The organism is Thioalkalivibrio sp. ALJ24 (assembly GCF_000377785.1).
Classification (GTDB): Bacteria; Pseudomonadota; Gammaproteobacteria; order Ectothiorhodospirales; family Ectothiorhodospiraceae; genus Thioalkalivibrio.
In genome coordinates this window covers 113,164-225,680 of record NZ_KB898727.1, presented here as the reverse complement: position 1 = coordinate 225,680, position 112,517 = coordinate 113,164, and the positions used below count along the sequence as shown (strand labels likewise).

General features: G+C 68.0%; 104 protein-coding genes and 1 tRNA gene (2 of these 105 only partly in view). 49 read left to right on the top strand and 56 right to left on the bottom strand.

What is annotated here, in order from left to right:
• On the bottom strand, positions 1 to 597 hold the 5' portion of the coding sequence (gene bioB, locus D571_RS0106950) for a biotin synthase BioB (RefSeq protein ID WP_018935954.1). It extends 399 nt beyond the left edge of the window; the window shows 597 of its 996 coding nt (coding positions 1–597); its start codon is at positions 595 to 597; its stop codon lies beyond the left edge, outside the window.
• A complete protein-coding gene (locus tag D571_RS0106945; protein WP_018935953.1) occupies positions 594 to 1,052 on the bottom strand; it encodes a hypothetical protein in 459 nt (152 codons plus the stop codon). The genes bioB and D571_RS0106945 overlap by 4 nt, the downstream gene beginning before the upstream one ends.
• 37 nt (positions 1,053 to 1,089) lie before the next feature.
• Here D571_RS0106945 and D571_RS0106940 point away from each other — a divergent pair, with 37 nt between their 5' ends.
• Positions 1,090 to 1,842: a ComF family protein gene (locus D571_RS0106940; protein ID WP_083916877.1), complete on the top strand. Its 753-nt coding sequence runs from the start codon at positions 1,090 to 1,092 to the stop codon at positions 1,840 to 1,842.
• Positions 1,843 to 1,870: 28 nt separating this feature from the next.
• Here the strand turns inward: D571_RS0106940 and ubiA are convergent, their stop codons facing one another.
• From ubiA to D571_RS0106895, 9 genes are read right to left on the bottom strand one after another with little or no spacing between them, the layout of a single operon-like run.
• Positions 1,871 to 2,746, bottom strand: coding sequence for a 4-hydroxybenzoate octaprenyltransferase (ubiA, locus tag D571_RS0106935; protein WP_018935951.1), 876 nt, complete (start codon positions 2,744 to 2,746; stop codon positions 1,871 to 1,873).
• A 12-nt stretch (positions 2,747 to 2,758) separates the two neighbouring features.
• On the bottom strand, positions 2,759 to 3,601 hold the full coding sequence (aroE, locus tag D571_RS0106930) for a shikimate dehydrogenase (protein WP_018935950.1): 843 nt from the start codon (positions 3,599 to 3,601) through the stop codon (positions 2,759 to 2,761).
• Positions 3,598 to 4,614 (bottom strand): porphobilinogen synthase, encoded by a 1,017-nt coding sequence (gene hemB, locus D571_RS0106925; protein ID WP_018935949.1) that lies wholly within the window; start codon positions 4,612 to 4,614, stop codon positions 3,598 to 3,600. The genes aroE and hemB overlap by 4 nt, the downstream gene beginning before the upstream one ends.
• A gap of 26 nt (positions 4,615 to 4,640) precedes the next feature.
• On the bottom strand, positions 4,641 to 5,570 hold the full coding sequence (gene hemF / locus D571_RS0106920; protein ID WP_018935948.1) for an oxygen-dependent coproporphyrinogen oxidase: 930 nt from the start codon (positions 5,568 to 5,570) through the stop codon (positions 4,641 to 4,643).
• An 11-nt stretch (positions 5,571 to 5,581) separates the two neighbouring features.
• Positions 5,582 to 6,151, bottom strand: a complete 570-nt coding sequence (locus tag D571_RS0106915) for an L-threonylcarbamoyladenylate synthase (RefSeq protein WP_018935947.1) — start codon at positions 6,149 to 6,151, stop codon at positions 5,582 to 5,584.
• Positions 6,152 to 6,182: 31 nt separating this feature from the next.
• The gene (locus D571_RS0106910) at positions 6,183 to 8,867 is read right to left on the bottom strand and encodes a DNA topoisomerase I (RefSeq protein WP_018935946.1); all 2,685 of its coding nucleotides are present in this window, start codon (positions 8,865 to 8,867) and stop codon (positions 6,183 to 6,185) included.
• A gap of 57 nt (positions 8,868 to 8,924) precedes the next feature.
• Entirely contained in the window at positions 8,925 to 9,410 is a 486-nt protein-coding gene (locus D571_RS0106905) for a DUF494 family protein (RefSeq protein ID WP_018935945.1), read from the bottom strand.
• Entirely contained in the window at positions 9,407 to 10,555 is a 1,149-nt protein-coding gene (gene dprA / locus D571_RS0106900) for a DNA-processing protein DprA (RefSeq protein WP_018935944.1), read from the bottom strand. The genes D571_RS0106905 and dprA overlap by 4 nt, the downstream gene beginning before the upstream one ends.
• 44 nt (positions 10,556 to 10,599) lie before the next feature.
• The gene (locus D571_RS0106895; RefSeq protein WP_026287664.1) at positions 10,600 to 11,766 is read right to left on the bottom strand and encodes a LysM peptidoglycan-binding domain-containing protein; all 1,167 of its coding nucleotides are present in this window, start codon (positions 11,764 to 11,766) and stop codon (positions 10,600 to 10,602) included.
• A gap of 138 nt (positions 11,767 to 11,904) precedes the next feature.
• Here D571_RS0106895 and def point away from each other — a divergent pair, with 138 nt between their 5' ends.
• Genes def through msrA form a run of 13 tightly spaced genes read left to right on the top strand, consistent with a single transcriptional unit; the run spans position 11,905 to position 25,754 of the window.
• On the top strand, positions 11,905 to 12,438 hold the full coding sequence (def, locus tag D571_RS0106890) for a peptide deformylase (RefSeq protein ID WP_018935942.1): 534 nt from the start codon (positions 11,905 to 11,907) through the stop codon (positions 12,436 to 12,438).
• Positions 12,438 to 13,418: a methionyl-tRNA formyltransferase gene (gene fmt / locus D571_RS0106885; RefSeq protein WP_018935941.1), complete on the top strand. Its 981-nt coding sequence runs from the start codon at positions 12,438 to 12,440 to the stop codon at positions 13,416 to 13,418. The genes def and fmt overlap by 1 nt, the downstream gene beginning before the upstream one ends.
• The gene (gene rsmB, locus D571_RS0106880) at positions 13,418 to 14,749 is read left to right on the top strand and encodes a 16S rRNA (cytosine(967)-C(5))-methyltransferase RsmB (RefSeq protein WP_026287663.1); all 1,332 of its coding nucleotides are present in this window, start codon (positions 13,418 to 13,420) and stop codon (positions 14,747 to 14,749) included. Before fmt ends, rsmB begins: the two co-directional genes overlap by 1 nt.
• A complete protein-coding gene (locus D571_RS0106875; protein WP_018935939.1) occupies positions 14,749 to 15,294 on the top strand; it encodes a DUF4390 domain-containing protein in 546 nt (181 codons plus the stop codon). The genes rsmB and D571_RS0106875 overlap by 1 nt, the downstream gene beginning before the upstream one ends.
• The gene (locus tag D571_RS0106870; protein ID WP_018935938.1) at positions 15,279 to 17,507 is read left to right on the top strand and encodes an ATP-binding protein; all 2,229 of its coding nucleotides are present in this window, start codon (positions 15,279 to 15,281) and stop codon (positions 17,505 to 17,507) included. The genes D571_RS0106875 and D571_RS0106870 overlap by 16 nt, the downstream gene beginning before the upstream one ends.
• Positions 17,504 to 18,886: a sigma-54 dependent transcriptional regulator gene (locus D571_RS0106865; protein WP_018935937.1), complete on the top strand. Its 1,383-nt coding sequence runs from the start codon at positions 17,504 to 17,506 to the stop codon at positions 18,884 to 18,886. The genes D571_RS0106870 and D571_RS0106865 overlap by 4 nt, the downstream gene beginning before the upstream one ends.
• Before the next feature lie 3 nt (positions 18,887 to 18,889).
• The gene (trkA, locus tag D571_RS0106860) at positions 18,890 to 20,269 is read left to right on the top strand and encodes a Trk system potassium transporter TrkA (RefSeq protein WP_018935936.1); all 1,380 of its coding nucleotides are present in this window, start codon (positions 18,890 to 18,892) and stop codon (positions 20,267 to 20,269) included.
• A 10-nt stretch (positions 20,270 to 20,279) separates the two neighbouring features.
• Positions 20,280 to 21,734 (top strand): TrkH family potassium uptake protein, encoded by a 1,455-nt coding sequence (locus D571_RS0106855; protein ID WP_018935935.1) that lies wholly within the window; start codon positions 20,280 to 20,282, stop codon positions 21,732 to 21,734.
• A gap of 33 nt (positions 21,735 to 21,767) precedes the next feature.
• A complete protein-coding gene (locus tag D571_RS0106850) occupies positions 21,768 to 22,112 on the top strand; it encodes a tetratricopeptide repeat protein (protein WP_018935934.1) in 345 nt (114 codons plus the stop codon).
• Positions 22,109 to 23,068 carry a lysophospholipid acyltransferase family protein gene (locus D571_RS0106845; RefSeq protein WP_018935933.1) on the top strand — a complete coding sequence of 320 codons (960 nt, stop codon included), beginning with the start codon at positions 22,109 to 22,111 and terminating at the stop codon, positions 23,066 to 23,068. Before D571_RS0106850 ends, D571_RS0106845 begins: the two co-directional genes overlap by 4 nt.
• A gap of 3 nt (positions 23,069 to 23,071) precedes the next feature.
• Positions 23,072 to 23,920 (top strand): Fpg/Nei family DNA glycosylase, encoded by an 849-nt coding sequence (locus D571_RS0106840; protein ID WP_018935932.1) that lies wholly within the window; start codon positions 23,072 to 23,074, stop codon positions 23,918 to 23,920.
• The gene (locus D571_RS0106835) at positions 23,917 to 25,113 is read left to right on the top strand and encodes a PQQ-dependent sugar dehydrogenase (protein WP_018935931.1); all 1,197 of its coding nucleotides are present in this window, start codon (positions 23,917 to 23,919) and stop codon (positions 25,111 to 25,113) included. The genes D571_RS0106840 and D571_RS0106835 overlap by 4 nt, the downstream gene beginning before the upstream one ends.
• The gene (gene msrA / locus D571_RS0106830; protein WP_018935930.1) at positions 25,113 to 25,754 is read left to right on the top strand and encodes a peptide-methionine (S)-S-oxide reductase MsrA; all 642 of its coding nucleotides are present in this window, start codon (positions 25,113 to 25,115) and stop codon (positions 25,752 to 25,754) included. Before D571_RS0106835 ends, msrA begins: the two co-directional genes overlap by 1 nt.
• Here the strand turns inward: msrA and D571_RS0106825 are convergent.
• Together D571_RS0106825 and D571_RS0106820 are read right to left on the bottom strand one after the other, a co-directional pair.
• Positions 25,736 to 26,524 carry a gamma-glutamyl-gamma-aminobutyrate hydrolase family protein gene (locus D571_RS0106825; protein WP_018935929.1) on the bottom strand — a complete coding sequence of 263 codons (789 nt, stop codon included), beginning with the start codon at positions 26,522 to 26,524 and terminating at the stop codon, positions 25,736 to 25,738. The two genes, msrA and D571_RS0106825, sit on opposite strands and share 19 nt — an antisense overlap.
• 16 nt (positions 26,525 to 26,540) lie before the next feature.
• A complete protein-coding gene (locus D571_RS0106820) occupies positions 26,541 to 27,536 on the bottom strand; it encodes an amidoligase family protein (protein ID WP_018935928.1) in 996 nt (331 codons plus the stop codon).
• 111 nt (positions 27,537 to 27,647) lie between these two features.
• Between D571_RS0106820 and folB the strand changes: the two genes are divergently transcribed.
• The 6 genes from folB to fetB all read left to right on the top strand — a co-directional run bounded on the left by folB (position 27,648) and on the right by fetB (position 32,422).
• Entirely contained in the window at positions 27,648 to 28,010 is a 363-nt protein-coding gene (gene folB, locus D571_RS0106815) for a dihydroneopterin aldolase (protein ID WP_018935927.1), read from the top strand.
• A gap of 312 nt (positions 28,011 to 28,322) precedes the next feature.
• Positions 28,323 to 29,102 (top strand): TorF family putative porin, encoded by a 780-nt coding sequence (locus D571_RS0106810; RefSeq protein ID WP_018935926.1) that lies wholly within the window; start codon positions 28,323 to 28,325, stop codon positions 29,100 to 29,102.
• 71 nt (positions 29,103 to 29,173) lie between these two features.
• Positions 29,174 to 29,512 (top strand): P-II family nitrogen regulator, encoded by a 339-nt coding sequence (gene glnK, locus D571_RS0106805; RefSeq protein ID WP_018935925.1) that lies wholly within the window; start codon positions 29,174 to 29,176, stop codon positions 29,510 to 29,512.
• A gap of 39 nt (positions 29,513 to 29,551) precedes the next feature.
• The gene (locus D571_RS0106800; RefSeq protein WP_018935924.1) at positions 29,552 to 30,802 is read left to right on the top strand and encodes an ammonium transporter; all 1,251 of its coding nucleotides are present in this window, start codon (positions 29,552 to 29,554) and stop codon (positions 30,800 to 30,802) included.
• 202 nt (positions 30,803 to 31,004) lie between these two features.
• Complete coding sequence (locus tag D571_RS0106795; protein WP_018935923.1) at positions 31,005 to 31,625, top strand: ATP-binding cassette domain-containing protein; 621 nt, start codon at positions 31,005 to 31,007, stop codon at positions 31,623 to 31,625.
• Positions 31,616 to 32,422, top strand: a complete 807-nt coding sequence (fetB, locus tag D571_RS0106790; protein ID WP_018935922.1) for an iron export ABC transporter permease subunit FetB — start codon at positions 31,616 to 31,618, stop codon at positions 32,420 to 32,422. The genes D571_RS0106795 and fetB overlap by 10 nt, the downstream gene beginning before the upstream one ends.
• Before the next feature lie 18 nt (positions 32,423 to 32,440).
• Here fetB and urtE read toward each other — a convergent pair whose 3' ends face one another.
• The 14 genes from urtE to speE form a co-directional block, all read right to left on the bottom strand.
• Positions 32,441 to 33,130 (bottom strand): urea ABC transporter ATP-binding subunit UrtE, encoded by a 690-nt coding sequence (gene urtE / locus D571_RS0106785; RefSeq protein WP_018935921.1) that lies wholly within the window; start codon positions 33,128 to 33,130, stop codon positions 32,441 to 32,443.
• A 71-nt stretch (positions 33,131 to 33,201) separates the two neighbouring features.
• Positions 33,202 to 34,053 carry an urea ABC transporter ATP-binding protein UrtD gene (gene urtD, locus D571_RS0106780; protein ID WP_018935920.1) on the bottom strand — a complete coding sequence of 284 codons (852 nt, stop codon included), beginning with the start codon at positions 34,051 to 34,053 and terminating at the stop codon, positions 33,202 to 33,204.
• Positions 34,050 to 35,141, bottom strand: coding sequence for an urea ABC transporter permease subunit UrtC (urtC, locus tag D571_RS0106775; protein WP_018935919.1), 1,092 nt, complete (start codon positions 35,139 to 35,141; stop codon positions 34,050 to 34,052). Before urtC ends, urtD begins: the two co-directional genes overlap by 4 nt.
• A gap of 12 nt (positions 35,142 to 35,153) precedes the next feature.
• Complete coding sequence (urtB, locus tag D571_RS0106770) at positions 35,154 to 36,887, bottom strand: urea ABC transporter permease subunit UrtB (protein WP_018935918.1); 1,734 nt, start codon at positions 36,885 to 36,887, stop codon at positions 35,154 to 35,156.
• An 88-nt stretch (positions 36,888 to 36,975) separates the two neighbouring features.
• Entirely contained in the window at positions 36,976 to 38,325 is a 1,350-nt protein-coding gene (gene urtA, locus D571_RS0106765) for an urea ABC transporter substrate-binding protein (RefSeq protein WP_018935917.1), read from the bottom strand.
• Positions 38,326 to 38,568: 243 nt separating this feature from the next.
• Positions 38,569 to 39,198 carry an urease accessory protein UreG gene (gene ureG / locus D571_RS0106760; RefSeq protein ID WP_018935916.1) on the bottom strand — a complete coding sequence of 210 codons (630 nt, stop codon included), beginning with the start codon at positions 39,196 to 39,198 and terminating at the stop codon, positions 38,569 to 38,571.
• A 21-nt stretch (positions 39,199 to 39,219) separates the two neighbouring features.
• Complete coding sequence (locus D571_RS0106755) at positions 39,220 to 39,936, bottom strand: urease accessory protein UreF (protein ID WP_018935915.1); 717 nt, start codon at positions 39,934 to 39,936, stop codon at positions 39,220 to 39,222.
• Positions 39,920 to 40,384: an urease accessory protein UreE gene (gene ureE / locus D571_RS0106750; protein ID WP_018935914.1), complete on the bottom strand. Its 465-nt coding sequence runs from the start codon at positions 40,382 to 40,384 to the stop codon at positions 39,920 to 39,922. The genes D571_RS0106755 and ureE overlap by 17 nt, the downstream gene beginning before the upstream one ends.
• A 7-nt stretch (positions 40,385 to 40,391) precedes the next feature.
• Positions 40,392 to 42,098: an urease subunit alpha gene (gene ureC, locus D571_RS0106745; protein WP_018935913.1), complete on the bottom strand. Its 1,707-nt coding sequence runs from the start codon at positions 42,096 to 42,098 to the stop codon at positions 40,392 to 40,394.
• A complete protein-coding gene (locus D571_RS0106740) occupies positions 42,095 to 42,415 on the bottom strand; it encodes an urease subunit beta (RefSeq protein ID WP_018935912.1) in 321 nt (106 codons plus the stop codon). Before D571_RS0106740 ends, ureC begins: the two co-directional genes overlap by 4 nt.
• 13 nt (positions 42,416 to 42,428) lie before the next feature.
• A complete protein-coding gene (gene ureA / locus D571_RS0106735; protein ID WP_018869210.1) occupies positions 42,429 to 42,731 on the bottom strand; it encodes an urease subunit gamma in 303 nt (100 codons plus the stop codon).
• Positions 42,732 to 42,745: 14 nt separating this feature from the next.
• The gene (locus D571_RS0106730) at positions 42,746 to 43,609 is read right to left on the bottom strand and encodes an urease accessory protein UreD (RefSeq protein WP_026287661.1); all 864 of its coding nucleotides are present in this window, start codon (positions 43,607 to 43,609) and stop codon (positions 42,746 to 42,748) included.
• 10 nt (positions 43,610 to 43,619) lie between these two features.
• Positions 43,620 to 44,219 (bottom strand): HupE/UreJ family protein, encoded by a 600-nt coding sequence (locus D571_RS0106725; protein WP_018935910.1) that lies wholly within the window; start codon positions 44,217 to 44,219, stop codon positions 43,620 to 43,622.
• Between the two features lie 342 nt (positions 44,220 to 44,561).
• A complete protein-coding gene (speE, locus tag D571_RS0106720) occupies positions 44,562 to 45,413 on the bottom strand; it encodes a polyamine aminopropyltransferase (RefSeq protein ID WP_018935909.1) in 852 nt (283 codons plus the stop codon).
• A gap of 103 nt (positions 45,414 to 45,516) precedes the next feature.
• Between speE and speA the strand changes: the two genes are divergently transcribed.
• Together speA and D571_RS0106710 are read left to right on the top strand one after the other, a co-directional pair.
• Positions 45,517 to 47,421, top strand: a complete 1,905-nt coding sequence (gene speA / locus D571_RS0106715) for a biosynthetic arginine decarboxylase (RefSeq protein ID WP_018935908.1) — start codon at positions 45,517 to 45,519, stop codon at positions 47,419 to 47,421.
• 1 nt (position 47,422) lies between these two features.
• On the top strand, positions 47,423 to 47,692 hold the full coding sequence (locus tag D571_RS0106710) for a YcgL domain-containing protein (protein ID WP_018935907.1): 270 nt from the start codon (positions 47,423 to 47,425) through the stop codon (positions 47,690 to 47,692).
• Positions 47,693 to 47,705: 13 nt separating this feature from the next.
• Here D571_RS0106710 and D571_RS0106705 read toward each other — a convergent pair whose 3' ends face one another.
• Positions 47,706 to 48,092, bottom strand: coding sequence for a type II toxin-antitoxin system VapC family toxin (locus tag D571_RS0106705; protein WP_018935906.1), 387 nt, complete (start codon positions 48,090 to 48,092; stop codon positions 47,706 to 47,708).
• The gene (locus D571_RS0106700; RefSeq protein ID WP_018869217.1) at positions 48,092 to 48,322 is read right to left on the bottom strand and encodes a type II toxin-antitoxin system Phd/YefM family antitoxin; all 231 of its coding nucleotides are present in this window, start codon (positions 48,320 to 48,322) and stop codon (positions 48,092 to 48,094) included. Before D571_RS0106700 ends, D571_RS0106705 begins: the two co-directional genes overlap by 1 nt.
• Positions 48,323 to 48,455: 133 nt before the next feature.
• On the opposite strand from D571_RS0106700, the gene typA reads away from it, so the two are divergent.
• On the top strand, positions 48,456 to 50,279 hold the full coding sequence (typA, locus tag D571_RS0106695) for a translational GTPase TypA (RefSeq protein WP_018935905.1): 1,824 nt from the start codon (positions 48,456 to 48,458) through the stop codon (positions 50,277 to 50,279).
• Between the two features lie 39 nt (positions 50,280 to 50,318).
• On the opposite strand, the gene D571_RS0106690 is transcribed toward typA, so the two are convergent.
• The gene (locus D571_RS0106690; RefSeq protein WP_018935904.1) at positions 50,319 to 50,714 is read right to left on the bottom strand and encodes a hypothetical protein; all 396 of its coding nucleotides are present in this window, start codon (positions 50,712 to 50,714) and stop codon (positions 50,319 to 50,321) included.
• A gap of 85 nt (positions 50,715 to 50,799) precedes the next feature.
• Between D571_RS0106690 and D571_RS0106685 the strand changes: the two genes are divergently transcribed.
• Entirely contained in the window at positions 50,800 to 51,006 is a 207-nt protein-coding gene (locus D571_RS0106685; RefSeq protein ID WP_018935903.1) for a hypothetical protein, read from the top strand.
• 53 nt (positions 51,007 to 51,059) lie between these two features.
• Here D571_RS0106685 and D571_RS0106680 read toward each other — a convergent pair whose 3' ends face one another.
• Positions 51,060 to 51,410 (bottom strand): nucleotidyltransferase family protein, encoded by a 351-nt coding sequence (locus tag D571_RS0106680; protein ID WP_018935902.1) that lies wholly within the window; start codon positions 51,408 to 51,410, stop codon positions 51,060 to 51,062.
• 13 nt (positions 51,411 to 51,423) lie between these two features.
• Positions 51,424 to 52,506, bottom strand: a complete 1,083-nt coding sequence (nadA, locus tag D571_RS0106675) for a quinolinate synthase NadA (RefSeq protein ID WP_018935901.1) — start codon at positions 52,504 to 52,506, stop codon at positions 51,424 to 51,426.
• 72 nt (positions 52,507 to 52,578) lie between these two features.
• Between nadA and D571_RS0106670 the strand changes: the two genes are divergently transcribed.
• Complete coding sequence (locus D571_RS0106670; RefSeq protein WP_026287660.1) at positions 52,579 to 53,010, top strand: hypothetical protein; 432 nt, start codon at positions 52,579 to 52,581, stop codon at positions 53,008 to 53,010.
• A complete protein-coding gene (locus D571_RS0106665; protein WP_018935899.1) occupies positions 53,007 to 53,549 on the top strand; it encodes a protein disulfide oxidoreductase in 543 nt (180 codons plus the stop codon). Before D571_RS0106670 ends, D571_RS0106665 begins: the two co-directional genes overlap by 4 nt.
• Before the next feature lie 39 nt (positions 53,550 to 53,588).
• On the opposite strand, the gene D571_RS0106660 is transcribed toward D571_RS0106665, so the two are convergent.
• A complete protein-coding gene (locus D571_RS0106660) occupies positions 53,589 to 54,455 on the bottom strand; it encodes a formylglycine-generating enzyme family protein (protein ID WP_026287659.1) in 867 nt (288 codons plus the stop codon).
• Between the two features lie 233 nt (positions 54,456 to 54,688).
• Here D571_RS0106660 and D571_RS0106655 point away from each other — a divergent pair, with 233 nt between their 5' ends.
• The 7 genes from D571_RS0106655 to D571_RS0106625 all read left to right on the top strand — a co-directional run bounded on the left by D571_RS0106655 (position 54,689) and on the right by D571_RS0106625 (position 62,203).
• Positions 54,689 to 55,174: a GspH/FimT family pseudopilin gene (locus tag D571_RS0106655; RefSeq protein ID WP_051076165.1), complete on the top strand. Its 486-nt coding sequence runs from the start codon at positions 54,689 to 54,691 to the stop codon at positions 55,172 to 55,174.
• Between the two features lie 153 nt (positions 55,175 to 55,327).
• Positions 55,328 to 55,831 (top strand): GspH/FimT family pseudopilin, encoded by a 504-nt coding sequence (locus D571_RS0106650; protein ID WP_026287658.1) that lies wholly within the window; start codon positions 55,328 to 55,330, stop codon positions 55,829 to 55,831.
• A gap of 45 nt (positions 55,832 to 55,876) precedes the next feature.
• Positions 55,877 to 56,338, top strand: coding sequence for a type IV pilus modification protein PilV (gene pilV, locus D571_RS0106645; RefSeq protein WP_051076164.1), 462 nt, complete (start codon positions 55,877 to 55,879; stop codon positions 56,336 to 56,338).
• Between the two features lie 77 nt (positions 56,339 to 56,415).
• Positions 56,416 to 57,393 carry a PilW family protein gene (locus D571_RS0106640; RefSeq protein ID WP_232196948.1) on the top strand — a complete coding sequence of 326 codons (978 nt, stop codon included), beginning with the start codon at positions 56,416 to 56,418 and terminating at the stop codon, positions 57,391 to 57,393.
• A 27-nt stretch (positions 57,394 to 57,420) separates the two neighbouring features.
• Positions 57,421 to 57,963, top strand: coding sequence for a PilX N-terminal domain-containing pilus assembly protein (locus D571_RS0106635; protein WP_018935893.1), 543 nt, complete (start codon positions 57,421 to 57,423; stop codon positions 57,961 to 57,963).
• Positions 57,964 to 58,079: 116 nt separating this feature from the next.
• Positions 58,080 to 61,739 carry a pilus assembly protein gene (locus tag D571_RS0106630; RefSeq protein WP_232196942.1) on the top strand — a complete coding sequence of 1,220 codons (3,660 nt, stop codon included), beginning with the start codon at positions 58,080 to 58,082 and terminating at the stop codon, positions 61,737 to 61,739.
• An 80-nt stretch (positions 61,740 to 61,819) separates the two neighbouring features.
• Positions 61,820 to 62,203, top strand: coding sequence for a type IV pilin protein (locus D571_RS0106625; RefSeq protein WP_018935891.1), 384 nt, complete (start codon positions 61,820 to 61,822; stop codon positions 62,201 to 62,203).
• A gap of 220 nt (positions 62,204 to 62,423) precedes the next feature.
• Here D571_RS0106625 and D571_RS0106620 read toward each other — a convergent pair whose 3' ends face one another.
• Positions 62,424 to 62,945 (bottom strand): hypothetical protein, encoded by a 522-nt coding sequence (locus D571_RS0106620; RefSeq protein ID WP_026287653.1) that lies wholly within the window; start codon positions 62,943 to 62,945, stop codon positions 62,424 to 62,426.
• A gap of 268 nt (positions 62,946 to 63,213) precedes the next feature.
• On the opposite strand from D571_RS0106620, the gene D571_RS0106615 reads away from it, so the two are divergent.
• Together D571_RS0106615 and D571_RS0106610 are read left to right on the top strand one after the other, a co-directional pair.
• Entirely contained in the window at positions 63,214 to 63,441 is a 228-nt protein-coding gene (locus D571_RS0106615) for a hypothetical protein (RefSeq protein WP_018935889.1), read from the top strand.
• Complete coding sequence (locus D571_RS0106610; RefSeq protein WP_018935888.1) at positions 63,438 to 63,836, top strand: type II toxin-antitoxin system VapC family toxin; 399 nt, start codon at positions 63,438 to 63,440, stop codon at positions 63,834 to 63,836. The genes D571_RS0106615 and D571_RS0106610 overlap by 4 nt, the downstream gene beginning before the upstream one ends.
• A gap of 230 nt (positions 63,837 to 64,066) precedes the next feature.
• On the opposite strand, the gene D571_RS0106605 is transcribed toward D571_RS0106610, so the two are convergent.
• Positions 64,067 to 64,648 carry a thioredoxin family protein gene (locus tag D571_RS0106605; protein ID WP_018935887.1) on the bottom strand — a complete coding sequence of 194 codons (582 nt, stop codon included), beginning with the start codon at positions 64,646 to 64,648 and terminating at the stop codon, positions 64,067 to 64,069.
• Positions 64,649 to 64,771: 123 nt separating this feature from the next.
• Here D571_RS0106605 and D571_RS0106600 point away from each other — a divergent pair, with 123 nt between their 5' ends.
• Positions 64,772 to 65,512, top strand: a complete 741-nt coding sequence (locus D571_RS0106600; RefSeq protein ID WP_018935886.1) for a ferredoxin--NADP reductase — start codon at positions 64,772 to 64,774, stop codon at positions 65,510 to 65,512.
• Positions 65,513 to 65,514: 2 nt separating this feature from the next.
• Here D571_RS0106600 and D571_RS0106595 read toward each other — a convergent pair whose 3' ends face one another.
• A complete protein-coding gene (locus tag D571_RS0106595) occupies positions 65,515 to 66,285 on the bottom strand; it encodes a carboxylesterase (protein ID WP_018935885.1) in 771 nt (256 codons plus the stop codon).
• 104 nt (positions 66,286 to 66,389) lie between these two features.
• Between D571_RS0106595 and D571_RS0106590 the strand changes: the two genes are divergently transcribed.
• A complete protein-coding gene (locus tag D571_RS0106590; RefSeq protein ID WP_018935884.1) occupies positions 66,390 to 66,590 on the top strand; it encodes a YdcH family protein in 201 nt (66 codons plus the stop codon).
• Between the two features lie 102 nt (positions 66,591 to 66,692).
• Here the strand turns inward: D571_RS0106590 and D571_RS0106585 are convergent, their stop codons facing one another.
• Entirely contained in the window at positions 66,693 to 67,988 is a 1,296-nt protein-coding gene (locus tag D571_RS0106585) for an NAD(P)/FAD-dependent oxidoreductase (protein ID WP_018935883.1), read from the bottom strand.
• Between the two features lie 31 nt (positions 67,989 to 68,019).
• Positions 68,020 to 68,331, bottom strand: a complete 312-nt coding sequence (locus D571_RS0106580; protein ID WP_018935882.1) for a c-type cytochrome — start codon at positions 68,329 to 68,331, stop codon at positions 68,020 to 68,022.
• A 232-nt stretch (positions 68,332 to 68,563) separates the two neighbouring features.
• Between D571_RS0106580 and D571_RS0106575 the strand changes: the two genes are divergently transcribed.
• Positions 68,564 to 68,875: a PilZ domain-containing protein gene (locus D571_RS0106575; RefSeq protein ID WP_083916876.1), complete on the top strand. Its 312-nt coding sequence runs from the start codon at positions 68,564 to 68,566 to the stop codon at positions 68,873 to 68,875.
• Between the two features lie 7 nt (positions 68,876 to 68,882).
• Here the strand turns inward: D571_RS0106575 and D571_RS0106570 are convergent, their stop codons facing one another.
• Positions 68,883 to 69,218, bottom strand: a complete 336-nt coding sequence (locus D571_RS0106570) for a DUF2288 domain-containing protein (RefSeq protein WP_026287652.1) — start codon at positions 69,216 to 69,218, stop codon at positions 68,883 to 68,885.
• 93 nt (positions 69,219 to 69,311) lie between these two features.
• Here D571_RS0106570 and D571_RS0106565 point away from each other — a divergent pair, with 93 nt between their 5' ends.
• Genes D571_RS0106565 through D571_RS0106555 form a run of 3 tightly spaced genes read left to right on the top strand, consistent with a single transcriptional unit; the run spans position 69,312 to position 71,650 of the window.
• Positions 69,312 to 69,590 (top strand): PepSY domain-containing protein, encoded by a 279-nt coding sequence (locus tag D571_RS0106565; RefSeq protein WP_018935879.1) that lies wholly within the window; start codon positions 69,312 to 69,314, stop codon positions 69,588 to 69,590.
• Entirely contained in the window at positions 69,587 to 70,288 is a 702-nt protein-coding gene (locus D571_RS0106560; protein ID WP_018935878.1) for a response regulator transcription factor, read from the top strand. Before D571_RS0106565 ends, D571_RS0106560 begins: the two co-directional genes overlap by 4 nt.
• A 21-nt stretch (positions 70,289 to 70,309) precedes the next feature.
• Positions 70,310 to 71,650, top strand: a complete 1,341-nt coding sequence (locus tag D571_RS0106555) for a HAMP domain-containing sensor histidine kinase (protein WP_018935877.1) — start codon at positions 70,310 to 70,312, stop codon at positions 71,648 to 71,650.
• Here the strand turns inward: D571_RS0106555 and D571_RS0106550 are convergent.
• The 8 genes from D571_RS0106550 to D571_RS0106515 all read right to left on the bottom strand — a co-directional run bounded on the left by D571_RS0106550 (position 71,647) and on the right by D571_RS0106515 (position 84,746).
• A complete protein-coding gene (locus tag D571_RS0106550) occupies positions 71,647 to 72,903 on the bottom strand; it encodes an FAD-dependent oxidoreductase (protein WP_018935876.1) in 1,257 nt (418 codons plus the stop codon). The genes D571_RS0106555 and D571_RS0106550 overlap by 4 nt on opposite strands.
• An 18-nt stretch (positions 72,904 to 72,921) precedes the next feature.
• Positions 72,922 to 76,866 carry an ATP-dependent RNA helicase HrpA gene (hrpA, locus tag D571_RS0106545; RefSeq protein ID WP_018935875.1) on the bottom strand — a complete coding sequence of 1,315 codons (3,945 nt, stop codon included), beginning with the start codon at positions 76,864 to 76,866 and terminating at the stop codon, positions 72,922 to 72,924.
• Positions 76,867 to 76,868: 2 nt separating this feature from the next.
• Positions 76,869 to 77,462: an SPOR domain-containing protein gene (locus D571_RS0106540; RefSeq protein WP_018935874.1), complete on the bottom strand. Its 594-nt coding sequence runs from the start codon at positions 77,460 to 77,462 to the stop codon at positions 76,869 to 76,871.
• A 3-nt stretch (positions 77,463 to 77,465) separates the two neighbouring features.
• The gene (gene argS, locus D571_RS0106535) at positions 77,466 to 79,229 is read right to left on the bottom strand and encodes an arginine--tRNA ligase (RefSeq protein ID WP_018935873.1); all 1,764 of its coding nucleotides are present in this window, start codon (positions 79,227 to 79,229) and stop codon (positions 77,466 to 77,468) included.
• An 83-nt stretch (positions 79,230 to 79,312) separates the two neighbouring features.
• The gene (locus tag D571_RS0106530; protein WP_018935872.1) at positions 79,313 to 81,538 is read right to left on the bottom strand and encodes a primosomal protein N'; all 2,226 of its coding nucleotides are present in this window, start codon (positions 81,536 to 81,538) and stop codon (positions 79,313 to 79,315) included.
• 387 nt (positions 81,539 to 81,925) lie between these two features.
• Positions 81,926 to 83,314, bottom strand: coding sequence for an NAD(P)(+) transhydrogenase (Re/Si-specific) subunit beta (locus D571_RS0106525; RefSeq protein WP_018935871.1), 1,389 nt, complete (start codon positions 83,312 to 83,314; stop codon positions 81,926 to 81,928).
• Complete coding sequence (locus D571_RS0106520; RefSeq protein WP_018935870.1) at positions 83,311 to 83,619, bottom strand: NAD(P) transhydrogenase subunit alpha; 309 nt, start codon at positions 83,617 to 83,619, stop codon at positions 83,311 to 83,313. The genes D571_RS0106525 and D571_RS0106520 overlap by 4 nt, the downstream gene beginning before the upstream one ends.
• Positions 83,616 to 84,746: a Re/Si-specific NAD(P)(+) transhydrogenase subunit alpha gene (locus D571_RS0106515; protein WP_018935869.1), complete on the bottom strand. Its 1,131-nt coding sequence runs from the start codon at positions 84,744 to 84,746 to the stop codon at positions 83,616 to 83,618. The genes D571_RS0106520 and D571_RS0106515 overlap by 4 nt, the downstream gene beginning before the upstream one ends.
• 352 nt (positions 84,747 to 85,098) lie before the next feature.
• Here D571_RS0106515 and D571_RS0106510 point away from each other — a divergent pair, with 352 nt between their 5' ends.
• From D571_RS0106510 to D571_RS0106475, 8 genes are all read left to right on the top strand, one after another.
• The gene (locus D571_RS0106510; protein WP_026287650.1) at positions 85,099 to 85,698 is read left to right on the top strand and encodes an HNH endonuclease; all 600 of its coding nucleotides are present in this window, start codon (positions 85,099 to 85,101) and stop codon (positions 85,696 to 85,698) included.
• 71 nt (positions 85,699 to 85,769) lie between these two features.
• Positions 85,770 to 86,864 carry a ferrochelatase gene (gene hemH, locus D571_RS0106505; RefSeq protein WP_018935867.1) on the top strand — a complete coding sequence of 365 codons (1,095 nt, stop codon included), beginning with the start codon at positions 85,770 to 85,772 and terminating at the stop codon, positions 86,862 to 86,864.
• 42 nt (positions 86,865 to 86,906) lie between these two features.
• On the top strand, positions 86,907 to 87,680 hold the full coding sequence (locus tag D571_RS0106500; RefSeq protein WP_018935866.1) for a molybdopterin-binding protein: 774 nt from the start codon (positions 86,907 to 86,909) through the stop codon (positions 87,678 to 87,680).
• A 209-nt stretch (positions 87,681 to 87,889) separates the two neighbouring features.
• Positions 87,890 to 88,513, top strand: coding sequence for a 2OG-Fe(II) oxygenase (locus D571_RS0106495; protein ID WP_018935865.1), 624 nt, complete (start codon positions 87,890 to 87,892; stop codon positions 88,511 to 88,513).
• Positions 88,514 to 88,572: 59 nt separating this feature from the next.
• A complete protein-coding gene (gene recC / locus D571_RS0106490; protein WP_018935864.1) occupies positions 88,573 to 92,133 on the top strand; it encodes an exodeoxyribonuclease V subunit gamma in 3,561 nt (1,186 codons plus the stop codon).
• Positions 92,130 to 95,918 (top strand): exodeoxyribonuclease V subunit beta, encoded by a 3,789-nt coding sequence (recB, locus tag D571_RS0106485; RefSeq protein ID WP_018935863.1) that lies wholly within the window; start codon positions 92,130 to 92,132, stop codon positions 95,916 to 95,918. Before recC ends, recB begins: the two co-directional genes overlap by 4 nt.
• Positions 95,915 to 97,990 carry an exodeoxyribonuclease V subunit alpha gene (gene recD / locus D571_RS0106480; protein ID WP_018935862.1) on the top strand — a complete coding sequence of 692 codons (2,076 nt, stop codon included), beginning with the start codon at positions 95,915 to 95,917 and terminating at the stop codon, positions 97,988 to 97,990. The genes recB and recD overlap by 4 nt, the downstream gene beginning before the upstream one ends.
• A 124-nt stretch (positions 97,991 to 98,114) precedes the next feature.
• Positions 98,115 to 98,534 (top strand): hypothetical protein, encoded by a 420-nt coding sequence (locus D571_RS0106475; protein ID WP_018935861.1) that lies wholly within the window; start codon positions 98,115 to 98,117, stop codon positions 98,532 to 98,534.
• Positions 98,535 to 98,586: 52 nt separating this feature from the next.
• Here the strand turns inward: D571_RS0106475 and D571_RS0106470 are convergent, their stop codons facing one another.
• The 9 genes from D571_RS0106470 to D571_RS0106430 all read right to left on the bottom strand — a co-directional run.
• On the bottom strand, positions 98,587 to 98,772 hold the full coding sequence (locus D571_RS0106470) for a hypothetical protein (RefSeq protein WP_018935860.1): 186 nt from the start codon (positions 98,770 to 98,772) through the stop codon (positions 98,587 to 98,589).
• A gap of 25 nt (positions 98,773 to 98,797) precedes the next feature.
• Positions 98,798 to 100,138 (bottom strand): hypothetical protein, encoded by a 1,341-nt coding sequence (locus D571_RS0106465; RefSeq protein ID WP_018935859.1) that lies wholly within the window; start codon positions 100,136 to 100,138, stop codon positions 98,798 to 98,800.
• Positions 100,139 to 100,304: 166 nt separating this feature from the next.
• Positions 100,305 to 100,381 (bottom strand) — tRNA-Ile (locus D571_RS0106460).
• A 121-nt stretch (positions 100,382 to 100,502) separates the two neighbouring features.
• Positions 100,503 to 102,380 carry an RNA polymerase sigma factor RpoD gene (rpoD, locus tag D571_RS0106455; protein WP_018935858.1) on the bottom strand — a complete coding sequence of 626 codons (1,878 nt, stop codon included), beginning with the start codon at positions 102,378 to 102,380 and terminating at the stop codon, positions 100,503 to 100,505.
• A gap of 178 nt (positions 102,381 to 102,558) precedes the next feature.
• Positions 102,559 to 104,376: a DNA primase gene (dnaG, locus tag D571_RS0106450; protein ID WP_026287647.1), complete on the bottom strand. Its 1,818-nt coding sequence runs from the start codon at positions 104,374 to 104,376 to the stop codon at positions 102,559 to 102,561.
• Between the two features lie 112 nt (positions 104,377 to 104,488).
• Positions 104,489 to 105,079, bottom strand: coding sequence for a Uma2 family endonuclease (locus tag D571_RS0106445; protein WP_018935856.1), 591 nt, complete (start codon positions 105,077 to 105,079; stop codon positions 104,489 to 104,491).
• A 172-nt stretch (positions 105,080 to 105,251) separates the two neighbouring features.
• Positions 105,252 to 109,712: a glutamate synthase large subunit gene (gene gltB / locus D571_RS0106440; protein WP_018935855.1), complete on the bottom strand. Its 4,461-nt coding sequence runs from the start codon at positions 109,710 to 109,712 to the stop codon at positions 105,252 to 105,254.
• A 141-nt stretch (positions 109,713 to 109,853) separates the two neighbouring features.
• Positions 109,854 to 111,644: an AAA family ATPase gene (locus D571_RS0106435; RefSeq protein WP_018935854.1), complete on the bottom strand. Its 1,791-nt coding sequence runs from the start codon at positions 111,642 to 111,644 to the stop codon at positions 109,854 to 109,856.
• Between the two features lie 5 nt (positions 111,645 to 111,649).
• A protein-coding gene (locus tag D571_RS0106430) for a deoxyguanosinetriphosphate triphosphohydrolase (protein WP_018935853.1) crosses the window boundary here: on the bottom strand, positions 111,650 to 112,517 show its 3' portion. Its footprint extends 320 nt past the window's final position; the window shows 868 of its 1,188 coding nt (coding positions 321–1,188); its start codon lies off the right edge, out of view; it ends in the stop codon at positions 111,650 to 111,652.

Here is a 112,517-nt window from a genome sequence, read left to right as displayed (position 1 = left end):
CGTCTCGCCCATGCCGAGGATGCCGCCGCAGCACACGTTCATGCCGGCCTCGCGCACGTGCTCCAGGGTCTCCAGTCGGTCCTGATAGGTGCGGGTGGAGATGATGTGGCCGTAGAACTCCGGCGAGGTGTCGAGGTTGTGGTTGTAGTAGTCCAGCCCCGCTTCGGACAGGCGCCGGGCCTGTTCGGCCTTCAGCATGCCGAGGGTCATGCAAGTTTCCAGCCCTTCGTCCTTGACCGCGCGCACCATCTCGATCACGCGTTCGAGGTTCTTGTCGGTGGGGTTGCGCCAGGCCGCCCCCATGCAGAAGCGGGTCGCGCCCTGGGCGCGGGCGTTGCGCGCCGCCTCGACGACCTCGTCCACCGGCAGCAGGCGTTCGCGTTCCAGCTCCACGTCGTGGTGGGCGCTCTGCGGGCAGTAGGCGCAGTCCTCGGGGCAGGCTCCGGTCTTGATCGACAGCAGCGTGCTGACCTGCACCGCATTCGGGTCGAAGTGTTCGCGGTGCACGCTCTGCGCGCGGAACATCAGGTCGTTCAGGGGAAGATCCAGCAGGGCTTCCACTTCCCCGGCGGTCCAGTCGTGGCGCAGTTCGCTCATAGGTGACGCTCCCGATCGGCCTCGGCCGGGACATCGATGTCCGACCAGGGCTCGCTGAAGATGGTGTAAAGGGCATACAGCGACCATGGCAGCAGGATCACTGCGGACACGCCCCAGTAGGCACGAAAGTAGTTGATGTCGGGCGGGAAGAACGTGGCCACCACGATCAGCGCGCCCATCAGTCCGTACAGCCGATAGGCCGCCCACTGAGTGTGGTGTCCCACGCGCGGGTCGGGGTGATGCTTGTTCAGCGCATAGAGCACCATGGACCCCCCGAACCAGAGGATCAGCGGGACGATCCCGACGATCGCTGCGATGATGAACCCCACGCCGACCCCGTCGCCGCCGACCAGGAACAGGGGGATGCCGGCGACGCTGATCACGATCACGTTGCCGATGTCGAACAGCGATGCCGCCCGCCGCGATCGGCTTCCCGAGATGGTCCTGGTTTCCATGAGCTATCCTGCCGGTAAAAGTCGGGAGTTTAGCATCATGACACGCAGCCCTTCATGGACGACGGGGTGGTGGCGGGAACGTCTGCTGGAGGGCCTGTTCCCGTCGACTTGCGGGGTGTGCGGCGCACCCGTCGGGGCAGGCGGGGCCGTCTGTGCGGGCTGTCTGGCGGATCTGCCGCGGGTGGCAGCGCCCTGTCCGCGCTGTGGCGAGCCGGAAACCGCGGCCGATCTCTGTGCCCGGTGTCAGCGCCACGCGCCGCGCCTGGACCGGCTGCACGCCCCGTGGCTTTATGCCTGGCCGCTGGATCGCCTGATCCTCGCGCGCAAGCACGCCGATGACGCGACCGCGGCGCGCGTGCTTCGGGAGCTGGCCCGGCGCGCGGCCGGAGAGGTGACCGACGCGATGGCCGATATACATCCTGACGTGCCGCAGGGCCCGGATTGTGTGGTCCCGGTGCCGCTGCATCCCGAGCGTTACCGCGAGCGCGGTTTCAATCAGGCGCTGGAGCTGGCGCAGGAGGTGGCGCGCCGGCTGGAGGTGCCGCTGGCGTCGCGACTGGTGGTCCGGGTACGCGCCACCGAGTCGCAGCAGGGGCTGGGGCGGCGCGAACGCCGTCGCAACGTCGCGCGTGCCTTTGCCCTGAGGTCCGGTGCGGAGCTGCCAGAGGCTGCATATGTGCTGCTGGTGGATGACGTGGCGACCACCGGGGCCACGCTGGATGCGCTGGCGGAGGTCCTGTATGCGGCGGGGGCGGCGCGAGTGGATGCGCTGACGCTCGCGCGGGCGTGAGGCCGGTTCGTTGGGCGTGGCCTGCAGCTCAGGCGGCCGCGCGCCACAGATGGTCGCCGACCATCGCCAGCATCACCACGGCGCCGAGATAGTGGTTGTTCTTGAACGCCCTCAGGCAGTCGGCCGGCTGGCGATCGGCGATCAGGAACTGCTGGTAGAACATCAGCGCGGCGACCACCGCCAGCCCGGCCATGTAGACCCCGCCGAACTCGAGGTTGCGTCCCAGCAGAAACAGCCCGATCCAGACCATTACCTGGAGTGCCCCGGTAATGGCGCGGTCCAGCTCGCCGAAGGCGATGGCGGTGGATTTTACCCCGATCTTCAGGTCGTCCTCGCGGTCGACCATGCCGTAGAAGGTGTCGTAGACCGTGGTCCAGGCCAGCGTGATCACGAACAGCAGCCAGGCCTCCGGCGGCGGCAGCTCGTTGTTGACCGCGGTAAAGGCCATGGGCACCGCCCAGGCGAACGCCGCGCCCAGGTGCACCTGCGGGAAATGGTGGAAACGCTTGGAGAACGGATAGGTGCCCGCCAGCAGCACCGCCACCACCGAGAACGCGATGGTCAGCGGGTTGGTGAACAGCACCAGCACGAAGGCCACCAGGCACAGCGCCGCGAAGACCATCAGGGCCTCGCGCGGGGTGATGCTGCCGATCGCCAGCGGGCGGTCGCGGGTGCGCGTGACATGGGCGTCGAAATGGCGGTCGGCGTAGTCGTTGATCGCGCAGCCGGCCGAGCGCATCAGGGTGACCCCGGCGACGAAGATGAACAGCAGATGCCAGGGCGGCAGGCCGTCGGCGGCGATCCACAACGCCCACAGGGTCGGCCACAGCAGCAGGTAGATGCCCACCGGCCGGTCCAGCCGGGTCAGGCGGGCGTACTCGTACAGGCGCTCGCGCGGGGTCATGGCCGGGGCGGGTCAGTCGGCGGCTTCGTGGCGCAGGGTTGCCAGCACCGGTCCGGTTTCGGGGTGTACCCCGCGCCAGATCGCGAAGGCCTCGGCGGCCTGTTCCACCAGCATGCCCAGACCGTCGCTGCTGAGTGCGCAGCCGTTCGCCTCGGCCCAGTCGAGAAAGCGCAGGGCGGCCGGGCCGTAGACCAGGTCGTAGGCCGTGGTCCGCGGACCGACCAGACCCGCGGGCAGCTCCAGGGCATCCTCGGACAGCCCGGCAGCGGTGGCGTTGAGGATCAGGTCGAACGGGGCGTCGGGTAAAGCGTCCAGCGCGCAGGCCTCCAGGCGGGTGTCGCCGGCGAGATCGGCGAAGTCGCGGGCGAGGCCCTCGGCCCGGGCCGGGGTGCGGTTGGCGATCATCAGCGTGGCGGGCCGGCGTTCCAGCAGCGGCTGCAGTATGCCGCGGGTGGCGCCGCCGGCGCCCAGGATCAGGATGCTTCGACCGTTCAGTTGGCAGCCGAGGCGGTCTTCCAGATCGCGCAGCAGGCCAACGCCGTCGGTGTTGTCGCCGTGGATGCGGCCGTCGTCGCCGGTCCACAGGGTGTTGGCGGCCCCGGCGCGGCGGGCGCGGTCGGAGAGCACGGCCGCGAGCTGGCAGGCGTCCTCCTTGAACGGCACGGTCACGTTCACGCCGCGCAGTTCACCGGCCAGCCAGCCGCCGACCTCTTCGGCGAACTGCCCCGGCGTGCCGCGGCGCGCCTCGTAGGTCATCGCCTGCCCGGTCTGTTCGGCGAACAGGGTGTGGATGCGCGGCGACAGGGAATGATGGATCGGGTTGCCCACCACCGCGTAGCGATCGGGGCGGCTCATGACGTGGCGTCCTCCGCCAGCCATTCGGCCGCCGCCCGGGCGTAGTAGGTGAGGATGCCGTCGGCGCCGGCGCGCTTCATGCCGGTCAGGGCCTCCAGCACGCAGGCGCGTTCGTCCAGCCAGCCGCGTTCGGCGGCGGCCTTGAGCATCGCGTATTCGCCGGATACGTGGTAGACAAAGGTCGGGCGCTGAAAGCGCTCGCGGATGCGGTGGACCACGTCGAGATACGGCATGCCCGGCTTGATCATCACCATGTCGGCACCCTCCGCCAGATCGGCGGCCACCTCGTGGATCGCCTCCTCGCCGTTGGCCGGATCCATCTGGTAGGTCTCCTTGCTGCCGCGGCCGAGATTGCCGGCCGAGCCCACCGCGTCGCGGAACGGGCCGTAGAACGCCGAGGCGTACTTCGCCGAGTAGGCGAGGATGCGCGTGTGGACCTGGCCGTCGTCTTCCAGCGCGCTACGGATGGCGCCGATGCGTCCGTCCATCATGTCCGAGGGCGCGACCACGTCGGCGCCGGCCGCGGCATGCGAACGCGCCTGGCGCACCAGGGCCTCCACGGTGATGTCGTTCACCACATAGCCGTCGTCATCGATGATGCCGTCCTGGCCGTGGGTGGTGAACGGATCCAGGGCCACGTCGGTGATCACGCCCAGATTCGGCAGCTCGGCCTTCAGCGCGCGCACCGCTCGCTGGGCGAGGCCCTCCGGGTTCCATGCCTCGGCGGCGTCCAGGCTCTTCTTCTGTGCCGGGACCACCGGGAACAGGGCCAGCGCCGGGATGCCCAGGCGGTGGCCGGCGGCCGCGTCGACCAGCAGCTGGTCAATGGAGACCCGCTCCACGCCGGGCATCGAGGGCACCGGCTCGCGCACCCCTTCGCCTTCGGTCACGAACACCGGCAGGATCAGGTCGTCGGCGCTCAGGCGATGTTCGCGCATCAGCCGCCGGGAGAAGGCATCCCGGCGCATGCGGCGCGGACGGCTGGCGGGATAGGGGGCGATGGGGGCGGTCATGCGTGCGCGTCCTCGATCGGGTTTTCTCAGTCAGCCTCGGCCAGCCAGTCGCGGGGCACCAGGTAGCGCTCGTAGAGTTCGGCCTCCGGGGTGCCGGCTTCCGGCCGGTAGTTGTATTCCCAGCGCACCAGCGGGGGCAGCGACATCAGGATCGATTCGGTGCGCCCGCCGGACTGCAGGCCGAACAGGGTACCCCGGTCGTAGACCAGATTGAACTCCACGTAGCGCCCGCGGCGGTAGAGCTGGAACTGGCGTTCGCGCTCGCCCCAGTCAATGTCGCGGCGGCGGCGCACGATGGGGGCATAGGCCTCGAGGTAGGCGTCGCCCACGCTCTTCATGTAGCCGAAGGCGTGCTCGAAGCCGCCCTCGTTGAAGTCGTCGAAGAACAGCCCGCCGATGCCGCGCGGTTCCCCGCGGTGCTTGAGGAAGAAGTAGTCGTCGCACCACTTCTTGTGCTCGGGGTAGAGGTGCTCGCCGAACGGCCGGCAGGCGGCCTCGGCGGTGCGGTGCCAGTGGATGCAGTCCTCGTCGAAGCCGTAGTAGGGCGTCAGGTCGAAGCCGCCGCCGAACCACCACACCGGGTCCTCGCCCGGTTTCTCCGCGACGAAGATCCGCACGTTGGCGTGCGAGGTGGGCACATAGGGATTGTGGGGGTGGATCACCAGCGAGACCCCGGCGGCCTGGAACGAACGCCCGGCGAGTTCCGGGCGGTGGGCGGTGGCCGAGGCCGGCAGGGTGTCGCCCATCACGTGCGAGAAGTTGACCCCGGCCTGTTCGAAGGTCGCGCCGCCGGACAGCACCCGGGTGCGCCCGCCACCGCCGGCCGGGCGGTCCCAGGAATCCTCGTTGAAGCCTGCCTCGCCGTCGAGTTCCTCGATGCCGGCACAGATGCGGTCCTGCAGATTCCTCAGGTATTCGGTTACGCGGTCGATGGAGACGTCGTCTTCACGGGCCATGTCGGCTCCTCTCAATGATCCGTTTCGGGTTCGGTGTCACCGCCGCCGCGCAGCCAAGCGCCGGTGCGGGCATCGCGGATCGCGGTGGGGCCGGCCAGGTCGCCACATTCGGCCTGCAGGATGGCATCCACCCCGGCGCCGAAGCGGCGTTCCACGCAGGCCGCATCGGTGCACGGCGGCTCGCCGGCGGGATTGGCGCTGGTGGAGACCAGGGCGCTCTCCACGGCCGCGCACAGCTCCCGGGCCGGGGGGTGCGCGGTCACGCGTACCGCCAGGGTGTCGTGCTCGCCGCGCAGCAGGGACGGGCACTCGGGCGCGGCCGGCCACAGCCAGGTGACCGGCCCCGGCCAGCTGGTCTCCACCCGGGTACGCGCGTCGGCTTCCAGAGGGGCCAGCCATCCGGCAAGACGCTCCAGGCGGTCGCTGATCAGGATCAGGCCCTTGGCGTCGGGACGGCCTTTCAGGGTCAGGATGCGTCGCACCGCGGCCGGGTCGTCCGGGCGACAGCCCAGACCGAAGACCCCTTCGGTGGGGTAGGCCACCACGCCACCGGCACGCAGGATGCGCGCTACGGCTTCCACGGAGTTCGTGCGGGTCCCGGGGGCCGGGGTGTCAGCCGGAGTCACGGCCGCTGGCGGTCACGGTCTCGCTGGTCGCCGGGGTCTCCCCGGATCCGGTGTCGCCCCCGGATTTGCCTCCCGATTTGCTATCGGACGCTTTGCCACCGGATTTTTTCGTGGCGGCCTTGCCGGAGGATTTGCTGCCTGTCGCGGTCGTTTTCGACTTGCTCGATTTCGTACTCGCGGACTTCGTGCCCGTGGTCTTTTTGCCCGAACCCCCGGCCGTCGATGCCTTCGAGCCCGCGGATTTGGAACTGGACGATTTCGAACTCGTGGATTTCGAGCCCGAGGCCTTTTCCTTCGACCCGGTCGACTTCGACGCGCTCGAGGCGGTCTTCTTCGTGCCGCCCGACTTGCCGGCCGCGGCCTTGCCGCCCTTGCGCCCGCGCCCCTTGCGTTCGGGGGCGTTGGCGATCAGTTCCTGGCACTGCTCCAGGGTCAGGGATTTGGGATCGGTCTCCTTGGGCACCTTGGCGTTCTTGTTGCCGTCGGTGACGTAGGGGCCGTAGCGACCGTTCAGCACCTGGATGCCTTCGTCGTCGAAGCTCTTGATGAAGCGTTCGGCGTCCTTTTTCTTCTTCTCCGCCACCAGCTCCAGGGCGCGCGGAAGCTCGATGGTCCAGACGTCGTCGTCCGGGCCCAGGGAGACGTACTTGGAGCCGTATTTCACATACGGACCGAAGCGCCCGATGTTCACCATCACCGGTTCGCCCTCGGGGGTCTCGCCCAGCTCGCGCGGCAGCTTGAACAGCTCCAGCGCCTCCTCGAGGGTGATCTTGTCCATCTTCTGCCCGGGCAGCAGTCCGGCGAAGCGCGGCTTCTCCTCGTCGTCCTTGGTACCGATCTGCACGATCGGCCCGAACCGGCCCAGGCGCACGCTGACCGGCCGCCCGCTCTTGGGGTCGGTGCCCAGTTCGCGCGACTGTACCGCCTCGGCGCGGGTGACCTTCTCTTCCTTTTCCTTGACCCGGTCGCGGAAGTCGTACCAGAAGTCCTCCAGCACCGGGACCCAGTCCTTTTCCCCGCGCGAGATCGCATCCAGCTCGTCTTCGAGGTTCGCGGTGAAGTCGTAGTCGACGTAGCGGTCGAAATGCCGGGTCAGGAAGCTGTTCACGATCCGCCCGGTGTCGGTCGGGATGAAGCGCTTGCCGTCCATCTCCACGTATTCGCGCGACTGCAGGGTCGAGATGATGCTGGCGTAGGTCGACGGGCGGCCGATGCCGTATTCCTCGAGGGTCTTCACCAGGCTGGCCTCGGTGTAGCGCGGCGGCGGCTCGGTGAAGTGCTGGTCGGCGGTGACCTCGTGCAGCGCGACGGTGTCGCCCTCGGCCATCTCCGGCAGGCGCTTGTCCTCGTCGTCGTCCGCGCTGTCGTCGCGGCCCTCCTGATAGACCGCGATGAACCCGGCGTGGCGCAGGGTGGAACCGGTGGCGCGGAAACGGTGTTCGCTGTCTCCCGGGACCAGGTCGGCGGCCACGGTATCGAAGGTCGCGTGGATCATCTGGCAGGCGACGGTGCGCTTCCAGATCAGGTCGTACAGCCGCGCCTGGTCACTGGTCAGGCGGTTGCGGATCTCGTCGGGGATGCGCCGCACCGAGGTCGGCCGGATCGCCTCGTGGGCCTCCTGGGCGTTCTTCGACTTGGTCTTGTACTGGCGCGGGCTGTCCGGGAGGTTTTCCGCCCCGTAACGCTGTTCGATCAGGCCGCGGGCCTCGCCGATCGCCTCGCCGGCCAGTGCGACCGAGTCGGTTCGCATGTAGGTGATCAGGCCTTCCGCGCCGGAGCCCAGGTCGATGCCCTCGTACAGCTGCTGGGCCGTGCGCATGGTGCGGCTGGCATTGAAGCCCAGCTTGCGCGAGGCCTCCTGCTGCAGGGTCGAGGTGGTGAACGGCGCGGCCGGGTTGCGGCGGCGCTGTTTCTTTTCGACCTTGGCCACGCGCAGTTCGCCGTCTGCGGCCTCGTTCAGGCGGCGTTGTGCATCGTGGGCGAGCTCGGCGCTGTTGAGGTCGAACTGGTTGAGCTTGTTGCCGTCCAGGTGGGTCAGGCGCGCGGTGAACGGCTGACCTTCGCGTTCGGCCTTCGCGTCCAGGGTCCAGTATTCCTGCGGGACGAAGGCCTCGATCTCGTCCTCGCGCTCGCAGATCATGCGCAGCGCCGGGCTCTGCACGCGGCCGGCGGACAGGCCGCGCTTGATCTTGCGCCACAGCAGCGGCGAGAGGTTGAAGCCGACCAGGTAGTCCAGCGCGCGGCGCGCCTGCTGCGCGTCGATCAGCGGCTGGGCGAGTTCGCGCGGCTGTTCGATCGCCTCCTGAATGGCTTTCTTCGTGATCTCGTGGAACACCACGCGATAGACGTTGCGGCCCTCCAGCAGGCCGCGTTCACGCAGAACCTCGTAGAGATGCCAGGAGATCGCCTCGCCTTCGCGGTCGGGGTCAGTCGCGAGGATCAGGTCGTCGGATTTCTTCAGGGCCTTCGCGATCGCGTCGATCTGCTTTTCGCTGCGCTCGATCACGTCGTAGCGCATGCGGAACCCGTCCTCCGGGTCCACCGCTCCTTCCTTGGGCACCAGATCGCGCACATGGCCGTAGGAGGCCATGACCTGATACTCGGGGCCGAGGTATTTCTCGATGGTCTTCCCCTTGGCCGGGGACTCAACGATGACGAGGTGTTTGCTCATGGGGCTCGGGACCGTCCTGCTGGCGGCGGGTTCCGTGGTCGGACGTTGACGCTGGCGTCAGTGCAGATAATCCAGTTCGCTCGGGCCCGGGTGATCACGCATCACCTCGTCGAGCCGCGAGTAGGCGACGGCGTCGTCCGGCTGGTTGAACAGCACCATCAGCACCACCCAGCGAAGCTGATCGAGATCGATCTCCTCGGGATCCAGTTCCATCACCCGGTCCATCACCAGTTCACGGGTGCCGGCCGTCAGCAGGCCGTTCTGCTCCAGGTTGAGCAGGAAACCGCGGCCTTCCATGTTCAGGCGCTGGCGTTCCTCGGGGGCGAACACCCGGGTGGCGGCGCTGTCACCGCCACGGCTGGCCAGCGGGGCCTCGCTCATCAGGCGGTCCAGCCAGCCCAGCGCGCGCTCGATCTCGCCGGACCCGAAACCGGCCTCCAGCAGCTGGCGCTGCAGCTCGCCGCGGTCGGGGTCGACCTCGGATTCTTCGTCGAGGGTGTGCTCGAACAGATACATGAGCACGTCCAGCACGCTTTCGTTCATGATTCGGGGGATCCTGCGTCGAGGCGCTGATAGCGCCCGTGATCGAGGGCGGCCACGCGGCCATTGAGTTCCAGTAAAACGAGAATGGATGAAAGCGTGTCGATGGTCAATTGAGTCCGGCTGCGCAGGGTTTCCATGTCCACCGGGTCAAAACCCATCGCCTGCAGAACCTTTTCGTGCTCCGGGTCCACCGGCTCGACGGGCGCCGGTGCCGGTGGTTGCGGGGCGGGCGGAACCCCCAGCCAGTCGGCCAGGTCGTCGAGGATCTCGCCGGCGGTTTCGACCAGCTGGGCGCCCTCGCGGATCAGGCGGTGGCAGCCCCGGCTGACCGGGCTGAACACCGATCCCGGGACCGCGTAGACCTGCCGCCCCTGCTCGCCCGCGAGCCTTGCGGTGATCAGCGAGCCGCTGTTGTCGGCCGCCTCCACCACCAGGGTGGCCAGTGCCAGGCCACTGATCACGCGGTTGCGCTGCGGGAAGTGACCGGCCTGCGCCTGGGTGCCGGTCGGCCACAGCGACACGATCAGGCCATGATCGGCGATGCGGTGGCCGAGCCGGCGGTGCGCGGCGGGGTAGATGCGGTCGGGACCGGTGGCCACTACCGCCACCGTGCGGCCCCGGGGCGCGTCCAGCGCGCCCTCGTGGGCCGCCCCGTCGATCCCGCGGGCCAGGCCCGAGGTGATGGTGACCCCGGCGCCGGCCAGCTCGCGGGCGAATTCCCGCGCGAGCTTGAGTCCCTGCGGGGTGGCCTCGCGACTGCCGATGATCGCCAGCTGCGGGGCGGTCAGCAGCGCCGGGTTACCGTTGAGGAACAGCACTGGCGGCGGATCGGGGAGTTCCGCCAGCAGCGGCGGGTAGTCGGGATCCTCGCGGCACAGGATGCGGTGGCGTTCGTCCGCACGCTCCCAGGCCAGATCGGCTTCCACGCCGGGGTGATGGCCTTCGACGTGCTGCGGCGGTTCCACGCCGACATCGGCGGCGCGCCACCGATGGGCGGGTGCGCCCAGCGCGGCCTGCGGGGAGCCGAAGGCTTCCAGCAGGCGCTGGATGCGCCGCGGGCCCAGACCGGGGGTATGCAAAAGACGCAGCCACGGCTCGGGGTCGGGCCGGGCCGTGGCTGCATCACTGCGGGGTTCGCGGTCCATCGCGGCAGGGGGTGGCCCGGGCGCACGCCGCCGGGCCCGCCGGACTACGGGTGACGAACCGTGTAGCCCTCGCGCAGGGTGCGCTCGGATTCGGTCATCAGCACGTAGGAGACCTTCTCGAAGGTCTTGAACACCATGACCTCTCCGGCCCGCTCCTCGGGCAGATCAACCTCCTCGTTGGTGCCGGCCACCGGGTCGCGGACGGTGCGTCCGTGAGTAAACGCAGCGAACACGTGACCGTTCTCGACCCCGTCGCGCTCGCCGCGGTTGATCACTGCGGCCTGGTGGCGGCCGATCTGCGTGATCGCGTCGAACAGCTTGATCACCTTGCCGTCGATGTCTTCCGGCGGGCGGCCGATATCGAACAGCATGTCCTGCTCGTCGGTGAACGGGACCAGCCGGTCGCCGCGTACGGCCTCACGTTCGCCCCGGCGAATGTTCACCCGGGCGACGTGCCCGGGTTCGACGATCTCGGCCTCGCCCACCGGGATGGTGGCCACGCCCAGTTCCTCGCCGGTGTCCGGGTCGATCAGCATCTCGTCGCGACGGACGATATGGTAGATCTCGTATTCCTCGGTGTCCTCGGCGTTGCGGGCATACACGCGGTCGCCGGGGCCGAAGATCACGCGGTCGTCATCGGCGGCCAGGATGTACGGGGCCTTGTCGAGGGTTTCCTCGTCCAGCACCCGCGGCTGGAACATGAACGACTGCAGGGTGGAGATCGGCGGGGTGTCGTCTTCCAGTTCCTCGATCCGGACCTCGGGCGACAGCCGCTTGGTCGGGCGCACGCGCGGGCCGGCATCGACCGTGATGCGCGGTTCGCCGTCCACGTAATAGATGCTCAGCACGTCGCCCGGATAGATCAGGTGCGGATTTTCGATGTCCGGGTTCACGGCCCAGATCTCCGGCCAGTACCAGGGTTCTTCCAGATACATCGCGGAGATGTCCCAGAGGGTGTCCCCTTTCTGGACGACGTAGCGTTCGGGGGCGGAGTCACGGATCTCCGGGGTGTGTTCCGTGGTCTCTTCCGAGGAGGTGTCGCGGTCGTCGGCCGAAGTGTCCGCGGCTTCGGTGGTCCGGGCTTCCTGTTCTTCCGGATCTTCGGCGGTGTCCTTGTCGCCGGTGGCTGCGCAGCCCCCCAGCAACAGCGTTACACTGAACAGCACACCCGGCAGAACGAATGAGGTCGTGGTCGCTCTGGTTTTCAACATCTAAGTTTCCCCTGTCAGGTCCGCACTCCCCGGGGCCATCCTGTGGCCCGGCCCATGATCGTCGACATGTCGGCGGCTGGTGCGGTCCAACGTTAGCAGAATTGGCAGGGCTGTACAGCACAAAGATTGAGGTTTTTCATGGCGAAGCGAGAAATTCTCCACTTTCCTGACCCGCGGCTGCGGCAAAAGGCCGAACCGGTGGCCGAGGTGGACGATTCCATCCGCACACTGGTCGACGACATGTTCGAGACCATGTACGCGGCTCCGGGCATCGGTCTTGCGGCGGTTCAGGTCAATGTTCACAAGCGGGTCCTGGTGGCCGACGTCTCCGAGGATCAGAGTCAGCCCTGGGCGCTGATCAATCCTGAGATCCTCGAGACCCGGGGCGAGGAAGAAATGGATGAGGGCTGCCTGTCGGTGCCGGGGTACTACGAGAAGGTGCGCCGTGCGGACTGGATCCGCTTCCGTGCACTGGGTCGTGACGGCCAGCCGTTCGAGGCCGAGGCCGACGGTCTGCTGGCGGTGTGTATCCAGCACGAGATCGATCATCTCGACGGCAAGCTGTTCGTGGACTACCTGTCGAGTCTCAAGCGCGGTCGCATCCGCAAGAAGCTGGAGAAGCAGGGGGCGCGCAACGGCGGGTCCGGCAAGGCCGCGGTGCCCGCGGTCTGATGGCGGCCGCCGACAGGGACGCCACGGCGCCGCGCATCGTCTACGCGGGAACCCCCGACTTCGCGGTTCCCGCACTCCGGGCCCTGATTGACGCCGGCTATCCCCCGGTGGCGGTCTACACCCAGCCGGACCGTCCCGCGGGCCGGGGCCGCAAACTGCGCCCGGGACCGGTGAAGCAGGCCTCGACGGACGCCGGGATCCCGGTCGAGCAGCCCGAGTCGCTGCGCGATCCGCAGACACGGGCGCGACTGGCCGAGTGGCAGCCGGACCTGCTGGTGGTCGCGGCCTACGGGCTGATCCTGCCGCGTGCCGTGCTGGAGATCCCGCATCAAGGCGGACTGAATATCCACGCGTCGCTGCTGCCGCGCTGGCGCGGGGCGGCGCCCATCCATCGTGCGATCCTCGCCGGCGACGACGAGACCGGCGTGTGCCTGATGCAGATGGCCCCGGGGCTGGATACCGGGCCGGTGCACGCCTGCCGGCGTCTGCCGCTGGGGCCGCGGGTGACCACCGGCGAGGTCCACGATGCGCTGGCCCGCATGGGTGCGGAGTTGCTGGTGGAACACCTCCCGGCGATCATGAGCGGCGAGTCGGTGCCGCAGCCGCAGGACGAGGCGCGGGCGACCTACGCCGCCAAACTGGAAAAGGACGAAGCACGACTGGACTGGCAGGCCCCAACGGTGGAACTGGATCGCCGGGTGCGGGCCTTTGATCCGTGGCCGGTCGCCTGGACCCGGCTGCCGGACGGCGAGGTCCTTCGCATTCATGCCGCTCGGCCGCTGGACAGTGCCGCGGCACCCGCGAGTGAAGCGGTTCCGGGCACCATCGTGGCCGCGGGGAGTGACGGCGTGGACGTGGCCACCGGCGATGGTCTGCTGCGCCTGGAACGCGTGCAGTTGCCCGGGCGGCGACCGGTGAGTGCCGCCGACTGGGCCAATACCGGCGATCTCGTCGGCCTGCGTCTGGGAGGGGAGACCTGATGGCGCGTCAGCCCGCTCCTCGTCAGTGCGCCGTGGAGGCCACCGAACAGGTGGTCCTGCACGGGGCTTCGCTCAACAGCGTGCTGGAACCCGCGGTGGCGGATCTCCCGGTGCGGGAGGCGGCCTGGACCCGGGCCCTGGTGTACACCACCCTGCGCTGGTATCCGCAGCTGGAGGTGCTGGTGCGCGAAAGCCTGGACCGGCCGCTGCGGCGCAAGGACGGCGTTATCGGCGTGCTGCTGGCCCAGGGGCTGGCGGAGATCCTGCATTTCTCCACCCGCGATCACGCGGCGGTGCGCGAGACCGCCGAGACCGCGCGTCGCATCCATCGGCCCGGGGCCGTGGGGCTGATCAACGCGATCCTGCGTCGGGCGCTGCGCGAGACCGACGCACTGGAGGTCCGCATCGCCGAGGACCCGGTGTTGCGGCATGCCTGCCCGGCGTGGCTGATCGAGGCGATCGAGGCCGCGTGGCCCGAGCGCGCGGAGGCCGTGCTGGGCGAGCTGCTGCGCGAGGCCCCGCTGACCCTGCGGGTCAATACCCGTCGCTGGAGCCCGGACGATGCGCTGGCGGCGCTGCGCGAGGCGGGCTTCGAGGCGAGCCTGCATGACGCCCCCGAGGGTGCGCTGACGCTCGCGGCGGCCACCGACGTGACCGCGCTGCCGGGCTTCGCCGACGGGCGGCTCTCGGTTCAGGATGTCTCCGCGCAATGGGCCGCGCATTTGCTGGCGCCGCGCCCGGGCGAGCGGGTGCTGGACGCCTGCTCCGCTCCGGGCGGCAAGACCGGGCATCTGCTGGAGGGCGCCGGCGGCGAGCTGGACCTGGTGGCCCTGGACAACGACGCCACGCGCCTGGAACAGGTGCGCGAGAACCTGGACCGGCTGCAGCTGGACGCCACGCTGACCGCGGCAGACCTGGGCGATACCGACGCCTGGTGGGACGGGCGGCCGTTCGATGCGATCCTGCTGGACGTGCCCTGTTCGGCCACCGGCGTGATCCGCCGGCACCCGGACATCAAGACCCTGCGCCGGGCCGATGACATCCCGCGACTGGCCGCCGAACAGGCCCGTCTGCTGCGCGCGGCCTGGGGGCTGCTGCGTCCGGGCGGGCGCCTGCTGTATGCCACCTGCTCCCTGCTGGATGCGGAAAATCACGAGGTCGTCACACCGTTCGTCGACGCGACCGGCGACGCGCGCGCCGTGGACGCGGGACCGGACGGGCCGGTCATGATCCCCGGGGCGGCGTCCCGCTCCACCGGGATAGCGATCCCGCCGGGTCTGGCCGGCGGAGACGGCTTCTATTACGCCCTGCTGGAGAAGGTGGACGGCTGATGCGGCGGATGGCCTGGTTGCTGGCGCTGTGGCTGGTGCCCGGGGTTGCCCCGGCGCTGGAGATCCGCGACGCCGGTCATCTGTGGATGGACGACACCACGTTGCTGGCGCGGCTGGATCTGGACATGGCCCTGCCCGAGGTGCTGGTGGATGCGCTGGAGAACGGTGTGACCCTCGGGTTTCGTCTGGAGGCGCAGGCGGAGCCGGATCGGTGGCTCCCGGGGCGCCCGCTGGCCCGTGCCGAGCAGCGCGTGCAGCTGAGCTATTTCCCGCTCAACCGACATTATCTGGTGACCTCGCGCGACGGTGAACGGCGGGAGCTGCGGCCTACCCTCGGCGATGCCCTGGAGCAGAGCGCGCGGCGGCTGGGCCGGGTCCACCTGGAGGGTCTGCCCGAGGAGCTGCGCGAGGCGCCGGAGGGGTTCCGGCTGAATGCGCGGCTTTCGCTGGATTACACCGCCCTGCCATTGCCGCTGCAGCTGGATGCCGGGCTGCGCGGCGAGCTCACCGCCCGACAGGAGTGGTACGGATGGTCGCTCGACTGAAGGGGCTGCCCTGGGGGTTGCTGGGGATGAGCCTGCTGTTCATCCTCCTGCTCGCCTCGCTGCTGGTGATGGGCGACGCGGCCCAGCACCAGGCGCGTTTCGAGCGGCTGTTCATCTGGCTGCTGGTGTTCCACGCGGTGGTACTCATCGTGCTGGCCGGCCTGATCATCTACCAGGTCGTTCGCATGTTCTGGCAGTACCGCCAGGGGGTGCCGGGCAGCCGCCTGACGCTGCGGCTGGTGAGTGGTTTCATGCTGGTCGCGGTGCTGCCGGTCTCGGTGGTGTACTACTTTTCCTACGAATTCCTGAGCGAGGGGGTGGACTCCTGGTTCGACGTGCGGGTGGACTCGGCGCTGGAGGATGCCCTGGAGCTCTCGCGCTCCTCGCTGGATCTGCGCGTGCGGCAGCTGGCCGAGGAGACCCAGGAGATCATGGAGAACCTGGAAGGGGTCTCCGAGGGGCTGATGGGGCTGACCCTGAACGACTACCGCCGGGACCTGGGCGCGCAGGAGCTGACCCTGGTCGGGGCCAACAACCGCATCATCGCCTCCAGTACCGACAGCCCCATCCGCCAGCTGCCGTCACCGCCGAGTTCCGACATCCTGATGCGGGTGCGCCCCGGGCAGCCGTATTCGCGTCTGGAGCCCGAACCCGACGACCAGCTGGTGATCCGTGTGGTGGCGACCACGGCTTCTCGGCGGCCGGGCACCGACAACCGCATCCTGCAGGCGGTGTACCCGGTGGATCCACGCATGAGTGCGCTGTCCCTGCGGGTGCAGGATGCCTTTGCCGACTATCGCGAATTCGCCTACCTGCGCGGGCCGATCACCCAGGGATTCATCTTCACCATGTCACTGGCGCTGGCGATCTCCCTGATGGCCGCGCTGTGGGCCGGTCTGGTGGTCGCGCGGCGCCTGGTGCAGCCGGTGTCCGACCTGGTGCAGGGTACCCGTCTGGTGGCGGCCGGGGACTATGGCACCCGCCTGCAGGTGCGCCGGGCCGACGAGCTGGGCTTCCTGGTGCAGTCGTTCAACGCGATGACCCGGACCCTCAACGAGGCGCGCAACGAGGCCGAGCGCAACCGCCGGCTGCTGGACGCCGAGCGGGCCTATCTGGAGAGCGTGCTCAAGCACCTGCGCTCGGGCGTGCTGGCACTGGACGGCAGCCTGCGCCTGCGCACCGCCAACGACGCGGCCGGGCAGATCCTGGAATGCGACCTGCAGGGCGCGCGCACCCGTGATATCAGCGAGGTCGGCCGCGAGTGCCCGCTGGTGCATCAGTTCTTCGAGGCGATCCGCGATCCGCTGGCCGGCCACGAGGCGGAGTGGTCGCGCCAGGTGGTGGTGTTCACCCGCAGCGGGCGCAAGGTGCTGATGACGCGCGCGGTCTGGTTGCCGACCCCGGGTTCCGGCCGCGGCCTGCACGCGATCGTGTTCGACGACATGACGGAATTCCTCAAGGCCCAGCGCGATGCGGCCTGGGGCGAGGTAGCGCGGCGCCTCGCGCACGAAATCAAGAACCCGCTGACGCCCATCCAGCTGTCCGCCGAACGCCTTTCCAGACGCCTGGGCCGGGTGCTGGAAGGGGCCGATCGCGAAGTGCTGGAGCGCGCCAGCGGCACCATCATCCAGCAGGTGGAGGCGATGAAGACCCTGGTCAACGCCTTCCGCGACTATGCCCAGGCGCCCAAGCTGGAACTTGGTCGCACCGATGTGAACCAGCTGGTGCGCGATGTCTCCGAGCTGTATCTGGGCGCGGATGGCAGCTCGCGCGTGCGCCTGGATCTGGGCGAGGGGTTGCCGGCGATCCGCGCCGATGCCGGTCGCCTGCGTCAGCTGCTGCACAACCTGATCCGCAATGCGATGGAGGCTGCGGAGGAGCAGGAGCGAGGGGACGAACTGCGGGTGGACGTCGCCACCGCGTTCGTCGAAAGCAGCTCCGGGTCCTGGATCGAGCTGCGCGTACGCGACAACGGTCCGGGCATCCGGCCGGATCTGCTGGAACGCATCTTCGAACCGTACACGACGGACAAGCCGCGCGGCACCGGACTGGGTCTCGCGGTGGCGCAGAAGATCGTGGAAGAACACGGCGGCATCATCGAGTGCCATAATGACGACTCCGGGGCGGGCGGCGCGGTCTTCGTGATCCGCATCCCGGTGGACGAGGGCAGCCCGTCCGGGGCGCCCGCTGCCGAGGAGGAACAGCCGCGATGAGCGACGCCTATATCCTGGTGGTCGATGACGAGCCCGATATCCGCATGCTGCTGCGCGACGTGCTGGAGGACGAGGGCTATCAGGTAGCGCTGGCTGGCTCGGTGGCCGAGGCCAAGGCCCAGCGGCGCAGCCGGCGGCCGGATGCGGTCCTGCTGGACGTGTGGATGCCCGACGGCGACGGCATCTCGTTGCTCAAGGAATGGCAGGAGGACGAGGGCGCGATGTGCCCGGTGGTGATGATTTCCGGCCACGCCAACGTCGAGAGCGCGGTGGATGCGACCCGCCTGGGCGCCTACGACTTCATCGAAAAGCCGCTGACCATCGACAAGCTCCTGATCACCCTCAACAACGCGCTGGAAGCCGCGCGCCTGCAGCGGGAGAACACCGGGCTGCGGCGGCAGGCGGCCACGGTGGCCGACCCGGTCGGCAGCAGTGCGGTGATGGTCAACCTGCGCGATCAGGTGCAGCGCATGGCCCAGCATGACACCTGGGTGCTGATTACCGGCGAGCCGGGGGCCGGCAAGCAGACCTTTGCCAGGATGTTGCACGCCCGCAGCGCGCGGCGCGAGAGCCCGTTCATCGTAGTGTCTGTGGGTTCCATGGCCGGCGACGAGGCGGTGGCCGAACTGTTCGGCAGCGAACAGGGCGAACGGGTACGCTACGGCCTGCTGGAACAGGCCTCGGGCGGGGTACTCTACCTCGACGAGGTCGCGGAGATGGACCTGCAGACCCAGGCGCGCCTGCTGCATGCCCTGGATACCCGGCGCATCACCCGTATCGGCGGTGACCAGCCGATCAGCGTGAACGTGCGGGTGGTGGCGGCCACCCACCATGACCTCGGCGAAGCGGTGGAGCAGGGGCGCTTCCGCGAAGATCTCTACTACCGCCTGAACGTGCTGCCGCTGAACGTGCCGCCGCTGCGCGAACACGCCGAGGACATCCCCGAACTGCTGGACTACCACATGCGCCAGCTGAACCAGCAGGAGGGTCTGCCGCGGCGCACGTTCCAGCGCCCGGCGCTGGAATGTCTGCAGCAGTATCCGTGGCCGGGCAACGTGCGCGAGCTGCGCAATCTGGTCCAGCGCCTGATGATCCTCGGTTCCGGGGACGAGATCACACGCGACGAGGTGGAGCGTACCCTGTCCGGGCAGCCGCGCCGCACCGAGGAAGGCAGTGGCGAGGGCATGATCGGTATCCCCGACCTGCCGCTGCGCGAGGCGCGCGAGCAGTTCGAACGCGAGTACCTGACCCAGCAGCTGGAACGCAGCGAGGGCAACATGACGCGTCTGGCCGAACGGGTCGGACTGGAGCGCACGCATCTCTACCGCAAGTTCAAGGCGCTGGGCATCGATCCGCGCCGCGTGAAATCCGACGGCTGACGCATGAAGCAGATCATTATCCTGGGGGCCGGTCAGGTCGGCCATTCCCTGGCCGAGGCCCTGAGTGCCGATGGCATCGACATCACCGTCGTCGACAATCGCGCCGAGACCCTGGCCGCGCTGGAGGACCAGTTCGATATCAAGACGGTCCACGGCTTCGCTGCCCACCCGTCGGTGCTGGATGCCGCCGGCGCACGCGATGCGTCCATGCTGGTGGCGGTGACCGACTCCGACGAGGTCAACATGCTGGCCTGTCAGGTCGGCTCCACGCTGTTCAACATCGAGACCAAGATCGCCCGGGTGCGGGCGCGTGACTACCACGAGACCCCGGAGCTGTTCGCCCAGGATGCGATGCCGGTGGACATGCTGATCTCGCCGGAGGGCATCGTCACCAGCCACATCCAGCGGCTGATCGAGCACCCCGGGTCGCTGCAGGTGCTGGAGTTCGCGGACGGCCGGGTGTCGCTGGTGGGGGTGCGGGCCTACTACGGCGGCCCGCTGGTGGGCCACGAACTGAAGAACCTCCAGCGCGACATGCCGGGCATCCAGACCCGGGTCGCGGCGATCTTCCGCCACGAGCGGTCCATCCAGCCCGACGGCGACACGGTGATCGAGGCCGACGACGAGGTGTTCTTCGTCGCGGCGAAGAAGAATATCCGCGCGGTGACCTCCGAGCTGCGCAAGCTCGAGCGCCCGTACAAGCGCATCATGATCGCCGGTGGTGGCAACATCGGCCGGCGGCTGGCGGAGGCCCTGAGCAAGCGCTACCGGGTCAAGATGATCGAACGCGATGCGGAACGCGCGGACCAGCTGGCCCGGGAGCTGCCGGGCAACGTGCTGGTATTGCACGGGGACAGCTCGGATGACCGCTTCCTCGAGGCGATCAACGTGGAGCACAGCGACGTCTTCTGTGCGGTGACCAACGACGACCAGGCCAACATCTTTGCCGGGATGCTGGCCAAGCGCTACGGCGTGCGCAAGGTAATGTCGCTGATCAACCGGCCGGGCTACGTGGACCTGCTGCAGAGCGGCACCATCGACGTGGCGCTGTCGCCGCAGCAGGCCACGGTGAGCGCCCTGTTGGCACGGGTGCGCGAGGGCGGGACCGCCACCGTGCACACCCTGCGTCGCGGCGCGGCCGAGGCGATCGAGACGGTGGTCAACGGCGACTCGCGCACCTCGCAGGTGGTGGACCGTCGCATCGATGAGATCAACCTGCCGGAGGGCGCAAGCGTGGGCGCCATCGTGCGCGGGGACGAGGTGATCATCCCGCACCACGATACCCTGGTGCACAGCGGCGACCACGTGATCCTGTTCCTGACCGACCGCGGCAAGGTGAAGCAGGTCCAGCGCCTGTTCCAGCCCAGCCCGCTGTTCTTCTGAGTCGCCCGCCATGCTGCATCTTGCCTCCACCGCGCGCCTGCTGGGGATGCTGCTCACGCTGTTCAGCCTGAGCATGCTGCCGCCCGCGCTGGTGGGGTATATCTACGACGAGTCCACCGCCTTCGTGTTCATGCAGGCGTTTGTCCTGCTGGCGCTGACAGGCGGGCTGCTGTGGGGGGTGCTGTACCGCGCGCATCGCGAGCTGCAGCCGCGTGACGGTTTCATCCTGGTGGTGCTGTTCTGGCTGGGGCTGGGGCTGGCGGGCGCCACGCCGCTGGTGCTCGACCCGCATCTGGACGTCAGCTTCACCGACGCCGCGTTCGAATCCATGTCGGGCCTGACCACCACCGGGGCCACCGTGCTGACCGGGCTCGACCACATGCCCAAGGCCCTGCTGTGGTATCGCCAGCAGCTGCAGTGGATGGGCGGCATGGGCATCATCGTGCTGGCGGTGGCCATCCTGCCGCTGCTGGGCGTGGGCGGCATGCAGCTGTTCAAGGCCGAGACCCCGGGCCCGATCCGCGACAACAAGCTGACCCCGCGCATCGCCGAGACCGCGCGCAACCTGTGGTACATCTACCTCGGCCTGACGGTGGCCTGTGCGGTGGCCTACTGGGTTGCCGGGATGGAGGTCTTCGACGCGATCGCGCACTCCTTCACCACCGTCGCGATCGGCGGGTTCTCCACCTACGACGCCAGCCTCGGCCACTTCGACTCGGCCGCCATCGAGGGCGTGGCCATCGTCTTCATGCTGATCGCCGGGATGAACTTCGCGGTGCATTTCCTCGCCCTGCATCGAGCGTCGACCGTGCCCTACCGGCGCGACGAAGAGCTGCGCACCTACCTGATCCTGATGGCTGCGGCCCTGGCCGTCGTGGTGCTCTACATGCTGGTAACCGGGTTCGCAACGGACGGCGCGGATGCCTTCCGCCGGGCCGCGTTCCACGTGGTGTCGATCGGCACCACCACCGGCTACGCCACCGACGACTTCTACCTCTGGCCGGGCTTTCTGCCGGTGCTGCTGATCTTTCTGTCGTTCGTCGGCGGGTGTACCGGGTCCACCGGTGGCGGCATCAAGGTGGTGCGCGTGCTGCTGCTGATGAAGCAGGGTATGCGCGAGGTGAAGCGCCTGATCCATCCGCATGCGCGCATCGCGGTCAAGGTCAACGGCAAGGAGGCCCCGGACCGCGTGGTGCAGGCGGTGTGGGGGTTCCTCGCCGCTTACCTGGTGGTGTTCGTGGTGATGATGCTGGCGGTGATGGCCTCGGGCCTGGATCAGGTCACGGCCTTCTCCGCGGTGGCGGCCACCCTCAACAACCTCGGCCCCGGCCTGGGCGAGGTGGGGCCGAACTTCCAGTCCATCAACGACTTCAGCAAGTGGGTGCTGATCCTCGCCATGCTGATGGGGCGGCTGGAAATCTTCACCGTGCTGGTGCTTCTGTCCCCGGCGTTCTGGCAGCGCTAGGGTAGGAGCGAATTCAAGGACAGGAGGTCGTCCATGTCGCAGATGGTCGAACGGTTCCAGAACATGCTGGACGGAGGCGAGGACTCCGCGATGCTGCGCTTCTCGCTGGGCAATGCCCTGGTGACCGATGGCCAGCAGGCGGCGGCGGTGGAGCATCTCGAGCGCGCGCTGGAGCTGGACGAGGGCTACTCCGCCGCGTGGAAACTGCTGGCGAAGACCCTGGTCGCGCTGGAGCGCCCGCAACGCGCGCTGGAAGTCTGCGAGCGGGGCATGGCCATCGCCGAGGAGAAGGGCGACCTGCAGGCGGTCAAGGAAATGGAGGTCTCCGCCAAGCGCGCCCGCCGCCTGCTGGAGGCCGGGGGTGAAGCGGACACATGAGCCGTGACGATGCCCCCGGGGAGGAGGCGCACGTCGGTGCCTACCGGGCGCCGCTGACCGCTCGGCATTTCGCACCCCGCTACTGGCTCACCTGGGTCGGCGTGGCGCTGGCCTGGGTGCTGCAGCAGATGCCGCGTCCGGCGGTGCAGGCGCTGGCCCGTGGCATCGGCCGCCTGCTGTACCGCCGCTCGGGGCGCAGCCGCCGGATCGCCGAACGCAACCTCGAGCTGTGCTTCCCGCAGCTGGATGCGGCCGAACGCGAGGCAAGGCTGGCCGCCTTCTACCGCTACCAGGCGCAGACCGTACTGGACTATGGCCTGCTGTGGTTTGGCAAGCCCGGCGAGCACGCCTCGCGCATCCGGGTGGACGGGCTGGAGCACTACGAACGCGCGCGCTCCGACGGGACTCCGGTGATCATCCTCGCCCCGCACTCGTTGGGGCTCGATTATGGCGGGGTGCGCATGAGTCAGATGTACGACGGGGTCTCCTTCGCCAAGCCGATGAAGAACCCGGTGCTGGAGTGGATCAATCACCGCAGCCGCACCCGTTACTCCGGCGATATCTTCGCCCGCGAGCAGGGGCTGCGCCCGGCGATCCGCCAGCTGCGCCGCGGGCGGTTCTTTTATTACCTGCCGGACGAGGACCTGGGTGCCGACGGGGCGGTGTTCGTGGATTTCTTCGGCGTGCCCAAGGCCACGCTGACCGCGCTGGGGCGGCTGGCGCGCATGTCGCGGGCGGTGGTGCTGCCGAGTTTCGCCTGGTACGACCTCGCCCGCGACGAATACGCGATGCGTCTGTGGCCTCCAATGGAGGACTTCCCCTCGGGCGACGACGCCGCCGATGCCCGGGCCATGAACGCCGCCATCGAACGGGGCGTGGAACAGGCCCCGGCACAGTATCTGTGGACCCTGCGCCTGTTCCGCACCCGGCCCGAGGGCGAGCCTCCACTCTACTGACCGATGCCCGAGGGCGACACCATCCACCGGCTCGCGGCCATGCTGCGCCCGCGTCTGGAAGGGGCGGCGCTGGAGGCGGTGGCGACCCGCGCCGGGCGCGGCGAGCCGCTGCGCGAGCACGGCCCGATGCGGGCCGGTGCGCTGCGGGCCCGCGGCAAGCACCTGCTGATGGAACTGATCGCGGCCGACGATACGCCGTGGCTGCTGCGCACCCACCTCGGGATGTGGGGCACCTGGCATGAATACGCGCGTGGCGCGGAATGGTCGAAGCCGGCACACCAGGCCCATGCGGTGCTGACCCTCGAGGACCGGATGCTGGTGTGTTTCCAGCCGCGCGAACTGGTCTGGCGCCGGATGCCCGCAGTGGGAGCGGAAGCGGCGGATATCGAACGTCTGGATGCCCGGGTGGGGCCGGACCTGCTGGATCCGGGCGTGGATATCGATGCGGTGGTGGCGCGGGTGCGCCAGCGCCCGGTACCGGAGCGCCCGCTGACGGACATCCTTCTGGATCAAAGCCTGGCGGCGGGGATCGGCAACGTCTACAAATCGGAATTGCTGTTTCTGCATGGCTGCCATCCGCTGACCCCGGCAGGTGCGGTGAGCGACGACCGACTGCGGGCGATTTACGCGGATGCGGTGCGGCTGTTGCGGCGCAATCTGCGACCGGGCCCGCGGATCACGCGGGCGCAGGCGGAACCGGACGCCTTCCTGTACGTCTACGGACGTGAGGGTGAAGCCTGCCGGCAATGCGCCGCGCCGCTGCAGCGGGCCCTGCTGGGAGAACATGCGCGTCCGACCTGGTGGTGTCCGGCCTGTCAGCCACGCCCTGATCCGAAGGGAGAAGTCTCATGACGAACTCGGCTAACTCGGCTCCTGTTCTGCGTCGCGGCCTGGCCGGATTGCTGGCCGGGAGTTTTCTCCTGGCCGGCTGCTCCGGCGCCTCCGCCCCTTCCCCCGATGCCCTGGAGGCCTCGGCCGACGGGCTGTCGGTGGAGGTTCTGCACGACGCTCTCGATCATCCCTGGGCCATCGCCTTCCTGCCGAAGGGCGGGGCCCTGATCAGCGAACGCTCGGGCACCCTGCGGCATTTCCCGGCCGGCGACGACGGGCCGGACTTCTCGGGTCGCGGGGAACTGGTGTCGGGTCTGCCCGATGACCTGCGCGCGCGCAATCAGGGCGGGTTGCTGGATCTGGCCCTGCATCCGGATTTCGCCGACAACCGCTGGCTGTACTTCACCTATGCGGCCAGCGTGGACGGCGGGCTGACCACGCGTCTGGCGCGCGGGCGCTTCGAGGACGGGGCCCTGAGCGACGTCGAGACCCTGTTCACCGCCGAGCCGGGCGTGCGCGGCGGGCGCCATTTTGGCAGCCGCATTGTGTTCGACGACACGGGGCGTGTGTTCGTCAGCGTGGGCGACCGCGGGGATCGTGACCAGGCCCAGGATCCGTCCAATCACATCGGCACGATCGTGCGCGTGCACGACGATGGTTCGGTTCCGGACGACAATCCGTTCGTCGGCGACGATGCCCGGCGCGACGAGATCTGGGCGTACGGGGTGCGCAACTCCCAGGGCATGGTGATGGACTCCGAGACCGGCATCCTGTGGGAGAACCAGCACGGACCGCGGGGCGGTGACGAGATCAACATCATCGAAGCGGGCAACAACTACGGCTGGCCGGTGATCAGCCAGGGCGAGGAATACAGCGGCGGTCCGGTCGGCGAGGGCCTGACCGAGAAGGAAGGGATGGTCTCGCCGCTGCACCACTGGACGCCGGCGATCGCGCCTTCGGGGCTGGCGGTGATCCGGGATCCGGCGTTTGCCGAATGGGATGGTGACCTGCTGACCGGTGGTCTGGCCGGACGGACCCTGCTACGGCTCTCCTTCGAGGACCGCGAGCTGGTCAACGAGGACGAAGTGCTGCCGGGCCTGGACCGGCGGGTACGTGACGTGCGCGTGCATGACGGCGCGATCTGGGTATTGACCGACCACAACCCGGGCGAGCTGCTGCGGCTGCGCCCGGCCGGCGACAACGGGAGCGAATGATGTTCGGTGACTGGATGCAGCCGCAGATGGTGGACCCGGAGCGCGCTCTGCCCGGCCGGGCAGAGGCGATGCCGGTGCCGGAACGCCATGCGGTGCTGGGGACCCCGCTGGCGCCGCCGTACCCCGATGGCATGGAGATCATCCACTTCGGCATGGGCTGCTTCTGGGGCGCCGAGCGACTGTTCTGGCAGCTCGACGGGGTGTATTCCACCAGCGTGGGTTATGGCGGCGGTTACACCCCCAACCCGACCTACCGCGAGGTCTGCAGCGGCCAGACCGGCCACGCCGAACTGGTGCGGGTGGTGTTCGATCCGGGCGCGGTGTCACTGGAGACCCTGTTCCGTACGTTCTGGGAGGGGCACGATCCGACCCAGGGGATGCGTCAGGGCAATGACGTCGGGACCCAGTACCGTTCCGGTATCTACACCGTGGGCCCGGTCCATTACGAGGCTGCGCTCGCCAGCCGCGAGCGCTTTAATGCCGCGCTGCAGCAGGCGGGGCTGGGGCCGGTCACCACCGAGATCCGCGAGCTGGAGGCGTATTACTTCGCCGAGGACTACCACCAGCAGTATCTGGCGAAGGTTCCGGATGGCTACTGCGGCCTGGGCGGGCTGCGCGTCGCTTATCCGTCGTCGGCCTGAGGCCGGGGGCGGCGTGCCGCTGTGACCAGCGCGCGGAACAGGCGCTGGTGGCGGGTCTTCTGCGGCAGGTATTCGGGGTGCCATTGCACGCCGATACAGAAGTCCTGTTCGGTCTCGATGGCCTGGACCACCCGCGAGGGCTCGCGTCCGGCCACGTTCAGGCCCTGGCCGAGCCGGTCGACGGCCTGGTCGTGCAGGGCATTCACGTGCAGCGGCGGATCGCCCAGGATGGCGGCCAGGCGTGAATGCGGATCCAGCCGTACGCGCTTGACCGGCAGCAGGCTGCGGGCATTGGGGGTTTCGGCGTAGAACGCGGCCAGATCGCGATGCAGGCTGCCACCGCGCACCACGTTGATGAGCTGCATCCCGCGGCAGATCCCGAGGATCGGCAGGTGTTCGTCCAGCGCGTGGTGGATCAGGGCCTTTTCCATGCGGTCGCGTTCGGGATCCAGCGAGGAGGCGTCTTTGGACTGAAACAGCCGGCGCAGCAGCCACAGAGCGGGGTAGAAGGCGTAGCCGATCAGACGCTGCGACAGGCGGCCTTCGGCCCGGCGTATCGCCGCGGTGCCGGGGCCTTCGGGCGTGGCCCCGTCATACAGCGCGGGGTCGACGTCCGCGCCGCCCCCGACGATCAGGCCGTCGATCGGTCGGTTGCGTCGCGGGGCGCCGGGGCGGAGGCGCAGCGGGCGGCCGCCGGCGCGCCATACCGCAAGGGCGGTGAACAGCCACGCGGGCGTGCCGCCACGGTCCGGCCCGGTGATGGCGATCACCGGGCGCTGCTGGCGATCAGAACCATTCACGCAGGCGTTGCATCCACTCGTCGGCCCGGCGGCCCACGGCCTGGCCGGGACGTTCCAGATACTCCTGCGCGAGCCGCTCCAGGCGTTCGGGGTGGGCGGCCAGCTGCTCCACTTCCACCCAGCCATTCAGCGGATGCGCCAGGCTCCACCGGGGGTCGTCGATGCGGCAGTCCGGCAACCGGTAGTGCAGTGCGGGGCGCGGCTTGATCAGTTCGTGCTCCACCGGCGCGGCCGCAACGCGTTCCGGATCCAGCTCCGCCAGGACTGGCAGCAGGTCGAGCGGGCGGTTGCGCGTGGGGTTGTGGGCCAGGTAGGTGTCGATCAGAGAGGCGCGGTCGGGGGTGAAATCCGGGTCGAGGATGTAGCGCACGAAGGCGCCCGGGAACGGCCGGATGTAGGGCGACAGGCGGCGTGCGAGATCGATCGCCCCGGCCTGGGTAAGGATCTCGTACATCAGCACGAACGCGCGCAGGATCGCCAGCAGCCACTCGGGCTCGCGGCTGTGGATCTCGATGTTCAGTTGCAGCCCGAAGGCGTAGAGCAGCGAGCGCTCGGTGCCCAGAGCACCCTCGCGCTGCAGGGCCGCGCGTACCCGGTCCAGGCGCGGGAGCATCTCCGGTTCCAGGGGGGGCGCGACGATCTCGTGGGGCACCAGCCGGCCGGCGGCATCGGCCAGCCAGGCCTCCAGCGCCTGCTGGTCGCGATCGTCGAGGTCGATGCCCAGGCGCGCGAGGTGTTCGCGGTAGGCACGGTCCTTCAGTACCCGGGCATCGAGTTCCAGCTGAAAGTCTCCGACCTCGCTGTCGCGCACGTGCAGCACGAAGGCGTGTTCCGCCTCGATGCGCCCACCGAATTCATCAAGGATCGCCCGGGCCATGGCGTCCAGCGACACCCCGGCCATCTCGATCTCCACTCCCACCCGGCGCAGGGTGCCCTCGGGGGTGCGGGGCCAGGGCAGTGCGGGAAACGGATGGGCGGGCATGAAGGGCTTCCGGTCGCGGTACGGGCCCCATCATAACGCGGCCCGGTGTACGCGGGTCGGGGCAGGCAGTAGGATAAGCGGCCCCGCAACCCTGATGTCCCGGTGCCCCGCATGGACCGTATCTATCTGCGTGATCTGGAGATCCCCGCCGTGGTCGGTGTATACGGCTGGGAACAGCGTATCCGGCGCCCGCTGCGTTTCGACATCGAGCTGGCGGCAGACACTCGCGTGGCCGCCCGGTCCGGCGAGATCGGCGATACCGTGGACTACGAGGCCGTCGCCAATGCGGTGCGTGCCATCGTCACGCGCGAGCCGCATGTCCTTCTCGAATCCCTCGCCGAGGAGATCGCCGAAACCCTGATGGCGCAGTTCGGTTCGCCCTGGCTGCGCATTACCCTGGGCAAACCGGGCGCGGTGGCCGGCGTGCGTGAGGTCGGCATCACCATCGAGCGCGGCTCGCTGGCAGCCGACTGACCCCCGGTGCGCAGGCTCTGACCGATCGGCGGGCCGCATCCGCACCTCCCGTCTTTATTCCCGCCTCTCCCCTGCATAACGACCTTTCCGGGCTGGTGCCCGTTCTGGTGACATCCCCGACCGCTTTTGCCCTCTTTTGGTGCGCATGCACCTTGTGGTTGCACCCGCTTGTAGCAATTGCCCGTGGTTCGGCTGCAACACCGTTGCGTGAATCCGCTGTTTTTCGCCTTTCCTCATAACTGGCACGCCCCCTGCAAGGAGCCGGGTGTCGACATTTCGCGACATCCGAACAAAGACAGAGGGAGTCCATCCATGAAGAAGTTTGCCTATTCCGCCGTTGCCTCCGCCGTCCTGGCTGTCGGTTCTACCGGGGGGGTGGTCTTTACTTCCACCGCGGCCGCCGAATTCTCGGCCAATATCTCGATCGTTTCCGACTATGAACTGCGGGGCGGTTCTGAAACCGACGGCGGAGCCGCCATCCAGGGCGGGTTTGACTGGGAGCATGCCTCCGGGTTTTACCTGGGCACCTGGGCGTCCAACGTTGATTTCGGAAGTGAGACTGTGCGTGAAGAGGGGGAAGTTTTCACAGTCACCGACGATACCACGTATGAGCTGGATCTTTATCTGGGGTTCGCGGATTCCTTCGATAACGGCCTTGGTTATGACGTGGGTTACGTCTACTACGCCTACCCTGACGCGTCCGTAACGGTTACCGATGAAGATGGCGAGTCGACTTCGTCTTCGCTGAGTGCCGACTTCGGTGAGATTTACGGTTCCATGAGTTTCGACCTGGACGTGATCGCTTTCTACGGCGGCCTCAACTATGTGGTGACGGACAGCTCCGATTCGGCGCTCGAAACGGACGATATCTACTTCTACGGCGGTCTGGATGTGCCGTTCGCCGAGGTCTACAGCGCCGGGTTCATGGTCGGCCGTCAGACCTACGACGGCGACACCGACGATTACACCCATTACTCCGCCAGCCTCGCCCGCGATGCCGGCGAGTTCGGCGAATTCAGCCTGAATCTCGCTTATAAAGATGAAGATGACGAAGACCTGCGCACCTGGGTGGGCTGGTCGAAATCCTTCTGAACCTTGAACCGGAAGCAAACTTCGTTGCGGGTCGTTGCCCCCGGTGGCGGCCCACTTGAGAGGAGCATGACATGAAGATGATTACTGCCGTGATCAAGCCGTTCAAGCTTGATGATGTGCGCGAGGCGATGTCCGAGATCGGTGTGCAGGGCATCACCATGACCGAAGTCAAGGGTTTCGGTCGTCAGCGTGGTCACACCGAACTGTACCGCGGTGCCGAGTACGTCGTGGACTTTCTGCCCAAAGTGAAGCTGGAAGTCGCGGTGGACGACAGCCTGGTGGACAAGGTGATCGAGGCCGTATCCAAGGCCGCGAGCACCGGCAAGATCGGTGACGGAAAGATCTTTGTATCGCCGGTCGAGCAGGTCCTGCGAATCCGCACGGGTGAAACCGGAACCGAAGCGCTCTGAGCGCCCATCTCGGTCATTATTAGATGAGGTAATCCGAAAATGGATATCGAACAGCAAGTCGTCGAGGTGGCCTACGCGCTCGACACCTTTTACTTCCTGATGGCCGGCGCGCTGGTCATGTGGATGGCCGCGGGCTTTACCATGCTCGAGGCCGGCATGGTGCGGACCAAGAGCGTGGCCGAAATCCTCACCAAGAACATCTCCCTTTATTCCATCGCCTCGGTGATGTACATGCTGATTGGCTACAACATCATGTACAGCGACGGGCTCACTTCGCTGATCCCGGGCCTGGGCTTCTTCATTACCGGTGACAACGCCGTGTCCGAGGTACTGGGCAGCGGGGGCGACATCTACTACTCCGATCGCGCGGACTTCTTCTTCCAGGTCGTGTTCGTGGCGACGGCGATGTCCATCGTCTCCGGTGCGGTGGCCGAACGCATGAAGCTGTGGGCCTTCCTCGCCTTCGCCGTGGTCCTGACCGGCGTGATCTACCCGATCCAGGGCTTCTGGAGCTGGGGTGGCGGCATCCTGGATCAGATCGGCTATCTCGACTACGCCGGCTCGGGCATCGTCCACTTCACCGGTGCCGTGGCTGCGCTGGCCGGCGTCCTGCTGCTGGGGGCGCGCAAGGGCAAGTACGGCAAGGATGGCCAGATCAACGCGATCCCGGGCTCCAGCATGCCGCTGGCGACCCTGGGCGTGCTGATCCTCTGGCTGGGCTGGTTCGGCTTCAACGGCGGTTCCGAGCTGAAGGTGTCCGACGTTGAATCCGCGAATGCCGTGGCGGCCGTGTTCACCAACACCAACCTGGCTGCGGCCGGGGGCGTGATTGCCGCGCTGATCACCACCCGCCTCATGTTCGGCAAGGCTGACCTGACCATGGCCCTGAACGGCGCGGTCGCCGGCCTGGTGTCCATCACCGCCGAACCGCTGATGCCCAGCCCGCTGCTGGCGACCTTCATCGGCGCCGTGGGTGGCGTGATCGTGGTGTTCTCCATCGTCGCGCTCGACAAGGTCAAGATCGACGATCCGGTGGGTGCGATCTCGGCCCACGGCACGGCCGGCATCTGGGGCGTGCTCGCGGTCCTGCTGTCCAACCCGGATGCGACCTTCGTGGCGCAGATCGCGGGTCTGGCGGCAATCTTCGTCTTCGTCTTCCTCGCCAGCCTGCTGGTGTGGTTCATCCTCAAGATGGCCATGGGCATCCGCCTGGGTGAAGAGGAAGAAGAGATCGGTGCTGACGTGACCGAGTGCGGCCTCGAGGCCTACCCGGAGTTCACGAACAAGTAACCCGCAATCCATAGCCTGTACGCAGGCTGGACGGGGCCGGCGAGGCCGGCCCCACAACCTGTCTCCTCCGACGCCGACAGCATGGTCTCTCCCAGGACCCGGACGTTGGCCTTCAGGGCGCCCTCGCGGCGCCCTCTTTTTTGCGATGGCCCGTGCGGTTCCCGACGGTTACCATCATGCGCCCGTCCCCACGAGTAATGACATGCAGCCCCTGCTGGAAATCCGTCAATTGCGAACCGACCGCCTCGGCCCGGTGGACCTGCGCTTGCAGCCCGGCGAGCTGGTGCAGATCACCGGCGCTTCCGGCGCGGGGAAGTCGCTGCTGCTGCGCGCGATCGCCGATCTGGATCCGAACACCGGCGAGGTGCGGCTGGACGGGCAGGCGCGCGATGCGCTGACGCCGCCGCAGTGGCGCCGGCAGGTGGCCTACGTCCCGGCGGAGACCGCCTGGTGGGGCGACCGGGTGGACGAGCATCTGCCTGCGGACTGGGCCCGTGATGACGCCGAGGCCTTTCTGGAGCGTCTGGGGCTGGAGCACGGAGCGCTGGACTGGGAGGTGGAGCGGCTGTCCAGTGGCGAGAAACAGCGACTGGGTCTGTTGCGGGCCCTGGCCACCGGGCCGCGCGTACTGCTGCTGGACGAACCCACAGCGAACCTGGATGAAGAGAACACCCGTCGCTTCGAGCGGCTGGTACGGGCCTGGATGGCCGAACGCGAAGCCGCGGCCCTGTGGGTCACCCACGACACCCAGCAGCGCGACCGTCTGGGCGGGCGCATCCTGACCCTGAGTGATGGCCGGCCGGAGGGCACATCATGGACCTGATCCGGCTCAGCCCGTTCGACCTCGCGCTGGCGGCGGTGCTGGTGGTGCTGCTCGCGGGCGTGACGATGTGGGCCCGCATGGGCGTGGGCCGTACCCTGCTGATCGCCGCCGCGCGCACCGTGATCCAGCTTCTGCTGGTGGGCCTGGTGCTGCAGACCCTGTTCGATCATGCCCACCTGGGCTGGGTCACGCTGATGGCCGTGGTGATGCTGGCGGTGGCCGGTTACGAGGTGATGGCCCGCCAGCAGCGACGTTTTGCCGGAATGTGGGGCTACGGGATCGGCGCGGTCACCATGTTCGTGTCGTCGTTCGCGATTACGGTGCTGGCGCTGACCACCATGGTCGGCCCCAGCCCGTGGTGGGAACCGCAGTACGCGATCCCGCTGCTGGGGATGCTGCTGGGCAACACCATGACCGGCATCGCCCTGGGCCTGGACCGGCTCACGCAGAACGTCTGGCGCGAGCGGCGTACCATCGAGGGCCGGCTGGCGCTGGGGGCCTCGTGGAGCGAGGCCGTCACCACCATGCGCCGCGAGGCGGCGCGCTCCGGACTGATGCCCACCATCAACGCGATGGCCGCCGCCGGCATCGTCAGCCTGCCCGGGATGATGACCGGACAGATCCTCGCCGGCGCGCCGCCGGTGGAGGCGGTCAAGTACCAGATCCTGATCATGTTCCTGATCGCCGCCGGGACCGGCTTCGGCGCCATCGGCGCGGTGTGGTTCGCGTCCAGCCGCCTGTTCGATCACCGCCAGCGTCTGCGCCTCGACCGCCTGAAGCCCGGACGGCACACCTGACGACGGGGCCGGAGCGCGTCAGACGGTCAGGTGCTCCTGGACCAGGTCATCGCTCAGTTCGCCCATTTCGCCGCCGGCCACGATCTGGCCGTTGTTGATGATGTCGAAGCGGTCGGCGGTGGCCCTGGCAAACGGCAGCTTCTGTTCGACCAGGAGGATCGTCAGGCCCATCTCGGTGTTGAGCAGCCGGATGACGTCGCTGATCTCGCGCACGATGTTCGGCTGGATGCCCTCGATCGGTTCGTCCAGCAGCAGGATGGAGGGATTCAGCACCAGGGCGCGGCCGATCGCCAGCTGCTGTTGCTGCCCGCCCGACAGGTCGCCACCGCGGCGGCGTGCCATGTCCTTGAGCACCGGGAAGAGTTCATACACCCGTTCCGGGATGTCGCGGGAGCGTTTGCTGGCGAGGGCGACCTGCAGGTTTTCCTCCACCGTCAGGCGCGGGAAGATCTCCCGGCCCTGGGGCACGTAGCCCAGACCCAGCCGCCCGCGTTCGTGCGGCTTGCGGCGGCTGATGTCCTCGCCCTGAAACAGGATCTTCCCGCTCGCGATCGGCAGCAGGCCCATCACGCATTTCAGGAGCGTGCTCTTGCCCATCCCGTTGCGGCCCATCAGGCAGTTGGTCCTGCCTTCAAAGATGTCCAGGTCGATGTCGCGCAGGATGTGGCTGCCGCCGTAATACTGGTTGAGGCCTTCGATCCGAAGCACGTTCAGGTCCTCCCGTGGAATGTTCGAGACGCGGGCGTGCGGATGATCCCGGCATGGATCGGTGCCACGGCTCAGTTCTCCTCGCCCAGATAGACCTCGCGCACGCGCGGATCGGCCTGAACTTCGTCCATGCGGCCCTCGGCGAGCACGCTGCCCTGATGCAGGACCGTGACCTGGCGGGCGATGGACCGCACGAAGTCCATGTCGTGTTCCACCACCACCACGGAATGGCGGCCGGCGAGGCTGGTCAGCAGTTCGGCGGTCGCCTCGGTCTCCTGGCCGGACATCCCGGCCACCGGTTCGTCCACCAGCAGCAGCCGGGGCTTCTGCATCAGCAGCGACCCGATTTCCAGCCACTGTTTCTGCCCGTGCGACAGCGAGCCGGCCGGCGCATCGCGACGCTCCTTCAGGCCGATCAGTTCCAGCGTCTCGTCCAGCTGATCCCGCTGTTCGCCATTCAGTTTCCACGTCAGGCTGGTCAGCAGGCCGCGGTCGGCGTGCAGGGCCAGCTCCAGGTTTTCGTGCACCGAATGGTTTTCGAAGACGGTCGGCTTCTGGAACTTGCGGCCGATCCCCTTGCCGGCGATCTCGTGCTCCTTCAGACGGAGCAGATTGATCCGGTTGCCGAACCACGCGGTGCCCGCATCCGGACGGGTCTTGCCGGTGATCACGTCCATCAGGGTGGTCTTGCCGGCCCCGTTGGGGCCGATGATGCAGCGCAGTTCGCCGTCGCCGATGTACAGGGTGAGGTCATCCAGCGCGCGGAAGCCGTCGAACGACTTGGTGATGCCCTCCAGGTACAGCGCCATGCCATGCGAGACGTCGAGCGCCGGGTTCTCCGCGGGGTTGTTGACGAGGTCGAAAACCCGGTCCCGGCGCATCGTCTCGCGGAACCGTTCGAGACCTTGCGACACGCCGTTCATGCCTTGCCCTCCTTGCGGCGCGAAAACAGGCCGATGACCCCGCGTGGCATCAGCAGCGTGACGAAGATGAAGATGCCGCCGAGGATGAACAGCCAGAGATCGGGGTGGGCGCTGGTGGCCCAGGTCTTGACCACGTTCACCACGCCGGCGCCGAGGATGGCCCCGACCAGCGTTCCGCGGCCCCCCAGTGCGACCCAGATCGCCATCTCGATGGATGCGGAGGGCACCATTTCCGAGGGGTTGATGACGCCGGTCTGCGGGACGTAGAGCGCGCCGGCGACCCCGCACAGGACCGCGGAGACCACCCAGACGAACAGCTTGTAGCGCAGCGGGTCGTAACCGGTGAAGCGCACGCGGTTCTCGGCATCCCGCACGGCCGTGAGGACCCGCCCGAGCTTGGAGGTCACGATCCAGCGGCACAGCAGGTAGGCCAGGATCAGTGCCAGCGCCGATACCCAGAACAGGACCAGCCGGGCCTGCGGGGTGCCGAGATCGAGCCCAAGCAGATAGGTGAAGTTCGTCAGTCCGGTGTCGCCGCCGAACCCCGTTTCGGTGCGGAAGAACAGGTGCATCCCGCCGAAGGTGAGCGCCTGCGTGATGATGGCGAAATACACCCCCCGGACCCGGGAACGAAACGCCAGCACGCCGAACACGAACGCCAGCACCCCGGGGACCAGGGCGATCATCAGCAGGGTAAAGAGGAACGAATCGAAGCCGGCCCAGTACCAGGGCCAGTCGCTGTAATCCAGCCACTGCAGGAAGTTGGGCAGGCGGTCCTCGTAACTGACCCGCGTGAGGTGGGCCCCCATCACGTAGCCGCCCATGGCGAAGAAGACCCCGTGGCCCAGGGACAGGATCCCGGTGTAGCCCCAGATCAGATCCAGGGCCAGGGCGACCATCGCCAGGGCGAGGAAACGACCGGCGAGGGTGACCATCCAGCCGGGCATGTGGAACGGCGAATCCGGTGGCACGAACCAGTACAGCACCGGCACCACCACCAGCGCCAGGAACGCAAGGATCGCGAGGATGACCCAGGCGGTCCCGCTGTGCAGCCGGCCGAGATGGGAGATTGTGCTGGACGAATGCATGAAGACGGTCTCCTAATCGTCGGCCGAGCGGCCCTTCAGGGCGAAGATCCCCTGAGGACGCCACTGAATGAACAGGATGATGGCGGCGAACACGATGATGGTGCCGAGTACGGCGCCCACCGCCGGTTCCAGGAATTTGGTGGTCACGCCGATCCCCAGCGCGCTCAGCACGGGACCGAACAGACTGCCCACGCCGCCCAGCACGACAACCATGAACGACTCCACGATGTAGTTCTGGCCCATCTCCGGGCCCACGTTCACGATCTGGGACAGCGCGACCCCGCCCAGGCCGGCCACGCCGGCGCCCATGCCGAAGGTCCACATGTCGACCCGGCGCGCGGGCACGCCCAGACAGGCGGCCATGTCCCGGTTCTGCATGACCGCGCGGACCTCGAGGCCCAGACGCGTCCGGTTCATCAGCACCCAGACCAGCCCGACGACGAAGATCGCGAACACGATGACCCCGACGCGCGAGGTCGACAGGCTGACCCCCTGCATGATCTGCACGCTGCCGGAGAACCACGGCGGGCTGGCGACGCTGACGTTCTGGGCGCCGAAGATCATGCGCGCCGACTGCATCAGGATCAGACTGATGCCCCAGGTCGCCAGCAGCGTCTCCAGGGGGCGGGTGTACAGGAAGCGGATCACGCCGCGTTCCATGGCAATGCCCACGGCACCGGCCCCCAGAAAGGCCAGGGGGACGGCCGCGATCAGGTAGTAATGGAAGTACTGCGGGATCAGAAGGGCGAACAGTGCCTGGGTCATGAAGGTCGTGTAGGCCCCGACCATCAGCAGTTCGCCGTGGGCCATGTTGATCACGCCCATCAGGCCGAAGATGATCGCCAGGCCCATGGCCGCCAGCAGCAGCACGCTGCCCATCGAAAGGCCGAAGACCAGATCGGATACGAAGCGGGCGGTGCGTTCGCGATCCTCGATGGCGCGGATCCCGGCCGCGGCGGCTTCGCGGACCTCCTCGCTCGACTCGAGGTGATTGCCGTCGTCGTCGACCTCCAGCAGGGCCTGCAGGTCGCTGCGCAGGCGGCTGGCCCGCACCTCGGCCACGATCTCGACGGCTTCCAGCCGACGGGCATCGTCCTCGCTGTCGAGGTCCAGCTGGGCCAGGGCAATGTTCAGGAGGCGTTCCGTTTCGGCGGCCGTTTCCTCGTCGAGGGCGGCGACGATGGCGTCGCGCATCTCCGGACGGGGGCGTTCCGCCAGTTCTTCGGCCGCGGCGAGGCGGGCGGCCGGGTCGTCCGCGAAGATCTGCAGCGCGCCGATGGTCGGGCGCAGGATCCGGCGGATGGGGTTGGTCGCGCGTGGTTCGTTCAGATCGCCTGCGTCCAGGTCCTCCCGGGGTTCGCCGGTAATGGCCTCCCGGAATGTCCCGTCGCGGGCATCCTCGATGATCAGGGTCTCGTCATCGGTAAAAAACAGCCGACGGTCGCGCAGTGCGAGCAGGGCGGGCAGGGTGTCCGCATCCTGACTGGCCGCGATGTCCTCGATGGCGGCCTGTAGCGCCCGGATATCCTGGGTGGCCATGGCCCGCAGGAGTTCTGCCGTATCTTCGGCCAGTTCTTCGTCGGTGACTTCGGCCAGCTCGGCTTCCAGTTGTTCTTCCTGCTCTTCTCCGAGCTGCTCGGCCTGTTCCTGGGCATCTTCCATGGCCGCCGATGCGCCCGGTGACAGCAGGGGTGTCAGGAGCAGTGCGCACAGCAGGCCGGTGGCGACACGTGCGGTGAGTCGCATGATTCTTTCTCCTCAGGGCGCCCCGCCACGAAGGGGGGGCAATCGGGAAGGCCGGCACCGGGCGGGTGCCGGCCGGACATACCCGGACTCAGAAGCTCAGGCCGTAGGTGGGTTCTTCGCAGTCGCCGCAGACCCAGGGATAGCGCCAGTTCGCCACACGGTCTTCGTTACCTTCGACGTAGTCGCTCCAGGGTTCGGCGCGGACCACGTCATCGGTTTCCCAGACCGGGAAGAACTGACCATCCGGCTGGATCTCGCCAATGATCACGGGCTTGTGCAGATGGTGGTTCTCGTCGTCCATGCACACCTCGAAGCCCGACGGCGCATCGACGCACTGCCCGTACACCGCCTGGCGGACGGCGTCGACGTCCGTCGTGCCCGCCTGCAGGACCGCCTGGGCCCACATGCGCATGCCGATGTGCGTGGCCTCCATCGGATCGTTGGTCACCCGATCGGAGCCCCCGGACAGGCCCTCCTGTTCCACGTACTCCATCCAGCGCTCGGTGAAGCGTTCGTTTTCCGGGGTCTCGATGGACATGAAGTAGTTCCAGGCGGCCAGATGGCCCGCCAGGGGGTCGGTGTCCATGCCGCGAAGTTCTTCTTCGCCCACCGAGGTCGCCAGCACCGGAATGTCGATGGGATCAATGCCCTGGTTGGCCAGCTCCTGGTAGAACGCCACGTTGGAATCGCCATTGATGGTGTTGATCACCGCGGTGGGGCCATCCTGGGAGAAGCTGTCGATGTCGCTGACCAGCGTCTGGAAGTCCTCGTGCTCGAACGGGAAGTAGACCTCCTCGATGGCGTCATCGGAAATGCCGTGGGCATTCAGATAGGCCCGCACGATGCGGTTGGTGGTCCGCGGGAAGACGTAGTCGGTGCCGACCAGGAAGAAGCGCTCGGCGCCACCGCCTTCTTCGCTCATCAGGTATTCCACGCCGGGCAGGGTCTGCTGGTTCGGCGCGGCGCCGGTGTAGAAGATGTTGCGCGAGGATTCCTCGCCCTCGTACTGGACCGGATAGAACATCAGCCCGTTGAGTTCCTCGAGCACCGGCAGGACCGCTTCACGGGAAACCGAGGTCCAGGAGCCGAAGATGACGTCCACGTTCTCGCGCTCGATCATCTCGCGGGCGTGTTCCGCGTAGGTGGGCCAGTCCGAGCCCGGGTCCATTACCACCGGTTCGAGTTCGCGGCCCAGCAGGCCGCCGTTTTCGTTGATGTCCTCGATGGTCATCAGGGCCACGTCCCGCAGGGACGTCTCGCTGATGGCCATTGTGCCCGACAGCGAGTGGAGGATACCCACCTTGATCGGGTCTTCGTCGGCCTGTGCGGTGGCGGCTCCGGCGGTCGCCAGACCTAAAGCCAGTGCGACGCCGGTGGCGGTGCGGGCCGCCCGGCCCGCAAGCGAAGTCTCAGGTGGGGGAATCTTGTTGGGATGCATCGACAGTCTCCGTTCTCCGCTAGGGATCGTTTCCAGATGAAAGGCCGGCACTCCGTAACATCGGCGCCGGACAATCCCGGGGCAGCAAGCCATGTGCCATGAGCGGAAAAGGCGCGTTGCGCCCGGTGTTCGCAGTCATCTCCGGCCCGGAGGGGAGGGCGGTCTGCATGCAAATGGTGCATCTGTCTCGCGATGGGGCGGAGGTTGCCGTACCTTTGTGCATCGTCCGTGGGCGGTCGCCGATCAGGCCGATTCCCTGGTGGGAAGCATCCCGTGTTCGATGATGAACCGGACGACCTCGTCCAGACCCTCGCCCGTGCGCATGTTCGTGAAGACAAACGGACGCTCGCCGCGCATGCGCCGACTGTCGCGGTCCATGACCTCCAGCGAGGCACCGACCCCCTCGGCGAGATCGATCTTGTTGATCACCAGCAGGTCGGAACGGGTCACGCCGGGGCCACCCTTGCGCGGGATCTTGTCGCCCGCGCAGACGTCGATCACGTAGATCGTCAGATCGGACAGCTCCGGACTGAAGGTCGCGGACAGGTTGTCGCCGCCGCTCTCGACGAATACGACCTCGAGGCCGGGAAAACGGATGCCCAGGTCGGCCAGGGCCGACAGGTTCATCGAGGCATCCTCGCGGATCGCCGTGTGCGGGCATCCGCCGGTTTCCACCCCGACGATGCGTTCGGCCTCCAGCGCGTCGTGGCGGGTCAGGAACTCGGCATCCTCGCGGGTGTAGATGTCGTTGGTGACCACGGCGATGCTGTACGTCTCGCGCATGCGCTGACACAGGGACTGGAGCAGGGCCGTCTTGCCGGAGCCGACCGGCCCGCCGATGCCGACGCGCAGGACTCGGGGATTCAGTGACATGGGTGCCTCCTGGGAATTTCGCTAACTGCGGAACAGGCGTGAATACTGGGTTTCGTGCAGGGTGCTGGCGATGGCGACACCGGGGGCCGTGCCGCCGATCGCCGAGTCGTCCCGCGCAAGCCCCTCCCGTGCCGCCTCGCCGATGGTCGAAGCCAGGCGGTGGAGCAGGCGCTGGCCGGCGGTCTGTCCCAGCGGGACCAGCTTGATCGCGGCCGCCACCTGGTTCTCGCACCAGGACCAGAGGATCGCCTCGGCCCCTTCCTCGACCGGGATGGACCAGCGCGCCAGCGCCAGTGCGAACAGCGTGGCCCAGGTGGCGTCGGGATGACCCTGCCAACGGTCGGCTTCGTTCAGATCGAGCTCGGATAGCAGACGCGCCAGCGCCTGCCCGAGGTGACGGTCTTCGGCGCGCAGTTCGCGGGTCTCGCGACTGGCGCCCAGCCACGCACTGAACCGTTCGACGGCCTCGTCGTCGTCCTCCAGCCAGGCCCGGTGCAGGCGTGCGAGCAGGGGGATGTCGACCCGGCTCAGGCTGTGGCGGATCTGGCCCTGCATCCAGTCGGCCACCGCGTCCTCGTCCGTGATCCAGCCCGCCTCGATGGCCCATTCCATGCCGCCGGAATAGCTGTAGGTCCCCACCGGCAGCGTGGGGCTCACCAGTTGCCAGAGACGCCGCCGTGCCAGCCCCGGGTCGGTTGACCCCGGATCATCCAGCTCCGGGTCAGTGCGAGTGGCCATGGCCGTGACCGCCGTGGGCGTGTCCGTGCCCGTAGGCGCCGGCCTCCGGCTCGAACGCGGCGTGCTCGAAGACCGGATCGAGCCCGATGCCGCGCAGCATGTCGTCCAGCACGTGGTCGTGCAGGTAACGCAGCCGGCCCGGACCAATCTGCAGGGCAATATGGCGGTTGCCCAGGTGGTAGGCCGCCCGCGCGAGCAGCAGGGGGTCTTCGCAGTACACGGTGCTGACCGGTTCCGGTGCGGCACGCACCGTGACCCACTCGCCGCTTTCCGCGCGCAGCGCGGACCCGTCGCGCAGCATGCCGCCCCGCTCGAGGAATACGCCGACCTCGTCGCCGGTGTCGAGGGTGGCCCGGAAGCGGCTCTTCATCCGGGTCTCGACCGGCAGATGCAGGGTTCCGGTCACGGTGGTCGGGGCGCTCTCGGCGCGTTCGATCAGGCGAATCATGAGGACCTCAGAACAGGAAGTAACGCTGGCTCAGCGGCAGCTCGGTGGCGGGTTCGCAGGTCAGAAGCTCGCCGTCGGCACGGACCTCGTAGGTCTCCGGATCGACTTCCATCTTCGGCAGCCAGTCGTTCAGCCGCATGTCCTGCTTGCCGATCCCGCGGCAGCCGTGGACCGCAACCAGCCTTCGCTGCAGACCCGCCTGGTCGCCGATCCCGGCGGTCAGGGCGGCCTGCGAGACGAAGCTGACGGACGTGCCGGTCATGGCCGGGCCGTAGCTGCCGAACATCGGCCGGTAATGCACCGGCTGTGGCGTGGGGATGGAGGCGTTGGGGTCGCCCATCGGGGCCGAGGCGATCATCCCGCCCTTGATGATGAGCGCCGGCTTGACACCGAAAAAGGCCGGATCCCACAGGACCAGGTCGGCCAGCTTGCCGGGTTCGACGGAGCCCACTTCGTGGGCCATGCCGTGCGCCAGCGCGGGATTGATGGTGTATTTGGCGACATAGCGCCGTGCGCGGAAGTTGTCGTGCTCGGCCGGGTCGCCGGCCAGCGAGCCGCGCTGGGCCTTCATCTTGTGGGCGGTCTGCCAGGTCCGCAGGATGACCTCGCCCACGCGTCCCATCGCCTGCGAGTCGGAGGCGATCACCGAGAACGCACCGAGGTCGTGCAGTATGTCCTCCGCGGCGATGGTCTCGCGCCGGATCCGGCTCTCGGCAAACGCGACGTCCTCCGCGATGTGCGGATCCAGGTGGTGGCAGACCATCAGCATGTCCAGGTGTTCGTCGATGGTGTTCACCGTGAACGGCCGCGTGGGATTGGTGCTGGACGGCAGGACGTGGGCCTCGCCGCAGGCCCTGATGATGTCCGGGGCGTGGCCGCCGCCGGCGCCCTCGGTGTGATAGGTGTGGATGGTGCGCCCCTTGAACGCCGCTAGGGTGTCCTCGACAAAACCGGATTCGTTCAGGGTGTCGGTATGGATGCAGATCTGGATGTCGTGCGCGTCGGCGACCGACAGGGCGCAGTCGATCGAGGCCGGGGTGGTGCCCCAGTCCTCGTGCAGCTTCAGGCCCAGGGCCCCCGCCTCGACCTGCGCGTGCAGGGCGCCGGGTTCGCTGGCGTTCCCCTTGCCCAGAAAGCCCAGGTTCATCGGGAATGCCTCGGCGGCCTTCAGCATCTGCTGGATGTGCCAGGGTCCGGGGGTGCAGGTCGTGGCGTTGGTGCCGGTGGCGGGTCCGGTCCCGCCACCCACCATGGTGGTGATGCCGGAGGTCAGGGCCTCCTCGATCTGCTGCGGACAGATGAAGTGGATATGGGCATCGATGCCACCGGCGGTCAGGATCCGGCCCTCGCCGGCGATGACCTCGGTTCCTGGGCCGATCACGATGTCGACGCCCGGCTGGGTATCCGGGTTGCCGGCCTTGCCCACCGCGTGGATCCGGCCCTGCTTCAGGCCGACATCGGCCTTGACCACACCCCAGTAGTCGAGGATGACCGCGTTGGTGATCACGGTGTCCACCACGGCTTCGTCGTGCCGCTGGCTCTGGCCCATGCCGTCGCGGATCACCTTGCCGCCGCCGAACTTGACCTCGTCGCCGTAGACGGTCCAGTCACGCTCCACCTGGATCAGCAGCGCGGTGTCGCCGAGGCGCAGGCGGTCGCCGGTGGTGGGGCCGAACATCTCGGCATAGGCGCGGCGGGGAATGGTCTGGCTCATTGCGAATCTCCGTCCAGCGGGCCACCGATGCGGCCCTGGAATCCGAACACCCGGCGCTCCCCGGCGTAGGCCACCAGCTGCACGCTGCGGGTCTGCCCCGGTTCAAAACGCACGGCCGTTCCCGCCGGTATGTCCAGGCGGAAGCCCCGCGCGCGCTCGCGGTCGAAGCGCAGGGCGTTGTTGGTCTCGAAGAAGTGATAGTGAGAACCGACCTGGACGGGCCGGTCGCCGCTGTTGGCCACCTCCAGGGTGACGGTGTCGCGGCCGGCGTTCAGGGTGATGTCGCCGTCCGCGGGCAGGAGTTCACCGGGGATCATCGGGCACTTCCTCTTAACGGATGGGTTCGTGAACGGTGACCAGCTTGACGCCATCCGGGAAGGTCGCCTCGACCTGCACCTCCGGGATCATCTCCGGGACGCCTTCGAGTACGTCGTCACGGGTCAGCACCTCGCCGCCCAGGCTCATCAGCTCCGCGACCGAACGGCCGTCTCGGGCCCCCTCGAGGATGGCCGCCGAGATCAGCGCCATGGCCTCCGGGTAGTTGAGCTTCAGCCCGCGCGCCTGGCGGCGTTCCGCCAGCAGGGCGGCCGTGAACAGCAGCAGCTTGTCTTTCTCGCGTGGGGTCAGTTCCATGGATCTTCCGGTGGTCAGGTGTTCCAGATACGGGGGGTGCACGGGGGCCGCCCGATGACCGGCTCGCGCAGGAAGGCCCAGGCCCGCTGCAGCAGCGCGCGCACGGCCTCCGCGCCATGGCCCAGGCAACGCAGGAACAGGACATCCCCGATCCGCGAGATGCCCAGGCGCAGGGCGTCGGGCGTTCCGAGATGCTCGCGCAGTGCCGGTTCGAGTCCCTCGGGGGCCGGGGTGGCCACCAGCTGGCCCACCACGGGGAAGCCGTCGAGGCCCCAGGGGCGGCTCAGCAGCGGATCGCCGTGGGCCAGGTCGAGGCGGTCATGTACCAGCGGTCGGCCGTCGCGCTCGATCCACAGATCCTGGGTGCAGGCTCCGCCCTCGTAGTGGTCGCCGTGCGCGGGGCGGCCCAGGCACAGGACATCCCAGCTGCAAAGGCGGGCGCCGGGTCCCAGGCGGAAGTGGTTGTGCAGCGTCACGCGGGAGCGACCGTGCAGGATGGTTTCCGTCGGCAGGAACTCCAGGCTCGCGTCGGGCCCCACCGTGAAGCCTTGTTCCTGGCGGGCGCTGTCCGCCCGCGTCCGGTAGAACTTGGCCGCGGCAGGGGTCGTGAGCAGCGCCCGGCTGCCGACGTCCAGCGCCACTTCCAGCTGCAGGCGATCGCCGCCGGCGACGCCCCCGGGAGGGTGGATCACATAGCAGTGGCAGACGTCGCCTTCGGGAAAGAAGCTTCGCTGCACCAGCAGAGGGCCCTCGTGACGACGGCGGGCCAGCCGGGTCCGTCCGCCACGCGAGGCGAAGCCCAGCTCCAGGCGCCCGAGCCATCCGTCCCGGGTCTCCGGGACGGTCTCGGTGGCGCCGGCCATTTCCACGGGGGTGATGTCCACGCCGCTAGACCACCAGCAACAGATAGACGCTGGCGGCAACCATGGCCCCTCCGGCCGCCTGTCCCACCGGACGCTCGAGACCCGTATCGCGTATCCGGGAGGCGGCCAGTGCGCCGGCGGTCAGCAGCAGGGCGCTGGCCAGCAGGAAGCCGGCGGCGAATCTCAGTGCGGACAGGTCGGCCGCCATTTCGGCACCGTGAGCGAAGCCCTGCAGCGCGGCGAAGCCGGCCGCGATCGCGGCGGTCACCACCAGCGGGAGACGCGTGCCCAGAAAGACCAGCACGCCGGTCAGCAAAAGCGAGGCGAGGATGCCGAATTCGACGGTCGGCAGCGGTCCTTGCGCCATCCCCGCAGCGAAGGCGAGCGCCAGAGTGGCCAGAACCGCCGCGCCGGCGGTCAGGGTGCCCGGGAGTTGCTGCGAGCGGGCCATCCAGAACCCGATTCCAAGCAGGACCAGCAGGTGATCGAGGCCGGTGAACGGGTGCAGAAAACCCGCAGTGAAGCCCGCATGTTCGTGGACGTGGTGCCCGTGGTGGGGATGGGCCAGTGCCATCACGGGCGCAAGAAACAGAACAACGAATGCGATGCAGCGTCGGTGCAGCATGGTTCCCCTCGCTTGAATCTCGGTGCGGCGCGCAGGAATGCGCCGGCCGTAATCCGTGCAAGCAGGAGCCATGCCATGGTCGTCCCGAAAGCGTTGCGGAGCGTGGTGCCGGGCCAGGGAGTGCCGGTCTGCGGAGCGAATGTTTCGTCGTGGTGCAGCCCGTTTCGGGGGCATGCATCAAGATGGATCAGGCTGCCCTGAAAGTGTGCGAGCGCGGGAGGTTTCGAGGCGGTGTCTGCTGATGCCGGGCGGATGCCGGAAGGCGTGCAGAGGCGTTACTCCCGGCTGAAGCCGACACCCCGCGCCGGCCCGGCGCCGGGGTGGCGGACCGGCGCGGCCGGATCAGGCGAACAGCTTGCGGCGGAAGAACTCCGGGGTGGCGCCGGCGGCGCGGTGGATGGCCGCATTGTAATAATGCGTGACGAACGGGATCTCCTCGGCGGCTTCCTCGCGCAGGAAGGCGACCGGGGCGTCCTTGGAGGCGATGGTGCAGGTCCACCAGCCGGACGGGTAGGTGGGCTGCGGGAAATGCATGGTCAGGGCGTCGATGAAACCCGCCATGCGCATGCTGTCGTGCATCGGCCGCAGGATGCTGTCGGTATGCAGCAGCGGGGATTCGCTCTGCTGCACCAGCAGGCCATCGGAGCCCAGCGCCTTCACGCAGTCGCGGTAGAAATCCGCGGAGAACAGCCCTTCGGCCGGGCCGACCGGGTCGGTGGAGTCGACGATGATCACGTCGATGGAGCCGGGTTCCGCGTCCTTGATGAACTGGATGCCGTCATCGAACAGGAGTTCGGCGCGCGGGTCGTCGTTGGCGTCGCACAGTTCGGGGAAATACTGCTCGGACAGGCGGGTCACGCGTTCGTCGATATCCACCTGCGTTGCCTTTTCCACCTCGTCGTGCTTGAGCACCTCGCGCAGGGTGCCGCAGTCGCCGCCGCCGATGATCACCACGTTCTTCGGGGCGTTGTGCGAATACAGGACCGGGTGCGACATCATCTCGTGGTAGATGAAGTTGTCGCGGCCGGTGAGCATCACGAAGCCGTCGATCACCATCAGGTTGCCGAAGCCCGTGGTCTCGAAGATCTCGATCTTCTGGTAGGGCGTCTGCTCCTCGTGGAGCTTTTTCGTGATGCGCAGGGACATCGCGATGTCCTTGTCGGGTTCGCTGAACCAGTGGTCGTCGAGTGCCATCGGGCGGGCTCCCCTTGTGCATGGGTGAACGGTAGGATGCGCCGCCATGATAGTGCCCTGTATCCTGCGGGCAACTCCGACCCTCCCCAACCGCGGAACCGCCATGTCTGCCACGTCCTGGACCCTGGATGATGCGCGCCGTACCTACGGCATCGATCACTGGAACGGGGATTTCTTCGAGATCAATGCGTCCGGGCATGTCTGCATGCGCCGGCCGGACTGGCCGGAACACCCCGGCGTGGATCTGCACGCGCTGGCCTGCCGCCTGCGCGAGGAGCACGTGGGCCCGCCGGTGCTGGTGCGCTTTCAGGACGTGCTCGACGGTCGCGTGCGGCGCCTGTCGCGTGCCTTCGCCCGGGCGGCCGAGGAGCTGGATTACCACGGCGACTTCACCGCGATCTATCCGATCAAGGTCAATCAGCAGCGCTCGGTGGTCGAGCGCATCCTCGCCACCGGCGACCACGCGGATGCCGAAGGCCACCGGCCGCAGGTGGGGCTGGAGGCCGGTTCCAAGCCGGAGCTGATCGCGGTGCTGGCGCAGTCGCGCCCGGGCTCGGTCATCATCTGCAACGGCTACAAGGATCGCGAATACGTGCGCCTGGCCCTGATCGGGCGGCAGCTCGGCCACCGGGTGTACATCGTCATCGAGAAGCCCTCGGAGCTCGAGGAGGTGATCCGCCAGGCCGAAGCCATGGACATATCGCCGCTGCTGGGGCTGCGCGTGCGCCTGGCGTCCATCGGCAAGGGCAAGTGGCAGAACACCGGTGGCGAGAAGGCCAAGTTCGGCCTTTCCGCGGCGGACGTGCTGGCAATCCTCGAGCGCCTGCGCGGGCTCGACTGGCTCGACCGCCTGCAGCTGCTGCATTTCCACATGGGGTCGCAGATCGCCAACATCCGCGACATCCAGAACGGCATGGGCGAGGCGGCCAGTTACTTCGCCGCGCTGCACGAGGCCGGGGCCGGCATCCGCGTGGTCGACGTGGGCGGGGGCCTGGGCATCGACTACGAGGGCTCGCGCTCGCGCAACGAATGCTCCATCAACTACTCGGTGGAGGAATACGCCCTCAACATCCTGCGCCCGCTCAGCCGTATCTGCCACGAGCACGACCTGCCGATGCCCGAGGTGTTCAGCGAGTCCGGGCGTGCCCTGACCGCGCATCACGCGGTGCTGATCACCAACGTGATCGACTGCGAACCGGCCCCCGGGGACGGCCCCGTGCCGCCGCCGGCCGCCGACGAGCCGCCCGAGATCGCGACCCTGCGGGCACTGCTGGAGGACAGCGCGCGTCCGCCGTCCGAGGTCTTTCACGACGCCGCCTGGCACCTGGCCGAGGTGCAGGCGCAGTTCGCCCGCGGCCTGCTGTCGCTGGCCGACCGCGCCCGCGCCGAGGCGCTGTACTTCGCCCTGTGCCAGCGACTGCTGGCGGACCCGGATGCCCTGCCGGCCGAGATCCATGCCGAACTGACCGACAAGCTGGCGGACAAGGTCTTCTGCAACTTCTCCGTGTTCCAGTCCATCCCCGACACCTGGGCGATCGACCAGATCTTCCCCATCATGCCGCTGCACCGGCTGGATCAGGCACCCACGCGCCGGGCGGTGCTGCAGGACCTGACCTGCGACTCCGACGGCCACGTGGAGTACTACGTGGAGCGCGAAGGCACCCACACCACGCTGGCCCTGCACGAGTGGGAGCCCGCACGGCCGTATTATCTGGGGATCTTCCTGGTGGGGGCCTATCAGGAGATCCTGGGCGATCTGCACAACCTGTTCGGCGACACCGACACGGTCAACGTCGAGCTCACCTCCGACGGCGGCTACCGTCTGGTCGACCCCGAGCGCGGCGACACCGTGGACGAACTGCTGTCCTACGTGCACTTCGCCCCCGACGACCTGCGCCGCGCGTTCCGCGCCCGCATCGACGCCGCCGGCCTGCGCGGCGAGGCGGCCGGGCGGCTGCTGGCGGAGCTGGAGCACGGCCTGACCGGCTACACCTATCTGGAGGACTGAGATGCAGTGCTACGTCTATCGCGCCACGCGGCGCGCCGACACCTATGTCTATCTGCCGGAGAAGGACGACTTCTCCGATCTGCCCGACACCCTGATGAAGGCCCTGGGCAGCCTCGAATTCGCGCTGGAGTTCGAGCTGACCCCCGACCGCACCCTGGCGCAGGAAGACCCGCAGAAGGTCCTCGCCAACCTGCAGGACCAGGGCTTCCACCTGCAGGTCCCGCCGCCGGACGACAAGCTCGACCCGTGGCAGGGCGGGGCGTCGGGCTGATCGGAGCGGGCGCTTACCAGAGGCAGCGGATCGGGAATGTCTGCAGGGCCGGGTCTGCGGTGACCAGCGGGACCTGTTCCAGTTCGGCCTGAGCTGCGAGGACCCGGTCGAACGGGTCCCGGTGTTCCTGCGGGTAGGACCCGGCATGGATGGCCTGTCGGTAATTCACGGCCAGATGGGAGAACCCGTCGGCGGTGATCAGCTCGTCGAAGTCGCGGAGCACCTCCGCTCCGATCGCGAGCTTGCCCAGGCGGTACTTGGTCGCGATCTCCCAGGCGCTGGCCGCACTCACCAGCACGGTGTGTGTTTCGTCCTGGATGGTATTTCTGGCAGTGGTGGAGAGCTTCGGGTCGTCGGTCATCCACCACAAGAGGGCGTGCGTATCCAGCAGGACTCGCATCACTCTTCCCATGCGCGAAGTTCTTCCTCGGGCAGGGGCTCGAAGAAGGATTCCTCCACACGGCCCTTAACCCTGCCGGGCTGCCGTTTCTGCGGTGTGCCCTCCAGCGGGACCAGCCGTGCATAGGGGCGCCCGGCGCGCGACAGGATGATCTCCTCGCCGTCGTGTGCCCTTTTCAGCAGACGCGATAAATGAGTTTTCGCTTCATGCACGTTCACGGTGGTGGTCATCAAGGCACCTGTACAACCTGGTCATCTGGTTAGTCTATGTGAGGGACGCTGTCGCGACAACGAAAGCCAAGCACTACTCAGTATAAATCTGTATAGTGACGGCCCTTTTGCCAGTACCCAGAGTTCGTATTTCATGACCGAGAAGCTTCGCAACATCGCCATCATCGCCCACGTCGACCATGGCAAGACCACGCTGGTCGACCAGCTCCTGCGCCAGTCCGGCACCCTCGACGAACGTGGCGACCACGGCGAGCGGGTCATGGATTCCAACGCGCTGGAGCAGGAACGCGGGATCACCATCCTGTCGAAGAACACCGCCATCAAGTGGCAGGACTACCGCATCAACATCGTCGACACCCCCGGACACGCCGACTTCGGCGGCGAGGTCGAGCGCGTGCTGTCGATGGTCGACTCCGTGCTGCTGCTGGTGGACGCGGTGGACGGCCCCATGCCGCAGACGCGCTTCGTGACCCAGAAGGCCTTCGCGATGGGCTTCAAGCCGATCGTGGTGGTCAACAAGGTCGACCGCCCGGGCGCGCGTCCGGACTGGGCCGTGGATCAGGTCTTCGACCTGTTCGACCGCCTGGGCGCCAGCGACGAGCAGCTGGACTTCCCGATCGTCTACGCCTCGGCGCTCAACGGCTTCGCCGGCATGGACTCGGACGTGACCGACGGCGACATGACCTGCCTGCTGGAGACCATCGTCGAGCACGTGTCGCCGCCGGACGTGGACGCCGACGGCCCGTTCCAGATGCAGGTCTCCTCGCTGGACTACAACTCCTACCAGGGCCTGATCGGTGTGGGCCGGGTGAAGCGCGGGCGCATCACCCCGAACAGCCAGATCAAGGTGATCGACCGCGAGGGCGGCGTGCGCAACGGCCGCATGCTGCAGATCATGGGCTTCCACGGGCTGGACCGGGTGGATGTCAGCGAGGCCAACGCTGGCGACATCATCACCTTCACCGGCATGGACAAGCTGTTCATCTCCGACACCCTGTGCGACCCGAGCCATGTCGAGGCCCTGCCGGCCCTGACCGTGGACGAGCCCACGGTGAGCATGACCTTCCAGGTGAACACCTCCCCGCTGGCCGGAAAGGATGGCAAGTACGTTACCTCGCGCGTGATTCGCGAGCGCCTGGAAGAAGAGCTCAAGCACAACGTCGCCCTGCGCGTGGAAGATACCGAGGATCCCGACAAGTTCCGCGTCTCCGGCCGCGGCGAGCTGCATCTGGGCATCCTCATCGAGAACATGCGCCGCGAGGGCTTCGAGCTGGGCGTCTCGCGTCCCGAGGTGGTCATCCGTGAGGTCGACGGGGTCAGGCAGGAGCCTTACGAGACCGTGACCGTGGACATCGAGGAAGAGCACCAGGGCACGGTGATGGAGAAGCTGGGCGAACGCCGCGGCGAACTCACCAACATGATGCCGGACGGCAAGGGCCGGGTGCGCCTGGACTACACCATCCCCTCGCGCGGGCTGATCGGCTTCCAGACCGAGTTCATGACCGCGACATCGGGCACCGGCATTCTGCATCACATCTTCGACCACTACGGGCCGATGGCGACCGGCGCCGTGGCCTCGCGCCAGAACGGCGTGCTGATCGCCAACGCCCCGGGCAAGGCCCTGGGCTTTGCGCTGTTCAATCTGCAGGACCGCGGCAAGCTGTTCATCAGCCCCGGCGAAGAGGTCTACGAGGGCATGGTCATCGGCCTGCATTCGCGCGAGAACGACCTGGTCGTCAATGCGCTCAAGGCCAAGCAGCTCACCAACGTGCGCGCCGCCGGGACCGACGAGAACATCCAGCTGACTCCGCCGGTGCGCATGACGCTGGAACAGGCGATCGAGTTCATCGACGAGGATGAGCTCGTGGAGGTCACCCCGAGCGCCATCCGCATCCGCAAGAAGCTCCTGCTGGAACACGAGCGCAAGAAGGCCTCGCGCGCCGCCGCCAACGCCTGACGCCCGTCTCCGCCCCGGCGCCCGCCGGGTGCGAGGGGGTCAGGAAGAGGGGTCGGGCTGGTCTTCGGCGTCCATGCGGGCGAGCATGCGCATGCCTCCGGCCATGCAGGCGAGTGCCGAGTGGGTGGCTTCGTCGAACGTGGCCGGGTCGTCCTGCAGCACGCTGGCCGGCGGGAGTTGCCAGTATTTCGGGCGGCAGCCGGGCGGGCGACCGGCCGGCATGTCCTTCGCGGCCTCGGCGTCCACCGCCACCAGCAGGTCCGCCCACTCCAGGTCCTCGCGCGCGAGTTCGCCCATGGCCGGGCGCGGGCGAACCTCCAGCCACTCGGCCACGTCCCCGTCCTGCTCGGCCAGCTCGGCCAGCTCGGCTACGCGGGCGGCGCGGCCGTCGTTCCCGGCGGCGGCCACCAGTAGGTGCGCCCGGCGCTTAAACATCTCCGCGCCCCTGCAGGTTCATTTGGCGACGGCCCGCGCAGGGCCGCAGGATGCCGGGATCATCATTCATCGCGGAGAACCTCTGATGGCCGAATTCGACTGGTCGCAGTATGCCCTGAGCGAGCTGAAGCTGGTGTACACCACGCTGCATGCCCAGCTGACCCTGCAGCCGGAGCTGATGGACTCGCAACTGATGGAAGATCTGCAGGCCCACCTGCAGCAGGCAGCGAAGGCCGACGGCGTGGACGCCTCCACCCACTCCCAGTGGGCCGCCTGGCTCAACGATCGCTGACGGGGAATTGCTCAAGCCCAATCACGGGATGCCATGCCCGAGAGGGTGACGATTCAGACATGAATGGCCTCGCGTTCCACATACGGCCGTAGTTCGGGGCGCAGGGCTCGCTCGGTTACCAGGTCTACGGGGCGTCCGAGCAGGTCCTCGAGGTAGAACTGCAGCCCGAAATACTGTTGTGCTGAGGCTGGGTCGGGGAAATCGACGAGGATGTCGATGTCGCTTTCATGGGCGGCTTCGTTTCGGGCGAGCGAGCCAAACAGCGCGAGCTCTCGTACGCCAAACTCGCGGATCAGTATGGCGCGATGCGCCCGAAGTGTCGCCAGGACGCGGTCACGCTCGAGCGGTGATGATGCGGGGGGGCGTCCCGCAAGCGTTGTATCGGTCGCATGAGGCGGTATCATCCCGAATTCCCGGTCAGGCGTCGCCGGCGGTGGCCTTGCGGTGCTCGGCGGCGAAGTCGAGCATGCGCTGCGTCGCGGTCAGGGCCTTCAGGCGGGCGTCCTCGTCGATGAAGATCTCGTTGGTGGCCGGTTCGGCGGTGTCTTCCAGCGTATTGGCCAGCGAGACCAGATCGTTCATCGCCATCCACGGGCAGTGGGCGCAGCTGGTGCAGGTCGCGCTCTCGCCGCCGGTGGGGGCCTCGATCAGGGTCTTGTCCGGGGCCGCCTCGCGCATCTTGTAGAAGATGCCCTTGTCGGTCGCCACGATGAACTCCGGCTCGTCGCGGTCCTTCACCGCGGCGATCAGCTGGCTGGTGGAGCCCACCACGTCGGCCTGATGGATCACCTCGCGCGGCGACTCCGGGTGCACCAGCACGGCCGCGTCCGGATGGCGGCTGCGCAGGTCTTCCAGCGCCCACGAGCGGAACTCGTCGTGCACCACGCAGGAGCCGTCCCACAGCACCATATCGGCGCCGGTGGTGCGGCGGATGTAGTCGCCCAGGTGCTTGTCGGGCGCCCACAGGACCTTCTTCCCCTGGTCGCGCAGGTGCTCCACCAGTGGCACCGCGATGCTGGAGGTGACCACGTAGTCCGCCTGTGCCTTCACGTCCACCGAGGTGTTCGAATACACCACCACGGTATGGTCCGGGTGCTGCGCGCGGAACTTCGCGAACTCGTCGGCCGGGCAGCCCAGGTCCAGCGAGCACTCGGCCTCCAGCGTGGGCATCAGCACGCGTTTTTCCGGGCTGAGGATCTTGGCCGTCTCGCCCATGAAACGCACCCCGGCCACCACCAGAGTGCTCGCCGGATGGTCCTTGCCGAAGCGCGCCATCTCCAGCGAATCCGCCACGCAGCCACCGGTCTCGTCGGCCAGGCGCTGCAGGGATTCGTCCACGTAATAATGCGCCACCAGCACCGCGTCGCGCTCGCGCAGCAGGCGCTTGATGCGTTCCACCAGCTCCGCGCGCTCGGTCTCGCCGAGATGGTGCAGTCCCGCGGTCACGTGCGCCGTGGACGGCACGTGAAACAGCGGTTTGTCGGCCACCGGTGCGGTCATGGGAATCCTCGCCGTCAGTACAGTCTGCTTATAATACGACAGGCCCCTTTCCGGTGTCGTTCCGGCCCTGTCATGACCGAGCTTGAGCAACAGTACCGACAATTGTCCTTCGACCAGCGCATGGAGATGGCGCTGGCTGCCGACCTCGACCCGTGCTGGCGCCCGTTTCTGGTGCGCGACCAGCATGCCCAGGTCAAGGCGTATTTCTCCCGCCGTCTCGATCTGCAGCCCGAGGAAATCGCGCTGTTGCTGGCGGACCCCAACCAGACCGTGCGCCTGAACTGCGCCAAGCGGCCCGACCTCACCCCGGAGCAGGTGGCCGCCTGCGTGAACGACCGCGACCCCAACCTGCGCTACTTCGTGGCCCGCAACCCGCTGCTGAGCGAAGACCAGCGGGAACAACTGATGGACGACGAGGACGAACTGGTACGCATTGCCGTGCGCAAGGGCCCCAAGCAGCGCGGCACCCGTGCCCGACCCGGCCAGGCCGAGATGATCCGTTGACCGATACCCAGCCCGACAAACCCAAACGCCCGAAGCCCACCGCGCGCCGCCGTGCGCTCGGCTGGGGCATCCAGATCGCCATCGCGCTGGCCATCTTCCTGCTGGTGCGCGCCTGGATGGCCCGCGACATGGTGGAAGGCCCGGCGCCCGAGTTCGAGGCCGAACTGCTCGACGGCTCGCCCGTGGCCCTCGCCGACTACGTGGGCGACGAACCCGTGCTGTTGCATTTCTGGGCCAGCTGGTGCGCCATCTGCCGGCTGGAGGAAGGCGAGATCGTACGCCTGTCGGACAGCCATCCGGTACTGACCGTCGCCATGCAGTCCGGCGAGCGCGAAGAGGTCATCGCGCACCTCAACGAACGCGAGCGTGAACTGACCACCGTCAACGACCCGCAGGGCCGGATCGCCGCGCGCTACGGTGTCCAGGGCGTCCCCGCCAGCTTCATCATCAACACCGACGGCGACGTCGTCTTCCGCAAGCAGGGCTACGCCCCGCCGCTGGAACTGCGCTTCCGGCTCTGGCTCGCCCGCTGGCTCTGATGGTCCTGATCGGGGTCAGGGGCGCGAAGCAGCAGGGCTTCAGCCCTCCAGCTCCCGCAGCACGCGAAATCCCAGGTTGGTGTCCATCTCGTCCGCGTTGCGGCGCCGGCGGGCGGCGCTGCGCGTGAGTACCGCCGGGTCGAACCACGAGCCGCCCTTGGTCACCAGCCACTCGTTGTCCGGCTCCGGCCCGTAGACCCCGTCGCGCGGCAGGCTCGCGTGGTTGTCGTGCCAGGGCGTCGCCGTGAACTCCTGCACGTTCCCGTGCATGTCGTACAGCCCCCACAGGTTCGGCTGGAAACTGCCCACCTCCAGCGGCCGGTTCAGCGGAAAGCACGCCGGGATGTACCACTTGCGCCGCTGGCGCCGCTCCTCGTACGGGAACAGCGAATTGAAATGCACGTCGCGGCAGCCCACCACCTCGCCGAACGCGAACGGCGTGGTCGTCCCCGCGCGGCAGGCATGCTCCCACTCGGCCTCGGTCGGCAGGCGGTAACGCTGCCCGGTCTCCTCGCTCAGCCACTCCAGATACTTGCGCACCCCCGCCGGTTTGATGTTGAACATCGGCGTGCGTGGCGTCTTCGGCCGCACGAGCCAGTCCCACCGCTCATGGTCCGTAGCCTCCTCGAAGGCCCGCCATTCCTCGAGCGTGACCGTAAAGCGGCCCAGCGCGAACGGCCGCTCCAGCGTCACCAGCCGCCGCGGGCCCTCGTGCTCCTGGCGCCCGAACTCCGTGGCATCGGAGCCGATCTCCAGTTCCCCCGGCGGGATCACCACCAGCTCCGGCGTGGGCACGCCCGAACGGGCGCTGTCGCGGAACGCGATGTCCACCCCGGCCGAGCGTGCCGCGCTGCGCTGCAGGTCCAGCAGACCCGCCTGATCCATTCGCTGAACGTTCTTTGCCATCCTTCCTCCGGGTCGCGTCATGGCCCACACCATAAGGCAACCGGCCCTGCATCGGGTTCCCGTTTCTCTCGCAAGGGGTTGTGGCGGAGCATGAGGCGCGCTAGCTTGCCACCCATGGCGGCCCGGCCGCCCGCAACCATGTCCGGACTCAGGGAGGAGCCGACGTGAACCCAATCGCATGCCGCTCGCGGACCCGCGGGCTGACCCTCATCGAACTGCTGTTTACGCTGCTGATGATTTCGGCCCTACTGAAGCTGGGGGCGCCCGCGTTCGGAAATCTCGTTGAACAGGCCCGCCTGACTGCAACAACCAATCAATTCCTGACCACGCTGCACATGGTTCGCAGCGAGGCCATTCGGCGAGGCACGATGGTTAGCCTCTGCGCCTCCGCCGATGGCGCGACTTGCACCAGCGGTGCGGACTGGGATGGTGGCTGGCTCCTCTACGCCAACCCGGCGCGCTCCGGGCAGCCATCCGGTCCAGACAGCATCTTGCGAGTAGGCACTGCGTGGACCGATCCCAGCGTGACTGTGACCGGTAACCAACCGGTCAGTCGGTACATCTCGTACAACGCGATCGGCCAATCCGAACGCCTCTCGGGGGCTCTGCTGATGGGCACCATCTCGATCTGCGCGGGATCGAACGAAGGCCGCACTATCGTCATCAGCAGCTCTGGGCGTCCACGTACCTCAGACACTCATTGTGATCAGGAGCCGTAGAAAGTTCGGGGCATTCATTTGGGGGGGGGTCCAGTGGTCGCCGAGCGACCGTTCGCGTAACAAATCTGACCGTTGGTGCGACCGAACCTTGCAGCAGGCGAGCGTCATGCTCAACACTCGGATCAAAGAAAACTCCGCAAAGACTGGCGCGCCATGACCCGAACCTCTGGATTCACCCTCGTGGAACTGATGGTCACCATCGCGGTGCTCGCGATCGTGCTGACTCTGGCCGTTCCGGGGTTTCAGGCGCTTGTGCAGAACAACCGGGCCACGACGCTAGCCAATGAGCTGACAACGGCGATCAATCTGGCGAGGAGTGAAGCGGTTCGGCGTGGCGAGGTCGTCACGGTATGTGCAGATAGCTCGGACAATTGGGAAGAGGGCTGGCGAGTCGAGCTCGGCTCCGGGTGTAACGCAACGGGCGACGATGTGCTTCGCATCTGGGACGCTCCCCATGCAACTTCGGTGATTGACGCCAGCGGCATCGAGTCCGTTCCGTTTGATGCCCTTGGCTCGCGCTACGAGGAACCGGGGTCTAGTGCCTCCTCGGAGGTCGAGTTTGAGGTCCATGCCGAGAACTGCTCGGGTGAGCGGGCTCGAACCCTGAAAGTCTCTCGGGGGGGGCGTGTCAGCGTGGAGCGCACGAATTGCCCATGAACGAGCGAATTCGAAGGAGGAGTCGTCGTGCGTGAAACGCGCTTCATGAATCGGGCAAACCGGACCACCATCGGTCCTGGCCGTTCCCCGCAGCTTGGTGTCACCCTGATCGAGATACTGGTGACCGTACTGGTGCTGTCCATCGGTCTCATTGGCCTGGCAAGTCTGCAGGGTAATGCGCTGAAGGCGAACCAGAGCGCATACATGCGCGCGCAAGCCACGATCCTCGCTTACGACATCCTCGACGTAATGCGAGTCGACCGCGAGGCAGCGTTGGATCAGGACTATGACGGGCTGTATGAGAGTCCTCCGGCGGTCGAGACCGGAGATGCGTTCGTACGCGTGGAACTCAACCGCTGGATGACGGATGTCGACAACACGCTCCCGGATCCATCGGGGCGCATCGACACGGACTCGAATACCGGCATCGTTACTATCGCCATCTCCTGGGATGACACCCGAGGCGAGGAATCGCCCGAAACCTTCAGAATCAGGACGCGCCTGTGACCATGCCCACACACCTTCCCAACAGTGATAGCGCGGTATCGCCACGCACCATCCGTGGCCTGACGCTCGTGGAACTGATGATCGCCCTCGTGCTCGGCATTCTCCTGATCGGCGCCGTGATCAGCGTATTCATTGGAACCAGCCAGACGTACCGAACTCAGGAGGCCATGAGCAAGGTCCAGGAGACCGGGCGTTTCGCGACCGAAATCCTCGCCCGCGACATCCGTCAGACCGGGCTGCGCGGCGCCTGCATGCCCGGAGCAGAGATCAATTCTCTACTCGATTCGAGTGACTCTGAGTATGACGATCAGATCCACGACTTCGGGACAGGTGCCTTGATGGGCTGGCATCAGGAACCACCAGGCGAGTATTCAGATGACATGATCAACTACGTTGGCGGAACGGACGTCCTGCTGTTGAAAAAAGCTTCCAGCATGGACGTTTCTCCCAGCGGGAATACACCCGCCAATGCAGCTACGGTGAACCTCGATGGTCCCAGCGGGGTTGCTCGCGAACAGCTTGTGGTAATCAGTGACGCCGAAGCCTGTGATGTTTTCCAGAATACAGCCAACTCGAATGCCAATACGATCACCAGAGGCGCCGCTGCAATGGACCCCGGCAATCTCAACCCGGGCCTGAATGACCTTTCCAAACAATTTGACGAGAATGCGGAACTGTTCCGCTTCGAGTCCCGGCTCTACTACGTGGGCAGGAGCGACTCCACGGGCCAGAAAGCCCTGCGACGCCTCGATTTTGGCCTGGGGACTGCGCGCGACGAAGAGCTGGTGACCGGCGTCGAGGACTTTCGGGTTCGCTATGGGGTAGATACAAGTGACGACCGACGGGTCAACCAATTCGTGACTGCGGATAATGTCAGCGACTGGGAAGACGTGCGGGCCATCCGCATCATCCTGATTGCGAAAAGTGCCGACACCGAGAACGTGGTGGATGCGCCGCAGGAACTCGCGGTCGATGGCGGCACATGGACGGCAGACGACCGTCGGCTCTACCAGGTCTTCACGTCCACAACCGGCCTGCGAAACCGCCTGGACTGAATGCATATGAACCGTACACCTTCTGGAATGTACCCGCTAATCAACAAGCGACCGGGCGCCCGCGCCACGCAGCGGGGCTCTGCCCTGATCGTCGGCCTGATCCTCCTGCTGGTCGTGACCATCCTCGCCATTGCCGGCATGCAGGACACCTTGTTGCAGGAGCGTATGTCCGGTCACTGGCACGACCGAAACCTCGCCTTCCAGGCCAGCGAGGCCGCGCTTCGCCAAGGCGAAGGGTGGCTTGAAAGTTCGACCGCCAACCACGGAACCGCACAAACCCATGACCGCCTGGAGAAGCCTTTCTCCTGGGATGGGGACCCGGCGCATGGAACTCTGGACATGAACGATCTCGACCTTGAGCTGGCGGAAGACGCTGCCTACTACGTCAATCCGCCCTCTTACAGCCGGGTGCCGGGAAGCATGGATATCGCGGAACCCGAATGCGACCGCATCTTTCCGATCTTCGGTCATGGCGTCGGCGGTACGGAAAACGCTCGAGTGACGCTTCGTGCGGACATCATACCGCGAAACAGCCCGCTGGTTTCCTGCCCGCCCGAATTGGGTGAATGAAGGCGAATTTACCTGACCTCTGGAACGACTCAAGCTGAGGCCCCGATATGCATCCTGTACATCACCAGATTGCCCGCCCAACCGGATTCCCGTCGTCCATGGTTTTGGTGGGGTGCTTGACCCTGGGTATTCTAGCTTCGCCCGCCTCGGCTGAACTCGATGTGGCCCAGCAACCATTGTTTTCGCTGCAGGATGTCCCGGGAAGTCTGGTGCTAGTTCCGTCCGTGGAGTGGCCCACGATCAACAGCCTGGCGAACCTGGGGACCTATTCCGAGGGTGAGGAGTACGCTGGCTACTTCGATTCCAACAAGTGCTACCAGTACGTTTACGATGAGGACGAAGCTGAGCGCCACTTCGCGCCGGTCAGGTTCACTTCGGATCGTCGCTGCACCTCCGACGCTGCACCGTGGAGCGGAAATTTCCTGAACTGGGCAGCGACCCAGACGGTGGACCCGTTCCGCTCCGCACTGACCGGAGGCTACAGGGTGCGCGACACAAAGAGCGAAACCTGGCTCGAAAAGGCCCGTCACACCGGCCAGGGGGGCGACAACATCTACCCCAATCGCCGATTGCCTGATAGCGGTTTCGATACCTCCGTCATGCACGGGGCGACGCCCTTCGGCGACTTCGGATGGATGCGCATGCGGATTGAGGGTCTGGGCAACAAGATGCGTTTCCGTCTCGAAGACAATCGCGTCAACCAGAATGTCGCTGCGTTTGATCCCGGTACCGAGGTTTCTGGGGATCAGGCGTACGAGGTCAGTGTTCGTGTGAGTGTGTGCGAATCGGGGCTGCTTGAGGATAACTGCCGGCAGTATGCAGGCGGCTGGAAGCCCGAGGGGACTCTGCAGGAGTATTCCGACCGGATCCGTTACAGCCTGTTCGGGTACATCAATGACCACGACATTCTGCGCGATGGCGGCGTCCTGCGTGCCAAACAGAAGTACATCGGTCCGACGAAGCCCGACGGCGAAGGCGGGATGGTGAACAATCCGCGCGCCGAGTGGGACGAACGTACCGGTGTGATCATCCGCAATCCGGACGACGACTGGGCCAGCCAGACCCGAGCCGCCGGTATCGAGGATAGCGGCATCCTGAACTACCTGAACAAGTTCGGCCAGATGACGGACCGGGACCACAAGGAAATTGACCCGGTGAGCGAACTGTCTTACGCGAGTCTGCGTTATCTGAAGAATCAGGGGCACGTCCGGTCGTACAGCTCGTATCCGTCGCAGCTGTATTCCATGGCGGATCCGGATTGGAGCGCGTACGAGGTGGCGGACGGTTTCCCCGTGATCGACGACTGGGATGACCCCGTCGATCACTGGTGTCAGCCCAACACGATACTGGGGATCGGCGACATCTACACCCACCGCGACAAGAACCTCCCCGGCAGCACTTGTTCGAACGACGAACCGTCCACCCCGCCCGAGGTCAGTGCGGACGACACAGTGAATGTCGTTACGGAGACCAACCGCGTTGGCCAGATGGAAGGGATCGGAAATATTGGCAACCAATGCAATTTTACCGGACGCGAAAATTCGGCCTACATGGCGGGCTTGGCCTGGCATGCGAATGCGCATGACATCCGCCCCGATCTTGATGGTGGCCGCACCAGTGCCCAGTCATACTGGATCGATGTGCTCGAAGATCAATCACTGGAGGGCATGGCTTACAATCAGTTTGCCCTTGCGGCGAAGTACGGCGGGGCGCGCCTCCCGGAGGACTTCGACGCCGACGAGTGGGGCGACCAGCCTCTGCCGGAGGACTGGTGGCACCGGAATGGGGAGGAATTGACCCCGTTTGGACCGCGTGGCAAAGGAGACTCTTTTCTCCGGCCAGACAATTTCTTCACGGCCGGGGAAGCCCGGACTATGGTTGAAAGCCTGGAGCAAGCCTTCGAGGCCATTTCCCTTGAGCTTGCAGGTACGAGCACCTCCGCCGCCGCGAGCTCGGCCATCCTGCAGTCAGACACCTTGCTGTTCAGTGCGGGTTTCCGCTCCGAGGACTGGTCTGGCATGCTCACGGGGCGCCCGATCGATTCCGACGGCAATGTGGCAGATCCTGGATGCGCGGACTGCTGGGACGCGGAAACGATCCTTGCGGCGCAGGCGGCGGCAAATGACCGGCGCATCTTTACGCGCTTTGCCGGCGAGGACGATACCGCAGGAGACGGCGGCGGAATTGCGTTTCAATGGGATCTTCTTCATGGAGACCAGTCGAGTGCTCTCGACCGCAATCCCGAGGGCGATCACGACGGTCGCGGCGCGGATCGAGTCGACTGGATCCGGGGCGAGGATCAGCAAGGGCTGCGCAGCCGGTCCGGCTCCGGTGCCCCTCGTCTCCTCGGTGACATCGTCAACTCGGACCCTGTCTTCGTGGACGATGTACTCTATGTGGGTGCAAACGACGGCATGTTGCATGCCTTCGACGGCAACAGCGGGGAGGAACTCTTCGCGTACATTCCGAGCAGCCTGCTGTTGCCGGAGACGGAAGGCGATTTTGCTCCGCTCTCCCGCCTGACAGCCCTGGATTACACCCAGAATCACCGATATTTCGTCGATGGACAGATTGCCGTTCGCGAGATCCTCGATGACGACGGCGACGTGAGGACGATCCTGGTGGGGTCCTTGGGTGCGGGTGGCCGACAGGTGTTCGCACTGGACGTTTCCGAGCCGGAGGATTTCTCACCGGAAGATCATGTGCTCTGGGAGTTTACCCATGACGAATTGGGGTCTTCGATCGGAGTTCCTCAGATTGCACGCGTTCGTTCGGGGGATTGGGCCGTGATCTTTGGCAATGGATACAACAGTGATTCGCACGAGGCATCCCTGTTTGTCCTGGACTTGCTGGACGGCACACTCGAGGAGCGGATTGGTACAGGCGCGGGGGATACCGATTCGCCTAATGGGCTTGCCGCCCCATTCGTGACGGACTGGCCAGACGGGGGATTCCGCACAAGTCGCGCGTACGCGGGTGACCTGCTGGGTAACCTATGGGTGTTTGATCTGTCAGAAGATAACAGCAACCAATGGTCGGTCGATCGCCTGGCCCGAGTCACCGATCCGGACGGAAATCCGCAACCGATCACCACGCGTCCGGTGGGCCAGGCCCTGGGGCATGACTCGGCGATGATCGCGTTCGGTACCGGATCGTATATCTTCGAGCCGGACGCCGACGACTCTCAGGTCCAAACCCTGTACGGTGTCCGGGATACCCGCTCTCCGGCGGACGATCCGGCGGAGCGTTCCGACCTGTTCAAGCAGACCATCAGGTCTCAGCAAACCATCGACACCGACGCGGGGCCGCGAGAACTACGGGTGATAACCGATGACCCCGTGGATCCGGCCGAATACCGGGGCTGGAGGCTCGACCTGGACCAGGACGAGGGCGAACGCGTGATCTCCAACCCGTCTACGCTGGGAAGAAATGAACAGCGGGTGCGTTTCTCAACCCTCATCCCGGATGAGGATCCCTGCGGTAGCGGCCGTCGTGGTTTCTTGATGGACTTCGACCTGCGCACAGGGGGGCAGCTGCAACAGCCCGTGTTTGATCTAGACCAGGACGGCCAGTTTGATGACGATGATCGCATCGATGTCGATGGCCAACTGGAGGCACCGAGTGGGATCAGCTTGGGTACCGGAGAGCGTATTCTTACAGTGGATGTCCCCGACTCTGATACCCAATTGCTGATCGATGGCGAAGGCGAAGATTCTGTCGACGGCAGAGACAGTGATCGGGCGGCTGGACGCATGAACTGGCAGCAGCTGAGGTAACTTCAAGTCCTGATAATCGTCCAATGAATTCGAGGAAGCGCGTGATGAGGCCACCTAATCTGGACTTTCGAAGATTTCCGATGAACCGACGGGGTTTCGTAACAAACGGTTTCACGCTGATCGAGCTGATGATTGTGGTTGCGATCGTGGCCATATTGGCTGCGATTGCTTACCCATCCTACGTCAACCACGTCGAACGTACGCAGGTCTCGGATGGAAAAGCGGGGCTGACACAGGCGGCCCAGCAGATGGAGCGCTGTTTTACCGCCGAGATGAGTTATGAGAACTGCTCCATCGCAAGTGAGTCACCGGAAGGCTACTACGAGCTGGAGCTTGATGATCTCGGAGACAACACATTCACGATTACCGCCAGCGGGCAGGATGGGCATGTGAAATCGGGTGACTGCAGCACCATGACTATTGACCACCAGGGCGTCCGTAAACCTGAAGACACCTGTTGGTAGCCATTCCGGGCCGGCCTCCATCCGGTAAACGTCTACCCGGTAGTAGGAATGGATACTCCATGGGTAGTGAGTGTCTGTGCTCCTTTGTCGGCAACGGATCGGGTATTGGTTTCCATGGAGGGTTATGGATTCAGTAGCGCCAGCCACCGTTGGAGGAGCGATCGGGGTAGACGGCCTGAACCGGAATCAGAGCGGACAGAGACTGCCACAATCCCGTGGTTCATTCGCGCTCTGACGGGGTGCCGTGTAGTTCGGCGAGGTGCTGCTGGTACAGCGCCCAGATCCGCGGGGCAATCGCCCCGCGTGATCCGGGGTAGGTGAGGCGGTCGGGATCGAAATCGGTGAGGTATTCGATCTCGGTGCAGCGCAGTTCGCCGGCGATCACGTTGAAGATGAGCAGCTGGGTCCCGCGTTCGGCCAGCGGGATCAGGGCACCGATCACGCCGGTGTCGTTCAGCCCGGGTTCGCCCCGGGCGTCTCCTTCCTCGGCCGGCGGGCGCACCAGCGTGCCCAGCAGTTCCTGGAAGGCCTGGTCGCAGGCGTAGCACACCTCCGGAGCGCGTAGTCCCTGTACCCGTTCGCAGGCCGCGCGGATGTCGTCATCCGGCAGCATGGTACGTTCGGGCGGCAGGGTCACGCGGTTGGCGCTGCCGTTGGGCAGCAGTCGCGGCACGGATTCGCGGCAGGAGGGACAGTGCCAGGTGGCTACGCGAGGGCCTTCGACGATATTGCTCGGGGGCATGCGACACCGCTGGTTGCGTACACGTCCGGCGAGTATACGATCCCGCCGCACCCGCCCAAAACCGCGCCGCATCGCGCAGAGGGCTGCGCTCCCACAAGGTAACCCCGGCCCGTAGGAGGCGAGCCCTCTCGCCGATTGGGTTGTCCCCGGTGCTGCGTCGGGCAGGGGCCTGCGCTCCGGCGGTGGATTGCGGGTCAGGGAAGAAACCTGGCGAAGATATCGGGGGTTACCTATACTTGCACTTATATGTCCGATGCCGGGAGGACTTATGGGCCAGGTCACCATCTATCTCGATCAGGAACACGAACAGCGCCTCAAGCAGGCGGCGCGGGCTGCGGGTCTCCCGGTGAGCCGATATGTGGCCCGGCTGGTGGAAGACAATACCCGGAACGAATGGCCCGAGAACGTTCGGGCCTTGCCGGGCCAGTGGGCGGATTTCCCGAGCCTGGATGAGCTGCGGGTCTCCGGGTCGGACAGCGCGCGGGAAGAGCTGTGAAATATGCGCTGGACACCAATACCCTGATCTATTTCTTCAAGGGGCAGGGCAAGGTGGCCCAGCGCCTGCTGGCGACCGCTCCCGGCGATATTCTTGTCCCGACCATCGTGGTCTTCGAGATCCAGACGGGTATCAACAAATCCTCCGAGCCGCATAAGCGTCAGCGTCAGCTGGACGAGTTGCTCGACGTGGTGACGGTGATTCCGTTCGACCGTGAAGCAGCCGATCAGGCGGCTCGCATCCGCGCGGTCTTTGAGGGGAAAGGTGTTCCCATCGCCCCGATGGACACACTGATTGCTGCGTCGGCCCTCGTACGCGCCGCCACGCTTGTTACCCACAACACCGGTGAGTTTCAACGCATTCCCGACCTGCAGGTCACCGACTGGTTCGAGTAATTGGTGGCCTGGCCCATGCGTCGGAACGTGTCTTCTGGCTGGAACCGCAGCGTAAGACGGCCTCCTCCCAGCCGCGACCATGAGGCCGGTCGCGCGCGCAGTCCGCGCGGGGGCGTGCTTCCGGACTGCTCCGGATAGCGCCGGATCGCGCAGGGGGCTGCGCTCCTACGAGACCGCCCTGGCCGTAGGAGGCGAGCCCTCTCGCCGATCGCGGCGTTCGTCGACGGGTTTCAGGCGAAATAGGCGGGTTCGTTGCCGGGCTTCCACTTGATGTTGCAGCCGAGGCTGGGGTGCTGGGGCTCGGGTGCGGGCTGGCCGGCGAGCAGGGCCTCGGTGGCGTTGCGCAGGTCTTCGCCGGTCACGGGCTGGTCGCTGCCGGGGCGGGTGCTGTCGAACTGGCCGCGGTAGTAGAGCTTGCGGTCGGCGTCGAACAGGTACAGATCCGGGGTGCAGGCGGCCTGGTAGGCCTTGGCCACGGACTGGTCTTCGTCGAGGCAGTACGGGAAATTGTAGCCAAAACGGCGGGCGTCGTCGCGCATCGCGTCCGGGGCGTCTTCCGGGACGGCCTCGATGTCGTTGGAGTTGATGGCGATCACCGCGATGCCCTTTTCGGTGTATTCACGTCCGTAGCGCGCGAATTCGTGGCGGATGAGCTGCACGAAGGGGCAGTGGTTGCAGATGAACGCGATCATGTAGCCCTTGGCGTCGGGGAAGCTGTCCAGGCTGATGGTCTCGCCGGAGACGACATCGGGCAGCTGGAAGTTGGGGGCTTCGGTGCCCAGCTCGATCATCTGCGAGGGGGTGCGTGCCATCGGTTGTACTCCTGTCTGTGGTTTTCAGAGATGGACGATATTATAGGGGCCGTCCCGGGGATGCTTGAAATGCCCGGGCGCCGCCCGCATGCTTGCCCTTAACCAAGTACAGGAGTCAGGAATATGGGCTGGGTGACCGGCACCGTGCAGGAACGCAAGCAGTGGACCGACCGCCTGTTCTCGCTGCGCATCGATGCGGACGTGGAGCCCTTTGCGGCCGGGCAGTTCAACCGCCTGCGCATGGAGATCGACGGCGAACTGGTGGGGCGGCCGTATTCGTACGTGAACGCCCCGGACGAGCGCCCACTGGATTTCTACATGATCACCGTGCCGGACGGACCGCTGTCCAACCGCCTGGTGCAGCTCGAACCCGGCGACACAGTGGAACTGATGCCGCGCGCCACGGGGTTTTTCACCCTGAGCGAGCTGCCTGACGGGCGTGATCTGTGGCTGCTGTCGACCGGGACCGGAATCGGGCCGTTCCTGTCCATCCTGAAGACCGACGAGCCCTGGGAGCGCTTCGAGAACATCCGTCTGGTGCATGCGGTGCGCCACGCCGAGGAGCTTACCTACCAGGACACCATTGCGGGCTTTTCGGAGCGCGATGCGCAGCGGTTTCAGTACATCCCCTTTGTCAGCCGCGAGGCGCACCCCGGAGCCATTCAGGGGCGCATCACCACGGCGCTCTCGGAGGGTGCGCTGGAGGCGCAGGCGGGAATCGATTTTTCGCCGGAGCACTCCCAGGTGATGCTCTGCGGCAACCCCGACATGGTCTCCGATACCCAGGCCCTGCTGCGCGAACGCGGTCTGCAGAAGAACCGCCGGCGCAAGCCGGGGCATCTCACCACCGAGAGTTACTGGTAGGGTCAATCGGTCAGGTTGGCGGACCAGGCGCGGATCAGGCCGGCGACGTAGCGGGTGTGTTCCGGGCGCGACAGCAGGTGGTCGACGCGGTTGAGGGCGACAAAGCTGCGCGGGTGCTGCGCCATGCGAAAGATGTGCCCGGCATGGTCCACGTTGACCACGGTATCCCCGGGGGCGTGCAGCAGCAGGATTGGTCGGTTGAGCCGGGCCAGCGGGTTCTCCAGCGTGGGCTCCTCAATGGACTCCAGCAGCGCTCGGCCGATGGTGACCGGGCGTCCGCCGATGATCAGCCGGGCGTGGCCCTCGCGCGCGATCTCCTCGGCATGGTCCTGGAACAGGTGACGCACGTGCCCGGGGCGGCTTGGGGCGGCAATGGTGATCACGCCGTCGACCTCCGGGCGCTCGGGGGCGACCAGGATGGCCAGGGCCCCGCCGAAGCTGTGGCCCAGCAGCAGGGTGGGCTCGGTGTCCGGGCGGTGCGCGGCGAGGGTATCCAGTGCTGCTTCCAGGTCCTCGTAGCCGGTCTGCACGGTGGAATCCTCGAACGCGCCCTCGGATTCGCCCAGTCCGGCGAAGTCGAAGCGCAGGGTGGCGTAGCCCTCTTCGGCCAGCGCGCGGGCCAGGCGCACGGTGGCGGGGAAATCCTTGGAGCAGGCGAAGCAGTGCGCGATGCAGGCCTTGCCGCGCAGCGGACCGTCGGGTTCCACCAGTACGCCGCTCAGCCGGATCCCGCGCGGCGTGGGGATGGACAGCGACGTGTTGCGTACGGCCATGTTGCAGTCTCCGGGCTTGCGGGTGAGCGGGCCTGTGGCCCTGATCGGGCCGGTCTGGGATGATACGCGAGGCGTTGGATCCAGTTGGATCCCGGGGAGCGGACGTGGAATACGACAGCGAGATACGCGCAAGACTGACGGAACTGGAGGCGGAGCATCGGGCCCTGGACGGGGCGATCGAGGCGATGCAGGCGCGTCCGTCGCCGGATTTTCTCGAGATCCGACGGCTGAAGAAGCGCAAGCTGCAGCTCAAGGACAGCATCCAGCGGCTGCGCAGTCGGCTGATCCCCGATCTGAACGCCTGAGGGAGGCGGCGCCGAGGCGAGGGGGGATGCAAAAAAACGGCGCCCCGGAGGGCGCCGTCAACAGGGTCCATCCCGTTCGTGTGATGAGGCGGAAGGGGTTGCTCAGCCCCAGATGTCCGCGGTAATGCCGGCGTACCAGCCGCGGGTGTACTGCGCCTCCTGCTCACGGGTGCGGGAATCCGCACCGGTCGGGCTGAGGCCGCCGGCGCCTTCGACGCCCTGCATCTCGCCATCCTTGAACCGGTACACCGCGGCCACGCTGATGCCGTAATCCGGGGTGACCAGGCTGTAGCAGGTGTTCACGGCGGTCGGACTGACCGGTTCGCGATCCGTCAGTTCGTGGGCGATGGCCGCCGCGACGACCTTGCCCTGGGTGTTGGCGGAATGCCCGGATTTGGGCATCGCACCGGCCACCGAGGCGTCGCCCAGCACGTAGATGTTGTCGTCCATCTCCGACCTGAAGGTGTCCTGGTGTACCGGGCACCAGCCTTCACCGTTGGTCAGGCCCGCGTCGTGGGCGATCCGGTTGGCATGCTGCCGCGGGATGAAGTTCATCACGTCGGCCTGGACTTCCTCGAAGCCGGCGTCGGCGATGGCCGTCATGTTGCGCACGTCGACTGCTTCGACCAGTCCGCCGTCGGAGGCCGCGCGCCATTCGATCATGTCGCCGTATTCCTGCTCCCAACCTTCCTCGAACAGGCCCTGCTTGGAGAAGCCGTCCTTGGCGTCCAGGATGATGATCTTGGAACGCGGCTTTTCCTGCTTGAAGTAGTTGGCGATCAGCGACACACGCTCGTACGGCCCGGGCGGGCAGCGGAACGGATTGGGCGGGGCCACCATCACGAAGGTGCCGCCGTTCGGCATCTCTTCGAGCTGCTGGCGCAGGATGCGGGTCTGGTCGCCGGCCTTCCAGGCGTGCGGGATGCGCTCGGCGTCATCCTCGCTGATGCCGTCGACTGCGTCATAGCGGAAGTCGATGCCGGGCGACATCACCAGCCGGTCATAACGCAGAGTGTCACCATTCCCGAGACGCACGGACCGGTCTTCGGCATCCACCGCGGTGACCCGGTCCTGTACGACCTTGACCCCGTGGCGGCTTTCCAGCGCGCCGTAGGTCTGCTCGATGAAGTCCATGTCGACGATGCCGCCCAGCACCCAGTTGCTGCCGTAACAGGTGTAGTAGGTGGCGCTCGGCTCGACCAGGGTGACCTCCACGTCCGGCGAGTATTTCTTGAGGTACTTGGCAGCGGTCGCACCGCCCGAGCCGCCGCCGACCACGACGACATGGGCCTTGCCATTGTTGCGCGTCTTCTGCGGCGCGCAGCCGATGCCGGTCAGGGCCACGGCGCTGCCGGCCCCCACGACCTTGATGAAATTACGGCGGGAAAATTCCTGCATGATCTGGCTCCCTCTGTCTCGTTATACGCCGTTACTGGCCGAAGTAGGCGGCCATGGCTTCAATTTCCTCGTCGGTGTAGCCGCTGGCATGACGGTCCATGACCGTTGCCGGGCGATCGCCATCGCGAAACGCCTTCATCTGGCTGACGATGAGGTCGGAGGGATAGCGGCTGAGATCCGGGGCCCCCCCGGCCTCGGCGGATGCGGCGCTGTGGCAGTTGATGCAGGTGTCGGCCATCAGTTGCCCGCGGGTGATTTCGTCGTCGGCCGAAGCCTGGGCGAAGGGCACGGTCAGGGCCACGGCCCCGACCAGCCCCGCGAAAGTAAGACGCGATTTCTTCATGGGTACGGACTCCTCCGTTTGTGAAGGTTTGCTCTTTAAGCGACGGCAGCCGTGATCCGCTGCCTTCCTCCTTGTGGCCCGGTGTGCGCCCCGGGTTCTTGATTGATTCGGTCGGGTTCGGGCCCGACCTTGCGCATGATCTGTGATTGGGTCGATCATTACCTCGTCGGTATAGCATAAAAAAAAACCGTTTTCGATTAGCATTTTCTAAGAAACCCGGGGCAGAGGGAACATGAACGAGGAACGAAGGCGTCATCCGCGGATACCCATGACGGTGAACGTCGTGGTGTCCATGGAGCAGGGGGAAACGGTCACGCTGACCACCAACGACATCTCCGGTGGTGGCGCCTTCCTGCGCTGGGAGGAGGGTCAGAAACCCGATCTGCGCGGGCTGCTGGAGCTGCAGTCGGACGATGAGCTGATGCTGCAGGTGTTCGGTCTGCTGGGAGACGGTGATGAACCGCCGCGGGTGCGGGCGCAGGTCGTGCGGGTGCACGACGACGGCATCGCCGTGAAATTCGACCCCGAGGAACTCGGCGGCTGACCCGGCCCTAATGCGCCGTGGTGCGCTCCTGGGCAAGTACCCAGGGTGCCGCCACGATGGCAGTGAACACCGGGTCGCTTTCGGTCCAGCGGCGGGCATCCTCGTCGGAGGCGCGCGCGACCTGGCCGCTCGCCAGCCATGCGCTGACCTCGTGGGTGGCGTCGTCACGGAAGGCCCGGGCGACCTCGATCAGGTCCAGCTCCGGCGCCACGCGGATGACCACCCCGCGCGCGAAATGCGGCATCAGTTCGCCCCAGCGGATGGGACCGGCCTCCTGTTCCAGGGGGACGCGGGGTTCGCCCTCGTCGGGCGCTGCGGCGGGCAGTTCGGACGGTTCGGACATGATGCTCGCACTCATTAAACGGGCCGGTTTCAGATCCTGTTCAGGCTAGGGCGATACCCTTCGCGCTGCAACCGTCGATCCGGGAGGTCCTTCATGTCGTTCAGGCTGTCCGCAATCCGAGCGGCGCTGCTCGCGGCGCTTCTGGCAGGCCCCGCGGGTGCCTGGGCGGATGCCGGCACGGCGGAGAACGGCACCGTGTGGACCCTGGACGAGGCCGTCGAGCGGGTCGAGGCGCTGTACCCGGGGCGGGTACTCTCCGCCCGCGAGCTGGAGGGCGACGGCAGCGAGCGGATCTTCGTGGTGCGCATCCTGACCGAGGACCGGGAGGTCCGTACGCTGCGGATCGAACAGGGTACGGAGGTGCACCGATGAATCTGCGGATCGTGCTGGTGGAAGATGACCCCGACCTGCGCGGTCAGCTGGCCGACGAACTGCAGGAGGCCGGGTGCCGGGTGGATACCGCCGCCGATGGCGACACCGGCCTCTATCTGCTGACCGAATACAACTGTGACATCGCGGTGGTCGATCTCGGCCTGCCGGGCATGGACGGTCTCGACGTGATCCGCCGCACCCGCGAGCAGAAATCGCGCCTGCCGATCCTGGTACTCACCGCGCGGGATCGCTGGCAGGACAAGGTCGAGGGCCTGGAAGCCGGCGCCGACGACTACCTCACCAAACCGTTTCATGTCGAAGAACTGGTGGCGCGCCTGCGCGCGCTGGCGCGGCGCAGCCTGCAGTCGGGCCACGAGGCGCTGCGTTTTGGTCCGCTGGTGATCGATACCGCGTCGGATGCGGTGTGGCTGCACGGCGAGGGCGTCAGCCTGACCACCTTCGAGTACCGCCTGCTGCTGCATCTGGCGCGCCAGCCCGGCCGTGTGCTGAGCAAGGATGCGCTGGCCGACTATCTCTACGAGCACGACGACGACCGCGAGAGCAACGTGATCGAGGTCCTGATCGGCCGGTTGCGCCGCAAGCTGGACCCGGCCGGCGAGCTGGGGGTGATCGAGACCCTGCGCGGTCGCGGCTATCGCTTCGCCCTGCAGCCCGACGCCGCTTCGGCCGACGCCTGAGCGGGAGCGTTACGCGCTTCCATGTCCCCTGCCGATCGTTCCCTGGCCGATCGAGCCGCCCGGGCGCCGCTGCTCCTGCGCATCGGGCTGGTGGCGGTGGCGGTGGTGCTGTTGTTTTCGTTGCTCACCGCCTGGGTGCTGGAGACGGCCTTCCGCGACAACGCCGCCGACGCCGCCGAGACTCGGCTGGAGGCGCAGGTCCTGCTGCTGATGGGCATGGCCGAGGTGCTGGCCGCCGACGACATCCGGGTGCCGCAGATGCTGCCGGAAAGCCGTCTGCAGCTGCCCGGCAGCGGGTTGTACGCGCGCATTATCGGCCCCACCGGTGACACCGTCTGGCGCTCGCCGTCCGCGGTGGCCACCGAGCTGAGCGACTGGTCGCGCGACGAGTACTTTGTCTACACCATGACGGTGCGCTGGCAGCTGGACGGCGAATCCGTACCGCTGATCTTCCAGATGCTGGAGGACCGCAGTGCGTTCGACGAGCAGGTGGAAAGCTACCGCTACTCGCTGTGGCAGGGCCTGCTGACCATGACCCTGTCGTTGATCGTGGCGCTGATCCTGGCGTTGTGGTTCTGGGGGCTGCGGCCACTGCGCCGGGTACGGGCGGAGCTGGATGCCCTGCGCCACGGTGACCGGGTGCATCTGGAGGGGCCCTACCCGCGCGAAATCGGTGCGCTGACCGGTTCCATCAACGACCTGATCGACTTTGAACGCGAGCGTCTGGTGCGCCAGCAGAACGCACTGGCGGATCTCGCCCACAGTCTCAAGACGCCGATCGCCTCGCTGCGCCTGAACCTGGAAGGGCACGCCCCCGATCACGAGGATCTGCGGCGCCAGGTCGACCGCCTGCAGGCCATGGTCCAGCACCAGCTCAACCAGGCTCAGCGGGTGGGGCCGGTCCCGTTCCAGACCCCGGAGCCGCTGGCGCCGGTGATCGAGCGCACCTGCCGCGCCCTGCGGCGTCTGGCGGAGCACAAGGGGGTGTCGCTGGAGAGCGATCTGGCTGAGGGCTGTGCCCTGCGCATGGACTCGGGCGCGATGCTCGAACTGCTGGGCAATCTGCTGGACAACGCGGTGCGCCATGCCCGTTCGCGCGTGCTCATCACCACCCGCTGCGATGCCGGAGAAACCGTCCTCATGGTGGACGACGACGGTCCCGGGATCGCCAGGGCGGATCGCGCTCGGGTGCTGGAGCGCGGCCAGCGGGCCGACACCCGGGAGGGGACGGATGGCCAGGCGACCGGCCAGGGGCTGGGGCTCAGCATCATCCATACCCTGGTGACCGACCATGGTGGTCGCCTGGAGATCGAGCGCGCCCCGGAGCTGGGCGGGGCCCGCCTGCGGCTGGTGTTTCCCTAAAGCCGGAACGCGGCCAGCGAGTCCTCCGGCGCCATCCCGGCGAGTCCGTCGCGCACCTGTGCCGCCGCGCCGCAGGCGAAGGTCCAGCCGAGGTGACCCGCACCGGTGTTCAGATGCAGGCCCGGCACTGCGGTAGGCCCCAGAATGGGGGTGCCGCGGTCGCTCATCGGACGCAGCCCGGCCCACGGGGCCATGGTCTCGTGGTCGAACTGCGCCGGCAGGCCGGGCAGCGTGCGTCGGCACTGGGCCAGCACGTTGGCCGCGCGGCGGTCCTCCATGCGCGCGTCGCGGCCGGCGAATTCGGCGGTGCCCGCCAGTCGCAGCCGGTCGCCCAGCGGGGTCATCACCACCTTGCTGGCGTCGTCGATCAGCGGCAGGTCCAGCCGAAGTTCGGCGTCCATCGGCAGGGTCAGGGAGTAGCCCTTCACCGGGGCCACTGGCAGATGCAGCCCGAGCGGGCGCAGCAGGGCCGGGGCCTCGTAGCCGCTCGCGACCACACAGGCATCGGCCGCGACCGGGCCCTCATAGGTCTCGATCGCGTCGATTCGCCCCTGGAACGTGCGCAGCCGTCGCACCCGCGTCGCGGGCCGGTAGCGCAGTCCGTGCCGGCGTGCGATTTCCAGCAGGCCGGCGGTGAAACGCCGGGCATCCCCGACCGCATCATCGGGGAAGTACAGACCGCCGCAGAGTTCGTCGCGCACGCCGGCCAGCGCGGGTTCGCGGTCGATCACCTGTTCGGTGTCCCAGGCCTCGAAATGCACGCCCTCGGTCTGCATCGCCTCGGCCGCGCTTCGGTTGCGGGCGAGGCTGTCCGGATCGCGGAAGATCTTGAGGATGCCGGATTCGCGGAAGTCGAACGCCAGGCCCTCGTCGGCCAGCTCCCGGCTCAGGCGCCGGGTCTCGCGCAGGGAGAACGCGGCCAGGCGGGCGTTGACCAGGGCGTGCCGCTCGAAGGCTGAATGCCGGCTGTGCCACAGAAACCGCAGGCCCCAGCCGGCCAGCCCGGGCAGGGCGCGCGGGCGCATCAGCAGCGGGGAGTCCTCGCGCCCCAGATAGCGCAGCAGATCGAGGCCCACGCCCGGGGTGTTCCAGGGCTCGGCGTGGCTGGCGTGCAGCATGCCGCCGTTGGCGTGGCTCGCACCGGCCGCCGGTTCCGGCGCGGCATCCAGCAGGGTGACCTCGAATCCGGCCTCGCGCAGATACCACGCGGTGGTGACCCCCATCACGCCGCCTCCGATGACCACCACGTGCATTTGCAGTCCTCCCGTTGCCTACAAGGATCCGGCGAGACGTTTGATCAGCGTGTCGTATTCGCGTTCCAGACGCTGCGCCGAAACCTTCTCGCGGGTGCCCAGTTCCTGGGCGAACTGCGATACGCGGAACTCCTCGATGCGGTAGCGAAAGGCCAGGACATCGGGGTCATCGGGGCGACGCTCCAGCAGGTCGCGGGCCTTCTGCCACAGCGGTTCCACCGCCACCCGGCCGGCGCGGTCCTTGTCCGGGGCCCGGTTCAGACGCTCCAGGCGCCGCTCGATGCCCTGCAGGTAGCGCGGGAACTCGGGCAGCACGTCGGGTGGGGTGCTCAGCAGGAAGTCCGGCGGGACCAGGGCATCGAGCTGATCGCGGATGTCGCGTGCCGCCTCGATCCAGGACAGCGGGAGATCGCCGTGCAGCCGGGAGCGCAGGTCGTGCCAGCGGGCGAGGATGTCGGCCGCCAGGCGGGCCAGTTCGGTGGCGGCCGGACCCAGTTCGCCGCGCCCGGCTTCCAGGCGCTCGGCGAACGCTTCGGCATCGCGTGGCCAGTGTTCCGGGGCGTCGGCGAGGAACACCCGGTCGGCCGCCGCTTCCAGGATCTGGTCGCGCAGGGTGTCGCCCTGGCCGAGCGTGGCGTAGTGCAGGCTGGCGCGGTCCATGTCCGGCAGCTGGCGCTTGAGATCGCGCACCGCCGGGCGCAGGGCGAGCAGGAACAGCCGGCGCAGCCCGGCGCGATGGCGGCGCTCGGCTGCGGCGGGGTCGGGTTCCAGCTCCAGTGACACGCTGTCGCCACAGTCCACCAGCACCGGGAAGGCGCGCATGCGGGCGCCCTGGTGTTCGTGTTCCACGCTCTCCGGCAATGCGCCGAAGTCCCATTCGGTGATGCCCTCGCGCTGGGGGCCGTCCGTCGTACCGGGGTCGAAGGTGGCCTCCGCAGTGCCGCCGAGTTCGGCCTTGAGCGCCGGCAGATCGCGCCCGGCGGTCAGCTCGTTCCCCTCCGGGTCGAGGATGCGAAAGCGCAGGATCAGGTGCGGTTCGAGCGTGTCCGGGCGCCAGGCATCGGGCGGGATGGCGGTGCCGGTCATGCGCTCCAGCTCCTCGGCCAGCGCCGGTAGCAGCGGGCCCTGGCAGTGCTCCAGTCGGGCCAGTGCGGCGCGGGCGAAGTCCGGAGCCGGCACGAACTGGCGCCGCAGGCTCTTGGGCAGGCTCTTCAGCAGCGCCGTGACCCGCTCCTCCAGCAGCCCCGGCACCAGCCAGTCGCCCAGCCAGTCGGGCACCGCGTTGAGTACCGCCACAGGGACGTCCACGGTCACCCCGTCGTCTTCCTTCCCGGGTTCGAAGCGGTAGTGCAGCGGCAGGCGCAGGCCTTCCAGCTCGAGGTGGTCGGGGTAGGCGCCCTGCGGCAGGGATTCTTCCGGTTCGTTGCGCAGCTCGGCGGGGTCGATGCACAGGCAGTCGGGGTCCTTCTGCTCGCGTTTGCGCACCCAGCGCTCGAACGACGGGCCGTCACGCACGTCGTCCGGGATGCGCGCGGCGTAGAACTCGAACAGCCGGTCCTCCTCGGCCAGCAGGTCGCGGCGCCGGCCGCGGGCCTCCTCCTCGGTGATCGCGGCCACCGCCTCGCGGTTGGCGCGCACGCCGCGCGAACGGGTGCGCAGCTGGCCGCCGACCAGTCCCTCGCGGATGAAGATGCGCCGGGCCTCCTCGGGGTCGTGGCGGGCGAAGTCCACCGGCTTTTTCGCCGCGACCACCAGGCCGTAGAGGGTGATGCGGTCGTAGGCGCCCACCCGCCCGCTCCGGCGCTGGAAATGGGGCTCGAAGATATGATGGCGCAGCAGGTGCGGGGCCACCTCCAGCAGCCAGTCGGGTTCGATGCGCGCGTTCTCGCGGGCATATACCCGGGTGGTCTCGGCGATCTCCGCGCTGACCACCCAGTTGGGCTTTTTCTTCGCCAGCACCGAGCCCGGATGGATCTGGAAGCGGCGGTTGCGCGCGCCGAGGTAGTCGCCGCGTTCGGTCTTCTGCCCGATCTGGCTGACCAGCCCGCTCAGCAGGGCGCGATGCACGGACTCGGGTTCGGCCGTCGCGCGGCCCGGGTGCAGTTCCATGTCGCGCGCCAGGCGCAGCAGCTGGCTGCGCAGCTCCTGCCATTCGCGCATGCGCATGAAGTTGAGGAAGTGTTCGCGGCACCAGCGCTTCAGGGCGTTCGAACCGCGTGCCTCGCGCGCGTCGTGCCAGGCCTGCCACAGCCGCAGCATGCCCATGAAGTCGGAGCCCTCGACGCGAAACTCGGCATGCGCGGTGTCGGCCGCCTGCGTGGCGTCGGCGGGGCGCTCGCGCGGGTCCTGCAGGGACAGGAACGCGGCGATGGTGGCGGTCTCGGTCACACAGCCATGCTCGGCGCCGGCCAGCAGCATCGCCCCGTGGCGCGGATCCACCGGCATGCGCGAGAGCTGGCGGCCGCGCTCCTGCAGGCGATGGCCGGCATCCACCGCCCCCAGTTCCTCCAGCAGGCGATAGCCGTCCTTGATCAGGCGCGAATCCGGCGGGTCGACGAACGGGAAGCGCCGCGGGTCGCCCAGTTTCAGCGCGGCCATCTGCAGGATCACCGAGGCGAGGTTGGAGCGCTGGATCTCCGGGTCGGTGAAGGCCGGGCGCTGCTGGTAGTCCTCCTCGGAGAACAGGCGGATACAGACCCCCGGCCCGAGGCGGCCGCAGCGTCCGGCACGCTGGTCGCAGGCGGCCTGTGACACCGGTTCGAGGCTCAGCCGCTGCACCTGCGTGCGCCACGAATAGCGCGACACCCGGGCCAGCCCGGAGTCGATCACGTAGCGGATGCCGGGTACGGTCAGCGCGGTCTCGGCGACGTTGGTGGCGAGCACGATGCGCCGGCCCGAGTGCGCCTGGAATACCCGTGACTGCTCGCGCGCCGACAGCCGCGCGTAAAGCGGCAGGACCTCGGTGTCGGGCGCGGATTCCTCGCCACGCAGGGCGCGGTGGGCATCGCGGATCTCGCGTTCGCCCGGCAGGAACACCAGGATGTCGCCGGGGCCGGCGCGGCGGCATTCGCGCACCGCGTCGCGGATGCCGGTGAACAGGTCGCGTTCGCCGCCGTCATCGTCTTCGTCGTCGTCTGCGGCATCCGGTTCCAGCGGGCGGTAGCGCAGCTCCACCGGATAGGTACGTCCGGGCACGTCGATCATCGGGGCGTCGTCGAAGAACCGCGACAGGCGTTCCGGGTCCAGGGTGGCCGAGGTGATGATTACCCGAAGCTCCGGACGTTTGCGCACCAGGCGCTGCAGGACCCCCATCAGGAAGTCGATGTTGAGGCTGCGCTCGTGGGCCTCGTCGACGATGACGGTGTCGTAGGCCAGCAGCTCGGGGTCGTGGGCCATCTCGGCCAGCAGCATGCCGTCGGTCATCAGGCGGACGAAGTTGTCCGGCCCGGTGCGGTCGGAGAAGCGGACCTTGCAGCCCACCGCGGCGCCGGACTCCTCGCCCAGCGGGGTGCCCAGCTCCTCGGCGATGCGCGCGGCCACCGAGCGTGCGGCGATGCGCCGTGGCTGGGTGTGGCCGATCAGGCCGCCGCGCCCGCGTCCGGCCTCCAGGCACAGCTTGGGCAGCTGCGTGGTCTTGCCGGAGCCGGTCTCGCCGGAGAGCACGATCACGGAGTGGGTGCGGATCGCCTCGATGATCCGTTCGCGTTCGGCATGGACGGGGAGGTCGCCGGTGTAGACAGGCTCGGGGCGGCGGGCCTCGGTGGCTGCTTCGCGCTGCTGCTCGGCCGTCAGGCGCTCTCGCAGGTTGCGGGCGAGGCGGTCGCAGGGCTGGCCGCGGTCGCGCCGGCGCCGCGCACGGCGCAGCAGGTCCTGCAGGTCACGGCGTTCGGCGATGCGCTGGACGCGGTCGACCTCGGCGGACAGCGCGTCGAGATCTGGCGCGGCGCTCTCCCCGGATCCCATATTCAGCCCCGGTCGCGCAGGCGCAGGGCCTCGATGCCTTCCGATTGCAGGCGTTCCAGCACCTCGCGCGTGCGGTCCGGATCGGTGTAGGGGCCGAGGTAGACGCGATACCAGGTCTCGCCGTCGACGTCGGTCTCGCTGATCTCCGGGGACAGGCCCAGCAGGGTCAGGCGGGCGCGCATCTCGTCGGCCTGTTCGGCGCGCCGGAACGAGCCGGTCTGCAGCAGCACGGGCTCGCCATCGTCCGGGGTGGCGGTTTCCGGCGCCAGCGGCGCGGGTTCGTCTTCCTCGGCGGCCGGCGGATCGGGCACCGGGACCTCGTCTTCGGGCAGCAGCTCGTAGTAGCGAAAACGGGTTTCCTGTTCCTCGGGCGGCGGGTCGGCGGCGGGCTCTTCCGCCGGCGACTCGACCTCCGGGCGGTCGCGTTCGCTCAGCCAGTCGCCGAGGCTGTCGGGCCGGTCGGCCCCCTGCAGATACATGACCGCGGCCACGCCCAGTCCGATCAGCAGGCCGGCCAGCAGCCAGACCCAGCCGGGCAGCGGGCCCCGTTGCTTCTTCTGCGCCGGCTTGCGGCGTACCTTGCGGGCCTGGGCCATGGGCTACATCTGCTCCGGCGCGTGCACGCCCAGCAGGCGCAGGCCGTTGCCCAGCACCTGCTTGATACCGGTCACCAGCGCCAGGCGGGCGGCGATCAGCTCGTCGTCTCCGGCATTGAGGAACGGCACGGCGTTGTAATAGGTATGGAAACCGCCGGCCAGTTCGCGCAGGTACTGGGCGATCTGGTGCGGCTCGCAGGCCTGTGCGGCGGCCGCGACCACCTCGGGGAAGCGGTCCAGGCGGTCCAGCAGGTCGTCCTCGTGCGACTCGACGAGGCGTTCGGCGAGACCGTCGGCCTCTGCTGCGGCGGCCCGGTGGCCACGTTCGTCGGCAGTGCGCAGCACACTACTGATGCGCGCGTGGGCGTACTGGATGTAGTACATCGGGTTGTCGTTGGACTGCGACTTGGCCAGGTCGAGGTCGAAGTCCAGGTGCTGGTCGCAGCGGCGCTGCACGTAGAAGAAGCGCGCGGCATCCGAGCCCACCTCGTCGCGCAGCTCGCGCAGGGTGACGAACTGCCCGGAGCGGGTGGACATCGGCAGACGCTCGCCGCCGCGATAGAGGATCGCGAACTGCACCAGCAGCACGTCCAGGCGCTCGGCTTCCAGGCCCAGGGCCTGCAGTGCGGCGCGCACGCGCGGGACGTAGCCGTGGTGGTCGGCGCCCCAGATGTTGATCACGCGGTCGAAGCCGCGCTGGAACTTCTCGCGGTGGTAGGCGATATCGGAGGCGAAATAGGTGTAGTCGCCGTTCTCGCGGCGCACCACCCGGTCCTTGTCGTCACCAAAGTCGCTGGAGCGAAACCACAGCGCGCCGTCCTGCTCATACAGGGCCCCACGCGCCTGCAGGTCCTCCACCGCCGCGTCGATCGCGCCGGAATCGGCCAGGCTGCGTTCCGAGAACCAGCACTGGTATTCCACTCCGAATTCGAGCAGGTCGTCGCGGATATCCTCGAGGATCGCGTTCAGCCCGCCTTCGAAGAACGCGCCCCACAGGGCTTCGCCCAGAAGATCCCGCGCGCGCCCCACCAGGGCGTCGATGTAGACCTCCTTGTCGCCGCCCGTGGGCTCGTCGGGGGGGAGATCGCGGGTGACGTCCGCGGCCGGGAGCACACCGCGCTCACCGATCTGACGGGTCAGGGCATCGGCGACCGGGTAGATGTAATCGCCCTGGTAGCCGTTGGCCGGGAACGGGAGCTCTACGCCGTGACGCTCCAGATAGCGCATCCACACGCTCACCGCGAGGATGTTCATCTGCCGGCCGGCGTCATTAACGTAGTACTCGCGGGTGACGTCGTAGCCGGAGAAATCCAGCAGGTCGGCGACCGTCGCGCCAAACGCCGCCCCGCGGCCATGCCCCACGTGCAGCGGCCCGGTGGGGTTGGCAGAGACGAACTCCACCTGCACCCGACTCCCGCCCCCGGCGTTCGAGCGGCCAAAATCGCCGGCCTGCTCGGCGATCCGGCCCAGCACCTGCGTGCGCGCATCGGCGGCCAGGCGGAAGTTGATGAACCCGGGACCGGCAATCTCGGTGCTGGCCAGCCCGGGGACCTCGGGCAGGGCGGCGGTCAGCGCCTCGGCCAGATCGCGCGGCTTGCTGCGCGCGGGTTTGGCCAGCTGCATCGCGAGGTTGCTGGCGAAGTCGCCGTGCTCGCGGTCGCGCGCGCGGCTGACCTCCACTGACACGCCATGATCGGCCGGTACGCGGCCGTCGGCGACGAGGGTTGCGAGGGCGGTTTCCAGGGCCTGGGTCAGGGTGTCTTTCAAGGGTCGCGGGTCCGTGCTGGCAAAACGCGTATTCTAACCCCTTGGCGTCCGACATGCCGCCCCGCGTGGCGGCGCGAACGGTTTCAGGCGAGGCTGACCGGATCCACGTCCAGGGCGATGCGCAGCTCGCGCGGCAGGTTCATCCCTTCCCACGCCCGGCGCGCCTGATGCAGGGTCGCGTGCAGGGCGCGGCGGTCGCCCGACTGGAGCAGGATCTGTTCGCGGTAGCGGCGGTTCACGCGGTGGCGCGGGGCCGGGGCCGGGCCGAGGACCCGTACCCCGGGGGCGGCCGCCTGGCGCAGTGGCACGGCCAGTTCGCCGGCGCGGGCCTCGGCGGTGGCGGCGTCGGCGGCCTCCACGCGCACCAGGGCCAGATGGCCGAACGGGGGGAAGCCGCTGTCCGCGCGCTCGTCCAGCAGCGGGCGCACCATCGCGGTGTAGTCGTCGGCGTCCAGGCCGCGGATCAGGGGATGTTCCGGGTGTCCGGTCTGCAGCAGCACCCGCCCGCCGCTCTCGCCGCGCCCGGCACGCCCGGCCGCCTGCACGATCAGCTGCAGGGTGTGTTCGGTGGCGCGCAGATCGACCGAATACAGGCCCTGGTCGACGTCCACCACGCCCACCAGTCCCACGCGCGGGAAGTCGTGGCCCTTGGCCAGCATCTGGGTGCCGACCACGATCGCCCCGTCCAGCGAGCGGATGCGTTCCAGCGCCTCCTCCAGCGCGCCCTTGTGGCGGATGCTGTCGCGGTCCAGCCGGATCAGCGGGGTCTGCGGGAAGTGCCGCGCGAGGGCCTGTTCCAGGCGCTGGGTGCCGAGCCCGCGGCGGGCCAGCTCGGCGCCGCAGTCGGGGCAGCGGGCGGGCACCGGTTCGTGGTGCCCGCACAGATGACAGACCGCCCGCGGCTGGCCGGCATGGATGGTCAGGCGGGCGTCGCAGTGGCGGCAGTCGGCGACCCAGCCGCAGTGGTCGCAGGCCAGGGTTCGGGCATAGCCGCGACGGTTGAGCAGCACGAAGCACTGCTGGCCGCCGGCCAGGGTGGCCTGCATGGCGTCCAGCAGCGGCGGCGTCAGGCCTTCGTCCGGGGTGTGGACGCGGGTGTCCACGGTCTCGACGCGGGGCGGGGCGGTGCCATCGGGGCGGGTGCGCAGCGGACAGTGGGTGTAGCGGCCCTGACGCGCGGCCTCCAGGGTCTCCAGGGTGGGGGTGGCCGAACCCAGCACCACCGGGATGCCCTCCACCTGGCCGCGCTTGATCGCGAGGTCGCGGGCGTTGTAGCGAAAGCCGTCCTGCTGCTTGAACGCGGCGTCGTGCTCCTCGTCGACCACGATCAGGCCGGGTTCGGGCAGGGGCGTGAACAGGGCCGAGCGGGTGCCGACCACCACCCGGGCGTCGCCACGCGCGGCGCTGGCCCAGGCCCGCAGGCGCTCGCCTTCGGCCAGCCCGGAATGCAGCAGCGCGACCTGCCCGGGAAAACGTGCCTGGATGCGCGCGGCCAGCTGCGGGGTCAGGGCGATCTCGGGGATCAGCACCAGCACCTGTTCGCCGCGCGCGACCACCCGCTGCGCCATGCGCAGATAGACCTCGGTCTTGCCGGATCCGGTCACCCCTTCCAGCAGCAACGGCCGGGCCTCGCCGGGCGTGAGGGCGTCCACCGCAGCCTGCTGTTCCGGGGTCAGGGGGCGGTCGGCTGCGGCATCGGTATCCGCCGGGTCCGGGGGTGCATCGTCCGGGGTCCGGCATTCCAGCCAGCCGTGTTCGGCCAGGCGCTCCATTTCGCGCGGGGCGGGCCGGCGCCCGAGGATGCCGGAAAGGGTCGGCCGGTCGAGGCGGCCGCCGGGGGCGGCGGCCGGGTCCGCCAGCGTCGCGAGGATGGCGCGCTGGCGTGCTCCCCGGATGGCACCGGCCTGCAGGGCGGCGCGGCCGTCCGCGGTCAGGGCCCACAGGGGTTCCGGAGTCGCTGCCTCGGGCAGCGGGCGACCCCGGCGCAGGGCTGGTGGCAGGGCGCCGAGCACGACCTCGCCGATCGGGTGGTGATAGTAGCGGCTGCCGAAGGCCAGCAGTTCGCGCAGGCTGGGTGGCAGCAGGGGGGTGGGGTCGAGGACTTCGGCGACCGCCCGCAGGCGCGCCGGATCGAACTCGCTGTCGGCCCCGTCCTCCATCACTACGCCGGTCAGGCGCGTGGGTCCGAACGGGACCCGCACCCGCATCCCGGGCACCGCCTCGACGCCGGCCGGCAGACGGTAGTCGAACAGCCGGTCCAGCGGGCGGTCGATCGCGACCCGGACGATGGGCGAGGGGGTGTCGGACATGGGGGCAGTGTACGTGAGGCGGGGCCCCACACGAATCCGTTGCGCGCTTTGGTGGTTGTCCACAGAACCTGTGGATAACTCTGTGGAAGAAAGGGTGGGAAACTTTCTAAACCCTTGTAGTGTCGCGGACGATGACAGATTGGCTACAAAATGCCCAGTCTTTTCGAAAAACACTTAAAAACAGGTAGTTGTGCTATTTATGTAATACGTTTTGCGCGCTGATTTTCGCAAGTGGATATTCTCCGCCTCGCCGGTCCGTCCCCTGCATGCCTTGTGTACAAGTTGCAAGCCCCCGGGGCGTTACAGCCACAAAAAAACCCGGCCACCGGGGCCGGGTCTTCGGGGGTGCGGAGCAGCGGCCCGGGCGGGTCCCCGGGCCGTCTGGACTCAGCCGAGCGCCTTGACGCTGGCGACCAGCTCCGCGGCGACCTTCTGGCCGTCGCCGTACAGCATGCGGTTGTTCTCGGCATAGAACAGGTGGTTCTCGATGCCGGAGAAACCGGACCCCTTGCCGCGCTTGACGCAGATGACGTTGTGCGCCTCGTCGGCGTTGAGGATGGGCATGCCGTAGATCGGCGAATCGGGGTTGGTCCGGGCGACCGGATTCACCACGTCGTTCGCCCCGATCACCATCGCGACATCGGCGGTCTTGAACTCGTCGTTGATCTCGTCGAGGTCGTAGATGATGTCGTAGGGCACGCCGGCTTCGGCCAGCAGCACGTTCATGTGCCCGGGCATGCGGCCGGCCACCGGGTGGATCGCGAACTTCACGTCCACGCCGCGCTTCTGCAGCAGCTCGGTCAGCTCCCATATCTTGTGCTGGGCCTGGGCCACCGCCATGCCGTAGCCGGGCACGATGATCACCTTGCTGGAGTAGGCCATCATGATCCCGGCGTCGTTGGCCTGGATCTCCTTCATCGTGCCTTCGATCTCCTCTTCCGCGGCGGCGGAACCGCCACCGAACTGACTGAAGAGGATGTTCTTCAGCGGCCGGTTCATCGCCTGGGCCATCAGCTGCGTGAGCAGCGAGCCGGCCGCGCCGACCACGATACCGGCGATCATCAGGGCCGGGTTGTCCAGCACGATGCCCTTGAAGCCAACCGCCAGACCGGTCAGGGCGTTGTACAGCGAGATGACCACCGGCATGTCGGCGCCGCCGATCGGCAGGGTCATCAGCACGCCGAAGGCCAGCGAAAGGACGAAGAACGCCAGCAGCGTGCCGCCGCCGATGGTGCCGTCGCCCAGGGCCATCATGAAGCCGAGGATCACCACCAGGGCGATGATCACCAGGTTCAGCAGCTGCTGTCCGGGGAAGTTCAGGGTCTTCTTCATCAGGCCCTGCAGCTTGGCGTAGGCCACCAGCGAGCCGGAGAAGGCTACCGAGCCGATCACCGAGCCGATCACCGCGATGGCGAGGCCGGTGGTGGTGACCGTTTCGGGGGTGGCCTGCAGCAGGTAGATCGCACCGATGCCGGCCGCAGCGCCGCCGCCCATGCCGTTGTACAGCGCGATCATCTGCGGCATGTCGGTCATCTGGACCTTCTTGCCGCTCCACCAGGCCAGCGCGCCACCGATGGCGATACCCAGAACGATCAGGGTGTAGTTCACGCCGCCGGAGATCTCCGGGTGCACGAAGGTGATGAGGGTGGCCAGCAGCATGCCGACACCGGCCCAGATGATGCCGGGCCGGGCGGTGGTCGGCGACGACATCTGCTTGAGGCCGACGATGAACAGCACCGCCGCCACGAAGTAGGCGAGGTTGATGATCAGACTCATGCCTTGTCTCCCTTATCGTCCTTGCTGGACTTGAACATCTCCAGCATGCGTTCGGTGACCACGTAGCCGCCGGCCGCGTTACCGGCGGCCAGGATCACGGCGATAAAGCCGATCGCCTGCTCCAGCGGCGTCTGGGCGTGGCCCAGTGCGACCATGGTCCCGACCAGGACGATGCCGTGGACGAAGTTGGAACCGGACATCAGCGGGGTATGCAGGATGACCGGCACCTTGGAGATCACCTCGTAGCCGGTGAAGGCCGCGAGCATGAAGATATACAGCGCTACGAAACCTGAGATCTCGATCATGAGGAAGCTCCCTGGATGGCATCACGGGTGGCGGCGTGCACGATCTCGCCGTCACGCGTGAGCACGCTCTGGGCGATGACCTCGTCTTCCCAGTCGGGCTGGAATTCGCCCTCGGGAAGCATCGGGGTCAGGAAGTTCAGCAGGTTCTTGGCATACATCTCCGAAGCATGCAGCGGAACCTGCGACGGCACGTTCAGCGGGCCGTGGATGATCACGCCATGCTGGGTAATGGTCTCGCCGGGCTGCGTCAGCACGCAGTTGCCACCGCCCTCCGAGGCCAGGTCGACGATAACCGCGCCGGATTTCATGCCCTTGACCATGTCTTCGGGCACCAGCTTCGGTGACTCGCGACCCGGGATCGCCGCGGTGGTGATCAGCACGTCGGCCTGCGCGATGAATTCGCCCAGTGCTTCCTGCTGCTGCTTCTTTTCCTCGGCGGTCAGCTCGCGCGCGTAACCGCCTTCGCCCTCGGCCGATACGCCCAGGTCGAGGAACTTCGCGCCCAGCGATTCCACCTGCTCCTTGGTCGCCGAGCGCACGTCATAGGCCTCGACGATCGCGCCCAGGCGCTTGGCCGTGGCGATCGCCTGCAGGCCGGCCACGCCGGCGCCGATCACGATCACCTTGGCGGGCCGGATGGTGCCGGCCGCGGTGGTCAGCATCGGGAAGAAGCGGCAGGCGAGATCGGCCCCCTGGATGGCGCCCTTGTAGCCGACCACGGCCGCCTGCGAGGACAGGGCGTCCATGCTCTGCGCGCGCGAGATGCGCGGGATCAGCTCCATCGCGAAGCTCTGGATGCGCCGCTCCTGCATGGCCCGGACGACCTCGGGATGACGGTGGGCGTGGAACAGCCCCACCAGCGTCGAGCCTTCCGGCAGCCGGTTGACCTCTTCGACCGTGGGCGGCGCCACGCGGACCATGATGTCCGACTGTGAATAGGCGGCCTCGGTGTCCAGCAGGGTGGCGCCCTCGTAGGCCGAATCGGGGAAACCGGCGGCTTCGCCGGCGCCCTTCTCGACCTGAACGCTCACGCCCAGCTGGCCGAATTTGCCGGTGACCAGCGGATCCAGTGCGACACGGCGTTCGCCGCTGGCACTCTCCTTGGGTACGGTAAGTCTGATTGCCATGCGCTTTCTCCCCGGGCCGTGCGTTCCCGCAATCCCCCCGGAAGACCCCGGAATATGCGAAGGGAGGCACGGCCGCGCTCGCGGGTGGTGGAAAACCGGATGACGCGGGGCCGACAGCGCCCCGCGGCGAAAATCAAGCTCGCGAGTGTAGCGGAATCGCCGTCCCGCATAAACAGGAGCGGAGAATCAGCGGGATCCGCCAGCGTTCATGCGGATGACGTTGTATTGCGTCGCGACGCCGTTTATTGTGCAGAAACGTGCCGAGGAAGCACCGGTTTGCTCACGGGGCGGGCCGCGCCAAACCCGTGATTCGCGTGGGGAAACCCGTGTTTCCTTGAGGGTGGGCGAGGTCATGTTGGCGACCGAGCATCAGGTCCTGCGCACGGATGCCTCCGGGATGCCGCTGGAGTGGATCGGCCTGGAACAGGCCGTGCGGCTTTATTACTGCGAGCAGGTGGCCTACGCCTGCGGGCGGCCGCTTTATCCCATGCGCGGCGGTATCAACGCGCGTTCGGGGCGCCAGTCGGCGGTGGAGGTCAATTCCATCATCGCCACCCACGGCACCCGTGCCCGCCAGGGCGATCACTACGTCCCCCCTCTCAACAATCCCACGCTTTTCCGGCGCGACGCTCATCTGTGCCTGTACTGCGGGCGGCGGCTCCCGGCCCGCGAGCTGTCCCGTGACCATGTGACCCCGGTCAGCCAGCAGGGCCGGGATGTGTGGAAGAACGTGGTCACTGCCTGCAAGCGCTGCAACAACCACAAGGCCGGGCGCACACCGGAACAGGCCGGCATGCAGCTGCTGGCGATCCCGTTCACCCCCACGCACGCCGAGTACATCTATCTCAAGGGTCGTCGGGTGCTGGCCGACCAGATGGAATTCCTGCAGGCCCACTTTCCCCGCAGCAGTCCGTTGCGGGGGCGCCTCGATCATTACGACGCGCTATCCTGATGCCGTCCGGCTGAACCTTTGCGGCGGCCGGTACTCCCACGGATCGCCGGATTCAGCCAGCAAGGAGCCACATGAAGTACTTCGGAGAGTCGGATTATCGTCATGGTCAGGCACGCGATGCCGGCGTGCTGCTTACCAACCTGGGCACGCCCGACGCGCCGACCCCGGCCGCGCTGCGACGCTATCTCAAGCAGTTCCTGTGGGATCCGCGGGTGGTCGAGGTGCCGCGACCGATCTGGTGGCTTATCCTCAACGGCATCATCCTGAACGTGCGCCCGCGGCGCAGCGCGGCGAAATACGCCACCGTGTGGACCGACGAGGGGTCGCCGCTGCTGGCCATCGGTCGGCGCCAGGTGGCCGGCGTGCGGGCGCGCCTGGAGAAGGCGACCGGCGAGGAGGTCCCGGTGGCGCTGGGCATGCGCTACGGCAACCCGTCGATCGAGGAGGGGCTGGACGAACTGCGGCGTCAGGGCGTGCGTCGGGTGGTGGTGCTGCCGCTGTATCCGCAGTATTCCGGCTCGACCACGGGCTCGACCTTCGACGCGGTAGCGGAGGTGCTGAAGGGCTGGCGCTGGGTACCGGATCTGCAGTTCGTGGCCAGTTATGACGCCGAGGAAGGTTACATCCGTGCGCTGGCGAACAGCGTCCGCGAGCACTGGCAGGAGCACGGTCAGCCCGAACGGCTGGTGATGTCCTTCCACGGTGTGCCCAAACGCTATCTGCTCAATGGCGACCCCTATCACTGCCTGTGCCATGCCACCGGGCACAAGCTGGCGCAGGCCCTGGGGCTCGAGGACGACCAGTGGCAGGTCACCTTCCAGTCGCGCTTCGGCCGCGAGGAGTGGCTGCAGCCGTACACCGACAAGACCATGGAGGCGCTCCCGGGGCAGGGCGTGCGTTCGGTGGACGTGATCTGCCCCGGTTTCTCCGCCGACTGCCTGGAGACCCTGGAGGAGATCGCCGACGAGAACCGCGAGATTTTTCTCGAGGCCGGCGGCGAGCGCTTCCACTACATCCCCGCGCTCAACGATCGCGACGACCATCTGCAGTTTCTGGCCGACCTCGCCGGACGGCATCTGGCGCCGTGGCTGGGGGATCCGGACAATGCCCCGGAACAGCGGGCGGCGGCCCGCGAGCGTGCCCTGGCACTGGGTGCGGAGAACTGAACGGGCCGGCCGGTGGCCGGGCAGAGGGGAGAAGCGGGCGGCATGGAGCCCCATGACGGACAGACCATCGAGATTGGCGCGGTCATCATCGGCGACGAGATCCTCAGCGGGAAGCGGCGCGACCGCCACCAGGCCAACCTCACCGCCGCGCTGGCGGAGAAGGGCCTGGAACTCGCCTGGCTGCGCATCGTCGGGGATGACCCCGCGCGCCTGACGCGGACCTTCCGCGAGACCGCGGACACCGGGGCCGAGGTGTTCAGCTTCGGCGGCATCGGCGCGACCCCGGATGACCGCACCCGGGCCTGCCTGGCCGAGGCCCTCGGACTGTCATTGCGGCCCCATCCCGAATTCATCGAACTGCTGGAGCGGCGCTTCGGCGACGAGGCGCGGCCGCATCGCGTGCGCATGGCCGACCTGCCGCAAGGGGCCGAGCTGATCCCCAACCCGGTCAATGGCATCCCGGGCTTCTCCTGCGCCCGCCACCACTGCGTACCGGGCTTCCCGGACATGGCCGAGCCGATGGCCCGCTGGGTGCTCGATCGGCGCTTCCCCGGGCGGGATGCCTCGGCCGGGGCGGTGGAAGAAGGGCTGACCCTGGAAGGCGTGACCGAGAGCCGGCTGGTCCCGCTGCTGGAGGCGATGGAGACCGATTTTCCCGACCTGCGCATCTCCTGCCTGCCGCGCATGCGGGATGGTGCCCCGCAGGTCGAACTGGGCCTGCGCGGCCCCGCCGCCCGGGTCACCGAGGCCCGGGCGGCCCTGCGCCAGCGCCTGATCGAGGGCGGTTTTCTCGTTGCCGGGCGCTCAGACGCGTGATCCGCTTCCGGTTGTGCGGGACCGGGGGTATATTGCCTCGGTAGTGCGCCGCATCCCCGCCGTGCACCCGCAAGAGAAAGCTCCCTTCCATGCATTATCAAACGGCTGATGCGCACGCATCGCAGTTCCTTCCGCCCGCGACCGCGGTATCGCCATCCATGTTCGTGCCGGGCTACCGGGGTCCCCGTACCACTGTGGCCAGTGAGTCTGTGCCTGTTGGTGACTGGCTGGACCGGCTCGCGCGTGACGAACGGGTGGTCTGGCCCGGGTTCATCGACGACGGGCTGGCCGATGCCCTGCGCCGGGAGGTCTACGCGCTGCGCAACGGGCGTCACCTGCGCTCGGCTCGCGTGGGGCGCGGGCAGGAGCGGCGTCATGATCCCGCCGAGCGGGGCGACCGGATCCGCTGGCTGGACGGCGCGACGCCGGCACAGCAGGCGCTGCTGCAGCGGCTGGAGGAGATCCGGCGGCAGCTGGCCCGCGACCTGATCCCGGGACTGTTCGAGACCGAGGCCCATTTCGCCCTGTATCCGCCCGGGACCGGCTATGCCCGCCACGTGGATGCGTTTCGCGCGGGTAATCGCCGCCGCCTGTCGCTGGTGCTGTATCTCAACCGTCACTGGCGCGGGCGCGACGGCGGCGAGCTGGCCTTTTATGCCCCCGATGGTCGCGAGCTGGAACGTGTGCAGCCGGAGGCCGGGACGGCGGCGCTGTTCCTGAGCCAGACCGTGCCGCATGCGGTACTGCCCACCCGCCGCTGGCGTGCCAGCATCGCCTGCTGGATGCGCCTGCGCGACAGCGCCAGCCCGCTGGACAGTCTCGCCCGCTTCTGAGACCTTGGCCGTGCCCGGCCACCGGCCGGATTGGACCCGGGAGTCGATCAGGAGCGGGCGTGGAGGCAAGCGAGGAACTGCAGCCAGGGATGGTGGTGCTGCACGGCAACCGTCTGGAGTCGCTGCGCTCGCTGGTGGTCGAGTGGGTGCGGCGGGCGCCGCCGGCGCCGCTGGAGAACGAGACCGTGCTGGTGCAGAGCAACGGCATGGCGCAGTGGCTGCGGCACGCGCTGGCGGCCGATCCGGACGCGGACCCGCCCGGCTGCGGGATCGCCGCGGCGCTGGACATGCAGCTCCCCTCGCGCTTCATCTGGTCGGCCTATCGCGCGGTGCTGGGCGCGGAGGCGGTGCCGCTGGAATCCCCGTTCGCCAAGCGCCCGCTGCTTTGGCGGCTGATGCGCCTGCTGCCGGTGCTGCTGCAGCGCCCGGCCTTTGCCCCGCTGGCCGAATTCCTGCGTGACGACGGCCCGGAAGCGGGCGGCGACCTGCGCAAGCGTTACCAGCTGGCCGAGCGCCTGGCCGATCTGTTCGACCAGTATCAGGTGTACCGTGCCGACTGGCTGGCGGACTGGGCCGACGGCCGTGACGTGCTGCGCGGCGCGCGCGGCCAGGAGCCCGAACTGGCCCCGGAGCAGCGCTGGCAGGCCGAGCTGTGGCGGGCCCTGCTGGACGACGTGGGCGACGAACAGGCAGGGGTCAGCCGCTCCGCGGTGCACGAGCGCTACATGCGGGCGGTGGCGGATCTCGAGCAGCGCCCCGCCGGGGTGCCGCGGCGGCTGATCGTGTTCGGCATCTCCTCCATGCCGGGGCAGATCCTGGAGGCGCTGGAGGGGCTGGCGGGCGTGTGTCAGATCCTGGTCTGCGTGCACAACCCCTGCGAGCACTACTGGGCCGACATCGTGGCCGACCGCGACCTGCTGCGCGCCCGCCGCCGGCGTCAGGCGCGGCGCCCGGACATGCCCGAGGTGCTGGACGAGACCACGCTGCACAGTCACGCCCATCCACTGCTGGCCGCCTGGGGGCGCCAGGGGCGCGACTACATCGCCCTGCTCGACGAGCACGATGACCCGGCGCGCCGTCGCCACGTGCTGGAGGGGCTGGACTGGGAGCGCATCGACTTCTTCGAGCCGCACGGCGAGGCCTGCCTGCTGCACCAGCTGCAGGAGGACATCCGTGCGCTGCGCCCGCTCGGCGAGACTCGCGAGACCTGGCCGCCGGTGGATCCGGCGGATGCCTCGGTACGCTTCCATGTCGCGCACAGCCCGCTGCGCGAGGTGGAGATCCTGCATGATCGCCTGCTGGCGCTGTTCGACGCCGACCCCGAGCTGCGCCCGCGCGACGTGATCGTGATGGTGCCGGACATCAACGTGTATGCCCCGTACATCGACGCGGTGTTCGGCCAGCGCGGGCCCGACGAGCCGGGGCACATCCCCTACACCCTGGCCGACCAGGGGCCGCGCGGGCGCGACCCGGTGCTGATCGCGCTGGAGCGCCTGCTGGCCCTGCCCGAGAGCCGCATGGGCGTGAGCGAGGTGCTCGACCTGCTGGACGTGCCCGCGGTGCGGCGGCGCTTCGGCCTGGGCGAGGACGATCTGGCGGCCCTGCACCGCTGGGCCGAGGCCTCCGGCGTGCGCTGGGGACTGGATGCCCGCCAGCGTGCCGGCCTGGGCCTGCCCGGGGGGCTGGAGCAGAACACCTGGCGCTTCGGCCTGCGGCGCATGCTGCTGGGCTATGCGGTGGGCGACGGCGAGGCCTGGCAGGCGATCGAACCGTTTGCCGAGAGCGGCGGACTGGCGGCCACGCTGCTGGGGCCGCTGGACCACCTGATCGAGGCGCTCTCGCAGGCCTGGGAGGCCCTGCGCCGCGCGCAGAGCCCGGAGGACTGGGCCGCCTGTCTGCACGGCCTGTTGCAGGACTTCTTCCAGGGCGACGACGAGGACGAGCTGCTGAGCCTGCGGCATCTGGAGGATGCCCTGGAGCAGTGGCGCGAGGACTGTGAGGCCGCCGGCCTGACCGAGGCCCTGCCGCTGACCGCGGTGCGCGAGCAGTGGCTGGCGAGCCAGGAGGAGGCCGGGGTAGGGCAGCGCTTCCTCGCCGGGGCGGTGAACTTTGGCACCCTGATGCCGATGCGCGCGATCCCGTTCCGGGCGGTCTGCCTGCTGGGGATGAACGACGGCGACTACCCCCGGCGCCCGACGCCGGTCGACTTCGACCTGATGACCCGCGACTACCGCCCCGGCGACCGCTCGCGGCGCGAAGACGACCGCTACCTGTTCCTCGAGGCCCTGCTGTCCGCCCGCGACCATCTGCATGTCAGCTGGGTGGGGCGCAGCGTGCGCGACAACGAACCGCGTCCGCCGTCGGTGCTGGTGGCCCAGCTGCGCGATCATCTGGCGGCCGGCTGGCAGCCCGCGGGCGAGACGCCCCTGCTGGAGCAGCTGACCATCGAACACCCGCTGCAGCCCTTCGCGCCGGTCAACTTCCCCGCGGAGGATCCGGATCCGGTGTCCGCGCCGGCGCGGCATTTCACCTATTCCGCCGAATGGGAGGCGGTGCACGCCGCCCCGGCGGCGGGCGCGGCGCCAGCGGACGCGCCGACGGAGGACGAGACCCTGCCACCTCCCGCACCGGAGGCGGAGGACGCCGTGCTCGGGCCGGAGACTCTGGTGCGGCTGCTGAAGGACCCGGTCGAGGTGTTCTTCGCCCGGCGCCTGGGCGTGCATTTCGACGAGGACCCGGGCGCGACCGAGGACCTGGAGCCGTTCGGCGTGGCGGGGCTGGAGGGCTGGCAGCTGCGCCAGCGGCTGGTGGCCACGGCCCTGGAGGACGGCGAGATCGGGGCGGACGAGGACGCGCAGGCCTGGCTGCAGCGGCGTCGCCCGACCCTGGAGGCGGAATCCCGTCGCCTGCTGCGCGCCGGGCACCTGCCACTGGGGGCGGCCGGCGAGCTGCAGCGCACGGAACTGATCGGGGACGCCGAGCGACTGCTGGAGCGCATCGCCGAACCTTTGCAGGCCTTCCCGCGGCGGGCCCCGGCGCTGCCGGCGGTGCGCGTGGCGGCGGTCGGCTGGCAGCTGGAGGCCCTGCCGGCCGCGCTGCGGATCCCGCCGGAGGGCGCTCCGCAGGAGGCGGCCCTGCAGCTGGAATCCACGGTCAGCCGGCTGAAGGACAAGAAGGCCTGGCGCATCGACAAGCTGGTCGGCACCTGGGTGCGTCACCTGGTCGCCTGCGCCGCGCGCGCCGATGTCGAGACCCGACTGGTGGGCCTGGATACCGAGTGCCGTTTCGTGGCCCTCGACCGGGCCACCGCCCGCGCGCATCTGGAGACCCTGCTGGAAGGCTGGGCCGCCGCGCTGGAACGCCCGCTGCCGCTGGCGGCCGCGGCGGCCGGGGCCTGGCTGCGGGCCGAGGATGAAGACCGGGATGCGCACGCGGCCGCGCTGCGCGTGCTGGAAGGGGACGGCTACCACGAGGCCGGCGAACTGGCCCGGCGCCCGGCGCTGGCGCGGGCCTGGCCGGATCCGCAGGCCTTGCTGGCGGACCCGGCGATGGCGCACTGGAGCACGCGCCTGTATCGCCCGCTGTTCGACAGTCTGAACACCGGGGAGGAGACGGCATGACCCACGCGCCCGGGACGGACACCCGTGAGGACGTGCGCGAGCTGGATCCGCTGGCGCTGCCCCTGCACGGCTCGCGGCTGATCGAGGCCAGCGCCGGTACCGGCAAGACCTACACCATCGCCGCGCTGTACCTGCGTCTGGTGCTGGGACACGGCCCGCTGCCCGAGGGCTGCGGGGCGCTGACGCCGCCGCAGATCCTGGTGATGACCTTCACCGAGGCGGCGACCCAGGAACTGCGCGAGCGCATCCGCGACGGCCTGGCCACCGCCGCGCGGGTGTTCCGTGCCGAGGACCCGGAGCAGGTCGCCGGCGCCGAACCCGTCCACCTCGATCTGCGCGCCCGGTGGCCGGACCCGGACGAACGCGCGGGCGCGGCGCGGCGCCTGGAGGTGGCCGCCGAGTGGATGGACGAATCCGCGGTATCCACCATCCACTCCTGGTGCCAGCGGGTGCTGCGCGAACACGCCTTCGCCTCCGGCAGCCCGTTCCGTCAGGAGCTGGCGGCCGACCAGCGCGAACTGCTGGCCGAGGCGGCGCGGGACTTCTGGCGCAGTTTCATGTATCCGCAGAGCGTCGATGCCCTGCTTTTTCTGCGCGGGGCCTGGGGTGCCAGCCCCGAGGCCTTGCTGGGCAAGGTGCGCGCGCTGCTGGGGCGGGTGGAACCGCTGCCGCCGGCCACCGAGGCGCTGACCACCCCGGACGGGCTGAACGCCTGGCTGGGCGATCGCCTGCAGCGGCTGGCCGCGATGAAGCAGCGCTGGAACGAGGACCGCGAGGCCGTGGAGGCGCAGTTCCGCCAGCTGCATCGTGACGTGCTCAACGGAAACAAATACCAGAAGCCCGACCAGCTGCTGGAGGCGATGCGCGAATGGGCGGATACCCCGGGGCTGCTGCAGCCGCGTATCGGCGGCAGCACTCCGTTGCTGGAGCGCATGAGCGCGGCCGGCATGGCGCAGGAGGGGTTTCGCAAGAAGGGCCAGTCCCTGCCCGCCGACCTGCATCCGGCGTTCATCGCGCTGAACGACCACGCCGAGGTCTGTGCCGACGAGAGCGAGCGCCTGCTCAAGGCCGCGGCGGCCGCGATCGACCGGCGCTTTCGCCGTGCCCAGCAGCAGCGCGCGCAGATCGGCTTCAACGACCTGCTCACCCGCCTGCGCGACGCCCTGTACGGTCCCGACGGCGAGGCCCTGGCGCGTACCCTGCGCGAGCGCTTCCCGGTGGCCCTGATCGACGAGTTCCAGGACACCGATCCGGACCAGTACCGGATCTTCGACAAGGTGTACCGCATCGAGGAGAACCCGGACGTCACCGGGCTGCTGCTGATCGGGGACCCCAAGCAGGCGATCTACCGCTTCCGCGGGGCCGACATCCACAGCTACCTGCGTGCCCGCCACGCCACCGCCGGGCGGCATTACACCCTGCCGAAGAATTTCCGCTCGGTGGAATCCCTGGTGGCCGGCGTCAACCACCTGTTCGCTCGTGCCGAGGCCTGGCCCGACGGCGCGTTCGGTTTCGGGGGCGGGGAGCTGCCGTTTCATCCGGTCACCGCCCGCGGCCGCTCCGAGACCCTGACGGAACACGGCACCGCGCTGTCCGCGCTGACCCTGTGGCAGGCCGGCGGCGACGAACCGGTGGGCATCCGCGACTGGCGGGCGAGTGCCGCGGCGGCCTGCGCCAGCCGCATGGTGGAGCTGCTGAACGGCGGCGAGGATGGTCACACCGGCTTCGTCGAGGGCGGGGACGCGGGCGAGGCCCGCTTCCGCCGCCTGCGCCCGCGCGACATGGCCGTGCTGGTGCGTGATCGCAAGGAGGCCGCCGAGATCGAACGCGCGCTGCGCGAGCGGGGCGTGCGCAGCGTGTACCTCTCGGGCGGGGATTCGGTCTACACCACGGCCGAGGCCGGGGATCTACTGCGCTGGCTGCGTGCCTGTGCCGAGCCCACCAGCGAGCGGCTGCTGCGCGCGGCCCTGGCGACGCCGACCCTGGGACTGCCGCTGGCGGAACTGCACCGGCTGACCTTGGACGAGCTGCGCTGGGAGGCGCGGGTGGAGCAGTTCCGCGCCTATCGCCGGCTGTGGCAGGCGCGCGGGGTGCTGCCGATGCTGCGCGCCCTGTTGCACGATTTCGACGTGCCGCGCGCCCTGCTCGCGGACGAGGGCGGCGAGCGCGCGCTGACCAACCTGCTGCACCTGAGCGAGCTGCTGCAGGAGGCGGACGCCGAGCTGGACGGCGAGCAGGCGCTGATCCGCCACCTGGCCGAGCATCGCGATGCGGATTTCGCGCCCGGCGACGAGCAGATCCTGCGCCTGGAGAGCGACGAGGACCTGGTCAAGGTGGTCACCCTGCACAAGTCCAAGGGCCTGGAGTACCCGCTGGTGTTCCTGCCGTTCGTCTGCGGTTTCCGCGAGGTGACCAGCAAGGACGTACCGTTCCTGGACCGCTCGCCGGGTGCGACCCCGCAGTGGCGATTTCACATGGACGACGCGGCGAAGGAACGCCAGCAGCGCGAGCAGCGCGCCGAGGACCTGCGTCTGCTGTACGTGGGCATGACCCGCGCCCGCCACGCCTGCTGGATGGCGATCGCGCCCGTGCGCCACGGCAACCGCAAGGATAGCGATCTGCACCGCACGGCCGTCGGCTACCTGCTGTTCGGTCCGGAGGGGGTGGAGCCGCCGGCACTGGCCACGCGCATGGAGGAACTGCGCGACGACGAAGGCCATGTGCGGGTGGAGCCGCTGCCGCCGCCGGCGGCCGAACGCTGCCGCGCGGGCGAGGCCGCGCCGGTCACCGGGCCCGCGCGGGTCCCGCGACGCCGGGTGCGCGAGCCCTGGTGGGTGGCCAGTTACAGCGCCATCGTACGGCGCGAGGAGCCGGGGGCGGACGACAGTGCCGCGCCCGCCGATGCCGGCCCCGCTGCGCCGGATACCGCCGAGGAGGACATCCTGCGCGAGGATGCCGGTGGGCGTGACCTCGACGCGGACAGCGATGGTGAGTCCGGGACGGTGACCACGGCCCCGGCCGGCGGGCACCACGATTTCCCGCACGGCCCGGAGCCCGGCACCTTCCTGCACGGCCTGCTGGAGTGGGCCGGCGAACAGGGCTTTGCGCGGGTGGCCGGCGATCGCGCGCGTCTGCATGCCGAGGTCGTGCGGCGCTGTGGTGCCCGCGGCTGGGACGACTGGGTGCCGGTGCTGGAGGGCTGGATGCACGACCTGCTGGCGGCCGAGTTCCCGCTGGACGGCACCGGGGGGTTCTCGCTGGCGGGGCTGGATCGCTATCAGGCCGAGCTCGAGTTCCTGTTCGAGACCCGCTGGGTGCACAGCGACACCCTGGATGCGGCGGTGCGCCGTGATGTCCTGCCCGGGGAGGCGCGCCCGCCGGCCGGGCGCAAGTGGATCAACGGGATGCTCAAGGGCTTCGTCGATCTGGTGTTCCGGCACGGGGAGCGTTATTACGTGGCCGACTACAAGTCCAACCGCCTGGGTGCCGGGCCGGAGGCCTACACCACGGCGCAGCTGAACGCGGCGGTGCTGGATCACCGCTACGACCTGCAGCTGGTGCTCTACACCCTGGCGCTGCACCGTCTGCTGAAGGCCCGCCTGCCCGGCTACGACTTCGACGCGCACATGGGCGGCGGGGTCTATCTGTTCCTGCGCGGGGTGGATGCGCCGGGGCGGGGCGTGTTCCATCAGCGCCCGCCGCGCGAGCTGATCGAGTGGCTGGACCGCGCCTTCGCCGAAGGTCCGGATCGCCCGGCGGTGCGCTCCACGGAGGCCGGGGCATGAGCGCGCCCGCCGCGGCGCGGCCGGACGCCGCCGGCGTGCTCGCGCGGCTGGCCGAATGGGAACAGGCCGGCTGGCTGCGCGGCGTGGACCGCGCGCTGGTGCGCCTGCTGCACGAGGAACTCCCGGAGCTGGATCCGCTGGCCCTGCTGCTGGCGGCGCTGGCCAGCCATCAGGCCGGGCGCGGGCATGTGTGTCTCGATCTGGACGCGCTGCTGGAGGCCCCCGACCGCACCCTGGCGCTGCCGCCCGAGGGCGAGGCGGCCACCGCGGTGCTGCCCTCCGAGGCCCTGCGCGGAACCACCCGGGCGGAACTGGAACAGGCGCTGGCGGACGCGCGGCTGTGCGCCGACGACGCGCCGGGCGCCAGCCCGCTGGTGCGTGCCCGGGGGCAGCTCTATCTGCGCCGCTACTGGGAGGCCGAGCGCCGGGTGGGCGAGGCGGTGCGCGCGCGGCTGGAGGACGCACCCGCCTGGCGCGAGGCCCTGGATCCCGCCCGCACCCGGCAATGGCTGGACCGGCTGTTTCCCGCCGCGCCACCGGGGGGCGGTCCGGACTGGCAGCGCATCGCCTGTGCCCTGGCCGCCGGCAGCGGCTTCGGCGTGATCACCGGCGGTCCCGGTACCGGCAAGACCACCACCGTGCTGCGCCTGCTGGCGCTGCTGCAGGGCCTGCAGGGCGACGACGAGGCTTTGCGCATCCGTCTGGCCGCGCCCACCGGCAAGGCCGCCGCGCGGCTCAATGCCTCGGTGGGCGGGGCGCTGGACCGCCTGAACCTCGAGGCCCTGCCCGACGGCGAGCGCCTGCGCAGCCACATCCCCGCCGGGGTGGTGACCCTGCACCGGCTGCTGGGGGCGCGCCCCGGGGCGCGCGGCTTCCGCCATGATGCGGCGAACCCGCTGCCGGTGGACGTGCTGGTGGTGGACGAGGCGTCGATGATCGATCTGGAACTGATGGCCGCGCTGGTGGAGGCGGTGCCGCGTCACGCGCGCCTGATCCTGCTGGGCGATCGCGACCAGCTGGCCTCGGTGGAGGCCGGCGCGGTGATGGGCGAACTCTGTGCCCGCGCAGCCGACGGGCATTACACCCCGGAGACCGTGGCCTGGCTGAAGGCACATGCCGGCGCGGAGATCCCCGCCGCGCTGCAGGACGGCGCCGGCCGGGCGCTGGACCAGCACGTGGTGATGCTGCGCCACAGCCATCGCTTCGATGCCGAGAGCGGCATCGGCCAGCTGGCCACCGCGGTCAACGAGGGCCGGGCCGGGGAGGTGCGCCTGCCCACGCCCGATGGCGCGGTGGATCGGCTGACCCTGGAGGCCGGCGACGGGCGTGGCTGGCTGGCGCGGGTGCTGGACGGCGACCCGCAGCGCGAGGCCGCCGGCTATCGCCATTACCTCGAGGCCCTCGCGCGGCTGCGGCCGGCCGGCGGGGCCGCGCGCGGTGCATGGGAGGACTGGGCGCGCGAGGTGCTGCAGGCGCACGGACATTTCCAGCTGCTGTGCGCGGTGCGTCGCGGCCCCCGGGGGCTGGAGCAGCTGAACCGCCGCATCGCGGCGGCCCTGCGGGAGCGGGGCCTGCTGGCGGGCGAGGGCACATGGGTCGAGGGGCGGCCGGTGATCGTCACCCGCAACGACTACGCCCTGGGCCTGATCAACGGCGACATCGGCATCGCGCTGGCCGTGCCGCGCTGGCTGGCCGCGGGCGCGGACGGGCCGCAGGACGACGAAGCCTCCTCCGGGTCGGAGTCGCGGGTGCTGCGGGTCGCCTTCCTCGCCACCGACGGTCGGGTGCGCTGGATCCCGCCCAACCGCCTGGAGGGCGTGGAGTCCGCCTTCGCCCTGACCGTGCACAAGGCGCAGGGCTCCGAGTTCGACCACGTGGCCCTGATCCTGCCGGACACCGACAGCCCGATTCTGACCCGCGAGCTGGTCTACACCGCCATCACCCGCGCCAGCCGCCGCTTCACCCTGCTGGAACCCCGCCCCGGCCGCCTCGAAACGGCCGCCGGCCGCCGCATCCGCCGCGGCGGCGGCCTGCACCGCTGGCTCGAGGCGCCGGGCATCCCCGCCGGGTGAAGCTGTCCGCACATCGCCCGGGTATCGGGGTTGATAACCCCTCGGCGGGCGCGGCCGCCGTGGAAATCTCCCGGGGTGTCTCGTACCCTCCGGGCTCGTTTGCCCATCCCGATCCGGAGATACCGTGGCCGATATCCTGAATCCGTACGCCGACGATCAGCCCGAGTCGAAATACATCGTCCTGCGCGCCCGCAGTGGCCAGGAGGTCTCCGCCAACTTCACCCTGCAGGACCGGCGGGGACGCCAGAGTGCGGCGGAGTACCTGTTCCACCTCTACTCCACCATCAAGGAGAAGGTGGGCGAGCCGACCCTGGACACCGCCGCGCCATCGCCGGACGACCAGGACGCCATGCAGCGGCTGATCCTCTACTCGGCCGGGGCCCACGACACCATGTTCGGCACCTTCAATGCCTCCACCGAGATGCCGGAGGAAGAGCGCAACGAGTTCGTGGAGATCTTCCTGCTGGCCTGCGCCACGGTCATCGAGGGCAAGCGGATCACCATTGACCTCCAGCGGGGTGTCATCAACGCCGAGGCGGCCTGAGCGCTACGGTCCGGTGCGAGAGGCAACCCGGGGCGGGGTTGCCGGAGCCGGGTCATGACCACTCGTCGTCCGGATCCCGGTTGCGTGTGCCCGGAGTATTCTGTTGCGAAGCGCCCCGCGAGTCGGACTCGCGGCGCGGGTGCTGCCGGGATCGGTTGTTCCTTCCGCCGCCGGCAAACATGCGGTAGAGCCGCATCAGACGGCGCATGCGCAGCAGGGTGAAGATCAGTCGCATCATGTGGTTTCGTACCTCTGCGGTGGCGTCAGGGGGTGCTGACGCGCTCGAGTTCCGGATCGGTGATCAGCTCGTCTCTGACCAGGTACCAGTGAGCCTCGCCCAGATCGCCGGCTTCCTCAAGGGTCGGTTCGCCATCCGGCATTTCGTCCGCGGGCAACCGTCGGCGTTCCATCTCTACCCGATCTTCGGAGAAGGCGTGCACCAGGGTGATCTCGGTTACATCCTGGAACTCGCCGTCAAAATGCCTGCGCTGGGTGCTGGTGTAGACCCCGGGTGACCCGTCGAATGACCCCACGCCCGCGCGGAAAACACTCCCGCCGGGGCCACTTCCCAGAGGGTATGTGCCGATAACCCGCACCACATCATCCGCAGGGCGGTGGAAGACCAGGCCCCCAAGGATCTCCCGTTTTTCACCGTCGTCGACGTAGTACGACCCCTCTTCAGCATCGCCCGGAGCGGGCTCGACCAGCAGGCCCCGCTCGATGATCCCCCGTACCCCGAAGTCTTCCTGGTCGGTGGGGATGTCGATGCGGGCGCTGTACTCGGTCTGCCCCTGTGCCGGGGGCTCATCGAATACCAGGCGGCCGACGATGTCTCCGTCCGGTCCACGCATCCCCTCCGGCAGATCGAAACAATGCGGTTCGGCGGGCGTGGGGACGCTGATCCGGACTTTCTGTTCCGACTCGTCGAGGTTGGGCTCCGGGAAAACCAGCCGCCACGGGGTGGTGTCGACCCGGGCCAGGTCCAGGCGGGTGCGGGTCTCCCAGGCGACCAATGAGGCCTTTTCAAAGCGGAGCTCCCAGCTCCGGTCGCCATCGGTGATGGTAAGGTGGTTCGGGGCATCCGGGTCGCCCACTACCATCCCGTCGGCGCACTCCTGGTCACCGGCGCCACCGCGTACCGGGCTCCGCATGTGGAAGTGCTCTTCGTTGATGCGCCACTCCCCGTCCTGACGGCTCAGCCGGATATCGGCATCGAGTCCGGAGGCCATCTCCCGGCGGGCGTCCTCGTCGGTGACGCGAAGGTCGGCCTCGATCCGCGCCTGCTCGTCATCGGCATCGACGACATCGATCTCGGCGATCTCGGTGGAGGTCTTGAACAGGTCCAGCTGGGCGCCCAGCTCCTTGAGCATCGCCTTTTCGCCATCGGTGAACCCCTCCAGTTCGCTCAGGGCCTCGGCGCTGTAGAAGCGCTCGAGCGCGTCCCGGTCGCTGAAGTCGACCTCCGTCCCCCAGTATTCCTCGAAGAAGGCGACCGGATCGTCCCCGGCCAGGGCCGGGACAGCCCAGACGGTCGTGGCGAAAAGGGCAAGCGTCGTGAGGGTGTGACGGTAACTTCTGAGCGGCTGGGCGGCAGTGTTGGGCATCGGGAGATCCTCAATGGGCGGCAGGCGCGCAAGCGAGTGGTGGGCCCGGTTGGGTGGAGGCCGGTCGCGTAGCGACGCGAAGCATGGCTTCGCGAGGCCGGAACGGCGTGCGCCGACAGGCGCACGACAGGGATAGTCCGACGTGCCCGGCGCGAGTGCAAGCGAGTGGTGGGCCCGGTCGGACTCGAACCGACGACCAAAGGATTATGAGTCCTCTGCTCTAACCAACTGAGCTACAGGCCCGGGTGCTCGGGTGGGTCTGCGGTGCGGGGCCGCAAACGACAGCGGCGCCATTCTACCCCGAGGGGGCAGGGCGCCGCATCGTGGAGGGCTGGCCCGTCCGCGGGACGGGCGGGGACGCCGGTTATTCGGCGTCCATATAGGTGCGCAGGAGTTCCGCGCGGGTCGGGTGGCGCAGCTTGCGCAGGGCCTTGGCCTCGATCTGGCGGATGCGTTCGCGGGTGACGTCGAACTGCTTGCCGACTTCCTCGAGGGTGTGGTCGGTGTTCATGTCGATGCCGAAGCGCATGCGCAGGACCTTGGCCTCGCGCGGGGTCAGCGTGGACAGGATCTCGCGGGTGGCCTCGGTGAGGCTTTCCTGGGCGGCGGATTCGGTCGGCGAGGCGACCTTTTCATCCTCGATGAAGTCGCCCAGGTGCGAGTCTTCGTCGTCGCCGATCGGGGTCTCCATGGAGATTGGTTCCTTGGAGATCTTCATCACCTTGCGGATCTTGTCCTCGGGCATCTCCATGCGCTCGGCCAGCTCTTCCGGCGTGGCCTCGCGGCCCATCTCCTGCAGCATCTGGCGGGAGACGCGGTTGAGCTTGTTGATGGTCTCGATCATGTGCACCGGGATACGGATGGTCCGGGCCTGGTCCGCGATGGAGCGGGTGATGGCCTGACGGATCCACCAGGTGGCGTAGGTCGAGAACTTGTAGCCGCGGCGGTATTCGAACTTGTCCACCGCCTTCATCAGGCCGATGTTGCCTTCCTGGATCAGGTCGAGGAACTGCAGGCCGCGGTTGGTGTATTTCTTGGCGATGGAGATCACCAGGCGCAGGTTGGCCTCGACCATCTCCTTCTTGGCACGGCGGGCCTTGGCCTCGCCGATGGACATGCGGCGGTTGATCTCCTTGATCTCGGAGATGCTGAGGCTGGCCTCGCGTTCGATCTCGGCCAGCTTCTTCTGCGTGCGCACGATGTCTTCCTCGACGTCACCCAGCGCGCTGACGTACTTGCCCTTGCCTTCCTTCTGGATCTCGCGGATCCAGTTGAGGTTGGTCTCGTTGCGCGGGAAGCCGTCGATGAAGGTCTTGCGCGGCATGTGCGCGTGGTTCACCGCGAGATCCATGATCCGGCGTTCGTGCCGGCGGATCTGGTCGATGGTCGCGTGCAGCTGCTGGGTCAGCTGGTCGACCACGCGCGGCACCAGCTTGAATTCCATGAAGTACTTCGCGGTCTGCTCGCGCGCGGTGGCATAGGCCTCCATGTCGCCGGCCTCGAAGGCGGCGTGGGCCCTGGCGTGCAGTTCGCGCAGTTTTTCGAAGCGCTGGCGGGCCTCTTCGGGATCGGGCCCGTTGTCCACCGGTTCGCCGGCCTCTTCGTCGGCTTCGTCCACGGCCTCGGAGATGGCGTCCAGTTCGGGCGAGGCGGCCTCTTCCTTCCTGGCCTGTTCCTTGACGTCGATCTCTTCTGCCAGGCCGCGGGCGACGGCCTCGCCATTGGTGCCGTCGGGTTCGATGAAGGACACCACCAGGTCGGTCAGACGGCTGCCGTTCTCGACGATCTGGTCGTAGTCCTTGATCAGACGGTCGATTGCGCCGGGATGGTGGGCCAGCGCGAACAGGACCTGCATCAGGCCTTCTTCGATGCGCTTGGCGATGCGGATCTCGCCCTCGCGGGTGAGCAGTTCCACGGTGCCCATCTCGCGCATGTACATGCGCACGGGGTCGGTGGTGCGGCCGAAGTCGCTGTCGGCGGATGCCAGCGCGGCAACCGCGTCCTCGGCGTCTTCGTCGGCGGACACCGAGCCGTCGGACAGCAGCAGACTGTCGGCATCGGGTGCCTGTTCGTGGACCTCGATGCCCATGTCGTTGATCATCGCGATGATGTCTTCGACCTGGTCGGAATCGATGATGGTCTCGGGCAGGTGATCGTTCACCTCGGTGTACGTGAGGTATCCCTGCTCCTTGCCCTTGGCAATGAGTTCCTTGAGCTGGGATTGCTGCTCTTCACGGTTCATCGCGATCTGATCTCCGAGGTTCGTCGTTCTGCTTCGAAAAGTGAACCCTGCATTATAGCAGAAGTTTCTAATATTGCCCGCGCCGCAGGGTGCGAGTCGAAATGCTGCCGTGCAGTCAGGGAGATGCGGGCACGAACGGAGACTTTCAAGGGGGCGCAGTCGGTGTGCGGTCCCGCCCTCAGCCTTGCAGGATGGAAGTGAGACGCGCGAGCTCGCTGCGTTGTTCCGCATCCAGAGCCCCGGAGGCGGTCAGCTCGCGGATGCGTTCACGGCAGTGCCGGCGCAGCAGCTGGTTCGCGGCGTCCAGTGCGACCTGACGGGTCATCTCGTCTTTGCCGTCCTGCAGGTCGGCGCCGGCCAGTGAAAGCAGGCGTTCGAAGCGCGGATGGTCGCGGAAGCGCTCCAGCAGCCGCGCGGTATCCGGGCGTGGTTGCTCGTCCAGGGCCTCCAGCAGGCGGCCAAGGGTGCCGGAAGCCTCGCCGCTGGCGGCCGCCAGCTCGCGCAGGGCCGGGGTGTCCCAGTCCAGTTCCGGGTGCTGCAGGATGCGCGCGAGCAGTGCGGCCCACAGCGACGAGCTGCGGCGGCCGCCGGCGCCGGCCGGCTCGCTTCCTGATGGGGCGGAGGCCGGTGGCCGGGTGGCCATGTCCGGGCCCCGGGATGGCGGAGCGTTGTCGCGCGACGCGGGCGTGGCATTGCGCGCGGAACCGGCATCGGCCGAGGCGGCGGCTTGCAGCTGTTCCTCCAGGCGCTCGCGCGGGAGGTGGCTCTCCTCGGCGACGCGTTCACACAGCAGTTCACGGAACAGCGGGTCGCGCGCGGTAGCGATAAGGCGCACCGCGGCGTGGGCGAAATGGGTGCGCCCTTCGGCGGTTTCGGTGGCGTGTTCCTCGCGCAGCAGGCGTATCAGGGCCTCGGACAGCGGCAGGGCCTGGTCCAGCAGACGTTCCCACGCTGCGAGGCCTTCGCGGCGCACCAGGCTGTCGGGATCGTCGCCTTCGGGCAGGAACAGGAAACGGACTTCGCGCATGCCCTGGATGACCGGCAGGGCCTGTTCCAGCGCGCGCGAGGCAGCACGGCGTCCGGCGGCATCGCCGTCGAAACACAGGGTCAGCCGGCCGACCTGGCGGAACAGCACGTCGAAGTGGCTGCGCCCCAGTGCGGTGCCCATGCAGGCGACGGCCCGGTGGTAGCCGCTGCGCGCCAGCGCGACCACGTCCATGTATCCCTCGACCACCACCAGGTGATCCAGCCGGGTCTGCGCACGGCGGGCCTCGTGCAGGCCGTAGACGGTCTGGCCCTTGTGGAAGATCGTGCTCTCGGGGCTGTTGAGGTACTTGGGTTCGCCGTCATCGATCAGGCGCCCGCCAAAGCCGGTGATGCGCCCGCGCCGGTCGCGGATGGGGAACATGATGCGGGAGCGGAAGCGTTCGCGCAGGTCGCCATTGTCGCGGCGCGCGGCCAGGCCGGCGTCCACCAGCTGCTGTGGCGAGAAGCGGTCCGACAGGGCCTGCAGCAGCCCCGATGCCGGGGCCCATCCGAGGCGGAAATCGCGCGCCGTGGCGCCGTCGATGCCGCGGTTCTTCAGGTAATCGACCGCGCGCGGGGTCTCGCGCAGCTGGCGCACGAAGTAGTCCGCCGCCGCCTCCAGCGCGGCGTACAGCGGCGCGGTGGCATCCTGGCGCGGGCTGTCGTCGTGTTCGCGCGGGACCTCCAGGCCGGCCTGCTCGGCGAGCTGTTCCACCGCCTCGGGAAAACTGAGGTTCTCGTAATCCATCAGGAAGCCGATGGCGGTGCCGTGTACCCCGCAGCCGAAGCAGTGATAGAACTGCTTCTGGGGCGAGACGTAGAACGACGGGGTCTTTTCGCCGTGGAACGGGCAGCAGGCGGCATATTCGCTGCCGGCCTTCTTCAGGCTGACGCGCCGGCGGACCACTTCCACGATGTCGGTGCGCTCGAGCAGCTCGTCGATGAATGCCTGGGGGATGCGGCCTGCCATGGTCCTCGTCGCCGGACGGGAGGTTCCGCCCCGGACGGGGCGTGGCCGAGCATGATACCGCGCCCTCACCCGCAGCGACCATCGGCCGGCCCTCCGGCCGGTCAGGCGCGGGTCAGCGGCAGGGCGGGGCGGGCTCCTCGGTGACCGCGTCGGGGTCGACGCCGGTGTAGAGCTCCTCCACGGGCAGGCTCCATTCCAGCTCGGGGAGCTCCAGGCGGTCCTCGGTGCCGAGGTATTCCGCGGCCCAGCCGGCGTTTCGCCGATACACCGGGACCGCCGGGCACTGCTGCTCGACGATCAGGTAGGTGGCGAGGCTGTCGAGCCGGGTGTAGGCCAGCAGCTTCTCCCGGCGGTCGACGCGCTCGGTGGCCGGCGAGGCCACCTCGGCAATCACCCGCGGGCGCTCGAGATAGTGGCGGTGGCGGTCGTTCGGGTCGCAGCCGACCATGACGTCGGGATAGTAGAAAAGCTCGTCGTCACCCAGGCGCAGATGCACCTTCATGTCGGCCATGAAGGTCTGGCACGGGCCGCCGCGCAGGGCGGCGTGCAGGGCAGCGAACAAGTTTCCGGCAATCAGGTTGTGATTGCGGCTGGCCCCGCCCATGGGATGGACGGTGCCGTTGACGTATTCGTGCCGGATCTCGGTCTCACGCTCTCCCTGCAGGTATTCGTCCACCGGCGTGAACGTCCGGGCGTTGGCCATTCCCGTCGGCTGCCTCCGTACCACGAATGCCGCGACGGCCTTCCAGTATTGCGCTGCGGGTAGGCTGCGTCCAGTGGAATACGATGCCATCCGGGCGTGAAGGAGCCGCCCGCAAACAGAACGGGCCCCTTGCGGGGCCCGTGACGGGTCTGGCTCCGGGGTGCAGGCCCGGTCAGGCCGCCTGGCGCAGGTTGGCGAGCAGGCCGCTGAGATCGGCGGCCTTCGGCTTCACCAGCCAGAACGACCCCTGCCAGGAGTCGAAGTGCTCCAGGATCTCCCGGCCCCAGGCGCTGTCCGTCTCGTGTACAAACTCGGTGATGAGTTCCTCGAGATAGTTGCGATGCGCCTCCATGTCCTCGGTATCGAGGCGGTGCAGGTCGATCAGCTCGTTGTTGATGCGGTCGGGGAAGTCGTTTTCCCGATCCAGCACGAAGGCGAAGCCGCCGGTCATGCCGGCGCCGAAGTTGACGCCGGTGCCGCCGAGGATGGTCATCACCCCACCGGTCATGTACTCGCAGCCGTGGTCGCCCACGCCTTCAACCACCGCGACGGCCCCGGAGTTGCGTACCCCGAAACGTTCGCCGGCCTGACCGGCTGCAAACAGCTTGCCGCCGGTGGCCCCGTACAGGCAGGTGTTGCCCATGATGGTGGTGTCCTGGCTGGCGAAGCCCGAGCCCTCCGGCGGGTGGATCACCAGCTTGCCACCGGTCATGCCCTTGCCGACGTAGTCGTTGGCGTCGCCTTCCAGATACAGGTGCAGGCCGCCGGCATTCCACACGCCGAAGCTCTGCCCGGCCGTGCCCTGCAGGCGGACCTGCAGCGGGGCATCGGCCATCCCCTGATTGCCGTGGCGTTTGGCGATCTCGCCGGACAGTCGGGCGCCGATGGAGCGGTCGGTGTTGCTGCACTGGTAGCGGTACTCGCCGCCGGCCTTGTTCTCGATGGCCTCGAGCATGTCGGCGACCATCCGTTCGGCCAGCTCGGCCTTGTCGAACGGTTCGTTCTTCGGCTCCTTGCAGAAGCGCGGTTTGTCGTCGAGGTCGCCGGTCTCCAGCAGGCGGTCGACGGCCAGATGCTGCTGCCGCGGGGTCTCGCCCGGCAGGACTTCGAGCAGGTCGGTGCGGCCGATCAGGTCGGTCAGACTGCGCACGCCCAGTTTCGCCATCCACTCGCGGGTCTCGCGGGCGACGAACTGGAAGTAGTGCATGACCATCTCGGGCAGGCCGATGAAGTGGTTCATGCGCAGCACCTTGTCCTGCGTGGCAACACCCGTGGCGCAGTTGTTCAGGTGGCAGATCCGCAGGTACTTGCAGCCCAGTGCGACCATCGGCCCGGTGCCGAAGCCGAAGCTCTCGGCGCCGAGGATCGCGGCCTTGATCACGTCCAGCCCGGTCTTCAGGCCGCCGTCGGTCTGCAGCCGCACCTTGTCGCGCAGGTCGTTGCCGCGCAGGGTCGCATGGGTCTCGGCCAGTCCCAGTTCCCACGGCGTGCCGGCGTATTTCACCGAGGTCAGCGGACTGGCCCCGGTGCCGCCGTCGTAGCCGGAGATGGTGATGAGGTCGGCGTAGGCCTTGGCCACGCCGGCGGCCACGGTGCCGACCCCGGCCTCCGAGACGAGCTTCACCGAGACCAGCGCATTCGGGTTGACCTGCTTGAGGTCGAAGATCAGCTGCGCCAGGTCCTCGATGGAGTAGATGTCGTGATGCGGCGGCGGCGAGATCAGGGCCACGCCCGGATTCGAGTAGCGCAGCTCGGCGATCATCTTGTTGACCTTGTGCCCCGGCAGCTGGCCGCCTTCGCCGGGCTTGGCGCCCTGGGCGATCTTGATCTGCAGGACCTCGGCGTTGACCAGGTAGTGCGGGGTCACGCCGAAGCGGCCGGAGGCCACCTGCTTGATCTTCGACATCCGCTCGGTGCCGTAGCGGGACACGGCCTCGCCGCCCTCGCCGGAGTTGGAACGCCCGCCGAGGCGGTTCATCGCGGTGGCCAGGGCCTCGTGGGCCTCCGGCGACAGCGCGCCCAGGCTCATGCCGGCGGAGTCGAAACGCGGCAGGATGTCGGCCTCGGACTCGACCTCGTCCACTTCGATCGGCTCGATGTCCTCGCGCGGCTTGAGCAGGTCGCGCAGGGTCGCAACCGGGCGTTCGTTCACCAGCGCTGCGTATTCCTGGTACACCCCGTAGTCACCGGACTGCACTGCGCGGTGCAGGGTCTGGATCACGTCCGGGTTGTAGGCGTGGTATTCCCCGCCGTCGATGTACTTCAGCAGCCCGCCCTGCTTTGGCGCCTTGCGCGGGTTCCAGGCACGCTGTGCGAGGGTATCCAGGTCCGCCTCGATATCGGCGAAACGGGTGCCCTGGATGCGACTGGTGGTGCCCTTGAAGCAGGTCTCCACGACCTCGTCGGCCAGACCGACGATCTCGAACAGCTGGGCCCCGCGGTAACTGGCGATGGTCGAGATGCCCATCTTGGAGAGGATCTTGAACAGGCCCTTGTTGATGCCCTTGCGATAGTTCTGCGCCAGGGTGAGCGCGTCCGCTCCGGGGATCTCGCCGGATTCGCTCATGCCGTGCAGCGCGGAGTAGGCCAGATAGGGGTAAATGGCGGTCGCCCCGTAGCCGATCAATACCGCGAAATGGTGCGGATCCCGCACGGTGGCGGTCTCGATGACGATGTTGGCGTCGGTTCGCAAACGCGCGGCGATCAGGGCGTGATGCACCGCGCCCACTGCCAGAGCCGCCGGGATCGGCCGGCGTTCGCGGTCGATCGCGCGGTCGGACAGAACGAGGATCACGGCGCCTTCGCGGACCGCCTGCACCGCGTCTTCGGTGAGTTGTTTCAGCGCCGACTCGAGACCGTGGTTCTGGCGGTCGTAGTTGAGGTCCAGGCGTTCGACGCGGAAGGCGTTTTCGTTGCGGTTGCACAGTTCGCGGAACTTGGCCTCGGACAGCACCGGGGAATCGGCGACCAGCCGGTGGGCGTGTTCCGGTGTTTCCTCGAACAGTCCCTGTTCGCGGCCGAAGCAGGTTTCCAGCGACATCACGATGCTTTCGCGCAGCGGGTCGATCGCCGGGTTGGTGACCTGGGCGAACTGCTGGCGGAAGTAGTCGTACAGCGAACGGGTCTGCTGCGACAGCACGGCGAACGGGGTGTCGTCGCCCATCGAGCCGACGGCCTCCTGGCCGGCCTCGGCCAGCACGCGCAGGATCTGATCGCGCTCCTCGAAGGTCACGTCGAACAGCTTTTCATAGGTTTCCAGACGGTCGGCCGGCATCGGCTCGCCGGAGAACAGCCGGTTGTCGTCCAGCTGGCTCTTCAGATGATGCACCTGCGCGCGCAGCCACTGGCGATAGGGCTGGCGCTTGCGGTTGATCCGGTCGATGTCCTCGGGCTGCAGCAGTTCGCCGGTTTCGGTATCCACCGCGAGCATCTGCCCCGGCTTCAGGCGGCCCTTGGCGACCACGTCCTCGGGGGCATAGTCATACACGCCGATCTCCGAGGCCAGGGTGATGTGGCGGTCCTTCGTGATCACGTAGCGCGCCGGGCGCAGGCCGTTGCGGTCCAGGGTGCAGCCGGCGTAGCGGCCGTCGGTCAGCACGATGCCGGCCGGTCCGTCCCAGGGCTCCATGTGCATGGAGTTGTACTCGTAGAACGCGCGCAGATCCGGATCCATGTGCGCGACGTTCTGCCACGCAGGGGGTACCAGCAGGCGCATCGCGCGGAACAGGTCCATGCCTCCGGCCAGCAGGACCTCGAGCATGTTGTCGAGGCTCTGCGAATCGGAACCTTCCAGGTTCACCAGCGGTTCCAGTTCGGAAAGTTCGGGCAGCAGCTCGTTGGCGAACTTGTGCTGGCGCGCGACCGCCCAGTTGCGGTTGCCCTGCACGGTGTTGATCTCGCCGTTGTGCGCGAGGAAGCGGAACGGCTGGGCCAGGCCCCACTGCGGCCAGGTGTTGGTGGAAAAGCGCTGGTGGAACACGCAGATCGCGGTTTCCAGTTCCGGGCGCTGCAGGTCAGGGTAGAACACCGGCAGATTGGCCGGCATCACCAGGCCCTTGTAGGACAGCACCCGTGCGGACAGGCTCGGGACGTAAAACACCGGGTCCGAATCCATTGCCATCTCGGCGCGCCGTCGGGCGACGTACAGCGCGCGTTCGAAGGCGTCGCTGTCCATCTCGGTCGGGGCGTTGACGAACAGCTGGAGGATATGCGGCTGGGTGCGCAGGGCTTCTGCCCCGCAGGCCTCGGGGTCGACCGGGACGTCGCGCCATCCGGCCAGTGCGAGGCCGCTGCGGTCGAGGGCATTTTCGACCGCCGCGCGGGTTTCGCCGATGGCCTCGGGGTTGATGAACACCAGGCCGGCGGCGAAGCGTTCGGACAGCGCGATGCCGGATTCATCCGCGAGCTGACGCAGGAATGGCTCCGGGGTCCGCATCAGCAGACCGCAGCCGTCGCCGGTCTTGCCGTCGGCGGCGATCGCGCCGCGGTGGGTTAATCGCTCGAGTGACCGTATTGCAGTTTCCAGGACCCAGTGACTGGCCTGTCCGTCCATGTGGGCGATAAGCCCGAATCCGCAGTTGTCGCGTTCGAATTCGGGACGATGGAGGGTGCCGGTCAGTCGGGTCTGCTGCATCGATAGGCCTCCGGTCGTGGCGCTTGCGCACCAGGCTGGAAAAAGGGGCGCAGGAATATACCGGAACGATCGTGTTCCGGCAAACCGCAGGAGCGCAATTACACGCGCGCGGCGAAAGGACAGATCTGCGTCGGGTCGCCTTCAGCGGCGGGCGACATCCTGTACCGAGCCGATGGACCGGATCCAGGTGCCGGCGTCGCGTACCTCGGCGGGCAGGTCGTCATTGGCCCGTTCCGCGGCGCCCCGATCGGTGAAACTGCCGGCAAGGATGACCACGTAATCGGTGCCGTCCGAACGGGTGGGAACGAAGCGGATGCCGCCCAGGCCGTGTTCCTCCGCGTAGGCGCGGGCGGTGTCCATGTCGGGGGCTGCGATCAGCTGGATGGTCATGCGTTCGCCATCCTGATCCTGCAGCCAGTCGAGGTCCTCGCGCAGGCGGTCGGTGTCACCGTCGACGTCGGCCAGAGCCTCGGCGGTACGATCTTCCGGCTCCGGCTCCGGCTCCGGCTCCGGCTCCGGCTCCGGCTCCGGTTCGGGCTCCGGTTCGGGCTCCGGTTCGGGCTCCGGCTCCGGTTCGGCATCGGCGACCGGCTCGGGGGGCTCGTCCTCCGCCACCGGCTCATCGGTGGAGGGAGGCGGCAGGATCGGCTCGGGTTCGATGCGCTCTCGGGTGTCTGTCGGTTCCGGCGGCTCGTCGTCGACGGCGGCGGCCGGGCGCTCCGGCAGTGGCAGTTCCACTACGTCTTCTTCCTCGTCGGCGGGAGGCACGCTCAGCAGCTGCCACAGCAGCGGCGCAGCGATGCCGAGGGCGACTGTCGCCGCCACTGCCGGAACGAACCAGCGCTGGTTCCAGAACGCCTGTCTCTCGGGAGCAGCATGTGGCGCGGCCGGTTCGTCGACCCCGCGCCCCTCGACCCCGGCCTCCGGGTCAGAGACAGGGTCCTCGTCGCGGTCTCCGTGCAGGGCGAATGCGGCGGGCACGAAGTCATCTTCTTCGCGGCTGACCCGCAGGCCGTTTTCGCCCCCCGCTTCCGTTTCGGCCTCGGTTGCGGGCGTGGCCGTTGCGGGCTCGGGCGCGTCCGTGGTTCCGGGTGTCGTTGCCTGCTCTGCCTCGGCGGTGTGTCCTGTGGCCGGGACGGCGCCCGTGGCGGCGGATGCCCCGGCGGCCGCGCGGAGTGCCGGCCGGCAGCGGGCCTCGAGCAGCATGCGGGCCTCGCGGTTCAGAGCGGCAGGCAGGCCCTGGGCGTCGGTCTGCAGGCGCTGCACGGCCTCGCGCGGGATCAGGGCCTCCGGGTCCTCGGCGCCGGCCGCCAGCAGGCGGTGATGCAGGTAGGCGGCGGTCTGTTCGAGGTTCAGCGGCCGCAGGGTCAGGCGGGTCAGCTGACCCTCGTCGTCCGGGGCGGGGAGATAGAGCCGGCGGCGCAGCAGTCCGCCGCCACCGACCAGCACGATGCGGGGTGCACGGCCGTGCTGGTCAAGGATCTCCGAGCGCATGCGCAGGAGATTGTTGACGATATCGGTGCCCACCAGGTGGGCGTCATCCATGGCGATCACGGGCGCGAAGCCATCGGCCACCCGATCGGCCAGCAGTTCGGTCAGCGAGCGGTCGGGATCATCCGCATTCTGCGAGCGCAGGTAATTGCGGATGGTCAGGTCGACGGATTCGAAATGCGTGTTGATGCGGGCCTTGAAGGCGATGAGCTCGTAGCCCTCGGGCAGCATGCCCAGCAGGCGCATCAGCTGCAGGCTGCGTCCGGAGCCGTTGTCTCCGGTGAGCAGGATGACCGCTCCGGGCTTCTCGAGTGCCTGGCGCGCGGATTCCAGGACCCCGTCCAGCAGCGGGTCGGTGTAGAGGAAATCCGCATCGGGCACGTCCGCGAACGGGTCGCTGCGCAGGCCGAGCTGTTCCAGGCATTGGTCGGAAAGGGCCATGGCGGTCAGGTCAGGGTGCCGAGGTCGAACAGGCGGTGGTGTTCGCGGATGGCATGGCGGTCGGTCATGCCGGCGATGTAGTCGGCGATGGCGCGCTGCTGCCCGTGCGGGTCGTTTTCGCTCAGGGCGCGGGCGTGGTGCTGGTAGTGCTCCGGCATCAGGCGCGGGTCGCGATCGAACGCGGCGAACAGGTCGAGGATGATCTGGCGGGCCTTGTGCATGACCCCGTGGACCTGATGGTGGCGGTAGAGGTTCTCGCGCAGGAAGGTCTTGAGGGTGCGGTTGCGTTCGGCCATCTCGGGGCTGAAGCGGATCAGCGGGCCGGTCTCGGCGCGCACGGCATCGATGGATTCCGGCGCGCGCGTGTCGATGGCCTGTCGGCTGGTTGTGACCAAATCCTGAACCAGGGTGTCGATCATGCGCCGCACGGTTTCGTGCTGCACACGGCGGGCCTCCAGCTTCGGGTAGTTCGTGCGGACTGCGTCGAGGCAGTCGCGGAACAGCGGGACTTCCACCAGCTGATCCAGCTGCAGCAGGCCGGCGCGCAGGCCGTCGTCGACGTCGTGATTGTTGTAGGCGATCTCGTCGGCGACGTTGGCGAGCTGGGCCTCCAGCGACGGCTGGCCGCGCTGCAGAAAGCGCACGCCGACCTCGCCGAGGATGCGGGCGTCTTCCGGCGAACAGTGCTTCAGGATGCCCTCGCGGGTCTCGAAGGTCAGGTTGAGACCGTCGAATTCGGCGTAATGCGCCTCGAGGTGGTCGACAATGCGCAGCGACTGCAGGTTGTGCTCGAAGCCCCCGTGCTCGCGCATGCAGTCGTTCAGGGCGTGCTGGCCGGTGTGGCCGAACGGCGTGTGGCCCAGGTCATGGGCC

Bases quoted from the DNA above. Each gene is read 5' to 3' on its own strand.
- D571_RS0106945 (WP_018935953.1), bottom strand. From the start codon at position 1,052: ATGGAAACCAGGACCATCTCGGGAAGCCGATCGCGGCGGGCGGCATCG.
- D571_RS0106940 (WP_083916877.1), top strand. From the start codon at position 1,090: ATGACACGCAGCCCTTCATGGACGACGGGGTGGTGGCGGGAACGTCTG.
- ubiA (WP_018935951.1), bottom strand. From the start codon at position 2,746: ATGACCCCGCGCGAGCGCCTGTACGAGTACGCCCGCCTGACCCGGCTG.
- aroE (WP_018935950.1), bottom strand. From the start codon at position 3,601: ATGAGCCGCCCCGATCGCTACGCGGTGGTGGGCAACCCGATCCATCAT.
- hemB (WP_018935949.1), bottom strand. From the start codon at position 4,614: ATGACCGCCCCCATCGCCCCCTATCCCGCCAGCCGTCCGCGCCGCATG.
- hemF (WP_018935948.1), bottom strand. From the start codon at position 5,570: ATGGCCCGTGAAGACGACGTCTCCATCGACCGCGTAACCGAATACCTG.
- D571_RS0106910 (WP_018935946.1), bottom strand. From the start codon at position 8,867: ATGAGCAAACACCTCGTCATCGTTGAGTCCCCGGCCAAGGGGAAGACC.
- D571_RS0106905 (WP_018935945.1), bottom strand. From the start codon at position 9,410: ATGAACGAAAGCGTGCTGGACGTGCTCATGTATCTGTTCGAGCACACC.
- dprA (WP_018935944.1), bottom strand. From the start codon at position 10,555: ATGGACCGCGAACCCCGCAGTGATGCAGCCACGGCCCGGCCCGACCCC.
- D571_RS0106895 (WP_026287664.1), bottom strand. From the start codon at position 11,766: ATGTTGAAAACCAGAGCGACCACGACCTCATTCGTTCTGCCGGGTGTG.
- def (WP_018935942.1), top strand. From the start codon at position 11,905: ATGGCGAAGCGAGAAATTCTCCACTTTCCTGACCCGCGGCTGCGGCAA.
- fmt (WP_018935941.1), top strand. From the start codon at position 12,438: ATGGCGGCCGCCGACAGGGACGCCACGGCGCCGCGCATCGTCTACGCG.
- rsmB (WP_026287663.1), top strand. From the start codon at position 13,418: ATGGCGCGTCAGCCCGCTCCTCGTCAGTGCGCCGTGGAGGCCACCGAA.
- D571_RS0106875 (WP_018935939.1), top strand. From the start codon at position 14,749: ATGCGGCGGATGGCCTGGTTGCTGGCGCTGTGGCTGGTGCCCGGGGTT.
- D571_RS0106870 (WP_018935938.1), top strand. From the start codon at position 15,279: ATGGTCGCTCGACTGAAGGGGCTGCCCTGGGGGTTGCTGGGGATGAGC.
- D571_RS0106865 (WP_018935937.1), top strand. From the start codon at position 17,504: ATGAGCGACGCCTATATCCTGGTGGTCGATGACGAGCCCGATATCCGC.
- trkA (WP_018935936.1), top strand. From the start codon at position 18,890: ATGAAGCAGATCATTATCCTGGGGGCCGGTCAGGTCGGCCATTCCCTG.
- D571_RS0106855 (WP_018935935.1), top strand. From the start codon at position 20,280: ATGCTGCATCTTGCCTCCACCGCGCGCCTGCTGGGGATGCTGCTCACG.
- D571_RS0106850 (WP_018935934.1), top strand. From the start codon at position 21,768: ATGTCGCAGATGGTCGAACGGTTCCAGAACATGCTGGACGGAGGCGAG.
- D571_RS0106845 (WP_018935933.1), top strand. From the start codon at position 22,109: ATGAGCCGTGACGATGCCCCCGGGGAGGAGGCGCACGTCGGTGCCTAC.
- D571_RS0106840 (WP_018935932.1), top strand. From the start codon at position 23,072: ATGCCCGAGGGCGACACCATCCACCGGCTCGCGGCCATGCTGCGCCCG.
- D571_RS0106835 (WP_018935931.1), top strand. From the start codon at position 23,917: ATGACGAACTCGGCTAACTCGGCTCCTGTTCTGCGTCGCGGCCTGGCC.
- msrA (WP_018935930.1), top strand. From the start codon at position 25,113: ATGTTCGGTGACTGGATGCAGCCGCAGATGGTGGACCCGGAGCGCGCT.
- D571_RS0106820 (WP_018935928.1), bottom strand. From the start codon at position 27,536: ATGCCCGCCCATCCGTTTCCCGCACTGCCCTGGCCCCGCACCCCCGAG.
- folB (WP_018935927.1), top strand. From the start codon at position 27,648: ATGGACCGTATCTATCTGCGTGATCTGGAGATCCCCGCCGTGGTCGGT.
- D571_RS0106810 (WP_018935926.1), top strand. From the start codon at position 28,323: ATGAAGAAGTTTGCCTATTCCGCCGTTGCCTCCGCCGTCCTGGCTGTC.
- glnK (WP_018935925.1), top strand. From the start codon at position 29,174: ATGAAGATGATTACTGCCGTGATCAAGCCGTTCAAGCTTGATGATGTG.
- D571_RS0106800 (WP_018935924.1), top strand. From the start codon at position 29,552: ATGGATATCGAACAGCAAGTCGTCGAGGTGGCCTACGCGCTCGACACC.
- D571_RS0106795 (WP_018935923.1), top strand. From the start codon at position 31,005: ATGCAGCCCCTGCTGGAAATCCGTCAATTGCGAACCGACCGCCTCGGC.
- fetB (WP_018935922.1), top strand. From the start codon at position 31,616: ATGGACCTGATCCGGCTCAGCCCGTTCGACCTCGCGCTGGCGGCGGTG.
- urtD (WP_018935920.1), bottom strand. From the start codon at position 34,053: ATGAACGGCGTGTCGCAAGGTCTCGAACGGTTCCGCGAGACGATGCGC.
- urtC (WP_018935919.1), bottom strand. From the start codon at position 35,141: ATGCATTCGTCCAGCACAATCTCCCATCTCGGCCGGCTGCACAGCGGG.
- urtB (WP_018935918.1), bottom strand. From the start codon at position 36,887: ATGCGACTCACCGCACGTGTCGCCACCGGCCTGCTGTGCGCACTGCTC.
- urtA (WP_018935917.1), bottom strand. From the start codon at position 38,325: ATGCATCCCAACAAGATTCCCCCACCTGAGACTTCGCTTGCGGGCCGG.
- ureG (WP_018935916.1), bottom strand. From the start codon at position 39,198: ATGTCACTGAATCCCCGAGTCCTGCGCGTCGGCATCGGCGGGCCGGTC.
- D571_RS0106755 (WP_018935915.1), bottom strand. From the start codon at position 39,936: ATGGCCACTCGCACTGACCCGGAGCTGGATGATCCGGGGTCAACCGAC.
- ureE (WP_018935914.1), bottom strand. From the start codon at position 40,384: ATGATTCGCCTGATCGAACGCGCCGAGAGCGCCCCGACCACCGTGACC.
- ureC (WP_018935913.1), bottom strand. From the start codon at position 42,098: ATGAGCCAGACCATTCCCCGCCGCGCCTATGCCGAGATGTTCGGCCCC.
- D571_RS0106740 (WP_018935912.1), bottom strand. From the start codon at position 42,415: ATGATCCCCGGTGAACTCCTGCCCGCGGACGGCGACATCACCCTGAAC.
- ureA (WP_018869210.1), bottom strand. From the start codon at position 42,731: ATGGAACTGACCCCACGCGAGAAAGACAAGCTGCTGCTGTTCACGGCC.
- D571_RS0106725 (WP_018935910.1), bottom strand. From the start codon at position 44,219: ATGCTGCACCGACGCTGCATCGCATTCGTTGTTCTGTTTCTTGCGCCC.
- speE (WP_018935909.1), bottom strand. From the start codon at position 45,413: ATGGCACTCGACGACCACTGGTTCAGCGAACCCGACAAGGACATCGCG.
- speA (WP_018935908.1), top strand. From the start codon at position 45,517: ATGTCTGCCACGTCCTGGACCCTGGATGATGCGCGCCGTACCTACGGC.
- D571_RS0106710 (WP_018935907.1), top strand. From the start codon at position 47,423: ATGCAGTGCTACGTCTATCGCGCCACGCGGCGCGCCGACACCTATGTC.
- D571_RS0106705 (WP_018935906.1), bottom strand. From the start codon at position 48,092: ATGCGAGTCCTGCTGGATACGCACGCCCTCTTGTGGTGGATGACCGAC.
- D571_RS0106700 (WP_018869217.1), bottom strand. From the start codon at position 48,322: ATGACCACCACCGTGAACGTGCATGAAGCGAAAACTCATTTATCGCGT.
- typA (WP_018935905.1), top strand. From the start codon at position 48,456: ATGACCGAGAAGCTTCGCAACATCGCCATCATCGCCCACGTCGACCAT.
- D571_RS0106690 (WP_018935904.1), bottom strand. From the start codon at position 50,714: ATGTTTAAGCGCCGGGCGCACCTACTGGTGGCCGCCGCCGGGAACGAC.
- D571_RS0106685 (WP_018935903.1), top strand. From the start codon at position 50,800: ATGGCCGAATTCGACTGGTCGCAGTATGCCCTGAGCGAGCTGAAGCTG.
- D571_RS0106680 (WP_018935902.1), bottom strand. From the start codon at position 51,410: ATGATACCGCCTCATGCGACCGATACAACGCTTGCGGGACGCCCCCCC.
- nadA (WP_018935901.1), bottom strand. From the start codon at position 52,506: ATGACCGCACCGGTGGCCGACAAACCGCTGTTTCACGTGCCGTCCACG.
- D571_RS0106670 (WP_026287660.1), top strand. From the start codon at position 52,579: ATGACCGAGCTTGAGCAACAGTACCGACAATTGTCCTTCGACCAGCGC.
- D571_RS0106660 (WP_026287659.1), bottom strand. From the start codon at position 54,455: ATGGCAAAGAACGTTCAGCGAATGGATCAGGCGGGTCTGCTGGACCTG.
- D571_RS0106655 (WP_051076165.1), top strand. From the start codon at position 54,689: ATGATTTCGGCCCTACTGAAGCTGGGGGCGCCCGCGTTCGGAAATCTC.
- D571_RS0106650 (WP_026287658.1), top strand. From the start codon at position 55,328: ATGACCCGAACCTCTGGATTCACCCTCGTGGAACTGATGGTCACCATC.
- pilV (WP_051076164.1), top strand. From the start codon at position 55,877: ATGAATCGGGCAAACCGGACCACCATCGGTCCTGGCCGTTCCCCGCAG.
- D571_RS0106640 (WP_232196948.1), top strand. From the start codon at position 56,416: ATGATCGCCCTCGTGCTCGGCATTCTCCTGATCGGCGCCGTGATCAGC.
- D571_RS0106635 (WP_018935893.1), top strand. From the start codon at position 57,421: ATGTACCCGCTAATCAACAAGCGACCGGGCGCCCGCGCCACGCAGCGG.
- D571_RS0106625 (WP_018935891.1), top strand. From the start codon at position 61,820: ATGAACCGACGGGGTTTCGTAACAAACGGTTTCACGCTGATCGAGCTG.
- D571_RS0106620 (WP_026287653.1), bottom strand. From the start codon at position 62,945: ATGCCCCCGAGCAATATCGTCGAAGGCCCTCGCGTAGCCACCTGGCAC.
- D571_RS0106615 (WP_018935889.1), top strand. From the start codon at position 63,214: ATGGGCCAGGTCACCATCTATCTCGATCAGGAACACGAACAGCGCCTC.
- D571_RS0106605 (WP_018935887.1), bottom strand. From the start codon at position 64,648: ATGGCACGCACCCCCTCGCAGATGATCGAGCTGGGCACCGAAGCCCCC.
- D571_RS0106600 (WP_018935886.1), top strand. From the start codon at position 64,772: ATGGGCTGGGTGACCGGCACCGTGCAGGAACGCAAGCAGTGGACCGAC.
- D571_RS0106595 (WP_018935885.1), bottom strand. From the start codon at position 66,285: ATGGCCGTACGCAACACGTCGCTGTCCATCCCCACGCCGCGCGGGATC.
- D571_RS0106585 (WP_018935883.1), bottom strand. From the start codon at position 67,988: ATGCAGGAATTTTCCCGCCGTAATTTCATCAAGGTCGTGGGGGCCGGC.
- D571_RS0106580 (WP_018935882.1), bottom strand. From the start codon at position 68,331: ATGAAGAAATCGCGTCTTACTTTCGCGGGGCTGGTCGGGGCCGTGGCC.
- D571_RS0106575 (WP_083916876.1), top strand. From the start codon at position 68,564: ATGAACGAGGAACGAAGGCGTCATCCGCGGATACCCATGACGGTGAAC.
- D571_RS0106570 (WP_026287652.1), bottom strand. From the start codon at position 69,218: ATGTCCGAACCGTCCGAACTGCCCGCCGCAGCGCCCGACGAGGGCGAA.
- D571_RS0106565 (WP_018935879.1), top strand. From the start codon at position 69,312: ATGTCGTTCAGGCTGTCCGCAATCCGAGCGGCGCTGCTCGCGGCGCTT.
- D571_RS0106560 (WP_018935878.1), top strand. From the start codon at position 69,587: ATGAATCTGCGGATCGTGCTGGTGGAAGATGACCCCGACCTGCGCGGT.
- D571_RS0106555 (WP_018935877.1), top strand. From the start codon at position 70,310: ATGTCCCCTGCCGATCGTTCCCTGGCCGATCGAGCCGCCCGGGCGCCG.
- D571_RS0106550 (WP_018935876.1), bottom strand. From the start codon at position 72,903: ATGCACGTGGTGGTCATCGGAGGCGGCGTGATGGGGGTCACCACCGCG.
- hrpA (WP_018935875.1), bottom strand. From the start codon at position 76,866: ATGGGATCCGGGGAGAGCGCCGCGCCAGATCTCGACGCGCTGTCCGCC.
- D571_RS0106540 (WP_018935874.1), bottom strand. From the start codon at position 77,462: ATGGCCCAGGCCCGCAAGGTACGCCGCAAGCCGGCGCAGAAGAAGCAA.
- D571_RS0106530 (WP_018935872.1), bottom strand. From the start codon at position 81,538: ATGTCCGACACCCCCTCGCCCATCGTCCGGGTCGCGATCGACCGCCCG.
- D571_RS0106525 (WP_018935871.1), bottom strand. From the start codon at position 83,314: ATGAGTCTGATCATCAACCTCGCCTACTTCGTGGCGGCGGTGCTGTTC.
- D571_RS0106520 (WP_018935870.1), bottom strand. From the start codon at position 83,619: ATGATCGAGATCTCAGGTTTCGTAGCGCTGTATATCTTCATGCTCGCG.
- D571_RS0106515 (WP_018935869.1), bottom strand. From the start codon at position 84,746: ATGGCAATCAGACTTACCGTACCCAAGGAGAGTGCCAGCGGCGAACGC.
- D571_RS0106510 (WP_026287650.1), top strand. From the start codon at position 85,099: ATGTTGGCGACCGAGCATCAGGTCCTGCGCACGGATGCCTCCGGGATG.
- hemH (WP_018935867.1), top strand. From the start codon at position 85,770: ATGAAGTACTTCGGAGAGTCGGATTATCGTCATGGTCAGGCACGCGAT.
- D571_RS0106500 (WP_018935866.1), top strand. From the start codon at position 86,907: ATGGAGCCCCATGACGGACAGACCATCGAGATTGGCGCGGTCATCATC.
- recB (WP_018935863.1), top strand. From the start codon at position 92,130: ATGACCCACGCGCCCGGGACGGACACCCGTGAGGACGTGCGCGAGCTG.
- recD (WP_018935862.1), top strand. From the start codon at position 95,915: ATGAGCGCGCCCGCCGCGGCGCGGCCGGACGCCGCCGGCGTGCTCGCG.
- D571_RS0106470 (WP_018935860.1), bottom strand. From the start codon at position 98,772: ATGATGCGACTGATCTTCACCCTGCTGCGCATGCGCCGTCTGATGCGG.
- D571_RS0106465 (WP_018935859.1), bottom strand. From the start codon at position 100,138: ATGCCCAACACTGCCGCCCAGCCGCTCAGAAGTTACCGTCACACCCTC.
- rpoD (WP_018935858.1), bottom strand. From the start codon at position 102,380: ATGAACCGTGAAGAGCAGCAATCCCAGCTCAAGGAACTCATTGCCAAG.
- dnaG (WP_026287647.1), bottom strand. From the start codon at position 104,376: ATGGCAGGCCGCATCCCCCAGGCATTCATCGACGAGCTGCTCGAGCGC.
- D571_RS0106445 (WP_018935856.1), bottom strand. From the start codon at position 105,079: ATGGCCAACGCCCGGACGTTCACGCCGGTGGACGAATACCTGCAGGGA.
- gltB (WP_018935855.1), bottom strand. From the start codon at position 109,712: ATGCAGCAGACCCGACTGACCGGCACCCTCCATCGTCCCGAATTCGAA.
- D571_RS0106435 (WP_018935854.1), bottom strand. From the start codon at position 111,644: ATGGCCCTTTCCGACCAATGCCTGGAACAGCTCGGCCTGCGCAGCGAC.